Raw genomic sequence first — 115,343 nt, 5'->3', positions numbered from 1 at the left:
TTTCCCACTCGGGCGCCTGGGTACGCCAGCAGCGCCACGCGCGTGACGCATTGCCCAACAGCACATAGCTGATCGCCGTCAACCGCGCGGGCACGAAGTTGAGCACGTCATCGATGCGGGCCGCCGCCCAACCGAACTGTTCGTAGCGCGCCGTGCGATAGCCCCACATGGCATCGAGCGTATTGGCTAGCCGATAGAGCACCGCGCCCGGTGCACCCAGTACAGCGAACCAGAACAGCGCACCGAATACGGCATCATTGCCGTTCTCCAGCACCGACTCGGTAGCCGCGGCGGCTACCTGCTGTTCGTTCAGCGAGCCCGTATCGCGACTGACCATGCGCCCGACCGCGTCACGGGCGCGGTCCAGATCGCCGTCTGCCAAAGCTCGCGCTACGGGCATCGCGTGGTCGCCAAGGCTGCGCAATCCGATAGCGAGGTACAGCACTGCCACGTCGAATACAAACGAAAGCCAGCTAGCCGTCGCACGGAGCGCCACGACGACCAGCCAGGTCATGGCCACCAGCGGCAGTACGACGAGACACCAGGCGAATACTCCTGCCATCCGCCGATTGGCATGCACACGCGATTCGATCCGGACGGCCAGACGTCCGAACATGACCAGGGGGTGATACCGCCGCGGCTCACCCAACCAGGCGTCGAGCAGCACCGCGGCGACCATGACAAGCGCGCCGCTCACGGCAGGAATAGTCCCGTGGCCGCGTATGGATCGGACGGAAAGTACGCGTGCATGAAACTTGCCGTCATGCGCTGGCGACGATACACGCCTTCGCGGCTTGGGCCGCCGTCCGGGTTGACTGCCATGGCCAGCGGCGGCAGCGCAATCTCGGCGTGCGCGTAGTGGAACGTATGCCCACGCAGCTCACCTTCAGGCAAGGTGATCGATTGCAAGCCAAGACCGCCCAGGCGCGACTGCATGGCGGCGCTGCCTGGCAGCAGGCCCGTCATCGCAAAGCTGTCACCATCGCGACTGGCCAGCGTATCCAGTGCGTAGAGCATGCCGCCACACTCGGCGAGCAGCGGCCGGCCAGCGTCGACGTGTGCATGCAATGCCAGGCGCAATGCGTCGTTGTGTGACAGCGCGGGCAGATGCAGTTCCGGATAGCCACCCGGCAGCCACACGGCATCGCAGTCGGGCAGTGCATCGCCGGCCAGCGGTGAGAAGAAGCGAAGCTCCGCCCCCGCTTCGCGCAACACGTTGAGGTTGGCCGGATACAGGAAGCAGAACGCCGCATCGCGAGCGATGGCGATGCGGCAACCGCGCAGACGTGGCGCTACCGGTGCAGCAAGTGCTTCGGGAAATGCGATCGGTGGCGGCAGGTCCGCCGTGGCATGAGTGGCCCAGGCCTGAGCCAGCGCATCGAGCCGCGCGTCGATGTCTTGCAGCTCGCCGGCAGCCACCAATCCCAGGTGACGCTCAGGCAAGGCCAATGCGGCATCGCGCGGCAGCGCACCCAGCCAGCGCAACTCAAGCGGCAGGCTGCCTGCCAGCAGTTGTGCGTGATAGGCGCCACCCACGCGATTGGCCGCGACACCATAGACGCGCAAGCCATCTCGATAGCGCGCCAGTCCCAGCGCCACCGCGCCGAAGGTCTGCGCCATCGCCGAGCCGTCGATCACCGCCAGTATCGGCAGGCCGAAGCGCTGGGCGAGATCGGCGCTGGACAGGCCACCGTCGAATAACCCCATCACGCCTTCGACCAGGATCAGGTCCGCTTCGCCCGCCGCCTCGTACAAGCGCGCACGGATGTCGTCCTCGCCATTCATCCAAAGATCGAGCTGATACACCGGTGCGCCGCTGGCCCGCTCCAGCACCATCGGATCGAGAAAGTCGGGCCCGGTCTTGAACACCCGCACGCGCTTGCCGGCGCGTGTGTGCCAGCGCGCCAGTGCTGCGGTTACCGAGGTCTTGCCCTGCCCGGAGGCAGGCGCGGAAACCAGCAAGGCGGGGCAATGGCGGGTGCACTCAGTCATCGGTGATCCTGTTCTTCCTCGTTGCCGTCAATTTTTCACCGCACACGAAGTGGGTGGCGTTCGATTCGACTGCCATCCCGGCGTCCTTGCGCATCGCTAAAGCTCGATGCCCTTCTGCGCCTTGATGCCCGCCTGGAACGCATGCTTGACCAGACGCATCTCGGTCACCGTATCGGCCAGATCCACCAATGCGTCGGGCGCGCCGCGCCCGGTGACCACGACGTGCTGCTGCGGCGGGCGCGCACTCAATGCATCACACACGCGAGCCACATCGATATAACCCTTCACCAACGCGATATTGAGCTCATCGAGCAACACGAAGTCGTAACGGGCATCGGCAAGCATCGCCGCGGCCACCTGCCACGCGGCTTCGGCGGCCTCGATGTCGCGCGCCTTGTCCTGCGTTTCCCAGGTATAGCCCTCGCCCATCACGTGGTAATCCAGTTCGTCGGGAAAGCGCCGGAAAAACGCTTCCTCGCCGGTGGAAAAGCTGCCCTTGATGAACTGCACCACGCCGCAGCGGAAACCGTGCCCCAGCGAGCGCGCCAGCATGCCGAAGCCGGACGAGCTCTTGCCCTTGCCGTTGCCGGTATTGACCACCAGCACACCACGCTCGATGGTCGCGCGGGCGATCTTGCGGTCCACCAGATCCTTCTTGCGCTGCATACGTTCGCGGTGACGCTCTTCGGCGCTCGCGGCAGGTGCCGGCTGTTCGGTTTCATTGCTCATGTTCATGCCTCTTTGTGACGGGCGGCGACGGACATGGTGGCCACCCGCACGCACACCGCGTGCACCACCAGCGCCGCGGCCACGTAAGCCAAGGTGGTGCGCACGAACAACGGACCCCATTGCCACAGACGGGCCACATATTCAGCCATGTGCGGTTGTGCGTAACGGCCACCCAGCCAGTAGAACGAGCCGTTGGAAATGGCAAAAGAGAGCGATGCAGCCACCAGTGCCACTCCGAACGCCCCCAGCAAAGTACGCGCGTTGTTGTCGATGCGCGGTGCATACCAGCGACCTGCGTACCACAGCACGGCATAGGCCAGAGGCAGGAATGCGTAAGCTGCCGTTATGCAGAAATCGCTGACGCCGGCATAGCGGATCGATGCCCAATCCAACGCGACAGCCAGCAGCACCATCAGCACAAGCATGCCGTGCCTGCGCAGATAGAGACCGCCGAGAAAGAACACGGCCATCGACGCATCCGGCAAATGCATCATGTCGCCGAAATGCTTGAACCGCGTGGAAGCCATGAGCAGTACCAGCAGCAACACCAGCACGGCAAAGCGGGAACCGGCAAACACTTTCATGTCATCACTCCTGGTCAGTGGAAAGTGCGGGGCCGGACTCACCGGCCCCGCCATACGGTTACTGCGCCGGCTGGTAGCGCAAGGTCAGCATGTAATTGCGGCCCGGCTGGTTGTAGTACCAAGCGGTCTCATAGTCCTTGCCGAATGCGTTGTTGAGCGCCAGCTGCACCTTGAGGTCGCGCGTCAACGCATAGGCCACACGCAGATCGGTGATGGCGTAGCCACCCAGCGGATGGGTATTAGCGAGATCGTCATAGCGACGGCCCGATACGTACCAGCTGCCGCCCACGCTGAAGTCACCGACGTTGCGGTCCAGATCCACCCGCGCCATCTGTCGCGCTCGACGCGGCAGCAGGTTGCCGTCGTAGCCAGCCGACTTGTCGCGCGGGTCCAGCCAGGTGGCGGTGCCGGTTGCCAGCCATCCAGCCACATGGCCGCTGACCACTGCTTCGGCACCGCGGATACGCGCGTCCTCCACATTGCCCGGCGCCTGTGTCTCGGCGTCGTAGGTGATGAGATCCTCCACCTTGTTGCGGAACGCATTGAGCGACCAGTAGCCCCAGACATAGCTGCCTCGCAGGCCAAGCTCGATGTTCTGCGACTTCTCCGGCTTCAGGTCCGGGCTGCCGTAGTACGGGTAGTACAACTCGTTGAAGGTGGGCGCCTTGAATGCTGTGCCGTAGCTGGCAGTAAGGCGCAGCGTCCGGGTGAACTCCCAACCCCACAGCAGGCTGCCGGTGTTCTTGCCACCGAACTGGCTGTTGTCGTCGCGGCGCACGCTCGCCTGCAGTGACTGGCGTCCGAAGGATTGCTGCCACTGCGCGAACAGGCCGCGATTGATGCGACTGTCGACGGCATAATCCGTCGTGCTGTCCACATCATCACGCTGCCAGTCGAAGCCGGTCGTGAGCAATCCGCCAGCCAAGCCGGTATCCGCTTGCAGCGACCCGATATCGCGGTGCGTGTCGAACCGATCGACATACACACCGTGCAGATAGTCCTTGCTGAAATCACCACTGGTGCCAAGGCTCAACGTGAACGTGAGATTTTTGCTGGGACGATAGTGCACGCGACCACCGACGACCTGGGTCGCGCTTTCGTCGGAGTCGGTGTAGCTGCCGTCGTACCAGTTGTGACCCTCGCTGCGAAACAGGCGCGCGTCCGCATCCCACTGCTCGTCAAAGCGATAGCCGCCCTGCAGGGTAAGCGCGTTGTTGCGGTAACCATCCTTGTCCGGTTGATCGGCGAAACACGCAGCACCTGCTTCGGCAGCGCCAACACGACAGGAGTTGATGCCGTGCGTCTGCTCGTGCGACGCCTCCAGCGCATACCAGCCGTTGCCGCTCTGCCCTGCCAGTCCGGCAGAACCGTTGAGATGGCTGTAACTGCCCACGCCCACGCTGAAGGAAGGCACGAACGCACCTTGCGGGCGCCGGGTAAAAATCTGGATCACGCCACCAATCGCCTCCGAACCGTACAGGCTGGAAAACGGCCCACGCACGATCTCGATACGCTCGATCTGATCAACCGGAATATCCTGCAGTGCCGCCGTGCCGAGCGTGGCGGAGCCGACCTTGATGCCGTCGACAAGTACCAGTACGTGATCGGCTTCGGTGCCACGCAGGAATGCGCTGGTGGATTTGCCCGGGCCGCCATTGTTGGCCAACGCCATGCCCGGCGTGCCTCGCAGCAGGTCCGCGAGTGACGCCGGTTGCAGACGATCGATGTCGGCGCGATCGATCACCGTCACGGCTGAAAGTGTCTGGTCCTGAGTCTGTTCGGTGCGGGTGGCGGTCACCACGACACCATTGAGATCGGTCGCGCTGTCGGCGAACGCAGGAGTAAGAAGGGTCAACAGCGCCGTTGCCAGAATGGAACGGCGGATAAGGGAATAACGGATGGCCAAAGCAATGCTCCTCAGCCGCGCCTGCCCGCGCGGATTGCATGGGATAAAGGACAGGCGGAAGGAGACTTGGCGGCCATGCGGGAGGCACGACATCCATGACTCGGCCCACCGCCAGTCTGGTCGTACCTCGAGGCCGGTCTCCGGGCTCGCGGGCGAAGACGTATGTCTTCCGGATCGACGCCTTCCCATGCACTTGGCACAGTGGCTGTGTGTCGTTCCGTCGATCCGTAATGGATCGCGCTCGCCTACCGTTGCGGGGGCAGCTCCGGAATAGGTGCATGTGCGCCGCACCGGATTCCCGTTTCAACCACCAACATCATTGCCGGCGGTCACCTCAGGCAGGGGGATGGTAGCAGACGGACGGCTGAAGTCGTTGGGGCTTGGTGGCTGGTCGTGGCGAGTTGCTGTTCAATGGACGGTGGTTTGCGCAGGGACTTGCGCTTTCGTCCTGGAGGGCTTGGTGCTCACATGTCGGAGCGCACCCTGTGCGCGACCGGGTCCTGCCTCAGTGCTGAATGTTGTCGCCAGCGTGCCGCCTGCGCAGCGGGCGTTTCAATCGCCTGCCGGCGCTCGAGTCACTTTTCTTTTGCTGGCCCAAAAGAAAAGTAACCCAAAGAAAATGGCCTGACGAGCTGGCAGCATTTCGATGGATACAAGCGATGGAGATTGGCTCCAGTTCGATGAGCTGCGTGCTACCTCGCTGATAGCGGCTACACCGCAACGCGCCGTGGCGCTGAGGGCACGCAGCGTAGCGAGGCATACAAGCGTTGCAGACTGGTGCCAACTAGCGGCGTCGTGCGCTGCCTAAGGACTGCGGCTATATCGCGGGGCGGCGGGGTATTAAAGGCTTAACGCGTGGGGCGGCGGGTCGGCTGTCATGTGGCGGAAACATCGTAGGTGCTCGCGGGACGGGATTGTGCCTTTCAGCTTTATCGCAAGATTGGCCCCTCACCCCAGCCCTCTCTCCCACAGGGACTACCTTCGGGTCGCCCGCAGGGGAGAGGGAGTTAGGCGCGAAGCAGCGTTGCTTTAAGTCCTCAGTACATCGCCGTCCCGCGGGATAGCCGCTATCCGTGAGGTAGCACGTCACTTGTCCGGCTCGCGTCGATCCTTGGGCTTGTATGCCTCGCCATGCTGCGTCCCCTCAGCGCCACGGCGCGTTGCGGTGTAGCGGCAGTCCATGAGGTAGCACGTCACTTTTCTGACTTGCACCAACCGCCATGTTTGTATCCAACACACCGCTATGAGCTCTTCAGGCCATTTTCTTTGGGTTACTTTTCTTTTGGGCCAGCAAAAGAAAAGTGACTCGGCTGCCGGCAGGCAGTCGAAACGCCCGCCGCGTAGGCGGCACGCTGGCGGAAGCATTAATACAAAAACAAAAGTCACTGGATCCCTGCTTTCGCAGGGATGACGGATAGGGAAGGCTGAGGCGAGATCGGTCGCGCTCAGGGTGCGTCCCTACAACGTACTCCCCATAAAACAAAAGCGCCCGCCCTGCCACCGCAGAACGGGCGCCCCGCCCATCTTCACCGCGCGGACATCACTCCTTGCGGAAAGTCAGATGCCCCTGCACCGCATCCACCACAACAATGTCGCCGGGCGAGAAGCGGCCTTCGAGAATCTCCTTCGCCAGCGGATTCTCCAACTGCTGCTGGATCGCACGCTTGAGCGGCCGCGCACCATACACCGGGTCGAAGCCCACGTTGCCAAGCAGATCCAGCGCCTTGTCGCCAATCTCCAGCTTAAGCCGGCGCTCGGCCAGACGCTTCTCCAGATACGCCAGCTGGATCTTCGCGATGGCACGAATCTGCCCCTTCCCAAGCGGACGGAACACCACCAGCTCGTCGAGGCGGTTGATGAACTCCGGACGGAAGTGCGCCTGCACCACACCTAGCACCGAAGCCTTCATCTGCATGTAATCGGCCTCGCTGTCGCCAGCGTGCTCCTGGATCATCTGCGAGCCGAGGTTGGAGGTCATCACGATGACAGTGTTGCGGAAGTCCACCGTGCGACCTTGTCCATCGGTGAGGCGTCCGTCGTCGAGCACCTGCAGCAGAATGTTGAACACATCCGGATGCGCCTTCTCCACTTCGTCCAACAGGATCACGCTGTACGGACGGCGACGCACTGCCTCGGTGAGATAACCACCCTCTTCATAGCCGACATAGCCCGGAGGCGCGCCGATCAAGCGGCTCACGGAGTGTTTCTCCATGAACTCGCTCATGTCGATGCGCACCATCGCGTCCTGCGTGTCGAACATGAACTCCGCCAGCGCCTTGCACAGTTCGGTCTTGCCCACGCCCGTGGGGCCGAGGAACAGGAACGAGCCATAGGGACGATTCGGATCGGACAGGCCAGCACGCGCGCGGCGGATCGCATCGGACACCGCACGCACCGCTTCGTCCTGGCCCACCACGCGCTTGTGCAGCGCATCCTCCATGTGCAGCAATTTCTCGCGCTCGCCTTCCAGCATCTTGCTGACCGGAATACCGGTCCAGCGCGACACCACCTCGGCGATTTCCTCTTCGGTGACGCGATCCTGCACCAGCTTGAAATCCTGCTTTTCGGCGGCTTGCGCGGCGGCGAGCTGCTTTTCCAGTTCCGGCAGCTTGCCGTACTGGATCTCGCTCATCTTGGCGTAGTCCTGCCGGCGCTGTGCCGCCTCGAGTTCAAGGCGCGCAGCCTCGATCTGCTCCTTAACCTTGGTGGCGCCCTGCAGTGCAGCCTTTTCGGACTTCCATATCTCGTTGAGGTCGGAGAACTCGCGCTCAAGTTTTTCGATGTCCGCTTCGAGATCGGCCAGACGCTTCTTCGATGCTTCGTCAGTTTCCTTCTTCAGCATCTCGCGCTGAATCTTCAGCTGAATCAGGCGACGCTCCAGGCGATCGAGTTCTTCTGGCTTGGAATCGATTTCCATGCGGATGCGCGAGGCCGCCTCGTCCATCAGGTCGATGGCCTTGTCGGGCAGCTGGCGATCGGGGATGTATCGATTGGATAGCGTGGCCGCGGCGACGATGGCCGGATCGGTGATTTCCACGCCGTGATGCACCGCGTAGCGCTCCTTGAGGCCGCGCAGGATCGCGATGGTGTCCTCCACGCTGGGCTCACCCACAAAGATCTTCTGGAAGCGACGTTCCAGCGCGGCGTCCTGCTCGATGTACTTGCGGTACTCGTCCAGCGTGGTGGCGCCGATGCAATGCAGCTCGCCACGCGCCAGCGCGGGTTTGAGCATGTTGCCAGCGTCCATGGCGCCGTCGGCCTTGCCGGCGCCGACCATGGTGTGCAATTCGTCGATGAAGAGAATGACACGGCCTTCCTGCTTGGACAGATCGTTGAGCACCGCCTTGAGGCGCTCCTCGAACTCGCCGCGGAACTTGGCACCGGCGATCAACGCACCCATGTCCAGCGCAAGCACGCGACGGTCACGCAAGCCTTCAGGTACTTCGCCCTTGACGATGCGCTGCGCCAGCCCTTCGACGATGGCGGTCTTGCCGACACCCGGCTCGCCGATCAGCACGGGATTGTTCTTGGTGCGACGTTGCAGCACCTGGATGGTGCGGCGGATTTCTTCGTCACGACCGATCACCGGATCGAGCTTGCCGCTCTCCGCGCGCGCCGTGAGATCAATGCAGTATTTCTCCAGCGCCTGGCGCTGCTCCTCGGCGTTTTCGCTCTGCACCTTTTCGCCGCCGCGCAACTTGTCGATGGCGGCTTCGATGTTGGCCTTGGTTGCACCGGCAGTCTTGAGCGACGCACCCAGCTCGCCCTTGTCTTCCAGTGCGGCAAGCACGAACAGCTCGCTGGCAATGAACTGGTCGCCGCGCTGTTGCGCGAGCTTGTCGGTGAGATTGAGCAGGCGCGTCAGTTCGTTGCCGACGTGCACATTGCCTTCCTGGCCGCTGACGCGCGGCAGTCGTTCGATCTGTTCGTTCACGCGCTGGCGCAATGCCGGCACGTTGACCTGCGCCTGCGTGAGCAGCGGCGCGGTCGAGCCGCCTTGCTGGTCGAGCAGCGCGGCCATGACGTGCACCGGTTCAAGCATGTTGTTGTCACGTCCGACCGCCATCGATTGCGCATCGGCCAGCGCCTGCTGGAAGCGCGACGTAAGTTTGTCCATTCGCATGGGCATGTCCCCTCATCAATAGGATCTGGCGGCCACGCCGCCACTGCACCTACAGATGCGGACGCCGCCGTGCGATTCAAGCGCGGCAGCGGCCTTCCGTATAGCGGTATTTCAGCCTGTCCATAGGTCGCCTTCACATTTGTCTTGCTAGGCTCGTTCCCGTGTTATCGCCCTCGCCAATTTCGGTCATGTCCGCTCAACCGCCCCTTCCGGCGCCGCCCTTGCCAGGCGTGGACGATCATTGGGCCATGTTTCTCGATGTGGACGGCACGTTGCTGGATTTTTCCGATCAACCCGACCAGGTATGCGTCGACACGCGCCTGCGCGATTTGATCGAGGATCTCCACGCCACGCTCGACGGCGCGCTCGCGCTGGTGAGTGGGCGCAGCCTGGATGACCTGGACGACCTGTTTGGCCATCCGCCGTGGGCGATGGCCGGCCTGCATGGATTGGAGCTGCGCGGCGCCGATGGCCGTTACCGCGGCGTGCATATCGGCTCGGCCCGACGCACGCTGGTGCGAGACATGGCGGGCGCCATCGCCGCCGGCCTGCCCGGCGTGATGCTGGAAGACAAAGGCATGGCGGTGGCTTTGCACTGCCGCACGTCTCCCCAGCAATTTGACGCCTTGCGCGAGCGTGTGGAGTCGGTACTGCCCAGCCTTGCCGGCTACGAAATGCAGCAAGGCAATCTGGTGATCGAGCTGAAGCCCGAAGGCATGGACAAGGGCAAGGCCGTGTCGAGTCTGCTGGCGCGCTGGCCGTTCAACGGCCGCCTGCCCGTCTATGTCGGCGACGACCTTACCGACGAACATGGCTTTGCCACGGCCAACCTGGAAAGTGGGCTGAGCGTGCGCGTTGGCACTCGCGAGCCCAGCCTCGCGCGCTATTCGCTGCCCGAGCCTGCCGCTGCGCGGGCCTGGCTGTTCCGCGTGCTGCACGCGCTCAAGCATGGAGCCCTCTCACATGCCAACTCCCACGGAGGAAACGCCTGACAACCAGTCCAGCCTGGCACTGGGTGTCATAGGCAACGGCAGCGTTGCTGCACTGATCGACGGGCACGGTCGCATCGTGTGGTGCTGCCTGCCGCGCTTCGATGGCGACGCGAGCTTCTGCGCGCTGCTGTCGCCTCAGTGTGAAGGTGGCGATTGGACCATCCAGCTCGAAGATTTCGAGCGCGCCGAGCAGCACTACATGCCCAACACGGCAGTGCTGGTCACGCGGCTTTACGACAGGCATGGCGGGGGTGTGGAGCTGGTCGACTATGTGCCCCGATTCCGCTCCCACGGACGCTTCTATCACCCGGTATTGATCGCACGGCGCGTGCGACCGCTCGGAGGCTCGCCACGCATTCGCGTGCTGCTGCGGCCGCTATGTGGCTATGGGAGCGGCAAGCCTTCAACCACCGCCGGCAGCAATCACATTCGCTTCCTGCTGAACGGCGTGGTCCAGCGCCTGACCAGCGACGTCGCCTCGCCGATGATCGAGCGCGCACTGCCCTTCATCCTGGAGCGACCCGCGCACTTCGTGTTCGGCCCCGATGAAACGCTTGCGCATAGTCCCGCCGATTTCATTCATCACACCCTGGAAAGCACGCTCGAATACTGGCGCGAATGGGTGCGCAATCTCTCGGTGCCGTACGAGTGGCAGGACGCCGTGATCCGCGCAGCGATCACGCTGAAGCTTTGCCAGTACGAGGCCACCGGCGCCATTGTCGCCGCGCTCACCACTTCCATTCCCGAATCGCCCGGCTCTGCGCGCAACTGGGACTACCGGTATTGCTGGCTTCGCGATGCGGCCTTCACCGTGCGTGCCCTCAATCGCCTGGGCGCCACGCGAAGCATGGAGGAGTACATCCGCTATGTGTTCAACCTCATAGCGGCCGATGGCGAGCGTGAGATAGGCCCTGTGTTCGGCATCACGTTCGAGCACGAGCTGACCGAGACGCAGGTGAGCACGCTGGCCGGCTATCGCAACATGGGGCCCGTGCGCGTGGGCAACGATGCCTGGCGCCAGCGGCAGAACGATGTTTACGGTTCGGTAGTCGTTGCCTCGGCGCAGCTGTTCTTCGACCGACGGCTGGAGCACCCGGGCGACGAGCTCACGTTTCGCCGGCTCGAACGCATGGGCCAGATGGCGCTGCGCATGGCCGAGGAGCCGGATGCCGGCCTGTGGGAATACCGCGGCCGCGCCGCGGTACACACTTATTCCGCTGCAATGTGCTGGGCTGCCTGCGACCGTCTGGCGCATATCGCCACGGAGCTTGGCCTTGACGAGCGCGCCCGCTACTGGCACGACGAAGCCGTCGCGCTGCACGGACGCATAGAAGCGCGCACGTGGAACGCCAAGCTCGGCACGTTCGTCGATGCATACGATGGCGAACATCTCGACGCGAGCCTTTTGCTGCTTGCCGACATTGGCTTTGTCGACAGCATGGACCCTCGCTTCATCGCCACCGTGGACGCCATCGGCAGCGCGCTCGGACGCGGCGACTATCTGTTCCGCTACATCGCGCCGGATGACTTCGGCGCTCCCGAAACCAGCTTCAACATCTGCACGTTCTGGTACATCGAAGCGCTGGCGGCTACCGGTCGCAGGGAACGCGCCCGCGCCATGTTCGAGCACATGCTCACGCAGCGTAATCCGCTGGGCCTGCTGTCTGAGGACATCGCGCCGTCCACCGGCGAGCACTGGGGCAATTTTCCGCAAACCTATTCGATGGTGGGCCTGATCCAGGCCGCCATGCGCCTGTCACGGCGCTGGGAGGACGCATTGTGATGATTCCGGGACGTGAAAGCGGCCAGGGACGGCTAGTAGTGGTTTCCAATCGGGTGGCACTGCCGGACCAGACCGCCACAGGCGGACTGGCCTCGGCCATGAGGGCGGCGTTGCAGGAGCGCGGCGGACTGTGGTTCGGCTGGAGCGGCAAAGTGGCGCGGCAAACGGGTGGCGAAGTCCATCGCCAGCGGGATGGCAACGTCGAGTACACCACGATCGATCTATCGCGCAACGACCACGATGATTTCTACGACGGCTTTGCCAACCGCACCTTGTGGCCGCTGTTGCATTACCGGCCCGACCTGGTCGATTACGACCGCAAGCACCTGGCCGGCTATCTGCGCGTCAATAACCTGTTTGCCGAAGAGCTGATGTCGCTTATCGGCCCCCACGACCTGGTGTGGATCAACGACTATCACCTGATTCCGCTGGCGGCCATGTTGCGTCAGCGCGGCGTGCGCAATCGCATCGGATTCTTCCTGCACACGCCCCTGCCCGCTGCGGGGCTGCTGATCGCATTACCACATCATCAGGAGTTGCTGGAGACACTGGCCAGCTACGACCTGGTAGGCGTGCATACGTCGCGCGACCGTCGTTCGCTGGAGGAGTATTTCCTGCATGAAATCGGTGCGACCCGGCGACGCGACGGACGCATCCAGACGTCCAGTGGAAGGCGGTTCCGTGTCGAATCCCTTCCCATCGGCATCGACACACTCGAAGTTGCCGAAAGCGCCAGTCACGCCGACGAACACGAAGAGATCCACCAGCTGCGCCAGAGCCTCGAGGGCCGCGCCATGATCATCGGCGTGGACCGCCTGGATTATTCCAAGGGCCTGCCCGAACGATTCCATGCATACGCGCGCCTGCTCGAGCGCTCACCACAACTGCATCGCAAGGTCACTTTCCTGCAGATCGCCCCGCCCTCTCGCGGCGGCGTGCTGGAATACCGCCAGATCCGCAGAGAACTGGAGCGCAGCGCTGGCCACATCAACGGCATGTATGCGGCGCCGGACTGGGTGCCGATCCGCTACGTCAACAACTCGTTCCCGCACAGTCTGCTCAGCGGCTACTACCGCACGGCACGTGTGGGACTGGTGACGCCGTTACGTGACGGCATGAACCTTGTCGCCAAGGAATATGTCGCCAGCCAGGATCCGCAGGACCCGGGCGTGCTGGTTCTTTCGCGCTTCGCCGGCGCCGCGCAGGAGTTGGGCGACGCGCTGCTGGTCAATCCTGCCGACACGGAGGAAGTCGCCGAAGCGCTGGGCATCGCGCTCACCATGCCGCTGCACGAGCGCCGCGTGCGCTGGCGCCGCATGATGGACGTGCTGGAAAAACAGGACGTGACGGCGTGGCGCAAGGCGTTCTTGCAGAGACTTGCCCAGTAAGCGCCATGGCTTTCGCACTGCGCTGTTTGCTCTTCTGCAGGAGCGCACCCTGTGCGGGGCAAGACCTGCGGAGAGAGGTAACGGCCCGGCTCCGCGGTCGCACACGGGGTGCGCTCCTACAAGACCTCGCCGGAATGATCGGGAATCTAGCCTTGCAGCCAGATCAAACTGGCAAAGCGCCCGCTTTGCGCCCCATCACGACGATAGGAAAAAAAGCGTTCATCGATACGCGTATCGAATCCACCGCCATGCACGCTGGTCACACCCGCAGCGCGCAGACGTCGCCGCGCCAGGCCTGCGAGATCGCATAGCCAATGCCCCGGACGAGTCGGGACGAAGCAATCGCTCGCTTCCCCATCTGTCGTGAGAAAGGCTTCATGCACTTCCTCGCCTACCTCGTAGCTGGCTGTGCCAATGCACGGTCCGAGCCATGCCATCACCTGCGCGGGCGGCACAGGCAAGGAGGCCAATGTCGCTTCGAGCACGCCACCCGACAGACCGCGCCATCCGGCGTGCGCTGCGGCCACCGCGCCGCCATCGAATGTGCAGAACAGCACCGGCAGGCAGTCGGCAGTAAGGATGGCCAACGGCTCGCCGATGCGGCGGGTCATGGCGGCATCCGCGCGCGGCTCGTCGTCGCGGTCTGCACCGTCAACCTCCGCCACATCGATGCCGTGCACCTGCTGCAGCCAGTGCGGCGCCCGCTCCAGCCCCAGCGCTGATTGCAGCGCGGCTCGGTTGACGGCCACTGCCTCCACCGAATCACCCGAGCGCGCGCCGAGATTGAGGCTGGCGTACGCATCCGTCGACACGCCCGGCCCCTGTCGAGTGCTCACTGTGGCGCGCACGCGGCTAGGCGCCGGCCAGTCCGGGATGATCCAGTGATCACTCGCACTCATGCGTTTACTGCCAGTCGCCGGGATCGGCCTGTGCGGCATCGGCGCGCAACGCATCCACCAGCGCCTGCTGGTCGGCCGGCCGTTCCGCGCTGAAGGACATCGGCTCGTGGGTGACCGGGTGTTCGAACGCCAGCCGCTCGGCATGCAGTGCCTGACGGCGGAATCCACGCAACGCCGCCACCAGCTCGGCACTGGCCCCCTTGGGCAGCCTCAAGCCGCCGCCGTACAGCGGGTCGCCGATCAGCGGATGACCGATATGCGCCAAGTGCACGCGGATCTGGTGGGTTCGGCCCGTCTCCAGGCTGCACTGGATCAGGCTATGGGCGCGGAAGCGCTCGCGCAGACGGTAGTGGGTGACGGCGTGTTTGCCGTCTTCCTCGTCACGCACGGCCTGGCGCAGTCGATCGCCCATATGGCGGCCGATCGGTGCGTCCACCGTGCCACCCGCCACCAGCGTGCCGAGCACCACGGCCTCGTACTGCCGCTCCACGTCGTGGCGGGACAGCATGTCCACCAGGGCGGTGTGTGCCGCCAGCGTCTTGGCGACCACCATCAGTCCGGAGGTGTCCTTGTCCAGCCGATGCACGATGCCGCCGCGCGGCAGCTGGGCCAGGATCGGATCGTGGTGCAGCAGCGCGTTCAGCACCGTGCCAGCACTATTTCCTGCGCCCGGATGCACCACCAGTCCGGCCGGCTTGTTCAGCACCAGCACGTACTCGTCCTCGTGGACGATGTCCAGCGCGATGGCCTCCGGGGCCAGCTCCACCTCATTTTCCAGCTCGGCCTCCAACTGAACCCTTTCCCCGCCGCGCAACAGCTGGCGGGGCGGCGCCGCGGCGCCATTCAGCATCACCGCGCCGGCCTTGATCCACGCGGTGAGGCGGGAGCGCGAATAGTCGGGGAACATCTCGGCCAATGCCTGGTCGAACCTCCGACCCGCGGCGGACAGGGGCACCGTGGCCTCATGACGGATGGTCGTCATGGCCGCCTGCCCGGGCAACCGGTGGTTTCGGCTATCATCCCTTTTCGATCAAACATCTGAACCCTTTCTCATGCGCGTAACCAAGCTGCAGGCTTTCAAAGTCCTTGTCGTGCTCGCCATCGCTCTCTCGATGAGTGCGTGCTCGATGTTCGGCCACAAGAAGGAAACCAACGATACGCTGCCGATGGACAAGCTTTACGCCAAGGCCCACGACTCGATGGAACATGCCGACTATTCGGCAGCCAGCAAAGCGTACCAGCGCCTGATCGCGCGTTTTCCGTCCGGCGACTTCAACGAGCAGGCCCAGCTTGACCTGGCTTACTCGCAGTACAAGGACAACCAGCCGGACGACGCCTACTCCACGGTCAACCGCTTCATCAAGACGTATCCGACCCACAAACATGTGGATTATGCCTATTACCTGCGCGGTCTGATCAATTTTGACCGTACCGGCGGTGCCATGGAGCGCCTCCTGCAGTCTGGCGAACCGCAGACTCGCCGCGATCAGGGCTTCAATCTGAAGTCGTTCGACGACTTTTCCGAGCTGTCGCGCCGCTTCCCGGACAGCGCCTACACCGCCGATGCCCGCCAGCGCATGATCTACCTGCGCAACCTGCTGGCCCAGTTCGAAATCAACGTGGCCGAGTACTACCTGCGCAACAAGGCCTATGTCGCCTCGGCGGACCGCGCCCAGTACGTGATCGAGCATTACCAGCAGGCGCCGCAGACCGGCGACGCGCTGGCCATCCTCACCCGCAGCTACCTGGGCATGGACCGGAAGCCGCTGGCCGATCAGACGCGTCAGGTGCTGGCGATGAATTACCCGAGCCACCCGTACCTGACCGACCCGAAGTGGCCGCACTCGCCGTCGCTGATCCGCAAGATGATTCCGTTCTCGGGTCACCACTGACCGAACGCCAGGGTTTCCCAGGGACGTAAAAAAGCCGGTGAGCGCAAGCCCACCGGCTTTTTCTTTACCTGTCGTAGCCCACCACGTGCGCGCCTAGCCGAGGTCGTGACTGCTCACTTCCAGCCGGAGGTGATCGGATACCGCCGCTCGCGTCCAAACGCCCGCGTGGTTACCCGTGGGCCCGGCGCGGATTGCCTGCGCTTGAATTCGTTGAGCAGCACCAGCCGCACCACGCGACGCACGGTATCGGCATGGAAACCCTGCGCGGCGATCTCCGCCTGCGACTGCTCGGCCTCGATGAAGCGGGACAGGATGGCGTCCAGCTCGTCGTAGGGCGGCAGCGAATCCTGATCGGTCTGGTTGTCGCGCAACTCGGCCGAAGGCGGACGATCGATCACCTCGGAAGGAATCGCCTCCGGCTCGCCCAGCCGCGCCGCGTGCGCATTGCGCCAGCGCGACATGCGATAGACCACGGTCTTGTAGACGTCCTTCAGTGGCGCGTAGGCGCCGCACATGTCGCCGTACAGCGTGGCGTAGCCCACCGCCATCTCGCTCTTGTTGCCAGTGGCCAGCAGCAGGCGACCGTGTTTGTTGGAGAGCGCCATCAGCGTCACGCCACGCGTGCGCGACTGCAGGTTCTCCTCGGTGGTGTCGGCCGACTTGCCGGCGAACGCAGGCGCCAGCGCACCAAGGAAAGCATCGACCATCGGCTCGATATCGATGACGTGATAATCCACGCCCAGTTGCACCGCCTGCGCGCGCGCGCCGTCCAGTGATAGCTGCGAGGTGTAGCGCGTGGGCATCATCACTGCCGTTACGCGCGGCGCACCCAGCGCGTCCACCGCCAGCGCCAGCGTCAACGCCGAGTCGATGCCGCCAGACAAACCGAGCAGCACGCCGGAAAAACCGTTCTTGTCGATGTAGTCGCGAATGCCGCGCACCAGCGCCGCGTATAGCGTGGCCTCGGACGACGCATCCGGCACGCCAGACCAGCCTTCGGCGCGCAACGTGCGCGTCTCGCTGTCGAACTCAGCCCACAGCATGGCGTCGACGAAATGCGGCGCGCGCGCCGCAATGGAGCCGTCGCCATTCACCAGCAGCGAGCCACCGTCATAGACCACTTCATCCTGGCCGCCGATGAGGTTGAGATAGACGATCGCGCAGCCGGTTTCCTTCGCGCGGGCAACCAGCACTTCCTCGCGCGAGGACTGCTTGGCGTCATCCCACGGCGAGGCGTTGATCACCACGATCAGCTCGGCACCGGCCGCCGCCGCCTTCGCGGCCGGCTCGGGTTCCCAGATGTCCTCGCAGATCAGCATGCCTACGTGCACGCCTTCGATCATCGCGACAGCACTGTTACGCCCGGGGCGGAAATAACGCTTGTCGTCGAACACGCCGTAGTTCGGCAGCGCCTGCTTGTGCGTGGTCAGTTCGATGCGTCCGCCGCGCAGCAGGCTGGCGGCGTTGTACACCTCGCCTTCGCTGTGCGGGTGGCCCACCAGCGCGGCGACGCCGTTGGTCGCACCTGCCAACGCGTTGAGTTCACACTGGCACGCGGCGAGGAAGCTCGGTCGCAGCAGCAGATCTTCCGGCGGATAACCGCTCAACGTCAGCTCCGGGAACACCACCAGGTCAGCACCGCCTTCGCGGCCCTGCGATACCAGATCTCCCACCTTGGCCGCGTTTGCCGCGACCGCACCGACCGGGAAATCGAACTGCGCAAGCGCGAGGCGTAGGGAGGGCATACCGATGAATCCGTGTTCTAGGTAGCTCCCTATGATACCCGAGGCGCCGCTTGGACTTCGTCTATCGACCCACCGGCGGGACCAGCAGCAGTGTCGCCAGAGTGAGCATGAAAGCGGCCACCGCCACGTCGAACACGCGCCACGCCACTGGACTGCGAAACACCGGCAGCAGCATCCGGGCACCGTAGCCCAGGGAAAGAAACCACAGCACGCTGGCCGTGGAAGCGCCACCCGCAAAGGCCCAGCGCCCTTCGCCGTTGTAATGCGTGGAAAGGCTCCCCAGCAGCACGACCGTGTCCAGGTACACGTGCGGATTGAGCAGGGTGAACCCCAGGCAGGCGAGCACGATGCGGCCACGGCTGCTCGCACCATTGCCGGCCGGCTGCAGCCCGCTTTCGCCTCGCCATGCACGCCACAGCGCCAGCAGGCCGTAGGCCGCCAGAAACGCCGCGCCCGCGTAGCGCAACCACTGCAGCAACCCGGGATGCCGCTGCACCGCCAGGCCCATGCCGGCGACGCCGAGCAGGATCAGGCTGATGTCGGCCAGGATGCACACCAGCACCACGGAACCGACGTGGCTTCGCTGCAGTCCTTGCCGCAGCACGAAGGCGTTCTGCGCGCCAATGGCGATGATCAGGCCCGCACCCGCGCCGAGCCCGGCCAGGTAAGCCGAAGAGATCATGGGGGAATACCTCGAAAAAGGTGGGTACTTTGGCGCACGCCCTATGTTCAGTAAAATTAATTATTCTTATCCAAGTTCAGATTTTCTAATCATGGCGCCATGAGCCTGCTCAATCCCCAACTCGCCGCGTTCGCCGCCGTCCTCGACGAAGGCAGCTTCGACGGCGCGGCGCAGCGCCTCGCACTCACGCCATCGGCGATCTCGCAACGAATCAAGGCACTGGAAGATCGCCTGGGTCAGGTGCTGATCCTGCGCCGCACGCCATGCACGGCCACTGCCGCTGGCGAACGCCTGTTGCGCAGCGTGCAGCAGATGCGGTTGCTGGAGGCGGAAACGCTGGAGGCTTTCCACGTGGAGCCCACGAGCGCGGGGCCGACATCGGTGGCGATCGCGGTCAACGCAGACTCGCTCGCTACCTGGTTTCTGTCCGCACTGGCTGATCTGCACCAGCAGCACCAGTTGTTGTTCGACGTGCGCGTGGAAGACCAGGACCACACCACCGACCTGCTCCGGGATGGCTCGGTGCTGGGTGCGATCACCGCCGAGGCGCATCCGGTGCAGGGTTGCAGTGTGAAAAAACTGGGCGTGATGCGTTACCTGCCGGTGGCCTCGCCTGCCTTCGTCGCGCGGCACTTTCCGCGTGGTGTCGATGCCTCTTCACTCGGCAAGGCGCCGATGCTGGTGTTCAATCGCAAGGATGCGCTGCAGTGGCGTTTCATCCGCAGCGTGACGCGCGCGCGACTGGCGCCGCCGATGCACTACCTACCCTCTTCCACCGCTTTCGTCGAAGGCGCCGCATGGGGTCTAGGTTGGGCGATGGCGCCGGAGTCGATGGCGGAAAAGCCTCTTGCGGCAGGCACGCTGCAGGCGATGGGGCCCGGCCGCTGGCTGGACGTGCCGCTGTACTGGCAACACTGGTCGATCCGCTCGGCCACGCTATCGACGGTGACCGACACGCTATTGCGCACCGCACGCCAAGGTCTTCGCCAGCATCGCTGAGCAAAGAAAAAAGGGCCGCATCGCTGCGGCCCTTTTCTTATCGGTCGTAGAGACCCGATTATTTCTTCATCAGACCTGCGAGGGCCTTGCCGAGGTCAGCCGGCGACTTCACCGTGGTGACGCCAGCCTTCTCCAGCGCAGCGAACTTGGCTGCTGCCGTGCCCTTGCCGCCGGAGATGATCGCGCCGGCGTGGCCCATGCGCTTGCCAGCTGGAGCCGAAGCACCCGCGATGAACGACACCACCGGCTTGGTCACGTACTCGCCGATGAACTCGGCGGCGTCTTCTTCAGCGCTGCCGCCGATTTCGCCGACCATGATGATGCCTTCGGTCTGCGGATCGTCCTGGAACAGCTTCAGGCAGTCGATGAAGCTCAAGCCGTTGATCGGATCGCCACCGATGCCGATCACGGTGGACTGGCCCAGGCCTTCATTGGTGGTCTGGAACACGGACTCGTAAGTCAGCGTGCCCGAACGCGACACGATGCCGACTTTGCCCGGCATGTGGATGTGGCCCGGCATGATGCCGATCTTGCACTCGCCCGGGGTGATGATGCCGGGGCAGTTCGGCCCGATCAGCACGGTTTCCGGATGCTGTGCCAGCACGTTCTTCACGCGCAGCATGTCCAGCACCGGGATGCCCTCGGTGATCGCCACGATCACGCGGATGCCCGCGTCGATGGCTTCGAGGATCGAGTCGGCGGCGAACGGCGGCGGCACGAAGATGACGGACGCATCAGCGCCGGTTTCGTCGACCGCTTCGGACACGCTGTTGAAGACCGGCAGGCCGATGTGCTCGCTGCCGCCCTTGCCCGGAGTGATACCGCCGACAACCTTGGTGCCGTAATCCAGCGCCTGCTGCGCGTGGAAGGTGCCCTGCTGGCCGGTAAAGCCCTGCACGAGGACCTTGGTGTTCTTGTTAACGAGAACGCTCATGGTTCAGTTGCTCCTCAGCCCTGGGCCGCAGCCACGGCTTTCTTCGCCGCGTCGTTGAGATCGTCAGCCGGCGTGATCGCCAGGCCAGAGTTGGCGAGCAGTTCGCGGCCCAGTTCCACGTTGGTGCCCTGCAGGCGCACCACGACCGGAATCTTCAGGCCCACTTCCTTCACCGCGGCGATGATGCCCTCGGCAATCAGGTCGCAGCGCACGATGCCGCCGAAGATGTTGACTAGGATGGCCTTCACCTTGTCGGAGGAGAGGATCAGCTTGAACGCCTCGGTGACGCGTTCCTTGGTGGCACCGCCGCCCACGTCGAGGAAGTTGGCCGGCTCACCGCCTGCCAGCTTGATCACGTCCATGGTAGCCATGGCCAGACCGGCGCCGTTGACCATGCAGCCGATGGTGCCGTCCATGGTCACGTAGTTGAGGTTGTGCTGCACGGCAGCGGCCTCGGCGGCATCTTCCTGGGTCAGGTCGCGCATGGCGGCCAGATCGGCGTGACGGAACTCGGCGTTGTCGTCGGAGTTGACCTTGCCGTCGAGCGCGGCGAGGTTGCCGTCCTCGAGGATGGCGAGCGGGTTCAGCTCGACCAGGGCCAGGTCCTTCTCGTTGAACAGCTTGTACAGGCCCAGCATGATCTTGGTCAGCTGGCCGACCTGCTTCGCATTGAGGTCCATGGCGAAGCCGAGCTGGCGGCACTGGTACGGCTGCAGGCCCTCGACGAAGTCCACCACGATGGTGTGGATGTCTTCCGGCGTGTCCTTGGCGACCTGCTCGATGTCCACGCCGCCGTGCTTGGAGGCGATGAACGACACCGACTTGGTGTCACGGTCCACCAGGATCGACAGGTACAGTTCCTTGGCGATGTTGGTCGCGTCGGTCACCAGCACCAGGTTCACCGGCAGCGCGCGGCCGGCGGACTGGTAGGTTTCCATGCTGGTGCCGAGCATGCCCTTGGCAGCGGCGCGGACATCATCGAGGCTCCGGCAGAACTTGACGCCGCCGGCCTTGCCGCGGCCGCCTGCGTGAATCTGTGCCTTGACCATCCACTGCGAACCACCAAGGTGCTTGGCGGCGTCGACAGCGGCATCGGGAGAGTTGGCTACTTTGCCCGGCGGAACGGCGATGCCGTACTGCGCGAACAGTTCTTTGGCCTGGTACTCGTGGAAATTCATTCGATACCTCGAGCGAACGGGGAAACGTGAGGCCGCGCCGGGCTGTGGGGCCTGGGCGGTCGAGGAGAGCGACGGCGATACGAGCGCTGCCGGGATGCAGTGCGCCGCCGCCTGCCTGTCGACATGACGAAAACCGCGCAATACGGCCGCCTATTTTCGCGGAACCGGCCCCCAATGGAAAGGGGCGGCCCTGCCGGGGGCCTCGGATAGGTCGTTCGGCGGAGGGGTACTTCAAGCCGTGAAGACCGCGTCTATACTGGTTCGGACCGCCCGGTCAGGCCACGTCGAGAGTACCCAGCCAGGTGTCCAGCGCCGCACAGCCCGCGTACCCCAGCGCCCGTCCGTCACCCGAGGCGGCGCGTCATGAGCTCCTGTTTCTCAACTGTTTCCGCCTGGCCCAGGCACTGGTCTACATCGGCCTGGCGCTGAGCCCCAATGCCCTGGGCTGGCCAAAACTGACCGATGTGGCATTGGCCCGCGGTGTGGCGGTGCTGTTCCTGCTGTTTGCGCTGGGCATGCTCTCGCTCACCCGGCGCTCCACGCCGTGGATCCGCCTGACCGTTTCGGGCGCACTGGTGGTGGACATCATCGCGGCGGTGCTGGCCATCGCCACCATGCACGATGCGCGTATCGGCATCGCCATGATGCTGGCCGTCAATCTCGCTGCCGGTGCCTTGATCCTGCCGCTGCGGCTGTCCTGCTTCTTCGCCGCACTGGCGACGCTGGGCGTGCTTGGTCATTCGGTATTCGAGGTACAGCACGGCGATGTCGGCTTAGACCGCGAACTGCTCGAATCGAGCCTGTTCGGGTTGGCCTACTTCTCCATCACCGTGCTGTGCTACGTGCTGAGCCGGCAGATCCGTGCCACCGAGGCGCTGGCCGAGCAGCGCGGCGTTGACCTGGCCAACCTGGCACAGGTAAACGAGCTGATCATCCGTCGCATGAAGACCGGCGTACTGCTGGTTGACGACGCCAACCGCATCCACCAGATCAACGAATCTGCCTGGATGCTGCTGGGCAATCCTGCCGCCGACCAGCGCGACCTTGGCCGCGTGGCGCCGGAGCTGTCGCGCCGCCTGTATCACTGGATGACCTCCGGCAAGCTGGACGAATCGGCCACCCAATTGGCCGACGGTGTGCCCGAAGTCGTGCCGCGCTTCAGCCGCCTGGCGCCCAACGACGACTCGCACGTGCTGATCTTCCTGGACGACACCTCGCTGGTGTCCCGTCGTGCGGAGGAACTGACGCTCAGCTCGCTGGGTCGCCTGTCGGCTTCTATCGCGCATGAGATCCGCAACCCGCTGGCGGCGATCCGCTATTCCGCGCAGTTGCTGGCCGAGTCGCACGACCTGCCTCCGACCGATCAGCGCATGGTGGAGATCATCAACAACCACTGCGTGCGACTCAACGAGATCATCGAGAACATCCTGCAGCTATCGCGGCGCGAGCGCTCCCGCCCGGAGACGCTGGACCTGGGCCATTGGGCCAACCAGTTCGTGGACGAATACCGCCAGGGCAACGACCTGGGCGAGGATTCGCTGCGTGTGATCCAGGCCAGCACACCCGTCGCGGCAGTTGCCGACCCGCAACAGCTACAGCAAGTGGTGTGGAACCTGGTGCAGAACGCGCTGCGCTACGGCCGCATGCCCAGCGAACCAGCGCGCGTGATGGTGGTGGCGCGGCATGGCGAACATGGCGTGCCCATTCTGGAAGTGATCGACCGCGGCCCCGGTATCGCACCGAAGGTAGCGGCGCAGATCTTCGAGCCGTTCTACACCACGCACGAATACGGCACGGGTCTTGGCCTGTATCTGGCTCGGCAGATGAGCGAGGCGAACCAGGCGTCACTGGAATATGTGCGCGTGGCCGGCGGCGGCAGCTGCTTCCGTCTGGTGCTGACGCCGGCGCGGATGGGCAAGGCGACGGGCGACGCGGCGGCCACAGGCTGACGCGGCGCGCCTCGGTGCGCGCCTACAAGTCAGACACAAATGCAGGGCAGCGCGAACCCTCAGGTTTCGCGCACGATCAACTCCACCGGCAAGACCTCTGACTGCGCTGATTCATCGCCGATCAGCGCCAGCGCCTTGCGCGCCAGCAGCGTGCCGCCCGCCTGCCAGTCCTGCCGCACCGAACTCAAGGGCGGCAGAAAGCTGGCCGCCAGCGGCATGTCGTCGTAGCCGACCACCGAGACATCGCTCGGCACCGTGCGGCCGAGCTGGTTCAGTCCACGAATCGCGCCCATCGCCAACAGATCGCTGCACGCGAATACCGCATCGAACGGCACCTTGCGCGCGGCCAGCGAGAACACCGCATCCATGCCCGAAGCGAGCGTGAACTCGTCACGGCGAATCAGCAGCGGCTTGATGCCGTGCGCGGCCAATGCATCCACGAAACCGTTGAGTCGCTCGAAAATTTCCGGGTGGTTGGGATTGCCCACGAATACCGGATTGCGTCGGCCAAGGCTGACGAAGTGCTCGGCCACGATGCTGCCGCCGAGGCGGTTGTCGCTGCCCACGACGATGTGATCGTCGCGCTCGCCCTGCGCACCCCACACCACCATCGGCAGGCCCAACTTGTCGAAGCGGCGCACCGCATCCTGATGCACACCCTGCCCAAGCAGTATCAGACCATCGGCGGCCTGCACTGCCGCCGCGGTGGCGCCCTGTCGTGTCGTAAGCAGCACGCTGTAGCCGTTGGCAGTCAGCTCCTGCGAAATGCCGCCCAGAAGAATCAGCGGATACGGATCGAGCATGGTGCGGTCGCTGGAGGGCTTCATCTCCACGATCACCGCCACGGTGTAGCTGCGGCGCAAGCGCAGGTTGCGCGCGCTGACGTTGAGCTTGTAGCCGAGTTCGTGCGCGAGGGCCTGGATGCGTTCGCGCGTCTGCTTGTTGACCAGCGGACTGTCGCTGAGAGCGCGCGATACCGTGATCTTCGATATCCCTGCGACCTCTGCCAGATCGGCCATGGTCAGGCTGGCCGAAGGTGCGTCCCTGGATGGCTTCCTTTTCTGCTGACGACTCAAGACCTGGCCCCGGTGTCTTGTGAGTGAGTGCACAGACGAGTCGGCGTGACGGCCAACCATGGCAACAGCGCACAGTGTGGCCGTTTGGCCATCGTGCGTCCAACCATTGCCTGCGACAGGCATGCCGCTTCTGCGCCATGCCCGCAGCCGGATTCCGCTAGGCGTGGCGATGGCGTCGTGGCGCAAATGGTACCGATATCTATGTGTAGATTTCCGCAACGCACCAAATGATATCGATATCTTGATATCGATATCATTTGGTGCGAAGCTCCCGCCCACTTCAAGAAGCCAGGGGTGTTTCGCGCCTAGCGCGTGCAACCCCGAACGCCGACAACAAAGCGGGGAGAGCACGTTGGATCATCACGAAACGGCGTCGGCCATGCCGCCCGTCAGCAGCGGGGTGTGCGATCCCTGGTTGTTGACCCGCTGCAACCCTGACCCCGCCGCCTATGCGCAGGACGAGAGTCTGTTCGCCCTGGCCAACGGCACCCTGGGCGTGCGCGGCGGACTTGAGGAAGGTGATAGCGCCAGCCAGGCATGTTTCCTGGCCGGCGTATGGGAGCGCGCACCCATCGAGTACCACGAGCGCTTTCCCGGTTTTGCCGCGCACACCGATACGCGCATCCCGGTAGCAGACGGCACCCGCATCCACCTGCGGCTGGGCGACACGCCAGTACGACTGGGCGACGGCGAATGGCTGGATTTTGAGCGTGCACTGGATCTGCGCCAGGGCTGCTATCACCGAAAGTTGCGCTGGCGCTCGCCGGAAGGCGCCACGCTGGAGATTCGCGCCGAGCGCATCGTCAGCTTCGACGACCCTGCCCTGCTGGCCATTCGCTACGAGGTGCACTCGCTCGACTACGCCGGGCCGATCACGCTGGAATCTTCCATCAGCACCGCCCGCGACGCCGCCGGACAGGGCGACGATCCGCGCATCGGCACCCGCCTCGACGGTGGCCTCTCCACCAGCGACGCCAGTGCTGGGGACATTCGCGCCTACGTCTTGCAGCACACGGCGCACAGCGGCATCCGCGTGGCCTGCGCGCAGCAACACTTCGTTCCCGCGAACAACCTGGATTTCCGCCTCGCCAACCTCGCGCCGCACGGCGTGCTGCAGGTATACGAGGGCACGCTCGCGCCAGGGCAGCGAGTGACGCTGGAGAAGTACGTCGCCTATGCCTGGACCCAGCCCGGCGGCACCGACAGTGACGAAGCACTGCTCGCACGCGCCGGCCACAGCCTGGATCGCGCGCAGCAACTCGGCTATGCCGAACTCCTGGCCACCCAGACGCGCGCACTCACCGCCCTGTGGCGCAATGCCGACCTCGCCATCGACGGCGACCCGCGTACCGAACAGGCGTTACGTTTCAACCTGTTCCACGTTTTCCAGTCCAGCGGCCGCGACGGGCACAGCAGCACGGCCGCCAAGGGCCTCACCGGCGAAGGCTACGAGGGCCACTATTTCTGGGACGCCGAGGTCTTCATGTTGCCCGCGATGGCCACGCTCGCGCCCGAGCTGGCCCGCGGCATGCTGATGTATCGGCACGGCACGCTGGATCGCGCACGCGCCCATGCACGCGAGCTCAATCATGCCCGCGGCGCGCTGTATGCGTGGCGCACCATCGGCGGCGATGAATGTTCCGCTTACTTTCCAAGCGGCTCGGCGCAATACCACATCAACGCCGCGGTGGCCTGGGGCATTCGCCAATATGTCGATGCCAGTGGCGACCTCGATTTCCTGCGCGAGCACGGCGCCGAGATGCTGTTCGAAACGGCGCGCATCTGGCTCGACATCGGCCATTTCAATCCCCGCCGCGGCGGCGCGTTCTGCATCCATGGCGTGACCGGGCCGGACGAGTACACCGCGTTGGTGGACAACAACCACTACACCAATCGCATGGCGCAGCATCACCTCCGCGACGCCGCGCAGGTGGCTCACTGGCTGGCCGCGATGGCGCCCGATGCCTACGCGCAGCTATCGCGACGCATCGACCTGGAACCCTTTGAGGTCATGCAGTGGCAGCGCGCCGCCGATGCGATGTATCTGCGCGAGGACCCCGAGCTTGGCGTCTTTCCGCAGGACGACACCTTCCTCGACAAACCTCGCATGCCGCCGCGCTCACAAGCCGACGGCAAGCGGCCACTGTTGCTGGAATTACATCCGCTGACCATCTATCGCAATCAGGTCTGCAAGCAGGCCGACACGCTGTTGGCACTGATGCTGGCCGGCAACGAGGTGACGCGCGAAGCGAAGCGGCGCAACTTCGACTATTACGAAGGCGTCACTGTGCACGATTCGACGCTATCGGCCTCCACCTTCAGCGTGATCGCCGCCGAAGTGGGCGAAGCAGATAAAGCATGGCGCTATTTTCAGAACACGCTGCGCGTCGATCTGGATGACCTGCACGGCAACGCCGCGCACGGCGTGCACATGGCGGCGATGGCTGGCAGCTGGCTGGCGCTTTGTTGGGGTTATGGCGGCGTTCGCATCAGCAGTGGACAGCTGTCGCTGGCGCCTCGTCTGCCGGCGGCATGGCACAGCTACCGCTTCGGCGTTCAATGGCATGGCGCGCACCTGCGCGTGGAGGTCAGCCAGACTGGCGTGCATTACGTGTTGACCCGAGGTGATTCGGTGCGCTTCCGCCATGAAGGCGAACGGGTGCACCTGCGCCAGGGTGAATCGCTGTCGCTGCCGCATCGCTTTTCCGCGGCCACGCGCCCGTCGCTGCGCGCCGTGATCTTCGATCTCGATGGCGTCATCGCCGATACGGCCGTGGTGCATCGCGCGGCGTGGGAACGCCTGGCGCAAGAGATCGACGCACCCTTCGACGAAACCATCGCCGAGCGCATGAAGGGCGTGGATCGACGCGGTTCGCTCGACATCCTGCTGGAGCGAGTTCCACGCGTGTACTCGGAAGCTGAGAAAGACCAGCTCAGCGAGCGGAAGAATGGCTATTACCGCGAACAGATCGGCCATTTCGGCCCGGACCAGTTGCTGCCAGGCGCGCGCACCGCGGTGGAGTCAGTGCGCGCTGCGGGGTTGCGCGTGGGGCTTGCCTCGGCCAGCCGCAACGCGTCCCTGCTGCTGGATCGCCTCGGCATCGCGCATTTGTTCGATCACATCGTGGATGCCTCACGGATAGAGCGCTCCAAACCTGATCCAGAAATTTTTCTGGCCGCCGCTGCAGGACTGGGTGTAGCGCCGGCCAACTGCCTGGGCGTCGAGGATGCCGCCGCAGGTATTGCCAGCATCCACGCTGCGGGCATGGTCGCCATCGGAATTGGCCAGCAAGAGGCCTTGGGGGAGGCAGACATCGTGCTGCCTGGCCTGACCGCGTTTCGCATTGGGGAGTTCGTTGAAAACCAAGACTACGCATCGACCGAGTTCGTCGAAGCGTCGCACATCAACAGCTAGTGGCCCATGTTTTGGGCGGGGAGGCACGACATGAACACGCAAGGCATCACCCGGCAGTTACTCGCAGCAGCAATTTTCACCGCACTGGCGATGGGCTCAGCCCATGCGCAGGACGCCACACAACCACAAACCCAGACGCAGTCTTCGGGCCCCGCTCCAACTGAGCAGCCGAAGGAAGCGAGCGCCAAGACTCTCGATCAGGTCGTGGTCACTGGTGCCGCCACCGCAGGCGGCATCAAGAAGATCGACGCGAGCTACTCCATCGTCAGCGTCAACGCCGAGGAGATCAAACAGGCCAATCCCAAGAGCACGGCCGACCTGCTTAAGGTATCGCCGGGCATGTGGCCCGAATCCACCGGCGGCCAGACCGGCGCGAACATCGAAATCGCCGGCTTCCCGGGCGGTGGCGACGCGCCGTTCTTCACCACGCAGATGATGGGTTCGCCACTGTATGGCATGCCCACGCTGTCGTTCTTCGAAACCACCTCGATCTTCCGCCTGGACGACACCGTCGAGCGCGCAGAAATCCTGCAGGGCGGTCCGTCGGTGGTGTATGGCGATGGCCAGATGGGTGCCACTGCCAACTTCATCCTCAAGCAGGGTACCGACGTCCCCAGCGGCAGCGTCGGCGTCACATACGGCAATGAGGGCCTATGGCGCACGGACGCATTTCTTGGCTTCCCGCTTGGCAACAAGTGGTACGGCAGCGTCGGTGGCTTCTATCGTGATTCGGACGGCGTGCGCAGCCCCGGCTATCCGGCGGACAAGGGTGGCCAGTTCACCGCCACGATCTCCCACGACATGGATAACGGCTCGCTGGTGTTCTATGCGCGCCAGCTCAACGACCGCAACCAGTTCATCACGCCGATCCCGTTGCTGCAGCAGGGAAGCGACAACTTCAGCGCCTACCCTGGTTTCGATCCGCTGACCGATACGTACAACAGCAAGTACCTCCAACACGTGAACCTGCCCGGCTATCCGGGCGGCGGCACCAGCGCCAATCTGGCGAACGGCCGCGGCGCGAAATTCAGCTTCTTCGGGATGAATTTCGACTACGATCTGGGCGACGGCTGGAACCTTTCGGACAAGTTCCTGATCGACGGCGGCGATGTCGATACCAACGCACTGTTCTCCGGCACCAACCCGGCCAGCCTCAACGATGAGCTGTACAACCTTGGCACCGACTTCGGCGGCTTCAAGCTCCCCGCTGGCTCAGCCACGGCCACCTACGTCAACGGTGGCGGCGCGGTGGACCCGAACCAGAGCGTGATCCATCAGGGCTGGTGGTTCATCCACAAGCACCTGAAGAACATCAACAACGATTTCCGCATCAGCAAGGAATTGTTCGAAGGCAATACGCTGACCGCTGGTCTCTACCTCGCCCACTACACCGACGACGACGAGTGGAACCTGGGCAACCAGATGCTGATGACCAACACGCCGAATGCGCGGCCGATCAAGGTCAGCTACGTTGATGGCGGCCAGACCAAGCAGCTCACCGACTACCAGGGCTTCCTCGATTACGGTGGCTACAACATCACCGAGAACGGCGAATCGACCAACAAGGCGTTCTATCTGTCCGACTCGTGGCGTATCGACCGCTGGCTGTTCGATCTGTCTGCGCGCGTGGAGAACCAGGACTCCACTTTGCACGTGTGCAACCTGACCAACCAGAACCTGGACGGCAACAATCTCACGGTCTATGACAACGCCGTACCGGTGTGCAACGGTACATTCGCCACCACCAAGTACGACAAGACACACACCTCGTGGACGTTCGGCGTGAACTATGAGATCGCCGACAACATGTCCGTGTACTTCCGCGCCAACAAGGGTGCGCACTTCGGCGACTTCGACAACGCCCTGCGTGGCAATACCACTGGCAACACGCCGCCACTGCAGAAGATCCAGAACTTCGAAGGCGGCTTCAAGTACCAGTCCAAGTACCTGTACGGCGACATCAGCGTCTACCATCGCCAGTTCAACGGCTTGCCGTATCAGCCGACGGATGGCGCCGGCGTGCCGGTGGGTTCGCCGCTGCTGTATGGCTCGGACTCCAAGGGTATCAATCTGGTCGGTGCGGTCACTCCCATCGATCACCTGAAGCTGCAGCTGGTGGCCAACTACCTCGACGGCCACTACTCGCACTACTCGGCCTGCATCCCCTATGTGAACCAGGTGACCGGCAACGGCTGCGCCTTCATCGACGGTGTACAGCTGCAACGCCAGCCGAAGCACCGCTACATGTTCACGCCGAGCTACGACATGCCGTTCTCGTGGGGCGACATCCTGGCCTTCGTCACCTACACCTACGTTGGTCCGCATACCCAGGACCAATCGGGCCTGCAGCAGTTGGGCACCTACTACACACTGGACTTCGGTATCGTCGCCGACATCCAGAAGAATTGGGAGTTGCGACTGCAGGGCACCAACGTGACCAACCAGCTGGGTCTGACCGAGAGCAACTCGCGCATCTTCGGTTCGGCCGCCGGTGCAGGCGGTGTCATTCTGGCCCGCCCACTGGAAGGTCGTGAGGTGAATTTCTCGGTCAAGTACAAGTTCTAAGAGAGCACTTCCCTCGACTGTTCCGGGCCGCCAGTAGCGCGGCGGCCCGGAACCTTTTTTGGGCCTGGTGAAATGAGGTGGGAATGAACCGGTACCGCATGATCGTCGCACTGGTGACGATTTACATGGTCTTCGCGATCCTGCTCAACAGCGTGGGCACGGTGATCCTGCAGTCCATTCACACGTTCGGCATCGACAAGCCACAGGCCAGTCTGCTGGAACTGTTCAAGGATTTGCCGATCGCCATCACGTCGTTTCTGGTGGCTTCGTTCCTGCCCAAGCTCGGCTATCGCCGCGCGATGATGCTCGCGCTGGTCATCGTGGGCAGCGCATGCGTGCTGATGCCGCTCTATCCCAGTTTCCACACCACCGAACTTCTGTTCACTTGCGTTGGCGTGTCGTTCGCGCTGGCCAAAGTGGCCGTCTATTCCTCCATCGGCCTGCTCACCCGTGACAAAGCCGAGCACGGTCGTCTCACCAACACGATCGAAGGCCTGTTCATGCTTGGCGTGCTGGCCAGCGGCTGGCTGTTCAGCGCGTTCATCGATCACACCGATCCGGCGAGCCCGTCGTGGTTCAACGTGTATTGGGTGCTCGCTGCGCTGTGCTTTGGCACCGTGGCGTTGCTGGCGGGCTCAGAGCTGGACGAGTCGGCCACGCATGGCGGCACGGCATCGTCGTTCGGTGAGGCGTTGCGCCAGATGTACCGGCTGCTGATGCGCACGCTGGTGTATGTGTTCCTGCTCTCGGCCTTTCTCTATGTGCTGATCGAGCAGAGCTTCAGCACCTGGCTGCCCACGTTCAACAATGAGATTCTCAAACTGCCCAATGCGATGAGCATCCAGATGGCGAGCATCCTCGCTGGTGCCACCGCGCTGGGTCGCATTCTCGCCGGCCAGCTGCTGCGCCGCGTGCATTGGCATACGCTGCTGAACCTGTGTGTGGTCGGCATGGGCGCACTGATCCTGCTGGTGCTGCCGTTGGCCCGCCATGCCACGGTAAGCGCGGACGTGGGCTGGCTCAATGCTCCGCTCGCAGCGTATCTGATCCCCCTGATCGGTTTGCTGATGGCGCCGATCTACCCGGTAATCAATTCGGTGGCGCTCAGCTCGCTGCCCAAACCCGCACATGCATCGATGACGGGACTGATTGTGATCTTCTCCGCGCTCGGTGGCACGCTGGGATCGCGCATCACCGCGCTGGTGTTCTCCAGCTTCGGCGGCATCCATGCTTTCTATTTCTCGCTGGTGCCGATGACCCTGGTGCTGGTGACGCTGTTCTTCTTCAAGCGCGAAACCGACCGCGCTGGCGTCGCCGAGCCCATGCCGGCCGCCCTTTCCGCCGAATGACTTGCCCACCCCGGGTCGGATACCCGGGCCCGCTCCAAGGAGTTGCCATGTCTGTTCGCCGTCGTTGCCTCGCTGCACTGCTGCTTGGCGCTGTCATCTTCACGCCGCCGCTGTTTGCCAAGGGCGGCCCCAGCTTCGTGCTCACCGGCACCGGCGAGCATTTCGGCAGCTATTTCCCGAGCTATCTGGCCAATGGCTATTTCTCCACCATGACTGCACCGCGCGGCACCGAGCCCACGCGCGGCTACATGGTGGCGACCATGGATTACGCGAAGGACGATATCGCGCGCCCCGCCGCCATCCCCGGCTGGAACGAGATCGACTACAACCCTGGCGGCGGCTGGCTCAACTCCACACGCCTGGGCAAGGAGATCTTCACTGACTACAGCCAGACGCTGGACATGTACGACGCGACGCTGAGCACACGCTATCGCTTCGCTTACGCCAACAAATCCACCGACGTCGAGGTCACCACCTTCGTCAGCCAGGACGCCGGGCATCTCGCCGCCACGCGGCTCACCATCACGCCCCAGTTCGATGGCAGCGTGCAGCTCACCTTTCCCATCCGGCTGTGGGCCGAGTACCAGCCGCGCTTACCCATCGCGAAGATGACGGGCGACGAGATGATCGCGGCTGTAATCGCCAGCGGCCAGACGCTCGACAACAAGCCGATCCCGACGCCGGACCGCGCCGCTGTGTGGTATCCGGGCGTAGTACGTATCCAATCCAGCGGTGGTGACACCAAGACGCTGACGCTGTGGTGGGACGGTCGCGCCGAACAGGGTGTGGCGGTGGCGCAGGCGGCAGCCATCGAATTGCCCAAGGGCCTCGACGTCGAGGACGTGCAGCTCGAGAAAACGTCGAACAAGCTCTCGCTGAACCTCAAGGCGCGGCTGCACAAAGGCCAGCGCTACACCTTCACCAAGTACATCGCAGCTTCGCGTGAAGGCTGGGGCGGTGATGCGCAGGCCGATATGGTGCTGGCGAAGGCGGCACGCCAGACCGGGTTCGATGCGCTGCTGGCGAAGCATCAGGCGGCGTGGCACGCGCTATGGAAGTCGGACATCCGCATCGATGGCGACGCCGATGTGCAGAAGGCCGTGCACTCGGACCTCTATTACCTGCTGTCCAACACCACGGTGGGCACCAGCTGGCCGATGGGCGCCTGTGCACTTACGCCGGGCTATGCGGGTCACGCGTTCTGGGATAGTGACTCGTGGGTATTCCCCGCCCTGCTGCTGCTCCACCCGGACCGCGCCAAGCCCATCGTAATGTTTCGCCATCGCACCATGGGTCCGGCACAGGATCGCGCCAAGCAGTTCGGCGTGAAAGGCACCATGTATCCGTGGGAATCCGATCCGGAAACCGGCAAGGACTACACCCCTCACTTTGCCTACGAGGTGTACCGCGAGATTCACGTCAACGCCGACATCGCCATCGCGCAGTGGCAGTACTACCTCGCGACCGGCGACGACGCCTGGCTGAAGCAGTACGGCTGGCCGGTGATTGAGCAGGTCGCCACGTTCTGGGCGAGCCGCGTCACCTACGACCAGGCACACGACCGCTACGAGATCCATCACGTCACCTCGCCGGACGAGGCGTACAACGACGTGCCGAATGACTCCTTCACCAATGCCGCCGCACAGAAGGCGTTGCGTATCGCGGTGAAGGCCGCGACGAAGGTCGGCGCGAAGGCCGATCCGCAGTGGGCAATCATCGCGGACAAGATGACTATCCCGTTCGATGAAAAAGCACAGCGCCATCTCGACTTCGACGCCTCGGTGCCGCACGACAAGATCACCTGGATGGGTTCGTCGCTGGCGTGGCTGATGTATCCGAACCTGGACCTGCCGATGTCACCGCAGATACGTCGCAATGACTTCGACTTCCAGCTGCACGAGCTGAAGGAGCATGGCGACGATCCCAACGAGATGATGATGGTGATGCTCGCGGTGGGCGCCTCTGAACTGGGCGACGCGAAAGCCGCCGGTGAGTGGATCCAGCGCAACCTGGTCGGCTTTCTGAAGGCGCCATTCAATGTGCGCACGGAAACCGTGGCGAACAACGCTGGCTACATCCTCGCGACGTCGGCAGGTTTCGTGCAGAGCTTTGTGTACGGGTTCAGTGGCCTGCGTATCGATGACGATGGCCTCACCGCGGCCTATGCACCGTCGCTGCCGGCCGAGTGGAAATCACTGCAATTGAAGGGCATCCATTTCCGCGGCAAGCAGTACGACATCACAGTCGAGCACGGCGCCGACGGCAAGGCCAAGCTCACCCGCAAAGCGCTGTAGGGTATCTCGAATAATTCGTTGTCCAGCGCCTCGCCGGCATGATGAGCAAAGAGAGGTTCTCGATGCGTATCGAATAAAGTGGACTGACGCAGGGTTATCCGGCCATGCTGCCCGCGCAGTGGCGCGCCATGACGCTGAAGATTGTTCGCTTTCGTGGCGAGCGCATCGACATCACGGTGGGCAGGGACGCCCAAGGCAAACCACGCTTCACTCGCCGGCCTTCAACCACACTGACCCCATCCGACCACGCCTCGATCAGGGAGCAGACATGAGCAGCCGATTCCGCTTGTCCCATCGCCAAACTTCGTCGGTGCCGATGAGCAGCGTTCATTCCTTTCCATTGACCCGCCGGTGCATCATCGCGCTGGCGCTGGCGTGCGCGATGGCCACCACATCGTTCGCAGCCACTCCCGCAGCAACGCCCGATCCCGCCAAAACGCGCGCCTATATCGACAAGGCCTGGACCACGTTGACGCGTTCCCAGGATGACTGCGCCTCGCTCGCCGATACCAAGGTGGACAGCCATCCGGTGCTCTACGTGCCGGCGCAGCAGGAAGTACCACCCGACGTCGCGGAGATCGGCAAACGCTGCGGCGTCGACGTGCGCACACTTCCGCGCGGGATCAATCAACTCGGCGACATCGATGCCACCAAGCTGCCGCAACAAGGGCTGCTCTATCTACCCAAGCCCTACGTGGTGCCCGGCGGCTTTTTCAACGAGATGTACGGCTGGGACAGCTACTTCATCGTGCTGGGTTTGGTTGCGGATCATCGCACCGAGCTGGCGAAGAACATGGTCGACAACGCGCTGTTCGAAGTGGAGAACTACGGCGGCGTGCTCAATGCCAACCGCACGTATTACCTCAGCCGGTCGCAGCCGCCGTTCCTCAGCGCCATGATGGTTGCGGTACTCAATGATCCCGCCAGCTTCCCCGACGCTGATGCGCGGCGTACGTGGCTTACGCACGCGTATCCCCTGGTCGTGCGCAACTACGAGATATGGATGCGCCCCGAGCACCGCGCTGGCGACACCGGTCTTTCCCGCTACTACGACCTTGGCAGCGGGCCTGTACTGGAAGCACGCGACAGCGAGTACTACCGCGGCGTGATCCGCTGGTTGCGCGCGCATTCCTTCGAGGACCCGGGCTATCTGCTCAAGGCCTCCGAACATCCGGATGATGCCGAGGCGGCGCGACTCAAGGAGACGAGCTGCGACGTGCGCGCCTCGAAGGTTTGCGAAGGCGCCTGGGTCAATGGCTATCGCCTCACCGCCGACTACTTCCACGGCGATCGCGCCATGCGCGAGTCGGGCTTCGACACCAACTCGCATTTCGGACCGTTCGGCGGCTCCACCCACCACTACGCACCGGTGGATCTCAACAGCCTGCTCTACCGCTACGAGCTCGACCTGCGCGACCTGGCCATGCAACTGGACAAAGGCGCCGATGCCGACCGCTGGGCACAGGCCGCGGTGGCACGCAGGCATGCGATGGACAAATACCTCTGGCAACCCAAGTCGGGCATGTATCGCGACTACGACTTCGTGGCGCGCAAGCCCTCGCCCTACCCCTACGTCACCACGTTCTATCCGCTGTGGGCCGGCACGGCCACCGGCCAGCAGGCCGCTGCGGTGCGCGCCAAGCTGGCGGTGTTCGAGCGCAAGGGCGGCCTGAGCATGGATAACCGGCCTGCGGGCGTGCAGTGGGGCGACCCGTTCGGCTGGGCGCCTACCAATTGGCTGGCGGTATCCGGCCTTGATGCCTACGGCTTCCATGACGATGCGCGCCGCATTGCCGGCAAATTCACCGCCACGGTCGACCAGGGCTTTGCGGACGACGGCACCATCCGCGAGAAATACAACATGGCGCTGGGCAACGCCGACGTGAAGGTGAGTGCCGGCTACAGCGAGAACGTGGTCGGCTTCGGCTGGACCAATGGCGTGTACCTGAAGTTGCACGGGGTACTGGACAACCCGGTGAAGCAACCTGTGCCCAGCGACGAGCCGGCCACCTCGGGGAGCACTCCGTGACCCGAGACCGCGTCAGCCTGGCAGGCGCCAGGTTCATCCTCGGCCTCGTGCCGCTCCTGGCCTTGGGCATCATCCTGCCGGACAGCACCGTCCTGGCGCAGGAGACCCAACCCACCGTCGGCCCAGACAGCGGCGTTCACGCCGGTGACATCGCCATACCCTATTCCACGCTCGCCTCACCTGAAGCCCGCGCCTTCTTCCCGAAGATGCTCGCCGCGGAGAGCAAGGCGCCGCCACCGAACGCACCCATCGAGCAGAGCCGCGCCTTCTACGACCGCATGAACAGCGACCGTGCCGCGCGCATGGGAAAGCGCTACGCGGTGAAGACTCACCGCGAAACGATCGCCGGCGTCGGCGCGGACGTGGTGGAACCCGCCCAGGGCATCTCGCCCGAGAACCACGACCGCGTGCTGATCAACCTGCACGGGGGGGCGTTCCTGTGGGGTGCGCACAGTGGCGCCCTGGTGGAAGCAATCCCGATCGCCAGCCTGGGCCGTATCAGGGTGATCAGCGTGGACTACCGCCAGGGGCCGGAACACATCTTTCCCGCCGCCAGCGAGGACGTGGAGGCGGTCTATCGCGAGCTGCTCAAGCGATACAAGCCGGCCAATGTCGGCATCTATGGCTGCTCGGCGGGCGGGGTGCTTACCGGCGAGGCGGTCGCCCGGCTGATCGCCCACAAGCTGCCCGTACCGGGTGCCATCGGCACTTTCTGCGGCTCGCTGGTGAACATGGAGGGTGATTCGGTCTACATGGCCCCGCTGCTGAACGGCGACCCGGTGCCGGCCCACCCACTCAGGCTGAACGACCTGCCCTACTTCAAGGGGGCCAGCACCGCCGATCCCATGGTGTTCCCCGGCCTGTCGCCCGCCCTGCTCGCGGACTTCCCGCCGACCCTGCTGATCACCGGCACGCGGGATATGGCCATGAGTTCGGTGATCCAGAGCTACGCCCTGCTACGCCAGGCCGGGGTGGAAACCGAGCTGCACGTATGGGACGGCATGTGGCATTCGTTCTTTTCCGACCCGGAACTGCCCGAATCGCAGGCGGCCTATGCGGTGATCGTGAAATTCTTCGACCGCCACCTGGGCCGGCACTGAGCCGATGTCAACGCGACGATCAGCCTTTGCCCCCCGGGAGGGTGACGGTTATCCTAGTGGCGACTTCAGCGCATCGTGACGACATGAGCCAACAGACCGTTCTGGTCATCGACGACGAACGCGACATCCGCGAACTTCTCACCATCACCCTCGGCCGCATGGATTTGCTGGTCGATGCGGTGGGCACCGTAACGGAAGCACGGCGCGCCCTCGCCGAACGGCACTACGATCTGTGCTTCACCGACATGCGCCTGCCGGACGGCACCGGCCATGAGCTGGTCGAGCTCATTTCGGCGGAGCATCCGGATACGCCGGTGGCGATGATCACCGCGTATGGCAACGTCGATGCCGCCGTCAACGCACTCAAGGCCGGCGCCTTCGATTTCGTCTCCAAGCCCGTCGACATTCAGATGCTGCGGCGCCTGGTGCGTACGGCGCTGCGGCTCGCCGAGGAAAAGCGCAGCGGCCAGGCCACCGCCAAGCCCGACGGCAACGAACGTCTTATCGGCGACTCGTCGGCCATGCAGCAGGTGCGTGCCACGATCGGCAAGCTCGCGCGCAACCAGGCACCGGTGTACATCGCCGGCGAATCGGGCGTGGGCAAGGAACTGGTCGCCCGCCTCATCCACGAACAAGGCCCGCGTGCCACGGGCCCCTTTGTGCCGGTCAATTGCGGCGCGATTCCGTCCGAGCTGATGGAAAGCGAGTTCTTCGGCCATCGCAAGGGCAGCTTTACCGGTGCGATGGGCGACAAGGAAGGCCTGTTCCAGGCAGCCCACGGCGGCACGCTGTTCCTCGACGAAGTGGCCGAACTGCCGCTGCACATGCAAGTGAAGCTGCTGCGCGCGATCCAGGAAAAGGCCGTGCGCCCCATCGGCGCCCGCGAAGAAGTGCCGGTGGATGTGCGCATCCTCTCCGCTACGCACAAGAATCTCGCCGCGCTGGTGGAACAAGGCCAGTTCCGCCAGGACCTGTTCTATCGCATCAACGTGATCGAACTGCACGTGCCGCCGTTGCGCGAGCGTCGCGGTGACGTGCCGCTGTTGTCCAACTTCGTGCTGCGTCAGCTGGCTGCGAAGAGCGGTGGTGCGCCGGGTCAACTGCTGCCCGCCGCACAGCAGGCGCTGGAGGTTTACGACTTCCCGGGCAACGTGCGCGAGCTGGAGAACATTCTCGAGCGCGCCATGGCGATGTGCGATGGCGACCAGATCGATGTGAGCGATCTCATGCTGCCGCAGCGCACGCCGCGCGCGCAGGCCGAACCGGTGGCTGCTGCGCCCAATGGCGGCATGCCTCCTGTGGCTGCGCCGGCGCCCGTCGCAGCACCAACGGCCAATGGCGGGCTGGACGACTACATCAGCAACCTTGAGCGCACAGCGATCATCAAGGCGCTGGAGGAGTCGCGCTACAACAAGACGGCGGCTGCCAAGAAGCTTGGCATCACGTTCCGGGCGCTGCGGTACAAACTGAAGAAGCTGGGTATCGATTGATGCAAAAGGCCGAACGATGTTCGGCCTTTTTGTCTGTTCTCGCGCAACACCACCCTGATGCACTCACGTCGGCTACCTCCCTGTAGGAGCGCACCCTGTGCGCGACCGCGGAGTCCCGAGGTCACCGCTACGCTGGGTGCCCTTGGGGGATAGGTTTGTCGCGCACAGCGTGCGCCCCTACTGGGAGATGTGTCGGCTGTTGGCTTTAGAGCCCGCCTCCTACACCGGCCCCTCCGGCAATTGCGCCGAAGCACTCTCCTCCAACGCCTCTCTTACCGTCCGCAACAGTTTCTGCGTAGAGATCGGCTTGTCGACCAGGTAGAGATGCTCCATCACCGGCAACTCATCCATATCCGGTGGTGCGTCCGGGCGCGCCAGCAGCAACACGGCCCGGCGATAGCCATGGTCGAACAAGGCAGCGAGCGTGCGTACGCCGGTGAACAGGTTCATGTCCGCGTCCAGCACGACCAGATCCGGCACGCCTTGCGCCTCGATCCACTGCAGTGCGGCCGTACCGCTCTGGCTGGCATGCGCCTGGTAGCCCCACGAGTCGAGCGTGTCGACCAGCAGCGATAGCTGGCCCGCTTCTTCCACCACCACCAGCACGCGCTCAGCCTCGCCCTGCAGATCGATCTCCTCCTCCATCTCGATATCCGCCGGCAACTCCACCAGCGGAATGTAGAGATGGAACCGCGTGCCCTGTCCCGGATAACTCTCCACACGCATGACGCCACCATGCGCGGTGACAATGCGCTTGCAGGAAATCAGCCCCAGCCCCGTGCCACTTGCCTTGGTGGTATAGAAAGGCTCGAACATGTGCTGCAGCGCTTCCTCGTCCATGCCCGTGCCGGTATCGGCAACGGTCAGGCACAGGTAGTTGCCTTCCCGCGCCTCCTCATCGGCGAGAAAGAATGTTTTCGGCAATGCGGTCTGCGAGGCCCGGATATGCAGGTTGCCGCCTTCGGGCATGGCCTGGATCGCGTTGAGGCTGAGGTTGAGCAGGCATTGCTGCAACTCGGTGTGGTTGCCGTCGAAGGTAAGCTCGGGATCGTCCGCGCCCATCTCCAGCGTGACATCGCGCGGCACGCTGCCCTGCAACAGCAGACCGAGTGCATCCAGCAGTGCGCCCGCGCGCACCTGTTCGGCGCGACGCGCTCCGCGCGCGAAGGAAAGCATCGACTGCACCATATCCAGGCCGCGCTTTCCGCAATCCCTTACCAGGCGGCCCAGTCGTGCCAGACGGGGATCGGATTGATAATCCTGCAGGCTGTCGCCGGCCAGCAGCAACGGTTGCAGCAGGTTGCGCAGGTCATGACTGAGACCACCCGCCAGCATGGCCAGGCTTTCGAAGCGCTGGGAGCGAATCAGCTCGGTTTCCGCGCGACGACGTGCGCGCTGCGCCTCGGCTTCACGCAGCGCGCGCCGTACGGCAGAGGCGAGGCGCGCCGGATTCTGCTTGAGGATGTAGTCGGTGGCGCCATTGCGCAGTGCCTCGATCGCCGCTTCCTCGCCCAGCGTGGCGGAGACGAAGATGAAGGGAAGATCCTGGTCGCGCTCGCGCAGCAGGTCCAGCGCGCGCTGCCCGGAAAAGCCGGGCATGCTCAAATCAGACAGCACGATATGTGGGTGGAAATCCTCAAGCGCGGTCAGGTAGGAGTCTTCCTCGTCCACCAGGCGCACGTCGTACTCGATCGCATCTGCGTCCAGCTCGGACAACACCAGTTCGGCATCGAGCTGACTGTCCTCGATCTGCAGAACCCGGATTCTGGGAAGTCCCCAATGTTGCCAGTCCGCCATCTGCCACTCCTAGGCGTGTACTGCCTATCTCACGTTTGCTCTGGCGCCTGGTTGAGCACAGCCCAGAACTGCCCCAACGTACGTACCGCCTCGAAGAACTGATCGACGTCGACGGGCTTGATTACGTAAGCATTTGCACCGATGTCCCAGCTGCGCGCCAGATCGCTCTCCTCGCGCGACGAAGACAGTATGACCACCGGCACGCGGCGAAACCTGTCATCCGCACGCATATGCGTGAGCACTTCCAGGCCGCTCATGCGGGGCATCTTGATGTCCAGCAGCACCACCGCGGGGTCGACCGGCTCGCGTCCGGCCCAATCGCCACGGCAGTAAAGATAGTCCAGGCAATCCACGCCGTCCTCGACGTGAACCACAGGATTGGCCAGATTGGCACCGGCAAGCGCGTCCATCGCCATTTCGGCATCAGCGAGGCTGTCCTCGACGAGCAGGATGGTACGAATATCGCGATTGTTCATGGCCGCCTCTGCGCAAAGCTTTCTGCCAGGTCGGAAGATGGCAGGGTGAAGTGGAACCGGGCGCCCTGGCCCGGTTGTGCATCAGCCCAAACGCGACCGCCATGACGCGTGACGATGCGCCGCACGTTTGCCAGGCCAATGCCGTTGCCCGGAAATTCCGAGGCGCGATGCAGCCGCTGGAATACGCCGAACAGCTTGCCGGCATACTGCATGTCGAAGCCCGCGCCATTATCGCTCACCACGAATTCGTAGCTGCCGTCGCGATTGCGCTGCACGTCCACGTCGATGCGCGCCACCTCGCACTTGCCGGTGTACTTCACCGCGTTGCCCAGCAGGTTCTGCCACACCGTGCGCAGCATGTTCTCGTCGCCGATGACGATGGGCAGCGGCGCGATCGACCACACGATGTGCCGCCCGTGCGCATCGGTTTCGGCCAGCGCGCGGGCCTCGTCCGCCAGCGATTGCATGTCTACCGGCTGCAAGCGCAGTGCGCCGCGACCCAGGCGCGAGAACACCAGCAGATCCTCGATCAGCAGCGCCATGCGACGCGAGGCGTCGTTGATCACCTCGATGTAATGACGCGTGCGCTCGTCGGCGCCGTCGCCCAGGTGTTGCTGCAGCTTGCCCGCGAAACCACTGATGTGCCGCAACGGCGCACGCAGATCGTGCGACACCGAGTAGCTGAAGGCTTCCAGCTCGCGATTGACGTCGGACACCTGCTCGATCTTTCCTTCCAGCTGGCGGTTGAGCTCCTTCACCTGCTGCTCGACCAGTGCGCGTGCAGTGACGTCGCTGAGCGTGAGCAGCAACACCGGATCGCCGCCGCCATCCTGCTCCAGGCGGCGGGCATTGATCACCACGTGGCGGTCCACGCCATCCACCGTGCGCTGGATCAGCTCGTAGTCCCACAATTCGCGATCCAGCAGCAGCACGTCATTGAGACGCTGCAACAGGGCGCTGTCGGTCCAGGCGCCGTCGCCGATCTCGGTCAGCGGCATCGACTGGCGAAAATCAGGTGGCAATCCGTAAAGCTCGCCGAAGGCCGCGTTGACCAGCAGCGTGCCCAGGCTCGCATCGAGCAGAGCGATCGGTTCGCGTACCGCCTGCACGATCAGCTGCGAGCGTTGCACGGCCTGCCCTTCGCGTACCTCGGCACGCAGGCGCCGGCTGATTTGCCGTTCGGACACGATGACCACGATGGCCAGCAGCAACACCTGCGCGATGGCTGTGATGCTCAGCGCCAGGCCGCTGTTGAAGGATTCGCGCTTGGCCTCGTCGCGCCTGGTCAGCAACGTGTTGTTCTCGTTGCGCACGATGCCGTCGATGAGATCATCCATCTTGAACAGCGTGCCCGAGTCGCGCATGGCGTCGGCAGCGCCTTCCTGATCGCCGCGTTCGTGGCGGAGGATCGCCTGCCCGGTCAGCGCCAGCCGACCATTGACCACAGAGTTCAGCGAACCGATCAGCGCTTGCTGATCCGGGCTGTCACGCGTCATCTCGCGCAACTGCGAAAGCAGACCCGGCACTTCATGGCTGGCCCGTTCGGCCCGCAGTCGCACCTGCGGATCGAGATCGCCATGGATCAGGCGATAGATGGCCGCCTCACTGTCACGCGTCACATAGGCGATGCGATAGGTGAGCGACTTCACCTCGGAGGAGTGCGTGACGCGCTCGTTGGCCTGGATCGCCTCGTTGGATCCGCTGCGCGTCACCACATAAGGCAAGGCCACGATCACCAGCACCGCAGCCAGCAGCCCACCCAACCGCCAACGCAGGGCCACACGGTCCCTGAGGGCCGGCCGGAGCGTCGTCGCCAATTTCCAGGATGAGCGCAACATGTAGGGCATGTTTGCAGAATCACCCTGGCGATTACTACCTCTCTTAGCGGGCTTTTGCTAAACCTTTAGTAGGAGCTCCCCGATGCAGCGGCCTGGCCACTCATCGAAGACGGCTTGGCGGCAGGTTGCAGCCCCCAGGACCGGTTCGGTTCGGCCTGCATGGTGAAATGCAGCTCTCCGCCGGCAAGAATCTCGCCGTGCCGCAAAAATGCTCGGTCCAGCGGCTTGCCGTTGAGCGTGACCGAGCCGACATACGGGTGGGCATCGTCCAGCGGTGCGGCACTGACGGTGAAGGCCTTGCCGTTGGAAAGGTGCAGCGTGGCGCGGGCAACAAAGGGCCTGCCGATGGCGTATTCGTCGCTGGCAGGCGTCACGGGGTAGAAACCCAGCGCCGAGAACACGTACCAGGCCGACATCTGGCCCAGATCGTCATTGCCGGCCAGGCCGTCGGGACGCGGTGCGTACTGGCTGTCCATGATCTGCTTCAGCCGCTGCTGGGTCTTCCAGGGAGCGCCGGCGTAGTCGTAGAGATAGGCCAGATGATGGCTGGGCTCGTTGCCGTGGGCGTACCAGCCGATCAGGCCGGTGATGTCTTCCACATGCGCGAAGCGGGCGGGGTCCACCTTGGCTTCGAACACGCTGTCCAGCCTGGTCACGAACGCGCCGTCGCCACCCATTGCCTTGATCAGCGCCGCCACATCCTGCGGCACGTACCAGGAGTACTGCCAGGCATTGCCTTCGGTGTAGTCGGTGCCGTAGCCGGCAGCATCGGGATCGAACGGTTCACGGAACGCGCCATCGCTTTTGCGTGCGCGCATGAAACCGGTCTTGGGGTCATACGCGTTGCGCCAGTTGCCCGCACGCTTGTCGAAGGTGGCGGCGATGTCCTTGCGGCCCATGGCCTTGGCCATTTGCGCCAGCGACCAGTCGTCGTAGGCGTATTCGAGCGTCTTGGACGCGCCTTCCGGCTCCTTGTCGATCGGCACGTAGCCGAGCTTCATGTAGTCACCGAGTCCACCGTAGGGTGCGTAGGTGGCGCTTGCCACCATGGCCTTCAGTGCTGCGTCCGCATCGAAGCCGCGCACGCCCTTGATGTAGGCATCGGCAATAACCGGCACGGCGTGGTAGCCGATCATGCACCACGTCTCCAGACCCTGGTACGCCCATACCGGCAGGATGCCGAACGGGCTGGTTTCGCGGGCAGCGATCAGCGAGCGAATGAAGTCGGTGCTGCGCTGAGGCATCAGCAACACCATCAAGGGTTGCTGGGCGCGGTACACGTCCCACAGCGACCAGGTGGAGTGAAATTCGAACTTGCCGTTCTTGTCGGCAGCCTCGTGCACGGCGCCGTCGGGGCCGCGGAACTGGCCGTTCACGTCCATGCTCAGCGTGGGCGAGAGCATCGCGTGGTACAGCGAGGTGTAGAAGCTGGTGAGTTGCTCCTTGGGCGCATCCACGTCGATCACTGCCAACGCTTTGTCCCAATCGGCGCGCGCTTCGGCGCGACGTGCGTCGAAGTCCCAGCCCTGCCCTTCGGCATCGAGGTTGGCGACGGCGCCGGCTTCGCTGACGGACGAGATCGCTACCTTCACCCCCAACGGCTGTTTCAGCGCGCCGAAATCGAATACGCCGACAAGCGCGCGGCCGCTCTGCGCATCGTGATCTTCCGGCTGGTGGCCCGGCCCATTGAAGCCTTTATAAGGCACGTCCGTTTCGCGGCTGTAGAGCGTGCGCGACTGCAGCGGCTGCGAGAAGCGCATGGCGAAACATAGCTCGCGCCCCGGCGCCCAACCGCGCGTAGTACGGCAACCGGTCACCGTACCGTCGTCGTGTACGCGCAAGCTGGACCAAAGCACCTTGCCGGCGTAGTCGTAAATGCTGGGGCGCAGGTCGAGCAGCAGGTGCGCGGGCTTGCCCGCCGGGAACGTGTAGCGATGCCAGCCAATGCGCCGCCCGGCAGTGAGTTCGGCGCGCACGCCGTAATCACTCAACGTCACCGCGTAATAGCCCGCCTGCACCACCTCGCTGTCGTGGCTGAAGCGCGAGCGATACCCGCTGCCCGGTTTGGCCGGGTCGCCCGGCTCCAGCTGGACGCTGCCGGCAATCGGCATCACCAACACGTCGCCCAGATCCGAATGACCCGAGCCGGAGAAGTGCGTGTGGGAGAAACCCAGCAAGCTGCTGTCGCCGTACTGGTAGCCGGCGGCCCACTTATAAGCGTGCTTGAAATCCGGCATCGCCGTGTCGGGCGAGAGCTGGATCATGCCGAACGGCACCGTGGCCCCGGGAAAGGTATGGCCGTCTCCTCCCGTGCCGATACGCGGGTCGACCTCGGCCGAATGACCGCCAGCCGCATGGGCGGGCATGGCCAGAGACAGCGAGATCGTGGCGGCCAGCAGGCCAGGCAGCCATGCGCGGAAGGGCTGACAACTCATGGGAATCCCCCGGGGGTTGAATTTGAATCGTTCTAATTGGCTGAAACTAGCACCGCCGCCAGCGCTGATGCATGCTGCGTCGCGCCATCGATTCTGGTTCCGTCTGACACCTGCGGCGGGTTACCTTTGGATCGTTCCAATTACCCAGGCCCGCGATGGAAAGCCAGACCCCGGTCGGTCGCAAGATCACTCTTAACGACATCGCCGCCGGCTGCGGCGTATCCCGTGCCACGGTATCGCTGGTGCTGCGCGGCAGTCCGCTGGTCAACAAGCTCACGCGCGCCCGGGTGGAAGATGAGCTGCGCCGCCAGGGCTACGTGTACAACCGCGCCGCGGCCAACCTGCGCCGCCGTACCTCCTCCAGCATCGCGCTGGTGGTCAACGAATTGGCCAACCCGTTCTTTGCCGAATTCGCCGCCGGCGTGGACGAAGCGCTGGGCGAAGCCGGCTTTGTCACCTTGCTGGGCAGCACGGGCGAATCGGCAGCGCGCGAGCGGGAAGTACTCGGCTCGCTGATCGAACATGGGCCGGGCGGCATCATCCTCTCGCCCGCCGAAGGCAGCGAGGCTCGTTCGGTGCTCTCGGCCGTAGGCACGCATACGCCGGTGGTGCTGTTCAATCGCGAACTGGGTGGCACGCTGCCCGAATATGCGCACTGGGACCGGCTGATGCTGGACAACCAGCGCGGCGCGCGACTGGCTACGGAGCACCTGATCGCGCAGGGCCATCGACGCATTGCTTTCTTCGGCGGGCACGACGATTCCAGTTCGTGCCGCGAGCGCCATGCGGGTTATGTGCAAGCCATGCAGGCTGCGGGGCTGACCATTGAACCGAGCTGGCGCGTGCAGAGTGCCCTCAAGCGCGTGGACGCCGCACGCTCAGCCCACGCACTGTTCGAAGGCGCAACCGTGCCCACCGCGGCGGTTTGCTACAACGACGTGGTGGCGCTGGGCCTCATGCTCGGCATGCAGCAGCGCGGCCTGAAGCCAGGGCGCGACCTGGCCATTACCGGATTCGACGACATCGCCGAAGCAGCCATGAGCATGCCGTCGCTTACCACGCTGTCCACCGCACCGCGCGCGCGCGGACGCCAGGCGGCCGAACTCATCCTTGCCCGCCTGCGTCAACCCCAGGCGCAGGCAGGCACTGTCATCGCGCCGGTGGAGTTGATGGTGCGCGAAAGCAGTTCTCCCCTTTCCTGACCGACGGAATAACCATGGCCTTCGCAACACCTCCCACTCTGTCGGCAGCCACGCCGCCGGCCGCCGGCAAGGCGCGCTACACCAACTATCCGCTGGCGATGTCGGTAAGCACCACGATCTTTTTCATGTGGGGTTTCCTGACCGTCCTCAACGACATCCTGATCCCGCATCTCAAATCGGTGTTCGAGCTGAACTACGCCCGCGCGATGCTGGTGCAGTTCACCTTCTTCGGTGCGTACTTCCTGATGTCGCTGCCTGCCGGCCGGCTGGTGGCTGCGCTGGGATACAAAAAAGGCATCGTCGCTGGCCTGGCCATTGCCGCTCTGGGGGCATTCGGATTCTGGCCGGCGGCGCTGCTGCATTCCTACGCCGCCTTCCTTGTTGCGCTGTTCGTGCTTGCTACCGGCATCACCGTGCTGCAGGTAGCGGCCAATCCGTATGTCGCGCTGCTGGGTCCCGAGCGCACCAGTTCCAGCCGTCTGACGCTGGCGCAGGCGATGAATTCGCTGGGCACCACACTGGGGCCGTGGTTCGGTGGCCTGCTCATTCTGTCTGCCGTGGCGACTGCCACCGTGTCGCAGGACGTGCGCAAGGCGCCCGAAACCGTGCAACTGGTGCAGACGCTCAACAACGGCGCGCCGGCCCAGGCAGTCGATGCCTTGCAGCACGCGCCCGCCGAACGACTGGTGGCAGCGCTCAACGATGCCGCCGCCAACGCGCTCGATCGCCTGCCTGCCGATGCCGTCGCCGCGAGCCTTGTGCATCTCACACCCGCGCAGCTGGCCGATGTGCTGGACAAACTGCCGGGCGCACCGCTGCTTGCCACGCTCACCACCCAGTCACCCCAGCAGCTCGCTGCATTGCCCGCCGATCGCCTCGCCGGCGCGCTGGACAAGCTGCTCGCCTCACGCCTGGATACCGAACAAACCGCGCAGCTAGGCAACGTGCGCGCCGCCCTGTTGCCTGAAACCGTGCAGCAGCTGCAGAACTTTCGTCAGAAGCAGGCGGAGTTGGTGCAGGTGCCCTACCTCGGCCTGGGCGTGGTGCTGTTGCTGCTAGCCGTTGGCGTGTGGTTGTTCAATCTGCCCGCGCTCGCCGAGTCCACCGAGCAAGCGGACAAAGTGCATCACACACTGATGGATGCGCTGCGCCACCCGCACGTGTTCTTCGGCGTGCTGGCGATCTTCTTCTATGTGGGCGCTGAGGTATCCATCGGCAGCTTTCTGGTGAACTACCTTTCGCTTCCCGAGATCGGCCACATGAGCGAGCAGCAGGCCTCGCACTACGTGTCGCTGTACTGGGGTGGCGCGATGGTGGGGCGCCTGGCGGGTTCCGCGCTGCTGGTGATGATCAACCCGCGCAAGCTGCTGGCGGCATTTGCTGCCGTCGCCAGCCTGCTGGTGCTGACCACCATGCTCACCCACGGCCAAGTGGCAATGACCAGCGTGATCGCCATCGGCCTGTTCAACTCCATCATGTTTCCCACCATCTTCGCGCTTGGCATAGAGCGGATGGGACCGATGACCGGCAAGGCGTCGAGCCTGCTGATCATGGCCATCGTCGGCGGTGCGTTGTTGCCGTTGGCGCAAGGTTTCCTGGCCGATCACTTCGGCATACAGCACGCCTTCGTGCTGCCGATGCTGTGCTACGGCTACATCGTTTTCTATGGCCTGCGCGGTTCACTGATCCGCAACAGCGCCGTATCTGCAGCCACCCCTGAGAACGCTTGATGTCCTCTCGCACCATCCTCTGTTTCGGCGAAGCGCTGATCGATTTCCACAGCGAAGGGAACACCGAACACGGTTTTCCGCGCAGTTTCGTGCCCTTTGCGGGCGGCGCACCCGCCAATGTCGCGGTGGCGGTCGCACGACTGGGTGGCGCCGCCGCGTTTGCCGGCATGCTGGGCAAGGACCTGTTCGGCGACTTTCTGCTCGACAGCCTGCGCCATGCTGGCGTGGATACCACGGGTGTGGCGCGCACCGGCGAAGCGAACACTGCGCTCGCGTTCGTGGCACTCGATGCCCATGGCGAACGCAGCTTCAGCTTTTATCGCCCGCCATCGGCCGACCTGCTGTTCCGCCCCGCACATTTTCGCGAGGCAAGCTTCCGCGAAGCGGCTGTGTTCCACGTCTGCTCCAACAGCATGACCGACCCAGCCCTCGCCGAAACCACACGCGAAGGCATGCGCCGCGCGCGCGATGCTGGTGCGCTGGTGAGCTTCGACCTCAACCTGCGCCCGGCACTGTGGCCGAGTGACGTGCAACCGCGCCCGCTTTTGTGGCCGGCGCTACAACTGGCGGATGTGGTGAAGCTCAGCGCAGAGGAATTCGCCTGGCTCGCCGTGGATGGCGAGGAGGCCGTGCTCGAAAAGCTGTGGGAAGGCCGCGCCCGCCTGCTCGTAGTCACCGATGGCGCCAACGGGTTGCGCTGGTTCCACCCGGATGCCGATGGCGAGCTGCCGGTGTACGCCGTGCCGGCTGTGGATACGACCGCGGCCGGCGACGCCTTCGTGGGTGGCCTGCTCCATCGGCTCGCCGCACTCGATGCCACGCCAGACCGCATCGACCATCTGGTGACCGAACTCCCACGCCTGCACGCCACGCTGCGCTTCGCCTCGGCCTGCGGCGCACTTACTGTGACCCGCCAGGGTTCGTTTACCGCGATGCCGGACGAAACCGAGGTGCTGAGTTTCATGGAGACCTACGCATGACCACGCCCGATTTCCGCAGCGAGGCGTTTCTGCGCGCGCATATCGCACAGACGATGGCGTTCTATCACCCGCGTGCGATCGATCCGGACGGCGGTTTCTTTCACTACTTCAAAGACGACGGCACGATCTACGACCGCAGCCATCGCCACCTGGTAAGCAGCACGCGCTTCGCCTTCAACTACGCCATGGCCGCGCGTGAATTTGGCAACACCGAATATCTCGAAGCCGCACGGCACGGCCTTCGCTACCTGCGCGATGTGCATCGCAATGCCGTCACTGGCGGCTACGCCTGGACCATTCGCGACGGCAAGCCCGAGGACGGCACCAATCATGCCTACGGCGTGGCTTTCGTACTGCTGGCCTATGCGACCGCACGCAAGGCCGGCATCACCGAAGCCGATGCGTGGATGGACGAAACGTGGCAATTGCTCGAACAGCATTACTGGGATGCCGACGCTGGCCTTTACCGCGACGAGGCCGACGAACACTGGAACTTCAGCGGCTATCGCGGCCAGAACGCCAACATGCACATGTGCGAGGCAATGCTGGCCGCCTACCAGGCCAGCGACGAACCACGCTACCTGGAGCGCGCGCTAGCGCTCGCCGATCGCATGACACGCCAGCAGGCAGCCAAGGCTGGCGGGCTGGTGTGGGAGCACTACGACACGCATTGGAACGTGGACTGGGACTATCACCGCGACGATCCCAAACACCTGTTCCGCCCATGGGGTTTCCAGCCGGGTCACCAGACCGAATGGGCCAAGCTGCTGCTGATCATGGAACCGCTGCTGCTCGAACGCGGCCGCGAGGAAAACTGGCTGGCACCGACGGCCATGCTCCTGTTCGACACCGCACTCGCACGCGCCTGGGACAACGAGCATGGCGGTATCTGCTACGGCTTCGCACCTGACGGCAGGGTATGCGACGACGACAAGTATTTCTGGGTGCAGGCCGAGTCACTGGCTGCCGCCGCGTTGCTCCACGCACGCACGGGTCTTGCTGCTTACGACACCTGGTACGAAAAGCTGTGGTCCTATGCGTGGCAGCATTTCATCGACCACCAACACGGCGCCTGGTACCGCATCCTCACTCGCGACAACCGCAAATACGACGACGAGAAAAGCCCAGCCGGCAAGACCGACTATCACACCATGGGCGCCTGCTACGAAGTGATGGAGTTGGTGCGCGAGGGTGGCGTGCCCTGAAGAATCAGCAGCACTCTGAGACTCAATTCAGTACGCCCCCTTATTCCCAGGTTCCGCGCACGTAGGGCCGCCTTGCTGAGATGCCCGCTATTGACTCATGGCGGACATTCAGAATGCTCGCAAACGCATGCCTCGTTCTCTGGCCATGCGTTCTGTCTGGGGATCAGGACGAGCTCCACGGCGAAGTAGCAAATCGACCATTTGCTGATTCTTGCAAATGACCGCGCCGTGCAATGCGCTGTTGCGTTGTTCATTTCGAACGTGGCATCCGCACCGGCGGACAGCAACACAGAGACGTTATCAACCCTGTTCTCATAGACCGCACTCATGAGAGGAGACAAGCCGTCCGGCTCTCGCAGGTTCGGACTCAGGCCGTGTCGTATCAGTGCGTTGATCATGACAGGGGTCGCGTATTGAGCGGCCTCCTGCATTGCCATGATGTCCGTGAGGCCATTTCTCCAACGCGCTCCTCTGGAAAAAGCCCATCCAACAGCCGCACGTCATCGGCAAGAACAGCCAATCCCAGCGGCGTGATGTCCGCGTCGCCGAACGGGTACGTCGCGTTGGGGTTTGGCAACGCCGCGACCAACCTGGCGAGCTCAATACGATCCGCGCGATTGGGATCAGGCAATACTCCCCGACAGATCGGCCCCATGTTCGCGCTTACAACCTCGGTCGCAACACGTAGCACCGCAGGGTCGTCGCTGGCCGAGACTGGCATGCAAGCGCCCACAACAAGCCAAAGCACAAGCCATCTGCAAAATTCGCTCATGGATCCCCCAGATTCACGCAACCCTGCCGCGCGCTGTCGCTCTTGGATGTGCTCTTTGGGTCAACAGCAGACATTCCCGTGTTCCGCATCCATTGCGTCAAGACACCGCTACGACGCTGCTTTGTCAATCTCCACACCGATGGCTTTCGCCAACTTCTCCAGGGTCTGTACGGTGGCCTGGTCAAGGTGCCTTGGCTGCGGATCCACGGCGCATAGCGTCCCGAAAAACTGCCCATCCGCTCTGTAAATCGGTATGGAGATATAGCTCTCAAAGCCATACAGCGCCGGCGTCGGGTGCTTTGAATACAAGGGATGAGTGCTCGCATGATTGAACGTCACCGTCTGACCGTGCGTGCGAATTTCATTGCAAATCGTGGTTTCCAGGACCAGGTCCTGTCCAGCTCGCAGTCCAAAACTAATCGTGTCGTAGACGGCGCAGGCGGTCCAACGCGTGTCGGAAACTCTGGCGACTGTTGCGAACCGCATGCCGGTCGCTTGCGAAACTTCCTGCAGGATCGCCGCAACGCTCGGCATCCGAGTCACGAGATCGACATCACGTATCGCTGCGGCATTTTCCGCGGTATTCGGTGCGGAACTATCGCCCTGGGTCAATCGCTCAATGACACGCCTCTGCAAGCTGATACGGGATACCCGATGCACAAAGTTGCGCACATAGACGGCCAAACCGCGCAATTGGCCAACAGGGCCTGTTACCACCAGGCAACGAGCATCAATTCGCACGTCCAACAGGTTGTTCTGCGATTTGAATTCACCCACTTCCAAGACAAAGGCTTCGATCCAGAAGTGATCGGGGCGTGCGCTCAGGAATGCGACCATCACCGGCCCCGCGCTGTCACACCCTGCTACAGACGGTGACGGCATATCGAAGCCCACAACGGAAGGAGGCCACGCGTACTCGGACGAAGGGTTATGCGAGGACATAAACTCAGTGCTCCCCTGCCGCTTTGCCTGTCCCAAGTATGCTTCAAGTAGCTGAAGACATGGTTGCGATTGTCTGCCTTGGGTCGGAGGCAGACACCTCGAGTTTGCCGTATGGCCGGCGTCCCCGAGATTGAGCAGTACGAAGCTTTCGCGAAGCTCTAGAGTCCGCTCGCGACGCGAGGAGACGGGCGCAGTGCGCAGAATCCGAGCGGGTTGAAGAGCATTCCGGCCAAGGCTGAACCGGCTGCTGATGGTGACCAGGGTCAGGCGTCACATGGCTGTGTACCTGACCCGGCCATTGAATCAGAACTGATGCCGATCCGTGACGCTCAATCCGATTCGTTGTCGATCTCCCGCCCATTGGTCTTTTGCAGAGGCCGATGGTTGTCAGGAAAGATCTTGGTGAAGGACGCAATCTGATCGCTCGACATTTGAATGGGCTGCGAGAGCACGATCCAATGCACACCCTCCGTGCAGGGCGGCGTGGTCAGCGAACCGCTATAGACAAAGGCCTTGTGATCGTGGGGAAGCACGGAGGTAAGGTCCACGGTAATCGGCGGCCTTCCGTTCGTCGGAATCCCCTTCTCTGAAGCGGGAAGACTTCTGAGCACGGGCGCGAGACTTTCGTTCTCCTTGCCCAGCTTCACCATCACGCCAACGACCACAATGCGCTTGCCTCCATTCTCATTGACGAAATGGATTTCCAACGGAAAGCGCTTTCCGTCCGTGGTGTGCTCACTCGGCGAGTGAAAATGAAACTGCGCCAGTCGATACGTGTCGCCATCGAACACCACGGTGTCCTTGGCATCATTGACATTGGCCTGGACTGTGTGACCGTTGTTTACCAGGGCAACCGCGCCCTTCTCATAGTCGATATGGAACTCGCCGGCCTTTCCGGTCTTGGCATCACGCGACTCAAGGTCAATGGGGGACTGCGCCTTGCCATTGCCACACGCCACGAACTTCGCATCCATCGCTGACCAATGCGATGGACCATTGTTCCCCGCGTACGACCAGTGTGGGGCCGACGCCCAGTTGTCCGATGACAGAGGCAAGGCCAGGACGCCTACTGAGGCCACCATGACCGCCACCGCGGTCAAACCGGCCAGGTGCCGTTTGGATCTGCGCATGATCATCCCCCAGCCGTTATGGAACGCCACCATGGGAACCGGCCACTTCGACACGCGACGACGAAGCGCCCTCGCCTTACCTATGCTGCGGACGACGCAACCCACTCATGGCTTCCTGCCCGTTACTACCGATGCTTCGATGCTGCGCCGGATGTAACTAGCCACCACGGATCTCGATTCAAAGCGCACCGTGCGCCATCTTCCCCACGACAGTCGCCACCCGATTCAAGTCAATGGGAAACGCCGACTTTGAGCTGCGACCGCCCTGCTACACAGGCCACCAGGCAAGTGGAAACCCGCTTGGCGCCGGCATTTTCGCGCGTAGACCCTCGCGCTTCCGTGAAGAAAGGATCTGGGTGGATCGCCCTGGCGCTGGTAGCACCTTGCAACGCAAGAGGGCATTTCGGGCCTATCCAAAACGGATGGCGCGCAGGGCATAAGGAAATGGGGCGGCTAGCGCCCCCCCCCCGGCCCGCCTTTTAAGAAGGGGCCAGATCCGCTGCTTGCGGAGCCGGAAGGTGGCTGATCCCGGCTTCGAACGTGTAAGCGCCTCCGATGTTCGTTCCTGCGGTGCATCGGCTCGTTTGACCTGGAAACACGGCTAGGAGATGGCGGACTACCGGCGCTTCACGCTGACGACGGACATCCAGGTTTACTTCTGCGAACCGCAACATCTTGCGGCGAGGCTCAAACGAGAACACGAACGGACCAATGCTCGGCGGTAACGGGCGGAAAAGTTTCAACGATCGTGTACATCACCGGTGCGGGATCAGGGCTGTTTATGCAGAAGTGAAGCAGATGCTCATCCAGTTCGCCGGAGGAAATTTGCTGTCCCCTTGGGTGTAGCAGGTTGCCCATCACGGCGATCAACTCCCACCGGCTCAGTTTGCGAACGATCCGAACAACTTTCCCCAAGCGCAGGAACGTCACCGTAGCGAACGGTATAACGACTGCCAGCGCTTTGAGCATGATGTTGCTAACGCTGCGACCGAAATGCCCAGATGGAGAGGCTGCCAGCGACAACTACGGCGACCCAGGAAAACCAAACCGGGATCTCCATAGGGCCAATTTGCACCGGCCACACAGCCACTGCGCGTACCGCCTGAAATACCGACACAACACCGAATACAAACCCGGAAACCAGCGCGTAGTTGCTCTTCATCATTGCTGCCCACCTGATATGAATAGTGGCCGAGTGCCGCCTAGCGACCTGGTAAAAAGAGGTGCACGTCCGTTTATACATCTTTACCGCCTCGCCTAACGACCAGGCTAACCGTCCGACGCCAGCGCGCTCCATCCGCGGCTCGTTCGACCAACAAGCGAAAGCAGAGCCGGACATCGAACGCGTGACCTTGAACGGCGACGCTGGGTCGAGTGCGGACACTTCCCAAGTCAGAACAAGCCCGATTTCGCCCGCATACATCGCCTCGATCCGGATGGCCGATTCATCCGAACCCACACCTTCTCCGCGCACCGACAAACCCGCAAGGCGCTAAAGCCCGGAGGAAACCATTTCCCACACAACAGCCATCGCGACCGGTGGCCTCAGGGTCAGGCTCGCGAGTGTTTTGTTTTCCGGAGCGGTTATGCGGCAGAGCAGATCGGGCCACTCATCTCGAACAGCCCATTTATGAGCTGGCTGGGTGTCTTTGGGGTGTATGGACAAGCAAAGATCGTCGACACGATCGAGCTGGTGACGGCAGCCGCGTTGATAGTCGGCTCGCGGATTCCTCTTGCATCAGCATTGGGAGCAGCGATGGCAAGTGCGACTTTTCTACTCACTGCGACTTTCGTGTTCAGCACTCCTGGCATCACCATGCACAGTCCATCTGGATTTCCGATCATCTCGACGTTAGTGGAGATGTTTCTGCTCAAGGACATTGCGTTGCTAGGTGCATGCGTAACGTTGTTGCTTGGCTCTTTGACTCGAACGCGTGTTGCCCGCTGAAAGCGCGTAATGGCAACGCCATATGGCATTTGATTTTGCCGAAGATCCGCTGGCGGGTCAGCCCCATAATGGCAAGATCCGCCATAGGTCCAAAGCGGGCGCGAATGGTCGAGCGTTTCGATGAACCGAAACGCAAGATCCGGATAGTCGGTAACCAGCCGCCGATGGATATTTGCTCCATCTTCGGAGCGCCATTATGTACCGCCTGATCGGGACCCTTTTCCTCCTCACCTTCCTTGGAACAGCCCACGCAGATTGCGAGCTGCCGTTTGCGCCAAGAGAAGTCCGCGTTGCAGCACTTACCTTTCATCATCGTCTTGAAGCACGAGATGCAAAGCAGGGTCGCATCGCAACGCGCGATGGAAAAGGCAACGCATCGCGAAGCGTCAAGGCTGCGGCCAATGACAGACGCTCCCAGATTGCCGACGGCTCACCGTAGCCGGACTGTCAGCTTCGGGGTGCGGATTCAGCCGGTTGGCCCGCACCCATTACAAGACAGTCATGGGGTGATGGGTGGCAACCGTCGTTTGATGAGCTGGCCCTTGACGATGGATGTGTTGGTTGTGGCTTCCTCGCCAATGCGGTTGACCACCTCGTCGAGATGTTCCATCGAACGCACGAACAGGCGCGCTACAAAACAATCGTCCCCGGTGACTTTGTCGCACTCGACAACTTCCGGAGTGGCCTCAATCAGCTTTTGCACCGTCGAAAGGCGTCCCGGCAATGGCCGGATTCTGACGATAGCCTGCAGGAGGTGTCCGAGAAGGCGTGGCTCCACGTCGATGGTGTAGCCGCGTATGACACCTCGCTCTTCCAGCCGCTTGAGTCGCTCCGAGGTGCTCGGCGACGAGAGCTGGATCTCCGCGGCAAGTTCCTTCAACGATATGCGCGAATTGCGTGCGAGCAGTTCGAGTATGGAAGTATCAATTTCGTCGATCATCACGGACCGTTCCTCGCAGCGCCGCCACCTAATAAAAGAAGGAAATTTGTCCAACAGACCTAACTGTAGCCATGTAACGCCACGTCACGGTAACGATAATAGAGCCCAAATGGCGTGAGGGCATGAGGTGAGCAAACAAGCACAGGGCATCGCTGAATTGGCAATCGCGATGACGATCGCCGGCACCATCGGCTGGTTTGTCGTGGTTTCCGGGCTTCCCGTCCTCAATATCGTGTTCTGGCGCTGCCTGTTCGGCGCAGCCGCACTCTTCATCGTATGTGCAAGCAAGGGCTTGCTTCGCCCGATCACCCTGCGGGTATTCATACTTTCGGTGCTCGGCGGCATCGCCATCGTGCTCAATTGGGTCCTGCTGTTTGCGGCGTATTCACGAGCATCCATCTCCGTCGCCACCGCCGTCTATAACATCCAGCCGTTCATGCTCGTCTGCTTTGGAGCGGTGTTCCTGGCGGAGCGATTAACGGCGGCGAAGCTGGCCTGGCTGGCCGTTGCCTTCAGTGGCTTGTTGATGATCGTTCAACTCGATGGTGGAAACGGCAACACCGATGGCCATTTCCTCATCGGCGTTCTCATGGCGCTGGGCGCTGCCTTTATGTGGGCCATCGCCGCGCTCATCACCAAGCAACTCAAGGGCACGCCACCGCACCTTATCGCCTTGATACACATGTGCGTGGGAGCGCTACTGCTATCGCCATTCGCCGATATCTCCCACGCACCTGCAAAGCTAAGCCTATGGATCTTGCTGGTGGTGATCGGGGTTGTGCATACGGGTTTGGTGTACGTGCTGATGTACGACGCGATCCACAAGCTGCCAACGCACATGCAGGGTGCGCTCTCTTTTATCTATCCGGTGGTGGCAATAGCCGTGGATGTCATTGCGTTTGGTCACCGTCTCAACTTGGAGCAAATGATCGGTGCGGCGGCCATCCTTGTCGCTGTCGTCGGCATGAATGGCCATGGTGGCTCACGAAAAGACAAAGAGCCCTCATTGCTTACACAAGATTCGTCCTAGCGAGCAGCGGCAGCGACCTTGCGCAAGCCTGTGCGACCGACGATGTCGAAGCGCGCATGCGTCGTGCAGAAAGCCACTAACACCACCATCCATCGATACGTGATCCATCATGCAAAAATCCTATCGCGTCTACCAGGTAGACGCCTTCACGCGGGAACGTTTCAAGGGAAATCCGGCTGGCGTCGTGCCGCATGCGGACGGACTCAGCGAAGCACAGATGCAAGCCATCGCACGGGAGCTCAACAATTCCGAAACGGCTTTCATCTTCCGGCCCACGGCAGATGATCACGACGTGCACGTTCGCTTCTTCACGCCGACGACCGAGGTCCCCATTTGTGGTCACGCCACGATTGCCGCCCACTACGTGCGTGCCGTCGAAGGACACGTGTCTGCAGGGACCGTGCGGCAACTCACGGGTGCCGGCATTCTTGCTGTGGACGTTGAGCCGGTGGAAGGCGACGATTTTCGGATCTGGATGCATCAGCGTGCACCAACCTTCGCCAGGTTGTCCGATACGGACCGAAGCAGACTGATCACGGCCCTGGGCATTGCTGAAGGCGATGTCGGCACAGGACCAATCGAGATTGTTTCCACGGGACACTCCAAGGTCATGGTCCCGCTGCGATGTCGCGATGTCCTTAACCATCTCCAACCGGATCTTCACGCCCTGTCCCTAGTCAGTCGGGACATAGGCTGCAACGGCTTCTATCCTTTCACGCTGGCCGACCCCGACGACGGAATCCTCGCGCATGGACGCATGTTTGCCCCTGCCATCGGTATCGACGAAGACCCCGTGACGGGCAATGCGAGCGGCCCCCTTGGCGCCTATATCGTGCAGCACAGGCTGATTCCCTCGGAGGCCTTTCGGTCCGGGTTGTCCTGCTGGATAAGGCAGGGTGAATCCATGGGTCGGCCCGGTCGAGTCAAGGTGGAAGTGCGCGTCGATCCACAACACTTGACGCCCATCTCGGTCCGCATTGGTGGTGAAGCCATCTTGGTCTTCGGCACGGAGATGCACGTGTGATGTTCGCGTCGCAGGCAACCCGTGGCGCCATGAATGCCAACGCGCTCGAACTGGTCGCCACCGCCAAGGCGCCGGCGGCCCGTGGACACTATAGCCAGGCCGTTGTCGCCCACGGCTTTGTGTTCGTGGCGGCGCAGTTGCCGATCACTCCCGGAAGCGATGGCGACGTGCCAGCGGGCATCGAAGCGCAAGCCGACCGAGTCATCTCCAACATTGAGGCCATTCTCGATGCAGCCGACAGCGGCCTTGATCGGCTGGTCAATGTAACGGTATTCGTTACCGACATCGGCCATTGGCCTATGGTCGATCGGATCTACAGCGAACGATTGGGAATGCATCGCCCGGCAAGAGCCATCGTTGTCTCACCGCAGCTTCATCTTGGCGCCCAGATCGCCATGCAGGCGATCGCGGTGACCATGGCCGATGCCAGTCAAGACGCTGCGGCGCCTCGCGCGGCGGCACTGTCGATATGGCGCAAGATCGCCGACAAAATCCAGCGCCGCGACTCGGCACCACCGAGGCTTTCGACACCGTCCGGTTAGTCACGCATATGCAATGCCGGTGGCATCACACGAATCACGGCCTGTCATAGCACGTTGGCTCGCTTGAGTTCCTCGCATGCCTGTTTTGCCGTGATCTGAAGCGCAGGCATCGACCGGCCGAAATCGCGGTCGAAAGCAGAGCTTTCCAGCATGCAGGCAAAGCTGCTATGGGACAACTGGGGCAGTCTCCGGACCGCTGGTCAACATCAGCGGCGTGGTGAGCCCTTTCCCGAACCGTTTCTCTGTCAGACCGGAATCCGTCTCACAATGCGATGCGATGACGCTTAAATACCGGACTAGCCCTTCAGATATCCGGTCACGAGGAGCGCAGCTTCGTCGATGAGCGCTTCCATCGTTTCGTCCGAAAGCATCTTGGAATAGTGCAACACCGCGTTGTGCGTCAACGCCTCAATCGTGGTCACGCATACAAATGATGCTAGCTCCAGGTCATCGACACGGAGTTCGTCCCGGTGGCTCTCAAGGTACGTCCGGAACAGGGCGTAATTTTCACGATTGAAGGTTTCCAGCTCCTCGAGCTTGCCCACGCGCGGAATCTGCTCCGCGAGCACGCGATGAAGCTTGGGATCGACACGGTGCGCTTTAACCGCAACGGCGACAAGTTTGCGCACCGCCTTCTCCACCGGCTGAGCCAACACTTCTGCCAACTCGCCACGAACCGTTTGCATGATCTCCTGCTGATGGCGTTCGATGACGGCGGCAACAAGCGCCTCCTTGCTGGGGAAGTACTGGTAGAGCGAGCCGACGCTCACCCCCGCCACCTCCGCGATGCGATTGGTGCTGGCCTTGTCGAAGCCTTCCTTGACGAGAATGCGAGCGGTCGCTTCAACCAGCGTATCGACCGTCGCTCGCGATCGCACCTGAGAGGCGGCTTTTCTGGGTTTTGTGAGCGGTTTGCGTGCCATTTTTCACCACCGACAACGCGAGTATATAAAGCGAATCATTGCTCGTATTCTGCCCAACGTGGAAATGACAAGGCAATACCATCCGGAACACGCGAAAAGCGCGAATCTCTCAGGAGACAACGGCATGCACGATACATTGCAGCACTTGTTCCGATACAAGGCCTGGGCGAACGACGAGCTGTTGACCGCGCTGGCCACGCTTGGCGGCGAATCCCCCATAACCGCGTTGGCCATCAAGGCCCTGAGCCACAGCTATATCGTCGACCGGATCTTCGCCGCGCACATGAGGCGAATGGTTCACGCGTACACGTCGGCCAATGTGAGCGAAATGCCGACGCTGAAAGACTTGTCCGCGGACATCAGAAAGAGCGATCGGGAGTACATCGACTATGTGGCAGCTCTCGATCGCGACCAATGGGTGGAACGGATCGACTTTCTGTTCACCGACGGCGCACCGGGCCGTATGTCCCGCGAGGAGATGCTCATGCATGTGATCACCCACGGCGTAGGTCATCGCGGACAGGTCAGCGCAGTCATGCTGCTCAATGCCGTTCCACCGGCGAAGGATGGCCTCACGACCTATCTGCATGAGGCGGAGGCCTCGACGAGAGGGCGGACTGCTGCGTGACCGCGCACTCACCCGACTATTTTCATCGTGCCTGCGAATACAAGAAATGGCCGGTCGCATCGCCATTTTCGATCTCTTGGACACATCCCGCGATACAGACGTGTTGCAGGGGGAAGGCATGAAAGTTAGGGGCTTAGGTTGCGATTTCCTGTGGTTTCTACCCGGCCACTCGCTGCTCGCGCAAAGGCCAGGACATGACAATCCTTGAACGCCTTGGCTTCCGAACTGCAGCGCGCAATGCCATCAAATCGCGGAAAGAAGTCTCTCAAGACCGTCACCCTTACTCACGGCTTGTTGGCTATTTCCAATGTCACCGGGAATCTGCCAAGCAACAAACGACCTGCGCCTCTGCACAATTCACTGTTAAGGAAGGAGCTTCCACTTAACACAGGCCGCAGCCAAGGCCGGAATGACGAAAAGTATCAGAAAGACAGGAAGTTCTTCGACGAAGGAATACCCTGCCCGCACCACACCAATCGACAGGTTCGCGGCACAAACGACAAACCAGATCGCCAAGAAAGCTCCCATGATCCAGTTCGTAGTCCATGAAAGTTGTTCCATGAATAGCTTGGCGATGATCGAGAAGCCGGCCAGGAGAAGTAAGCCAGCGATTGAAAGTAGTGCTGTTCGCATTGGATTCTCTCGACGCCCCAGGGCGAATAACGTTTGGTAGCGATCGGTAGCTAAGAAATTTTGCTACCGGTGGTGCAACATCCAAGAGACAAGTGACTAGCGAACACACAATCAGCTAGCCATCACTACTAACCCGGCTCGCGTGGTTTTCCCTGCGAACAACGCTTCGTATAGGGGTTTGCATGTCGAAAGTATTTCAGTCGATCGGCTGGCTAGGCATACCGCTGCACCAGACGAACTACCGTATTCCAACTGCGTGTTGTGACCGGCATGCCCAGATACTTCTCCAGAAATGCGTTGGGGCTCCCCGGTGTCCTGCCGACACGGAGGCTTACGCTGAACACCTCCGATTCGGCGACATGAAGCACCTTGACGTCACCGCGCCTTGATTCCCTCGGCAGCTGGGTGAGCGAGCCGGTTTCTGCGTGGACGAAGGATGCGCAGCACTCATGGACACTTGCACGCTCCACCTCGCCGAACGGGTTGAACGAGATGAGCTTGGCTAGATGCTCCATGGTGCGGATATAGCCCGGTTCGTTGAGGCCGCAAGTTCCGCGAAGTATCTCGCTGGCGCGAGCAAGTACTTCTTGAGCTTCGTTGTTCGTTGCAGCCGTAAAAACGATGGTTCCGTTAGTCAGGAACGAAGACGCAGTCGCAGCCCCAGCAACGATAAAGGCCGCCTCGAACTGTGTCTTATTCGGGCAATTCGTCCGTCCGAGATTCAAATTCCGGAAGAAAGCTGCGTACTTCACTCTGGATACTCCTTTGTCCAGCGGCGATGTCCGCCTTGGGTCGGAAGCGGAGATTCACTGACAATCGCACCATGTGCTCGATGGGCTGCGTTGAGATTCCGCATGAAATTGGCAGTCCGTTCCCTAGCTATCTAAAGATAACCCTTGGTCGAATCTTCGACGCTTAGCCTGTCTTTGACGCTGGTAACGCCCGGGAGGTTCTCAATCAGTACACGAAGCGCATCGCGCGTGGCTTCATTAGTAACGACACCATCAATATCAACAGAGCCAAGCAACACCGTAACCTGGATCGCTGAGCGGGTAATCCATGGGCATCTCGACATTTCCTGATCAATGCGCTGACGAATGTCGGCATCTGAGAGGTTGAGGGTCGTCTCATCAGGAAGAGCGTCAAGAAACGCCCGCATGAGATCGGCTCTGCTGAGTATGCCGACAAGGCGGCCATGACGCGTGACGGGCAAACGTTTAATGCGCTGTTTTTCCAGCAGTGCCACGGCATCTGCCAGAGGTGCGGACTCCTCGATCGACAACACTTTCGTTGTCATCAGGTCACCCACTCGCCGGCTATGTGTCTCGACATATTCCTTTGCCAGACGACGAGGTCCGAGAACGATCTCCAACCACCTTGGCCGATGGCGCTCGGTCCCAATTTCCGCACGCCGAAGCAAGTCGCCCTCGGTCACTATGCCAACCAAGTTGCCCGTTTCATCGACCACTGGAAGGCCGCTTACCCTCGCGCCAAGCATGATACGCATAGCCAGAGATACCCTGTCGCTAACGAAGGCGATTCGCACCTGAGCGTTCATCGCATCGCTTACTTTCATGGCGATCTCCTTTGCTGGTTCAACGCCGGATGGCCCAGAGCTGGAGGACTTCACGCAGCAACCAGAGATTGGGGAGCTAACCAATCCCCTGCCGCTGGCAAAAATTACGACCTCGGATATGCCATTGAGCTTCTTCGGCCGTTAGACCTTTGCGCTTGGAAAGAGCTGACTGAATCGCGATGACTATATGCCAAACCCATCGGGATCGGCTAATTCGGCTTGACTGTCGCCCTTCACACTTTGCTGATGTAGCAGGTTCGCGGTTAAGTCCGCTTTGGGTCAGAAACGGATATTCCAGATGTGCGCTGACTACAGTCTGGACTGCCGTATTGAAGTCACTCTTCACGACGCAGTCGTTCCCTATGAGGGCATACCCTTTCAACACAGGCACGAGCCGCACTCGTATCAAGCCATTTGTTTCTCCCTCATTTGACGCCAATGACCATGGAGTCCGGGCCGAGGAGAGGCTCGACGCGGGTCTCCCTGAAGCCAACTTCCTTCATCCATTCGCAGCATTGGCCACCGGTATAGTCGAAGCCGCCGGGTGTCTCGATCAGCATGTTCAAGCTCATCAGCAGGCCAAATGCATTCTCTTCGCGCGCATCGTCAATGATCGCGTCATAGACGATCAGACTGCCGCCTGCTGGCAACGCCGCATAACACTTGGCCAATAGTTCCTTCTTCTGCGGGAGATCCCAGTCGTGAAGGATATGCCCCATGATGAGCACGTCTGCTTCGGGGCAAGGGTCCTTGAAGAAGTCGCCGGGATAGAAACGCAGCCTGTCATTGAACCCGAACGAAGCCACGTATTCATCAAACACAGGGCCGACCACTGGCAGGTCGAATCCGCCGCCGCGCAGATGTGGGTGAGCGAGCACTATCTGCACCGGGCACGCACCCTGCGCCGCACCGATATCGATGAACGTGCCATAGTCTTTCCAGGGAAATTTCTGCGCGATGGCCCGTGCCGCGCCCAAGCTCACGCCGCTCATCGCCTGCAGGAACCCGCGCAGCGATGATTCATCGTGATAGATCGCCTCAAAAGGCGAACCGCCCTCCTTCGCCTCGTTCTGTGGCTTGCCGGTGCGGAGCGCTTCGGTAAGCGAGCCCCAGAACGGATACAGCCTTGCGTTGGCCATCTCCAGCAAACCGCCGACGTAGCTCGGCTTCGCTTTGTCAAGAAAGAGATCCGCATCCGGCGTATTGCGGTAGCGGCCTCCCTCGCGCTCCAGGACGTTCAACGCCACCAACGCATCCAGAAAATCGACCGCCGACCTCGGGTGCAGGTCGATCGTATCGATAAGCTCCTTTGCGCTGCGGGCACCGCCCGCGAGGTGGGTAAACACGCCGATCTCCACGGCGGAAAGCAATGTCTTGGATGCCCAGAAACCCATGCCAAGCTGGACCAGCCTTTCTGGCGTAAGCTCGGCCTGAGGTCCTCGTTCATTCATCGATGCTTCGGTAGCGGTGTCTTGCAATGGGCGCATAAATCCTCCGGGGTTGGCGCGTCGTAAGGCGCCCCCCTGGACTTTCGGCGCGATGCGGATCACGTGAGCTGTGCTGGAATGAGAAATCTAGCTCCGTGCCCTCACGCAAAACAGATAACTTTCGATATTCGAACCTAAGTCATAGCCCGTTCGTCATCGGCCAACCACTGCGAAACCATACCCAGCACGATCTCGCTCTTTTCGCGGTGGGGCACGTGGCCGCATTCATGCAGGATCCTGAGAGTCGGTTGACCAGTGGCCCGCTCCGCGATGCGTTCGGGATGCCGGGTCGAGCCGTATTCGTCCTGATCGCCATGAATCACCAGCAGAGGGCAATGCACGCGGCGCAGATCCTCATCGAGGTTCCATCCGCCGAAGTCCGGGGCCAGCCAAGTATCGATCCAGGCGCTCAGTACCCAGGCCGCCTTGTCACCGTGGTACTTCTTCAGACGATCGACCTGGCCCGCTTGTTCAAAGCCCCTCTTGGCTTCGCGTATGCCAGAGATCGTGCGATCCTCGACGAACGCCTGAGCCGACTCGGTAATCAGCGCACGGCAATCTTCCATATAGACGCCCGCGCAAGCTATGGCCATGCCTCCGCCTACGCTGTGTCCAAAAGCGACGAAGCGCTCGATACCCAGCGCTTCTCGCAGACGACGAAAAGCGATACGTGCCTCATCATGAACGAAGCGGTTGTCCAACCTTCCCGGGTGCGGGTCCGATTTTCCGAAACCAAGACGGTCGTACGCAATGACATCCCTTCCTGTCGTGCACGCCAGACGCTCCGGAAAATCGCGCCACAGCTCGACACAGCCGAGCGAGTCGTGAAACAGCACGATGGGGGCACCTTTACTCAATGGATCGAGTGCAGTGCTCCACCGTTTGGCAAAAATACGACCGTGATCGGTGTCCACCCATATTTCCTGGGTCAGGACGACAGGCGACATGTTCTTCAATTCTTCCATTCTGTCTACACCCGCCCGTGGTTTACGTGGGCGGCTGGCCACCATTCCGGTCCGGTCCGAACACCGCGCTATTGTTGTTCGCTATGGGTCGAAAGCGGACATCCCCAGCTTGCCGACGACCAGGCCCGGGCGCAATGTCGATCTTCACCTGGCAACGAGCGCGACATTCATACCCACTGAGGTTGCAACATGGGCTCCCCTGCATACCGACAGTGAATCTGGTTATCCTTGCCCGCCTCTGCAGGGAAGCGATGTATGCACCGGATACCCGGACTCGATCTATTGCGCGCGGTCGCAATTATTTCCGTCGTCTGTACCCACGCCTGGATGGTGGGTGGGATGGGCAACGGCTTTGGCTGGATCGAAGAATATGGCTGGATGGGCGTCGATCTGTTCTTCGTCCTGAGCGGATACCTGATTGGTCGACAGGTCCTCCAGCGATTCAAGCGTCAGGGCAGTCTCGACTTCAAAGCCTTCTACAGGCAGCGCGCCTATCGAATTCTTCCGGCGTATCTCACCGTCGTTGCGCTCTATTTCTGCTTTCCGTCCCTGCGCGAGCAAGAGGCCATCCAGCCGATCTGGCAATTCCTGACGTTCACGATGAACTTGTTCGTCGATCAAAGCGTCATGCACGCCTTCTCCTCTGCCTGGTCGCTGTGCGTAGAGGAGCACTTCTATCTCATCTTCCCTGTGGCAGTGCTCGCCATCGCACCCCGTGCGGACAAGCGGCGTGTGGTCGCCGTATTCCTCGGCGTAGTCCTGTTTGGCCTGGCTTGGCGCGGATTTGCCTGGTGGCAATCGGCGGCATTCGCAACCGACGGTAGTGGTGTGTGGGAAATGGATGGCCATCGCTATATGGAGCTTGTCTACTACCCAACCTATGCGCGCCTCGATGGCTTACTCGCCGGCGTGGCGCTCGCCGTCCTCAGCGTCTACCGGACGACGTTGTGGGAGCGCATGCAGCGATGCCCCAACATGCTCGCCCTTCTTGGAATCGCCACGGTGGGCTTCGCGGCATGGATATTCCGAGACATCTTTACTTTTGCCGCTTGCGTCGCTGGATTCCCGATCCTCTCGCTCGGGCTTGCGTTGATCGTCGCTTCTGCGGCAAGCCCCAGCGGCGTGCTGGCTAGAGTGCGACTGCCCGGAACGTCCTGGATCGCAGCAGCGTCCTACAGCATCTATTTGATCCACAAGGCGGTACTCAAGCTGGCATCAAAGCACTTGCCCGTACCCCTCAATCACCATGGGATCCTGACGTTCGCGTGCTGTCTGCTGGTAGCGCTGGCTGCTGCCGCCATCTTGCATTATCTGATCGAACGACCCTTTCTTTTCCTGCGCGATCGAACCATAACCAGATCGGCCGCCACGGCTGCCGCATAGATCCATGCCATTTTGCTGCGATGGCATCAGAGGCTCATGTGCGGCGCCGAATAAGACGTAGGAGCATGCCCGCTGTAGGTTGGAAGCGAACATTCCTCGTTCGCCAACGAGCGAGCCGACCTCGGGACCCGCTTTCAGCTGAGCGTGCCATCTGATGGCAACGCGCCGTCTATGCAGCAGACGGGACGTCTAATTAGCAAATGAGGATCACCCCTTGGTGGCCTCATCTTTTCAATCTTCCGCGTCGCCAATATCTCAAGTCACCAGCGGCTAACCGACGCGTTGCCGATCACCCCATCAGGCAACGGCTGGGCCTCTCTCCTCGGCGATCTCATGCGCCATGGCGACGAAATCGGCTTGGGCCGGCGTGGGTCGCCAGTCGCTTCGTCGGGTCAGTGCGATGCGTCGGCGCAGCACTTCGCCAGGTGCACCGAGTTCGGCCAACACCCCGACGGCCTGTTCAAACAGAAATTGATCGCGCGACATCAGCGTGAGCCAATCACCACTGAGCATCAGCCCGCGCATGATCAGCACGGAGCCGCACTCGATGCGAAGCCTGGGCGGCTCTGCGCCCTGATTGCGAAACATGCGCTCCCAATTGGACCGCATGGGCACGCCATGCGAGGGAACGACCCAGGGAAACTTCAGCAGGTCGGCGAGCGATAGCTGCTTGGCATGGCGCAATGGATGCTTCGCACTTCCCACGATGACAGGTTCGTCGTCGAATAGACCTTCCTGCACGACATCGCCCGCGGGCGACGGATCACGCTGGGCGCCGATGAGTAAATCGATGTCGCCCTGGCGAAGGCCATCGAGCAATTCTCCGTATGGCGCCTCCACGACTTCCACCGAAGCAGCGGGATGGGCCGAGGTAAATCGCCCAAGCAGTTCCGGCAGGAACATGGCGCGCGCCATCGGCAACGTGCCCAGCCTGATGCGCCCTCCCTGGCCTGCGCCCAGCGCGCCGACCTCGTCCATGCCCGCCCTGAGCTCGGCGAGCATCAGCCGCGCGAAACGGACAAACCGACTGGCGACGTCGGTGGGGCGTACGGCGCGCCCCACGCGTACCAGCAGTGCCGTGCCGAGGAGTTCTTGCAGATCACGAGCCGCGCGATGAACGGCTGGCTGTGACAGGTCAATTTGCAGTGCCGCCAACGCATAACTGCTCGTGCTCTCTACGGCGATCAGCGCGCGCAGCTGTGCCATCGACACTCGGCGCTCTATATGCGTGATGGGCGGCAATCGCGCCGAGCGTCGCACCAGGCGCACGCCTTGCACCAAATACCGCAAGGCGCGTTCGACGCGGATGATCATGATGCGCCCCGCCGCGGTCGGCACCATGCCGCTGGGCTGCCGCTCGAAAAGCCGCTGGCCCAGAAGCCGCTCGACCTTCCCGATAGCCTGTGCCAACGCGGGCTGCGAAAGATTCACGACCTGCGCCGCCGCACTCATGCTTCCGGATCGGCCGATCGCGCTTAGCGCGTCGAGGTGGCGCAAGTTGAAGGCAAATACGTCGCTCATGCGTAATCAATAGTCTTTACTTATGTATTGATCATAAATCGAATTTGGCAAACGGCCATTAAATGGTCACATTCCACCCGCCATCCTCCAAAGGTTTGCGGCATGTCAGCAGTTAATACCAAAGTCGAAAGGGTCAACCTCGCCATCGTGAATGCGCTGGGGCAACTCGGCGTGGCGACTGTCCATGAAGCCCAGGGACGAACGGGGTTGCTCGCCCCGTACCTGCGGCCGATCTATGCCGGGGCACGTGTCGCAGGCACAGCCGCGACGGTCTCGGTGCCGCCAGGTGATAACTGGATGCTGCACGTCGCCGTGGAACAGCTGCGCGAGGGTGACATCCTTGTCGTGGCACCCACCAGCGCTTGCAACGACGGCTATTTCGGCGACCTGCTCGCCACTTCGGCCGCAGCGCATGGCTGCCGCGGGCTGATTATCGACGCCGGAGTACGCGACATCCGCGACCTTGCGGCAATGCAGTTCCCGGTGTGGTCAAAGGCCATCAGTGCACAGGGCACGGTTAAAAAAACGCTTGGCACAGTCAACCTGCCGATCACCTGCGGCAATGCCTATGTTCGCGCAGGCGATGTCATCGTTGCGGACGACGATGGCGTTTGCGTGGTTCGACGCGAAGAAGCAGCGCAAGTTCTCGAAAGAGCCATGGCCCGTGAAGCCCGTGAGGAGGCTGTGCGCGCACGCCTCGCCAACGGCGAGTTGGGGCTGGATATCTACACCATGCGCGAAGAGCTTGCGCTTGTAGGGCTCGTATATATCTGACGATGTTGATGGCGCGGCCCCTCCCCCATGGAACTTACGCCACCGCCGCCGGAAAAAAGCGGAACATAGAGAGCACGATGAAGATCATCGATACACACACTCACGTCATATCCCCGGACACCCAGAGCTATCCGACCGACCCCATCGGCGGCCATCAATCGGATTGGTCGCGCGAGCGGCCCGTGGACGTTGCTGGTCTGTTGCGCGCGATGGACGAGGCGGGTATCGCCAAAGCCGTGGTTGTGCAGGCTTCCACGGTGTACGGCCACGACAACCGTTACGTAGTAGATGCCGTGCGTGCACATCCGGATCGTTTCGTCGGCGTCTACTCCATCGATGCGCTTGCGCCGGATGCGGTAGCCCAGATCGACCGTTGGCAGGCCGAAGGCCTGTCCGGCTTCCGCTTGTTCACCACTGGCAGCACCATGCCCGGCCAGTCGGACTGGCTCGGGCACAAGGATTCGTATCCCGCCTGGGCACATGCCGAGGCGCTGCGCATTCCTGTGTGTCTGCAGATGACGATGGAAGGATTACCAGCGCTACGCTCACTGCTTGAGCGCTTCCCGGCAGTGAACGTGTTGCTCGATCATTGCGCCCGGCCAGACCTTTCCGACGGTGCGCCCTACGCAGCCGCCAACGCGTTGTTTGACATGGCCACGTTCCCCGGCGTGTACCTGAAGCTCACCAACCGCACCCTCGCAGCGGCCACGGCGGGACGTTCCACCCCGGCTGCTTTCCTGGAAAAGATCGTCGACGTGTTCGGTGCCGAGCGCATCGCCTGGGGCTCGAACTTTCCGGCGGCAGAGGGCCAACTATCCAACCTGATCGCGACCGCACGCAGCGTGCTTGGCAGCCTGCCAGACGACCAACAAGCATCGATGTTCAGCGGCACCGCCAAAGCCATCTATCCCGCGCTATCGACGGTGCAGCCATGAGCCGATCCACTACCTTGCGTACGGTGCTGGCAAACTCGCCGCTGTCTGCGCCACTCAAGCAGGGTGAAATCACCAGCCCGCGGATACATCTCGATTTCGTCGAGGTATCGCCGGTACACAAGGCCTTTGCGCCGATGGTCAGGCAGCAGGCTTACGACTTGAGCGAACTGGCCATCGTCACCTGCCTGCAAGCGATCGCATACGAACGCCCCATAGTGATGCTGCCTGTCGTGGTCGCCTCGCGTTTCCAGCGCAGCTGTCTCATCTCCTATCGTCCACGTGGCGTGCTGGCACCGGCAGACCTTCCAGGCAAGCGCATCGGCGTTCGCTCCTACACCCAGACCACGGGCATGTGGGTGCGTGCGCATCTGGTCGAGGATTACGGTCTCTCGACTCAGCGCATGCGTTGGCTCACGCGCGATCCCGCGCACGTCGAGCAGTATCAGGACCCCATCTTCGTTGAGCACACGCTGGGCGAAAAAAGCCTGCCAGACATGCTGCGCGACGGTAAGATCGATGCCGCCATTCTCGGTAACGATCTGCCCGATGACGAGAAGTTCGTTCCCGTCATCGCCGATGCCGCAGCCAGGGACCAATCCTGGTGGCAACAGCATCGCTTTGTGCCGATCAATCACATGGTGGTAGCCACTCGAGAGGCCTGCCGCCACGATCCGGATGCCGTGAAAGAGGCTTACCGTTTACTGCTGCAGGCGGACCGTCTGCATCCCGCTGCGCCGGCCAGCCCAAGCCCGACCCTGTTTGGTTTCGAGAAGCTTTGTAAACCCGTGCAATGGGTCATCGACGCTTGCGTGGAACAAAACCTGTTGCCGCGCAGGCTCAGTATCGACGAGGTGTTCGGCCCCGCCGAAAACATGCTTGGCGCACTGGTCGATTGAACCGGAACGTCTTTGCCCATTCCCTCTAAAGGAAATCATCCGCGGATGTCGCCACCCTCTTCGAGAATGTCGTAGTCATGAGCCAGCCCATCATCACCGACCTGCCGCCGCCACCGCGACGGCACCGCCCCATCTATCAGGACCTAACATTCCAGGTCGTTGTGGGCATGATGCTTGGCGTGGCCGTCGGGGCACTGGCGCCAAATATTGGCAAGGAGTTAAAGCCGCTCGGCGATATCTTCATCCGACTGATCGAAATGGTGGTCGGGCTGATTATCTTCTGCACGGTGACGCATGGCATCGCCAGCGTCCGCGACCTGGGCAAAGTCGGACGTATCGCCATCAAGGCGATGATCTATTTTGAAGTGGTCACCAGCATCGCCCTGGTGATCGGCCTGGTCACCATCAACGTGCTCAAACCCGGCGTTGGCATGCATGTCGATTCTGCGATGCTGCATGGGTCATCCATATCGGATAAGACCGCGGCGTTCGTGCCGGTGAACTTCGGCGATTTTCTGGTGAACCTGATCCCGACCTCGGCGGTGAATGCCTTTGCGCAGGGTGAGATTCTGCAGGTACTGGTGTTCTCGGTGCTCTTTGCCTGCGGCCTGGCATCGCTGGGGGAGAAGGCGCAACCGTTTCTCCATGTGGTTGATACGGTGTCGCAGACCTTGTTCTGGATTATTCGCACCGTAATGAAAATTGCGCCGATCGCTGCCTTTGGCGCGATCGCATTCACCGTCGCGCAGTTCGGCCTGGCCACCTTGATACCGCTAGGCGCATTGGTCGGTGAATTTGTCCTTACCTGCGTGATCTTCTTCGCGCTGGTTCTGGCCCCCATTTGCCATTTCGCCGGTTTCAGCCTACTCAAGCTGATGCGCTATTTCCGCGAAGAGCTCGTGCTGGTACTCGGCACAAGCTCTTCCGAAAGCGTGTTTCCGCAGCTGACCCAGAAGCTGAAGCGGCTCGGCGTCAACGAATCCGTCGTCGGCATGGTTTTACCAACGGCCTACAGCTTCAACCACGACGGTACCTGTCTCTACTTCGCTGCCGTCGCCGTTTTCCTGGCGCAGGCCACGGGCACCGCGCTGGGCTGGGAGCAACAACTGGGATTGCTGGCCGTGTTGCTTCTGACGTCCAAGGGCGGAGCCGGCGTCTCCGGCTCCGCCATCGCCGTACTGACCATGACGCTTGCGGCGACGAATGCCATTCCGGTCGGAAGTATCGCGTTGATCCTCGGGATTCATCGCATTCTTTCGGCCGCATTCGTGTTCACCAACATTGCGGGCAATTGTGTTGCCACGGTGGTGGTCGGCAATTGGGAAAAAGCCGTGGATCACGAGCAGTTGAACAAAGAACTCGACGCAGGATATCAGGCCGCCTAAACCGACCGGCTGCCACCACTCATAACAAGCGAATCGCGGGGTCGGGCGGCCTCGTGAGGGGGAGACTCATGCTCACGAATCGCTTTATTGTTTCCATTGCCGCTTTTCTATCGCTTATGGCGGCCGCGACATGCGCATCTGCGCAAAGTACCGATTCAGCCAATACGTCCGGGGACGATGCGACTTCGTCTGCGCCGCCACTGGCGTCGCTCGCCAAACAGCTGGGTGACGACGGCATACGTCTTCGCGCCGCCTTGATCGACCAGTACGCCGGCAATACGACAGGCGGCGTCTCACAGGGTCACACCAATGTTGGCCAGTTCAACATCGGTGCGGATCTCGATCTTGACAAGATGCTGGGTTTCACGGGCGGATCGTTCCATTTCACGGTGTACCGTGATTACGGAGAAAGCCTCAACCACGATGTCACTGGCACGTTCACCAAACAGCAGTACATCTACAAGAACGAATTTCCCCAGTGGCATCTTGGCCTGTTCGCTTACGAGCAGAAGTTACTCGACGACAAGCTCGACATCCTCGCCGGCCGTCTTGGCACCACTACTTATTACGGCCATTTGGTCACCAACTGCCACTTCGAGTCAGGCACGCTGTGCGGCGAACCGCGCATCATCGTTTCCGAGGCAGGCTTCAGCCTGCTGCCGTCGGCCACGTGGGGCGTCAACCTCAAGTACCACACCAGTGCATACACGTACCTGGAAACGGGCGTCTTTGAGGTCAACCCCACGACATCGGCCAGCAACGGGCTGGATTTTTCGACCGCCGCATCCACCGGTGTCACCGTGCCCGTGGAATGGGGCTGGACTCATACCGATCCCGACACCACGCGTTATCCGTTCGAGCTGAAAGTCGGTGGTTACGTCAGCACGGCGCCGCTTACGGACCCGTACTACAACACTGCAGGCCAATCGCGCGCGCTGCACGGCGGTACTGCGCTGCAGATCAACAGCAGTCGCGACGGTGTCTACGTGATGGGCGACCGTGTGCTGTGGCGGCCTGATCCGAACGGCCCGGAAAATATCAACGCCTTCGCGGGCATTGTCCAGCAGTTGGATCAAGCCGAGATCATGCGCCAGCAGATTTACACCGGCTTCGTCTGGACGGCTCCCTTCAGCGGCCGACCTGATGACACGTTCGCCTTTTCGGTTTCCGAGTTCGCGCTAACTCCGCACGAGCGCGCGTTCCTGCGCGATGCCAGGATCAAGGCAGGCGGCAGCGGCACCAATAGCGCACATCAGATGGCTTATGAGATGGCTTATGGCTTTCACATAGCGCGCGGCATCGAGCTGATGCCAAGCGTCCAGTACATCGTGCATCCGGACAACTCCGCCATACCGAATACACCTGTTCTGCCAAAAAACATGTTGGCTTTCGGACTGAACCTGCGCATGGATCTCGGCTACATGCTGGGCTTCGCCAAAGCGCCGGGCGGCGACTGATTTCCACCATTGAGAGGAATTGATCATGACGGGCAAGACCGCATTGATAGTCAGTGCACACTCGGCCGATTTCGTCTGGCGCGCCGGCGGCGCCATCGCGCTTCACGCCGCCGCTGGCTGGGAAATAACAGTCGTGTGCCTTTCTTTTGGTGAACGCGGGGAGTCGGCCAAGCTGTGGCGCCAAAACGGCATGACGCTGGATAAGGTCAAAACCGAACGGCGCAAGGAGGCCGAAAACGCCGCCAAACTGCTTGGTGTCGCTGACATCCAGTTCTGGGACGTTGGCGACTATCCCATTTCCTTGCACCGCGACTCGCTATACAGGCTTGCCGATCTGCATCGCGCCATCCGGCCCATATGGACGATGAGTCATTCACGCGTCGATCCATACAACGCCGATCATCCTGCGGTGAGCGCTTTCGCTCAGGAAGCGCGCATCATCGCTCAGGCTCACGGCCACAACCCCGGCACGCCTGTCCTCGGCGCGCCGCAGGTCTACTTGTTCGAACCACACCAACCCGAGCAATGCGGCTGGAAACCCAACGTGATTCTCAACATCACCGATGCATGGGAAGCAAAACGTGCCGGCATCGAGTGCATGCAAGGACAGGAGCACTTGTGGGAGTACTACACGCGCGTGGCACTGCAACGCGGCGTTCAGGGCGGGCGCAACTCAGGCATGCCGATGACGTACGGCGAAGCCTATGAGGCCATCTTCCCCCAGGTGGTCAGTACGCTGGGGTAACCAGCGAACGGTGCGTCGTTTCGCTCAAGACCAAAGGCAGACGCGCGAGCATGGCACGCCGGTCTGGCTGAGCCTGATGTCCACTTTCAGGCCAGAAGCGGACTTTCGCACGCAGCCCATGTGGCATCCACTTCCAGCGGTCATCGTTTGCTTGAGGCGGTGATCGATTCCCGCCTGACGGTGGGTCGTGCTTCAAGAGGCCTTGAAGGATCGAGCAGCACGATTCGTCATAACCATCGCGGGTGTCCGCAGCGGCCGCGACCTCCCCGCATCGCCAAGAACTGCAGGGGTGGCAAGGTGTGGTGCTGAGCCTGACAGTGCTGGTTCCACTAGACACACAAGTAGCCGGCATAATTTCTGCGGACCGTAGAAATACGGTAGTTCCTCAGCGGGTGACTTGCTAAAGTTTTCCTGACGTAGGGGGAAGCCCTTGGCGCCTGAGGCGATAAGTAGCCCGCTTTGCGCCGCGACACTCATCAAACACAGAGCCACCTGGGAGGCAGTACCCATTCCGGCTCTTCTACAGCCTTCGGCTACTCCAGCTTCGTTACCTGGCAAGAGGCTTTGGAGACATGACTGCAGTCTTGATGGTGTTGATCAAGCTGTCGATTGCCGTGATCATTCTTTCCGTCGGCGCAAACGCGAGTCCGGCGGATATCGCGTATCTCTGGCGGCGCCCCGGTCTTTTGTTCCGCTCACTTCTTGGCATGTACGTATTGGTGCCCCTGGCGGCGTTTGTGCTTGTCAACATCATTCCCGCGGCATCAGGTGCAAGGGCTGCACTGCTGGTGCTTGGCGTATCTGCCGGTGCCCCGCTGCTGCCCAAGAAGCTCAAGGCACTCAAAAGTCATCAGTACGTTTTCAGCCTGCTGGTGACGTCATCGCTGGTCGCGATCCTCGCCGTGCCCACCTGGATTGCGCTTCTTAGCAACTACTTCGACGTCACACTGAAGATGCCGATCGGTCGGGTCGCACTGATGATGGCCAAGACCATCCTGTTACCGCTTGCCGTTGGCATGGGTCTGCACATGGCGTGGCCGAAGTGGACCGAGATGCTCGCGGACCGCCTGATGGGTTTGGCGAGCATCGTGCTCACTGTCTGCGGCATCGTGCTACTGGTGACGCATTGGCAAATTCTCCTGAACATTGGCTGGCACGGCATGGTCGCGCTTGCTGCTCTGATGATTGCTGCGCTCGCCATTGGCCATCTGTTGGGCGGACCCGCTGCCGATGACAGGACAGCCCTGGCCGTTATCTGCGCCACACGGCATATCGGTGTTGCGCTGGCCGTCGCCATCACCGTCCCCGGAACACACATATCGGTACTTATCGTGGGATATGTCATTACCGCCGCCGTGCTTTCGCTGCTCTATCTGTCGTGGCGACGACGAGCGTCAGTGGCAGTGCATTCGCCGGATGATGCAGCCACCTAAAACACCACCGATATCCGACCGGGTTTCGCTGCACGCGACCCAAGACGATCGCCACCTACAACTGCTCTTCCTTTGCATCGCATCTCAGGTAGGGGAACAGGAGGATGGATGAAAGGCTCATCGCAATCTGAAACGCCACGCCGCGTTAGCGCCAATGGAAGGGCAGCCGCATGGGGCATCTCGGCTGACTCACCGCGCAGCATTATGTTTGTTGCCCTCGTGGCGGGACCGGTGTGTCTGTGCATGCTTGCGCCAGGTATCGTCCATGCGCAGCAATGCAATGGAAGCGGTGGCCTGATCTACGCGGGGACGGCCGCAGAGCAAACGCGAACGGTTTGGATATCCGCCACGGGTGCGGGTTCGTTTGAACTTCAAGCGGCGCAAGGGAATCAAATCGTCGATACGTGGAACCGCAGCAGACGCGGATTGCATGTTTCACTTTCGCCCGTGGTTTCGAACGGCAATGGTGGTACGCACAAACTCTACGCAGTGAACGGCAACAAGACCTGCTTGATCGACACCCAGAATCAAAAGGGAGGTATCAACTTCCCATCTCACATCAAGCTGCCAGATGTCCTGCCACCGATTGGCTCGCTCCTGCCACCCGGGCTGGGGCCCCACTTTCCCGGCCTGCCTGGCAATTTGCTCCCGCCCATTGGGACGCTGCCACCACCTACCGGCATCATGCCGACCTTGCCGGGCGGAGTAACGCCACCTATCGCGACACTGCCGCCCCATGGCATCACGCCAACCTTGCCCGGTGCAGTGACTCCACCCATCGGCACGCTGCCACCACCCACCGGCATCATGCCGACCTTGCCGGGCGGAGTAACGCCACCTATCGCGACACTGCCGCCACATGGGATCACGCCAACCTTGCCCGGTGCAGTGACTCCACCCATCGGCACACTGCCGCCACCCACAGGCATCATGCCGACCTTGCCGGGCGGAGTAACGCCACCGATCGCGACACTGCCGCCCCATGGCATCACGCCAACCTTGCCCGGTGCAGTGACTCCACCCATCGGCACGCTGCCACCACCCACCGGCATCATGCCGACCTTGCCGGGCGGAGTAACGCCACCTATCGCGACACTGCCGCCACATGGGATCACGCCAACCTTGCCCGGTGCAGTGACTCCACCCATCGGCACACTGCCGCCACCCACAGGCATCATGCCGACCTTGCCGGGCGGAGTAACGCCACCGATCGCGACACTGCCGCCCCATGGCATCACGCCAACCTTGCCCGGTGCAGTGACTCCACCCATCGGCACGCTGCCACCACCCACCGGCATCATGCCGACCTTGCCGGGCGGAGTAACGCCACCTATCGCGACACTGCCGCCACATGGGATCACGCCAACCTTGCCCGGTGCAGTGACTCCACCCATCGGCACGCTGCCACCGCCCACCGGCATAACCCCAACCGTACCGGGCGGCGTGACGCCACCTATTGCCACGCTGCCACCGTCAGGACTAATGCCCACCGTCCCGACCAATCCGGGTGGACCGGGTGGTGGGGTGACACCACCCGGCGGCACGACGCTTCCCGCAGTGCGCCCTCCCGTCATCCCCAACGCAATCGCGGGAGCTGCCGCACAGAGCGCGACTCAAGCAAACATTCCGGTTCGCTGCCAGTCTGTGCCTGTCGAACCGAACCAGACGGTGGTGAATGATTCGGGCGTGCAGGTGTGCAACGAACAGCAAGCTTATGAGAGCAGCAGCACGCAACAGGGGTTCGGAACTCAGGTGCCAGTCACGCGGGGCCGAGAGTTTGCCGTCCAACCGCGATGGAACCTATGGATGGAAGCGCGAAGCGTACCCACCACCGATCACAGGTATGGCATGGACATCGATGCGCCTGCCTACTACCTGACCCTCGGCGCCGACCGACAGCTGGACAACTCGTTTGTCGTGGGTGGACTGGTGTCGTACGAACACAACGACAGCGACAATTTCGACGGTAGCTGGACGATCCTCTCGCATGGCTACAACCTCGGGGCGTATGTTGCACGACCCTTGTCCTCCCAGTGGGCCGTCGATGCGTCGCTGACGTACGCCTCGATATCCAATAGCACGCACATGGATATTCTGGATGGAAGTTATGACTCCAGTCGCACGTCACTATCGCTCGAGACAACTGGCCAATACGCCTACGGCAAGACCATCATCAGGCCCAGGTTCGACATCAGCTACAGCCACTTCGCCAACGATGCTTACCACCTGTCGGGCGCTGTCTTCGACATTCCGATCAATCTTCCGGTGGCCGGAAGTACCTACAACTACGGTGCTGTCGAGGGGAAGGTAGAGATCAGCCACATCATCCAGACAAGCCGGAGCACCATCATTCCCTATGTCGAGGCCGGAGTGGAGTATGCATTCACCCGCCCTAACGGCGGCGACGTCGTCACATCGGATCTGACGCTGGCTTCGCCTACCGCCTGGTCCGGTTCGCTGCGTCTTGGTGGGCGCGCGTTGCTATCGACATCGACCTTTATCGAGGGCAGCGCGGGTTATCTGAGCGTGGGAGAGAGTGGCCTGAAGACGTGGGAATTCCGGCTGTATCTTTCACACGCCTTCTAGATTCAGCCCATTGGTCGCAGGCAGTTCCTGCTTTCATTCAACAGAAGATATCCAAGGCGAGCACAAAGCCGCGGACGTTCCGATCCGGCACGCGGTAAATATTCGCACGGCCTATAGCTCCGGCGTCGGCGCTTGGACATGGCGCCTGATGACCGCGATGGCATGACGAATGGCGAGCGGGTATCGGGTGTTCTTTATCGATGGATTGGGATTGCTTGACGACCCATTGGTATATGTCAGCGGTACGTCGTAGCCGCGGTTGCCGAAGCGTGCGAAAAGTTGGTGGCGCCATACCCCTTCGCTTGCCTTCTCATGGTGGTGATTGTGAGTCGTCAACTTGGTTATCCCTTGCGGCTTTGGCTTATGGAAGACCGTTTCGCTAGGGGCTCTCACGAGTCAAAGGAAACCAGGATTGTCGCCGTCATCAAGCGCACAAAATTCGCCGCCACTGGCGTTGCCGGTAAGTGTCCACGTGATCGCATGCGCATGATGGGTGTTTTGTAGCTTCTCGAAAGAAAGATGATGATGTCCCTTGTTGATGACGAGCATGAAGTCGACCAGATCTCCGGCCTGCTTTTGCTGGCGCGTCTCAATCGAACGTCACTGCCAACCCCAGCGATACGCCCTGCACGTTCTGGCCGAACACGTAACGCACTACCGCACGGGCGCGCGAGATCCATATCGGGTGGTACTTGCTGGTGTCCAGCTCCAGACCCACGCCTAGCGAGGTGAGATGGTTGATGCCAAGCACGTCCGCGTCCTGGCCGAAGTACGTGGTATGCGCAAACTCAAGCACGTAGCGCACGGGACGATCGAGCGCACGCCAGCCGGTGGGTGCACGCCAGCGTGCCCACAGGCCAACATTCTCGTTGCGTGCACTGCCCTGCACGGGAGGCGACGAGTGATTGGTGCTGTGCAGGCGAATGTTGGTGTAGCGCAGCTCGATATCGACCTCGTGGGTTTCCACGTAGTGCTGGTAGTCGAGCATGAGCGAACCGCCCACGCCGGCCGCATTGAGATAGCCATGGGTGAGAAACTCGAGATTGACGTCGGTGTTGTTGGTGATGACGCGACTGCCGAGCGAAACGTCGCTCTCCACGCGGCCGTAACTGCCGTTGACGATGGGCCTCAGCACCAGATTCTGTGTGAGATGGAAATCCCAACCTACGCCAACCGTGCCAATCGCGCTGTTCCACCGCGTGGGCAAGACGCTTGTCTCTGCGCCTTGAGTCGCTACGAAATGGGGGTCGTAGCGTGCATAACCCGCAGTGCCCTCGAGGTAGATGGGCACGCTGTCGCTGATGGTGAAGCCGCCGCCGATAGACGTGTTGTTGAAAGAGGGGTTGCCGGTGTCGGCATTGTGGATGGACAACGATCCGGAGGTGACGTCCGGCGTCAGCGAATAGCCCATCAGCGCCAGCACACTGTTCGCCCGCTTCTGCAATCGCGCGTGCTGGATATCGGACAGCACGTTCTCCTGTGCCGATGCCAGGCATGGCAGTGTCAACCAGCTGAGCAAGGCGAAAAGCAGCGATTCGCGTCCCTGGAACCAACTCTTCTTGCTCATGACCATCGCCCCACTCGCGCGCAGACAAAATACATTTCCGCGTTGGCCAGGCGCGAAGGTCGCTACGCGACCCTCGCGCCTCAACGATCACTCCTTGGGCTTGACGTGTGCCTTGGGCGTGACATCCACCGCCAGTGCTTCCACGTAAGTGACGCGCACCTTTTGACCCACCTTCAGCTTGTTCATGCGCGCCTGGCGCTCGGGATCCTTCACTTCCATCACGCGCTCCTTGCCGTCCGGCCCCTTCAGCGTGAGGGTGTGATTCTTCAGGTCTATCGCCGTGAGCTCGCTGGTTACTTCGACCGATTGGTCTGCCACCCCACCGAGCTTGGTGCCAGTAGGCGAATGCCTTTCAATGCCACTCGTGGTTTCCTCACCGACCTTCGCACTATCGGCCGGAAGTACTTCGAGTGCCAATGCAGCCTGATAATGCGCAGTCACCTGGTCACCCGGCTTGAGCTTATCCAGGTTTTGCACTTCGGGGCCCGCCGTCACCGTCACTTCCTTGCCCTTGGGTCCACGAAGCGTGACGAAGCGAGTGTCCTTGTCCACGCTGACCACGGTGGCGGTCAACGTTTTTTCCTGGCGACCAAGTTCATAGGCCGTGCTGTGCACCGTCGCGGAATGGGCCATGTCCTGCGGCTGTGCCATGGCCACCATGGGCAAAGCCAAGCCAATGGCCACTGCAAGCATGCGGGATGCGGAACGATCTAGTTTGCTCATGTGAGGTCTCCTCTGGTGTCGTTGGTCATTCCACTTGCGAGATCGTGACAACTCACGCAGGCGGCGTACTGTCGGCAGGCGGTCCGGCTTTGTCCGTACTCTTCTCGGGCGCAGCGGCGGGCAGCTCGTACCATTGCCCGGGTGGCACCCACACTTTTTCTTCCGGCTGACGGCGGAAGTGGGGCGACATGATCTGCACGCCGAACTCGTTGAAGGCATCGACGATGTTGCGGTTGAGGTCCGACAGCGTTTGCACGTGAACGGCTGGGCGCAACGTCGCCACGTTGAGCTGGTATTCGATGTAGTAGTCCGACAGCGCCGTTTGCAGCACGAATGGTCGATGCCCGGCAAGCAGACCAGGCGTACGCGAGGCAGCCAGCTCCAGCAGGCCAACGACTTGGCGCCATGGCGAGTCGTAGCCGATCGTGACGGACGTGGTCAGAAGCACCCCCGCCGATTGCGACTGTCGAGTCAGATTGCGCATCGACGAGGAGGACAGCACCGAGTTGGGCACGCTGATTTCCTCGCGTTTGCGCGTCACCAGCTTCATCGAGAGTGCCCCCATCTCGATTACCGTGCCTTCGTGGTCACCCACCTGGACGAAATCGCCCGCACGCACCGCGCGCGAATAGAGCACCACCAGGCCGCTCATCACCTGGTTGACGATGCCGGCCGAACCCAGCGTGAGCATCAGGCCAAGAAACACGCTAACGCCCTTGAAAGCGTCGCTGTTCGCACCGGGGATATAGGGATAGGCCACAACCAGCGCAAACAGCCAGATCACGGCGGACACCAGCCGCCGCGTGACCGCGGCTGTCGGCGCCTCAAGCCAGCCCACCTGCACCGCACCGCTTCCCACCGCGTTGAACCATGCGCCGATCAGTCGCACGATGGCGCGCGTTATCAGGAAGATCACCAGGATCGTCAGCAGGTTCGGTAGCTGGTTGACCAACCCCGACGCCATCCGCAAGGCGATATCGACCAGATACTCTCCCAGCTGCGCGCCCCATGGACGGCTATACGGAAACTGCCGCAATACATAGCTCAACCACAGGTAGCCAACGAATAGCACAAGCAGCAGCCGAATCAACGAGACCGTGCGACGCAACACGGTCCAGATCACCGGGCGCAGATCGAAGCCGGCGACGTTGATCCGCAAGCGGGCCTCGGTGATGTTGGCCAACCGTCGCTGCGCGACGCGGTTGAGCCAAACCAGCAGCCAGCACAAGCCCGCCAGCACCACGGTGGCGAAGACACTGAACAGCACGCCAGTAAGCAGAAGTCTTGGCTCACGCGATTGTGCGCGTTCACGGAGAACGTCACGCAGAATGCCGACAGCGCGCTCGCCCGCTTGCTCGGCGGCTGCACGGTCACCGCTCTCCACGTCGCCCGGCAGAACGCCGAACAACACAAGGGTCCCGTCGCGCACCAATACACCCTTGTCTTCGCCGGACTCCGTCCACGCAATGCCAAGGTCTTCCGGCTTCATCTTGTCGAGCGCGGCGTTGATGCGTTCGCTCGCCGCGCGCGCGCGTTCTTCGGGCTCTTTGCCGTGGAATGGCGCATAGAGGGTAATGATCGTGCGGTTCCACGCTACGACGGGCGCACCTTCCGTGGCACTGCTGAGTGCCGAAGATGCGCTGGGTGCCGGCGCCTGTTGCGCCGCCCACGATGACGTGGCCAGGCACATAAGCGCCGTCCCGACCAACAAGAGTCCTCGACGTATCCAGACCATCGTCAGGTGCTCGCGACGAATGAGTGCCGCCCGCTGCTGAACCCCGCGTGCTGTTGCGCATCAGGGGAGAGATGAGCGGCGATGTAGAAGGGGTTCCACATGGCGCCCATGTTGGGTCAGGACGTTCCCGGCCACGAGCGTAAAACCACTCAAGTCCGCTACGTAGTTTTACCGAAGCCGTGCATGTGCGCCTGCCCAACGCGGCTGGCATGTCGGTCCATTGCGCAGCTGCAGCAACGGTTCGTTCGTGCTCAGCATGGCGTGTACGAAGGCAGGACCGTTCGCGTTCTTGGCTTCGGGTGCAAACACGGCAGTGGCGTCGCGCACCGTGGAAGCGTTACAAGGGCGAATCCATAGTGATTCCACGCACGCGGCCGGCCGGTGCCGGATCATGTCGCCCGTAGACAACCATTCGCCAACTCCCCGGAGGGGTCTGTCATGTCATTTGCGGAATCGCTTGATAAGGCACTCGTTACAGGTGCATCCACCGGCATCGGCGCGGCCTACGCCGACCGCCTGGCCCAGCGCGGCCACTCCCTGGTGCTGGTGGCGCGCGACAAGGAGAAGCTGCGGTCACTTGCCGAGCGCCTGGCGCGTGAGTATGGCGTGAAGGCGGAAGTACTGGCTGCCGACCTCACGGTGCCCAAAGAACGCGCCCACGTGGAGCAACGCCTGCGCGAGGACGAAGCGATCGGCCTGTTGGTGAACAATGCAGGCTTCGCCGCGGCTGGCTCGCTTGCCGACGCGTCACTGGACGACGTCGAATCGATGATCCAGCTCAACGTTGTTGCTCCCACGCGGCTCACCGGCGCGATGCTGCCGCGCCTGGTGGCACGTGGCCATGGCAGCATCATCAACATCGCTTCGGTACTCGCCCTGGCTCCCGAGCTGACCGGCGGCGCCTATCCCGCCACCAAGAGCTATGCGCTCACCTACACACTGGCGTTGCACAAGGAAGTCGGCGGCCGAGGCATTCGTGTGCAGGCCGTGCTGCCGGGTGTCACGCGCACCGCGATCTGGGAACGTTCGGGCAAGGACGTCAACACCATCCCCGCACACATGATCATGGAAGTGGACGAAATGGTGGACGCGGCGCTGGCGGGTTACGACCTTGGCGAAGTCGTCACCATTCCATCACTACCGGATATCGATGACTGGAACCGCTACGAAGGCGCGCGCTTGCAGCTGGCACCCAATCTGTCGCGTGACCACGCCGCGGACCGCTACAAGAGCGACATCGCCGAAGACGCCTGATCCCTGTGCCCCGACGTTCTACACCCGACAGCGAGCAAGACCCTGATCCATCCGCTACCTGCCTTTGGCATCTTCCATGCCACGCTCCGCATCATCCCGTCGTTACGAGCCTGTGAGCGTTTGCATGCGATGGCCCGCATCGTTCCGTGCCGATGACCGCGCCAAAGCGACGTCCAAATGCTTGGCGTCCTCGCCAGACCGCAGGCATCACCAGCACGCGCCGAGAGGAATATAGTGTCATCGACCGCCGCTAACGGCCGCGGTCGACGCGGGCGGCATGTCCGCATCCGTCACGTAAAGTCATGGGAGAACGACCATGCGATATACGTTACTGGAGGGCCGCAAGGACGGGATGATTCTCCTCGCGCGCCTGTTGTTGATGATGCTGTTCGTGATCTTCGGCTGGGGCAAGCTGGTGGCTTTCAGTGGCTCGGTTGCCTACATGACTTCCGTGGGTATCCCGTTGCCCACGGTCACCGCTGCCGTCGCGGTGATCATGGAGCTCGTCGTGGGCCTGGCGATCGTCGTCGGCTTCTACACGCGCCCGCTCGCCTTGCTGCTGGGGTTGTACACGCTGGCTGCCGCAGTGATCGGTCACCAGTTCTGGCACATGATCGACCCGGAGCGCGTGGGAGCCATGATCAATTTCTACAAGAACGTGAGCATCTCGGGCGGCCTGCTGTTGTTGTGCATCACCGGGCCGGGGCGTTACTCGCTGGACGGGAGGTAGGCGGCACGTTGCAACGATGGCTTCGCCGCTGCCGCTTTTCAGGGTAGCCCGAGGCCATGAAGGAAGTCGTCGACGCTCGCTGTGTAGCTTCCCTGCGCACCCAGCGTGCCGTTGATGTCGCCATGACTGAGCGGCACGGACAAGACGCTCGCCCGCACACCCAGCGCCTGCGCGCGCTGCTCGAACGCGCGGTTGTGCGGGCACGAGGCGATGCGCAGGCTGGAGCACACCAGGAGGATCGGCGTGGCATCGCCGCTGAGCTGATCGAGCGGTGAGACGCGGCGCCAGAACTGCGGGTCGCTGCCGAATACGCGATCGTAGAAGCGCGCATGCGGGGCGGTCATGATGCCCGGCACGTCGATCGCTCCGCTATCCAGGGACACGGTGCCAAGCCAACGCCTCGCGCCCTGCGCGGCCACCATGGCCGGCGAGGCAGCGAGCAGCGCCACCAGATGGGCACCCGCCGAATGCCCCATCAACACGATGCGCGAGGAGTCGCCTCCCCATTCCGCCGCATGTTGCTGCACATAGGCGAGCGCCGTGGCGACATCCTTTGCCTGTTCCAGTGGGCCGGCATCCGGCCATAACCGGTAATCCACCGAGACAAACAGATACCCTGCCCTCTCAAAATGGCTTGCCTTGGGCTGGACCAGGCCAGCATTGGCCTTGTCGCCAAACATCCAGGCGCCACCATGCACCATGATGATGACGGGCGCCCCGTGCGCCGCGTCGGGACGATAGACATCCAAACGCTGCGCTGGCGATTTGCCGTAAGGAACATTGCGCAGCACGTCCGAGGCGCTGGCCGACGCCATGCCGGCCAGCGTTAGTGCCAGCGACAACAGCCAACGCATTTTTCTCATGGGTGCCTCACGCATGATGTGCCTGCTCACGGACAGGTGATCGCCTGCCCACTGGCATCGGTGCAGCGGCGAGTATGCGTGACACCGTTCTTGCTCACCGTGGTTTCGCCTTCGTACGAATTGCCGGTGGCGCCCACGGTCTGCGTGGTAAGCGTCACGCCCTGTCCGGTAGCGCCGGTGGCGCGGCCGTCATAGGTGCCCCGACGTCGGTGGCTGGCGTCTGGGGAGCGAAATTCACTCAACTAGCCCGGTTGACCCCGCCGCCACGCCGCTTGACAGGACTTCATATTTCGATAATTCTGGAAATATGGAATCAATTGATGCACTTGCCGCACTCAGCGCGCTGGCCCACGAAAGCCGCCTCACCCTGTTCCGCCTGCTGGTGCAGGCCGGTGACGCAGGCATGGCCGTGGGTGAGCTGGCCGACGCCACCGGTCTGGCGGGCGCCACGCTCACCAATCACCTGCACATTCTTCGCCGCGCCGGACTGGTGACCGACGAACGTCGGGGTCGCGTCATCCAATGCCGCGCGAACTATCCCCAGATGGACGCCCTGCTCGGCTTTCTCACCGAAAACTGCTGCGCCGGCTCGCCTGGCGCGACCTGCGCACCTGCTCCCTGCTGCAAACCCACCCGGAGAAAATCATGAAGCGCTTCCATGTGCACGTGAATGTCGACCAGCTCGACAACAGCATCCGTTTCTACACGACGCTGTTCGGCGCAGCGCCGTCGGTGGTGAAGGACGATTACGCCAAGTGGATGCTCGACGATCCTCGCGTCAACTTCGCCATCTCCCAGCGCGGCCGTGCGCCCGGCGTCGATCACCTGGGGTTGCAGGCAGAGAGCGCCGAGGAACTCGACGGGATCGGCCATCGCCTGCTCGCCGCCGATGCGGTGAGCCTCACCGAGGAGAGCACCACCTGCTGTTACGCACGCTCCGACAAGTTCTGGGCCGAAGACCCGCAAGGCGTGCGCTGGGAAACCTTCCGCACGCTGGGCGAGGCCACCACCTATACCGCGCCCGCCAGCGCGAGCACGGCATCTTCCTGCTGCGGTCCTGCCGTTGCCACCGTTTCTGCGCCTTCATGCGGCGCCAACACCACTACCTGCTGCTGAGGCCTGCTGTGTCCGAAACCTATCGCGTGCTCTTCCTGTGCACCGGCAACTCCGCCCGCAGCATCATGGCCGAGGCCCTGCTCAACATGCTCGGCAACGGGCGCTTCAAAGCCTTCAGTGCTGGAAGCTTTCCCAGCGGCACCGTGCAACCGATGGCGGCAGAACTGGCCAAGTCCTTCGGTTACGAAGAGGCGCTTCGCAGCAAGAGCTGGGATGAGTTCGCGCAAGCCGACGCCGAGCCCATCGACATGGTCATTACCGTTTGCGACAACGCGGCGGGCGAAATCTGCCCGATCTGGCCAGGGCATCCGGTGACGGCGCACTGGGGTGTGCCTGATCCGGTGGCGGTGAAAGGTTCGGAGGCGGAACGCCGCAAGGCTTTCAAATCGGCATGGATGATGCTGCGCCAGCGCATCGAACTGCTGTTGGCATTGCCCATGGAGCGGCTCGATAGCCTGACCATGCAGCACGAACTTCGCGCCATCGGCAAGACGAGTGCCAACCATGACCACTGACGTTACACGACAGGCAGCGACGGCCGCGCCCATCGGCATCTTCGCTCGCTATCTCACCGGCTGGGTCGCGCTGTGCATTGTGGTGGGGATCGCGCTCGGCCGCGTGCTTCCTTCATTGTTCGCCGCGTTGGCCGCCGTCGAAATCCAGCACATCAACCTGCCGGTGGCCGTGCTGGTGTGGATCATGATCGTGCCCATGTTGCTGCGCGTCGATTTCCGCCAGCTCGGGAGCGTACCCGGTCACTGGCGCGGCGTGGGCATCACGCTGCTGGTGAACTGGGCCATCAAGCCGTTTTCGATGGCGCTACTTGGCTGGCTGTTCGTTCGTCACCTGTTCGCCGCCTGGCTGCCTGCCGTTGAACACGATGCCTACGTTGCCGGCCTGATCCTGTTGGCAGCGGCACCGTGCACGGCCATGGTGTTCGTGTGGTCGCGGCTTTGCGGCGGCGACCCGAACTTCACTCTCGCGCAGGTGGCACTCAACGATACGATCATGGTGATCGCCTTCGCACCCATAGTCGGGCTATTGCTCGGCGTGGCATCGATCCACGTGCCGTGGGGAACGCTGTTGTTGTCCGTGCTGGTGTATATCGTCGTGCCGGTGCTGGCCGCACAAGGGTGGCGCGTCCTTCTTCTGCGACAGGGCGAACAGGCGCTGCTGGCAACGCTGCAACGCATCGAGCCCTGGTCGATGACTGCGCTGTTGGCGACGCTGGTGCTGCTGTTCGGATTCCAGGGCGAGACCATCGTGCGGCAACCATTGGTAATTGCGTTGCTGGCCGTTCCGATCATCATCCAGGTGTACTTCAATGCAGCCATTGCTTACGGACTGGGGCGCTGGCTGAAGGTGCCTTATTGCGTGGCGGGCCCGTCAGCGCTTATCGGCGCCAGCAATTTCTTCGAGCTCGCAGTAGCGGCGGCGATCAGTCTGTTCGGACTGCGTTCCGGCGCCGCGCTGGCCACGGTGGTTGGCGTGCTGGTGGAAGTGCCGGTCATGCTGTCCGTGGTGCGCATCGTGAAGAAGACGCAGCCATGGTTTGACGAAACGCCAGCCGCTACCTCGCAGCCAGCGTTGGTGCCATCGCGCGCGGAGTGATGCGCTTCGCCAACCATGCGGGCGTTCGCGCATCCTGACGCTACTTCGCCTCGCCACTCCCAAGGCTTTGCAAAAGCTGCTGCGCTTCATTCGACTGCGGCGCGATGGCAATCAGTCGCTGCGCATAGCCGCGCGCCTGTGACGCATGCCCCGCATCGCGCTCCAGGCCCGCTAGTGTGAACAGCAGTGATGAGTCATACGGTGCGGCGCGCAAGGCGTCCTCCAGCACCTTTCTTGCCTGCTCGCCCTGCCCCGCCGAATTCAGGGCCACAGCATACACATAGGCAAAGCGCGCATTGGCTGGTTCGGCCTGATGCGCACGGGCCAGCAAGGAAAGTGCTTCCGTTTGCCGGTTCTGTCGCACCAACGCCAATCCCTTCGCGTGCAACAAGTTGGCGTTGTTGGGTGCAACGCGCAGGCCTTCGTCAATCACTGTGCCCGCATCGCCTTCGCGGCCCTGCGAGCGATACATGTCCGACAGATTCACATAGGCAGGAACAAAGTCGGGCTGCAACTTGAGCGCTTGGCGGAACGCCTGCTCTGCCTTCGCTGTTTCGCCCCGCTCGGCATAAACCAGGCCCAGGTCGAAATGCGACTCCGGGCGTTCGGCGATGTCGTTCTGCGCCTGTACGTAAGCGGCGAACGCACGATCGCGAGCGGCACGCTGGCCGGCATCGAGTCGTGCGTCGGGCACGCCGGCCAGCACGCGGCCGGCCTTTACCCGCACATCGAGCACAGGGTCATCCGCCAAAGGTGCGGCCAGCGGTCCGCGCACCTCGGCGGGAAAGACACGCAACGCATCGAGCGCCGCCGCGCGCATCATCGGATCGGTATCGCCCAGCGCAGCCTCCAGCGTGGGTACCGCCGCCGGGCTCGCGTAGTGCTGAAGCTCACTCACTGCAGTCGCGCGGGCGATTATCGGCGACGTGGCGTCATTGGCCAGTGTGGTGAGCAGGTTCGCTGCCCCGGGTTTGCCGAGTCGCGCGGCATCCAGCGCTTCCACGAAATGCTGGTAGCCCTTGCGCTCGGGACCGTGCGCCTTCTCGATGGCATTGACGGCCCACTGCGCGCCCTTGTCCGCATGGCAGTTGGCGCAGGCATTGGGCACGCCAAACTTCACCGTGAGATCCGGACGCGGCACGCGGATGGAATGATCCGGTCGCGCATTGATCACCATGTAGTTCTTCGCAGGCATGTGGCAGGCCACGCATTGCGAACCGGCGCTTCCGTCCTTGTGCATGTGATGCGCGGCGGTGTCGTACACCTTGGGCGTATGGCAGCTCTCGCACAATGCATTGCCCTGCGCGCGTGTTTTGGCGGTGTGCGGGTCGTGGCAATCGCTGCAGGTCACGCCACGCGCATACATCTTGCTTTGCAGGAACGAGGCATAGACGTAGACCTCGTCCAGCTGTTGGCCGTCCGCGTGATAGCGGCCTTCGGTCAGCAGCACCGGATCGTGCGTGTCCATCAGCCGCCCGGTTGGCGCAGTGTCCTTGGCAAGGATGCTTCGGCGCGAGTGACACACGGCACAGGTTTCCACCTCTCGATGCGACGACAACGGCGCACTGCGCGCGGGGTTGCCGGTGACGGGGTTGGGAATCCAGTGCATGCCCTTGCGCTCGTCAAGCGCGATGGCAAGGCCCTTGCTGGCATCGCCCTGCGTTCTGGCGTTGCCGCCTTTTGCCCAGTCGATATGGCGCGAGCCGGGGCCGTGGCAGGCCTCGCAAGCGACATTGATCTCGCTCCACGTCGTCTTGAAGGTGTCGGCAGCCACGTCGTAGTTGCGCTGCACATTCGTGGAATGGCAGTCCGCGCACATGTAGTTCCAGTTCTGGTTCAGGCGCGTCCAGTGCAGCATGTCGTGCGCGTCGATGCGCTCGCCGGGGTACATGTTGAACCAGCGTTGTCCGCCCGCCGAAGCCGATCGCGAATCCCAGGCGGCACGCAGCGTCTGCATGCGTCCATCGGGAAACGCCACGAGGTATTGCTGCAGCGGATAGACACCAAACGTGTACTTCACTTCGAACTCGCCAGGTTTGCCGTCCGGGCCATCGGTCTTCACGAAGTAGGCGTGGTCACGCTTGAAGAAGCTTGCCAGCGAGCCGTCCTGTTTCAGGCTGGCGCCGTCGAAGCGGCCAAGCACGGTGTCCGCATTCGCCAACTGCATGGCTTGCGCGTGATGCGACTGACGCCATGCCTCGGCTTCCTTCTGATGACAGGCTGCGCAGGCCTGCACGCCCACGTACTTTGGCGCCGGCGCGGCGGGCGCAGCAGCCACCGGCTTGGGCGACGAGGATGCTTCTGCCACGGTTGTGTGAGTCGTCGACGATGGCGTGTGCAGCCACCAGGCACCAAGCAGCACAAGCACCAGCAGGCCGATACCGAAGGGAAGCCACCACCACTTGCCTGAGGCAGCGGACAACGGCGGAGATCTGGAAGGTGGAGGCGTTGCCGGGGAGGAGCGTCTGCCGTGGCGCTTCTTCGCACGTCCCATCCCTTCCTCCCGAAGCACATGTGCTCAAGAACGAGGCGCTTCCATACCACCGCGCCACCAGACCTGCCGTACCGGGCATGGTATCCCGCTTTGGCGATGACACTGTGAAAACGTGCGTGCATCAGGCCGGGTTCAACAGTGGCAACACCGTCCCATGACGCTTGTGGCGACGATCCTGCTTCCAGCGCAGTCGCGCAGATGCCAGATCACCGACCAAACGCGATGCCGACCACGAGCCTCGGGCCTTGCCATAAAGCGATGCATCCAGCGCCGACCACTGCGCCCGCAGCGAGGCATCGCCATAGCGTGCGCACCACGCGTCCGGCGTGGCAGGCCCGCCTTCCTCTTCGCAACGACGCACCCAGGCATCGATCACCGCATACAACGTGGCTGCCGATGCGGTGTGACGCTGATGGCGGAGCGCCGCGAAAGCCGCCGACTCCGAATGACGACGGCGATAGCGCCATGCCTTGAACCGCGTCCGCCACCGCAACAAGCGCTCGCGGAACAGCCATGCAAGCCAGGCAAACGCGACGATCACCACCAGGCCAATGCCCGCATCGCTGGAAAGGAACCCCAGCAGGCGCGGCATCACACCCTGCCCGGGCAGCGAGAAGCGCGGCTTGGCGGGCGCACCCCACCATGCGTGAAAGCTCACGGCAGGCACACTGCTCTCGCGCCAGGTGTGCGTCTGGCTGTCCATCCAGCGCACGGTAACGGGCGGCAATGTGTAGCGCCCGCGCTTCTGGATCACATAGCTCGCCGATTCCACGCGGCTACCGCCCATGAAGCCGCCCTGGTTGCCAACGATGTCGCGCGTGACCGGTGGCGCGGGATAAAGCCCAAGCCCACGGATCGGCTCGAAAGCGAGTGGCGGCAACATCATCGCGGGTGCGCCTTGCGCTGTGATCTCGATACGTCGCGTCACACTGTCGCCCACATGCAGGCCACCGTTCTCCGGTATCACGGACTGAGTGATCCTTACCGAGCTGGCGATCAGGGCCTCGGTGACGCCGGCGGGCAGCACCAGTGCCTGCACCTTCAGCGTGAGTGGCGTCGTGTGCACGGACACCGGCGTCGATGCCGCACCGACATGCGCGGTGATGTCGAATGCAGGAATCTCCACGCTGCCCGACATCAGCGGCGTGACGAGATACGTGCGCGACACGCCCGACCAGGTGGCACCGTTGATGGTGTCCACCGGGTGACCGGGAGTCTCGTCCGACAGGGCCAGATACACCCCTTCGACATGCAGCGCAGGCAGCACCGGCGCATCGGTGAAGAAATCCGGCGTCAACATGTCCACCACGATGCGCCCGGTTTCGCCCTGCATGAGTGTGCCGGCTGGCTCCTGATGCACGCGAACCTGCATCGGCGGCGGTGATGCAGGTTCGTCGGCCCACGCCACACCGGCGATCAGCATCAGCATGCACGCCAGCCACATCTTCACGATGACGGCTCCTTCACCGCAGGTTCCGGCGACGCCGGTGGCGACTTGCCCTGGCTTTCGATGTTGAACTTGGTGCGCAGGAAATCGGCAGGAGAGACGTTGAGGTTGCGCATCCACACATCCGACGGCACCTGTTGCGGCAGCTTGCCGAGCATCTTCTCCTTGCCCTGTCCCTTCTTGCCTTCCTTGTCGAACTTCACCTCGTCAGGCTTGGTTTCTTCGTCCTCGTCTTCGGGCGGCACTTCCTGGCGCTGCTTGATCAGCGTGTTCATCAGCTGGAGATTGGCCTGCGCCTCCGGGAACGGGTGCCGCAAACGCAACGCCTGGTCAAAGGCCTCCTTGGCCTCCTCGTACTCGAACTGGTGGGCGTAGCTGTTGCCCGCCATGAACTTCGCGTCGGCACCAGGCAGCGAAGCGAATATCTTTTGCGCATCCTCCCAACGACCATGCTGATAAAGCGCCAGACCCTTCCAGTAAGGGTCCTGGAAAAGCTCGGCTGCCTTGGCGAAATCACGATGCTCGTAATACCAGCGGCCCTGCTGGTCAGGCGTGAAGAACCAGTCGACCACATGCCAGTCCGCCGCCGCGGCTGGCGATGGCATCGCGCCGAGCCCGATGGCGCCGAGCACGAACACCCAGCGAACCATCCAGCCACGGCGGAACCACAGCAGCGCCAGCAGCACGAGCGGATAGCACAGGTAGTAACCGTATTCTTTCCAGCGCACGGTGGAGGTGCTGTCGTGCACGATCGCCAGGTGATGCAGTGCTTCGCGTTGCACCCAACGCACGTCGTCATCGTTGGTGGTAATGCTGGCCAGCGGCACGTGCGCCTGCGAGGACAACCGCTGCAGGGCAGCGTCATCCAGTCGCGCTTCCACCGGCGCGCCATCCGCACTCGTGACCAGCGAGCCAGAGGGCGCGCGAAGCGGTCCACCCTTTGTCGTGCCTACGGCCAGCATCAACACCTGCTGTCGCGAATGCTGGCGATGCGCAACGAAAGCGGGAATCTGCGCGTCGTCGAAGCCGCTGGTGAAAAACACCACCGTGCCGGGATCGCTCTCGGCATTCAACAGGCGATCGGCCATGGCCAGCGCGTCAGCCGCATTCTGTCCCTTGCCGGGCAAAAGGTCGGTGGACAGCGCGCCGAGAAACAGCTCCATCAGGGCAGGATCGTCGGTAGGCGGCAGCACCATGTGCGCCGTGCTGGTGTAGACAATCAAGCCCGTGCGGCCGCCCGCGCGCAGCGCCATCAAGTCACGCACTTTTTGCTTGGCGCGTTCCAGCCGCGTGGGCGTGACGTCGATGGCGTTCATGGTCGGCGACAAATCGATCGCCACCACCATGGGTGCGCGATCCTCGGCGAACGGCGGCGGGTCGAGCTCCCAGGTGGGGCCGGCACAGGCGATGCCGCCAATCACCAGCACCGCGCACACCAGATGGATCGGTCGTACACGCCAGCGGCCATGATCACCGACAATCAGATGAGCCAGCAGATGCGGCGCGATCATGCCTTTCCAGCGCTGCAGCGGATCGTTGCGCCGCTGCCACCACCACAGCAACAGCGGCCCCAGCGGCACTACCAGAAGCCACAGCGGACGAATGAAGTGGAAGCCCTGGTCCATCGCCTATCCCTCCGATGGACCCGATGCCAATGTCGACTCCGTGCGCCGCCGCGTCATCGGCGACACCAGTCCCAACATCAGCAGGTGATAAGCCAGCATCAGCAACAACGCGACGCCCAGCGGTACGTAATAAAGCTTCACCTTGGGCCGGTAGACCGAATGCTTCACTTTGCTTGGCGTGAGGCGGTCAAGCAGCCCATAGATCTCAGCCAGCTGCGCACGATTCTCCCCGCGGTAACTGCGACCGCCGGTCGTTTGGGCGATGCGCTTGAGTGCGTCGAGATCCACACGGTTCTCACCGGTCGCGTTGGGGTCGCCGATGCCGATGGTGTGGATCACGATGTGATGCTCTTTCGCGATAGCCGCCGCCTTCTCCGCCGGCAGGCGGCTGGCGGTGTCGTTGCCATCGGTGAGCAGGATAAGCACGCGCTCGCGTTGCTGCGAATGCGCGGTCATCTTCACCGCCATGCCAATGGCATCGCCGATGGCCGTCTGCGGCCCGGCCATGCCCACGCGCAGTTCGGCAAGCAACTCGCGTACCGCCGTGTGGTCCAGCGTCAACGACGTCTGCGGAAAGGCATTGGTGCCGAACACGATCAGTCCGATGCGATCGGTGGTGCGCCGCTGGATGAAATCATCGACCACTCCTTTCACCGCGCTGAGCCTGTCGATGCGCTGGGCCTGCTCGTCCACAAAATCCGGAGTGGCCATGGAGCCGGACAGGTCGATCGCCAGCAACAGGTCGCGCGCCGATTCCGTGCGTTCCACTGGTGGCTCCAGCCATTGCGGGCCGGCCAGCGCCAGCACCGCCAATGCCCAGCACAGCGGCGCCAGGATGCGGCGAAGCCAGTTGCTGCGAAGTATCACCGCGCCGCGCGATGGCGTTTGCCCGGTGATGCGCGCCAGCTCGTCGAAGAACGGCACGCGTACTGCCCGTGTGCGCTCGCCGTACGGCGGCAGCAACCACCACACCAGCAAGGGCAGCGGCAACAGCAACAGCAGCCACGGGTACTCAAGCTGGAACATGGTCATCGATCCAGCGATGCAGCAGTGTCGTCAGTGCGGCCAAGTCGTCCTTCCCTATTTCGCCGCCGCCATAGGCCAGGGTTTCCAGATGTCGGCCCGGTCCTTGCGAAAATCCACCATTGGCGAACGTGCGGTCCAGATAATTGAGCCACGCATCGCCACTCATTGGCGCGATCTGTTGGCGAGGTGCCCAGGTGAGTACCGTGCGCTTGACCAGCGCGGGTAGCTCCACCAACGCTTTCGCACGTTGCGCCGGATCGGCCGCGGCGCGCTCGATGGCAGCGAGCTCCTTTTGCGCTGCGCGGCGGTATCGATTGCGCCACCACGTGCGCCAACGAAGGAACGCAAACAGCAGCAACGCTACCAGAACAATCGCAGCCACCACCCACCAGCCAGCGGTCTGTGGCGCGTACGAGATCGGCGGCGGGGGCGGGATATCTTTCAAATCCGCGATCGAGGCGGCCGGAGGTTTGGCGGGCAGCGCAAGCATCGCCGCTACCCTCGCCGCTGCGCGAAATGGCCGAGCAACCGTGCCACCTGCGTCGCCGTCGGCTGCTCGGTATCGATCACCAGCATGGGCACGCCGCAACGCTGCAGCAGCGCCACGGTTTCCTGCAGGCGCGAGTCGAACATCGCGCTGAGCGGCTCGCGAATGGTCTTGCGACCGAAGTCCAGCTCCACCTGCAATTCGCCTTCGGTCACCACGATCTTTCCACTGGCGGGAATGGCGCGTGCAGAGGGGTCATAAACGAGCACCGCAATCACGTCATTGTGCGACGCCAGTTCGCGCATCAGTTGCAGCGTTTGCTCGTCCGTACCAAGAAAATCGCTCACGACGCACACCAGGTAGTCGTGCGTCGCCAGGTGCAGCGCAGAACGCAGCGCGGCATCGAGCTGGCCAGCGTTGGCGCGAACGGGTGTATCGGCACGCAAGGCCTGATTGCTGCGCGCCAACGCGCCAAGCACCGCCTGCACACGCGCCCGGCTGCGATGCGGGCGAATGCTTTCGATGCGGGTATCGTCGAACACTACAGCGCCTGCACGATCGCCCGCCTGGAGCGCCATCCATGCACCGAGGGCAGCCATCTCGGCGGCGATCACCGACTTCATGGCGCGCTTCGTGCCGTAGAACATCGAGATGCGCTGGTCCACCACGAACAGCGCCGGACGGTCGCGCTCCTCCGTATACGAACGAACCAGCGCATGCCCCACGCGCGACGAGGCCTTCCAGTCGAGATGGCGAAGGTCGTCACCCGGCACGTATGCACGGATTTCCTCGAAGTTGAGCCCGCGTCCGCGCAGGCGCGACGCATGGCGTCCGGCCAGGATGCTGTGATGCGGCCGGTGCTGTGCCGCGCCAAGCCGGCGCGCGTCGTACTCCATGCGCGCCAGATGGGCTGGCGTGACGTAGACGGTGCCGATGTCGCTGGGTTCGATTTTGGCCATGACCATTACCGTCGAAACGTGACTCCCTCTTCGGGTTGGGGTGGCGCGTCGGGCTTGCGGGAGCGTCTGCCAAGAGGGGGCTTCGTAGCCTCTCCTTCGCGAGCACCCACCCCTCACCCCGGCCCTCTCCCCAGAGGGGAGAGGGAGAAAATCGGCTCACGCTGGTACCGCGACCAGCTCCAGAATCTTGTCGATCACCTGATCGGCATGAATGCCTTCGGCGCTGGCGTCGTAAGTGAGGATGAGGCGATGGCGCAGCACGCCGTGCGCCATGGACCGCACATCGTCCGGTGTCACGTGCGGCCGTCCTTCCAGCCATGCGTTGACGCGCGAAGTGCGTTCCAGCGCGATGCCGCCGCGCGGACTCGAACCAATCTGTATCCAGGTGGCCAGCGTCTTGTCGTAGCGATCCGGATGTCGTGTCGCATCTACCAGCGCCATGACGTACTGCTCGATGGCGGGTGCCGCATGAACGCCATGGATCTCACGCCGCGCATCGAAGACCCGCGCAGGCTCGATGCGCACCGGTGGTGCCGCGGAACCACTGCTGTCGGCCGCTACTTCCTCTCCACGCACCAGCTCCAGCACGCCGATCTCGCTGGCCGTATCCGGGTAGTCGATCAGCACTTTCATCAGGAAGCGGTCGAGTTGCGCCTCGGGCAGCGGATACGTGCCTTCCTGCTCGATCGGGTTCTGCGTGGCCATCACGATGAACAGGTCCGGCATCTTGTGCGTGGTACCAGCGACAGTGATCTGTCGTTCCTCCATCGCCTCCAGCAACGCCGCCTGCACTTTGGCCGGCGCACGATTGATTTCGTCGGCGAGAATGATGTTGCCGAAGATCGGGCCGGGCTGGAACTGGAACACGTTCTGGCCGCCCTGCTGGTGCAGTACTTCCGCACCGGTGATATCCGAAGGAAGCAGGTCGGGCGTGAACTGGATGCGGCGCATCTGGGCATCGAGATGCTTCGCCATGCTCTTGACGGCGCGCGTCTTGGCCAGACCCGGCAGGCTTTCCAGCAGCAGATGTCCGTTCGCCAGCAGCCCCACGATCATCTGCCGGATCAGATCGTGCTGGCCGATGATCGAGCTCTCCATCTGCGTCTGCAGCACCTTGATGGCTTCTCGCGCGTCCATGATCCCTCGCTGTTTTGCTTAGGCGGCTATGCTCAACCGAACAGATCGTCATTCCAGCGCACGCTGGAATCCAGCGTCTCTAACACCCTGCAAAGACACTGGATCCCAGCGTGCGCTGGGATGACGAACCCCACCGTGGCTTTATGGACTCCCATTGGCAATCCACCGGTAATAAGGGTTGTTGCCATCGGCGTGCATCACCTGCGTGAGCGCATCTGCCCACTGGTCGCGGTCGCCCTGGTACGCGGCCAAGCCTGCGGCGTAGAAGGTGAACAACACGTCGTGCTGGCGCTCCATGTCCGCCAACAGTTCGGGGCTGGCACCGTGAAGCGTGGGTCGCGACTGCATCGACAGCAACTCGGGCAACACGCGCGCGATCTCATTGCGGCGCACCCATGTGGCGTATTCGATGCTCGGCCAATCGTCGGTGACGGCCGGCGTATCGCCCGCATAACGCTCCAGCGCGGGGCGGTCGCTCACCCAGGTGGCCAGCAGCGCACCTGGCGATTCCACGCCTACTTCCTTCAAGGCGCTGGCAACCGTGGGCTGGTTGAAGCGTTGCTCGATCTGCGCGGCATCGAGCTCGATCGGCTCACGCGATCCGACCAGCAACATCTCGTGCATTTCGGTGGTCCACAGCGTCACGTACGGGAACGCGTCGAGAAAGCTGCGCACCATCGCGCGGGAATCCTCGTCGTTCTGCGTAGCAATCGGCCACCACTGTGCCAGCAATCCGTTCGGTGCGAGACGCGATGCTGACAGCTGGTAGAAGTCACGCGAATACAGGTTCACCACACCAGCGGCCGAAGGCGGCGGCGGTTCCAACGTGATCATGTCGTAGGTCTGCGTGCTGCGCAGCAGCTCGCGGCGGCCGTCACGCAGGCGGATATCCAGCCCCGAGTCGGCAGTGCCGGCACCAAAGTTTCCCCGGAACTGCGAGGCCGCCCGCACCACTGCCGGCAGCAGCTCGGCGCAGACGCGCGTGGTCAGTCCCGGATACTGCGTGAGCGCACCGGCCGTGATGCCGGTGCCGAAACCAATGACCATCGCCGACCGCGGCTCACCGCGATGGATGATCAACGGCAACAGCGCCTGCAAGCGCATATAGCGCTGCGATGGCAGCGTATCGCCTGAATTGGATACACCCTGGATATACAGCCGGTGAAAGCTGCTTTCGCCCTGGCCTTGCGCAAGTACGGCCACAGTGCCGCCACGGCTCTCCTCGTAGTAGGTCACGTCGCCGCCACGTGCTTGCGCCAGCAGGCCGGCAAACTTGTCCGATGGCGTCAGCAGGGCCAAAGCCACCGAGCAGAGGCCGACCGCCGCAACCATCCAACGTCCATGCCGACGCAGCGCAGCGCCAACGAACACCGCCACGAGTCCAACCATGGCCGCCGCCACCGCAAGCAACGCCAACGTGCGGACCAACCCGAACATCGGCACCAGCACGAAGCCGGTCACCGTGGTACCGACGATGCCACCAAGCGTATTGAGTGCCACCGCATAACCCACGCCACGGCCGCCTTGATCGGGCTGCGCGCAGAGACGCAGCACAGCCGGGAACGCCGCACCCAGCAGCAGCGTCGGCCCGAGCACCAGCGCGGCAGCAGCAACCACGAAGCGTGCGCACATCGACGCCAGGCGACTGTCTGTCACGTTCAGCACAAGATGCGCCGCAGCGCCCTGCCACTCACTCAGCCAACCGCCGAGCCAGCTCACCTGCAACAACGCCACCAATCCCGCCAGCGCTATCAGCACGCCAAACGCTGTCCAGCCGTCACGCACACGCTCCGCGAAGCGCGCGTACACCGCGCTGCCGATCATGAGTCCGACGAGATAGACCGCGAGCATCATGGCAAACGCAAACGCCCGGGTACTCATGAACTGCACCACCGTCTGCGACCACACCACTTCGTAGCCGAGTGCAATGCCGCCTGCTATCGCATACAGCCACAGTGCCAGTCGTGCCGATGGCATGGTTTCATCGCTGCGTTCGTTGCTTACCGTCACTGGCAGCGACCAGCCGCGATCCAGCGCAAACGCCGCAGTCGCCGCCACGACATTGATAGTCGCCGCCGCCAGCGCCGAACCGGTAACGCCAAGCGCGGGCAACAAAACAAACGGGGCCAACAACACGCCGGCAATCGCGCCCGCCGTGTTTGCCGCATACAGGCGGCCGCCGGTGCGCGCAACGCTGTCGCTGGCACAGGCTCTTACCAGTACAGGCAAGGTGCCACCCATGCAGACAGCGGGCGCGCCCACCAGCACGAATGGAAGCAGCCAGGCCAACGGACCAACATGCGTTTCCAGGATCGCAAACAGTGCGGCGCTATGCGCGAGCAGCAACGTGGCCGCAACGGCCAGCACGGCGACACCAAACTCGAGCCACGCATAGAGCTGGAGTGGTCGTGGCAAGTAGTCCGCCACGCGGCCCAGCAAGGCACCACCGATGGCCAATCCCGCGAAGAAAGCACTCACCGCCACCGTGACGGCATAGACCTCGACGCCGACGACCAGCGAGAGCTGCTTGATCCACAGCAACTGATACACCAGCGACGCGGCGCCAGATCCAAATAGAAGAAGGGACGGCCAGATAGCCGTGGAAGTCGAAGCTTGGACCGGAGCTCGGGATAGCTTTCCGACGCGACGGTGCTGCACGGCACTGGGCATGGAACTCACGCGAGGCTGGACTCCCTATGAGTATTAGCGCATCACCGGCCATCTGCGCAAACGAGGACAGCCGGTGATATCGAAGAGGGAGATGAGGCGACGTCCGTGTCGCCCACATCGCTGATGCGCTACTTCCCTTCTTTCTGCAGCTGCGCCTTCAGTCCCTCGACCGCCTTGTCGATAGTGAAGGAACCCGGCGACTGGCTCGGCGGATAATCCTTGAAGGTCTGCAGGAATGCGGCGGCACGGCGGGTGCCATCGAAGAGCAGGTAAGCGTTATCGGCCACCCACTTCTCATACCCTGTGGTCGGCCCGATGTTCGCCCTTTCGTACGGATCCATACGCAGGTTGAACAACCTGGGCGTACGCAGGCAGGTAAAGGGTTCCTGCCAAATGGCAAAGCCACCTGGCGCACGCTGTTCGCAGAACACCACCTTCCAGGAATCCGGCCTCACGCCACTTGGCTCGATAGGATCCCAGCGTATGGCGACCAGCTCGGCATCATCGTTGAAGTAGAAGAACTCCTGGCGTGGCGAGACGTTGGTTTTTCCTGTCATGTAGGGCAGGAAGTTGTAACCGTCCAGATGCACTTTGAAACTCTTGCCACCGATAGAGTCGCCCTTCAGCAGCTTGCTGGTGATGTCCGAATCGCCCGCCGCGGCCACGAGCGTCGGGAACCAGTCGAGGCCGGAGATCAACGCGTTGCTCACCGTATTGGGTCGGATATGACCGGGCCAACGAATCATCGCCGGTACACGGAACGCGCCTTCCCAGTTCGAGTCCTTCTCGCTGCGGAACGGAGAATTGGCCGCATCTGGCCACGTGAAGAAGTTCGGGCCGTTATCGGTGGAGAAGACGACAATGGTGTTCTTGGTGACGCCCGCATCGTCCAGCGTCTTGAGCAGCTTGCCCACGTTCTGGTCCATCTCCCACATACCGTCGGCGTAGTCGTGCCCGTCGCCAAGACCCGCCTTGCCCTTAAATTCCGGACGGACGTGCGTGAAGATGTGCATGCGAGTGAAGTTCATCCAGACGAAGAACGGCTGCTTGGCCTGTGCCTGCTTCTGGATATAGGAGATCGCCGAGCCGGTGGTCTCGTCGTCGATGGTCTCCATGCGCTTTCTGGTCAGCGGGCCGGAGTCTTCAATCTTGCCATCCGAGAATGTGTGCAGCACACCACGCGGGTTGTACGTCTTGAGGAAGTCCGGGTTGTTCTTCGGCCAGTACGGCCGCTCGGGCTCCTCCTCCGCGTTCAGGTGATACAGGTTGCCGAAATATTCGTCGAAGCCATGCTTGGTAGGCAGGAAGCGATCCTGGTCGCCGAGATGGTTCTTGCCGAACTGTGCCGTGGCATACCCCAGCCCCTTCAGTGCCTGTGCGATGGTGATGTCGCGATCCTGTATGCCTTGCGGAGCGCCCGGTGCGCCCACCTTGGACATGCCGGTACGCAGCACGGTCTGGCCGGTGATGAAGGTTGAACGACCTGCCGTGCAGCTGTTCTCGCCGTAGTAGTCAGTGAAGATCATGCCCTCACGGGCAATGCGGTCGATGTTGGGGGTGCGATAGCCCACCAGACCCATCGAATAGGCACTGAGGTTGGACTGGCCGACATCGTCGCCAAAGATGACGAGAATATTCGGCTTGCCGTTGTCGGCCTGCTCATTGGACTCGGACGACTGGGCCGCCTGCACGACCGGTGGTTGAATGGTGACAGCGGCCACGACAAGCAGCGCGGTCGCAACCACCGTAGTGATGGAACTCAATATTGCCTTGGTCTTCCACGGGCGAAACATAGCGGAACCTCCTGGTATGCAAGGCTGCGTGTGGGGCAGCCAACGGTGATCGATCAGGCCATCCCCCTGTGCGCCAGGGTCCGGCGGCGTCCCGTCACTGCTTCTCCGGCGGGAATATCTGCTTCCAGTCCTGCTTCATGTCCACCACGGTCCATCCCTTGGCCGTGGCTTCATCGAGTGCCTTGTCCAGTTTTCCTACCGACGACTGCCGGTCATAGGCGAATTCGCGCACGGCGTCGGTGTGATGCACGAGTCCGGCGAAACGCGCGCCGTCGCCGCTGGCTACCCACTCCAGCATCTGCTGGTCGCCATCGGAGTTGCCAAACGCAAAAATCGGCTTGCGCCCGATGAAGCGCTCGATGCCCACCGGCTTGCCGCCGTGGTCATTGATCAGCGCCACCTTGGCCTCCTTGATCAACACCGCCTTGCCATCGCGCAGTTCGAACTTCAATTCGCCCTCGCTGCCGATGACCTGTTCCGGCGGAATGCCGTAGGTCGCCTCGGCCCATGCACGCATGAAATCCTGCCCGCCGCCGGAGACGATATAGGTCTTGAAACCGTTGTCGCGCAGGTAGTGCAGCAGCTCAAGCATCGGCTGGTAGACCATTTCGGTGAACACGCGATGGGTCTTGGGATGGCGCGCGGTGGACACCCATTGGTTCACGCGCTGTGCGAATTCATCGGTGGTCATGCCCGCATGCGTGGCGGCCATCAGTTCTGCGATGCCCTTCTCGCCCGAGGCGGCCACACCTTTCATGTCGCCCGCCAGCGCGGACTTGAACGGCTCGGTGGTCTTCCATTCCGGGTGCTGTGGCGACCGCGCCTTCAGCTGGTCGATCACAAAGAAGAACTGGAAATAGATCGGCTGCTCGGCCCACAGCGTGCCGTCGTTGTCGAACACGGCAATGCGTTTCTCCGGCACGACGAAGTCCGGCGAGCCGTTGGTCGTGACCTTCTTGACGAAAGCCTCGATCTGTTGCCTGGCCGGGCCATCGTTCCACGAGGGCAATGGATCTTGCGCTGCAAGGCAGGCATTCGTCCAAAGCAAAAGGACACTGAGCAACATCGCGACCAGCATGCATCTTGTCATCGCAGCGTGCCGGCTGCCGACGTTGTGCATTGCGATCATCTGACTCTCCTTTCTCTTCCTGCCCTTTGGGGGCGTGGCGTCTCGCCAGTGGCGTCTTGCCACATACCACGTGTCGCAATTCCCCTGCCCCGTTTCGCGCTGCACGAAGCGATGCGCGAAGTTATGGACAAGCATTTGCTGACACGTAGGTCTGCACCATTGCGGATTGCCCCTGACCTGGCAATTCGAAAGTCTACGTATCGTTTCTACGCAAAATTACTGAGTCTTCGTGCTGGCCAGCGCTGCTGCTCGCTTCCACGCGTGATGAAGAAGTGAAAACAACAACCCCTTGCGATGCAGCGCGCAATACGCGCCATAATCAGCGCTGCCATAGGGCCGGCGCGATCTGCACCGGCGAGGGCTTGACTACCGCCCGACGTACAAGGACTTCCCGTCCAGGGATGGCATTGCCTTGTGCAGGAATAGACGCGTCATGATGCATGGCCACCTCGGTGGGCCATCGCTGCGGGCTATCTCTTTGGCTCCGCCGCATGCATTCATCCGCGAGCAACGGCGGAAATTTCGCGTGCTGCGAACGCCGTCGCTCCTGCGCTGACCGGAGCCCGACATGGCCACAAGAAGTATTTCCGTGACTCTCGTGAAGCCGAAGAACAAACCGCCCTATCTTAGTGTCGATGTGCCGAAGGGGATCACCGATGTCCATCGGAAACCTGCGGCGCAGGTGCTGTCGTGGAGTCTCAAGCTTGAAGGATCCAAGGGCACGTTCAACTCTCAAGGCAACCCCATCTCTCCAGGCTTTGCCTGGGTGGGAAGTCACCCTCTGTCCGGCATTTTCAGTCCACCCGTGGTCTCAAAGGACGGCCAATCGCTGGCCATTGCGGATCTGCACAATGTCGAAGAAAAGATCGGCACCTGGTACTACCGACTAAGCGCCACGATCGACGGCATCGTCTACCGAACGACCTTTGAGTTGCCCTATCCACCGCGCGTTTCCCCTCCGCGTACCGCCCGGATGATGACCGCCACCACTGCAGTCAAAGGTTTCGACATAAAGGGCAGGACAACCACCAATCCAACCATCAAGAACCGCTGACCTGGAAGCACTCGCCGTCTCCGCATGAGATGTGCACGAAGGAGTTCTTCAGCAACATCTGGCTCAGCGACGTCACTTCATGGGAGCACGACATGTACCGAAAAAGTACCAATGGCGATTCGCTATTCGATTCAAATCTCCCTCGTGCGATGGCATCACCCCCAGCGCCTACGCCAAAGCCCGAACCCGCTCCATCACCGCCACCGCCACCGCCCCCTCCTCAACCTCCGAAGCCGGCGACGACGAGTAATCCGACCATCAAGAATCGCTGACGCAACTCTTGGAGCATGAGCAGCGCACCCTTTCACCGAATCGGCGTGTGAAGAGGGCATGAAGACGAAGGCATGTCCGAACGTCTATCTGGCCGCACCATTTGCGCCACAGAGGCGTTTGGCCGTCCAGGAGACCCACGGCCGCAAAACACCGTGCTAGTCTGCGCAACCAAGGGGAGCCAGCTATTTGCATGCCAATGCGCTGGCCATGTTCGACCGCCGCCCATGAGTAAGGATTTCCCAGCAAGGGATTGCACTGCCTGGTACAGGAGTGCGGCTCGTCATGGCGCAGGACCCCGTTGTACCGGAGTACCGGTATCGCGCATTTATCAGCTACAGCCACCAGGACAAGACCTGGGCTGACTGGCTGCATAAGGCGCTGGAGAATTACCGGATTCCGAAACGGCTGGTTGGGCAGATGACGGCATCCGGTGTCGTACCGAGGCGCCTGGGACCTGTCTTTCGCGATCGCGATGAACTCGCCAGCGCCACCGATCTTGGTCGCAAGGTCAACGAGGCGCTGGCGGAATCGGCCAACCTGATCGTGATCTGCTCACCTCATTCGACCACGTCACGATGGGTCAACGAGGAAGTGCTGGCGTTCAAGCAGCTTGGACGCGCTGACCGCATTTTCTGCCTGATTGTCGATGGCGAACCCAACGCCACGGAACTCTCTGGACGCGAGGCTGACGAATGCTTTGCGCACGCTTTGCGCTATCGATGGAGCAACAGCGGCACACTGACCGACGAACCGATCGAGCCCATCGCCGCCGATGCCCGGCAAGGCAAGGATGGTCGAACGAACGCCAAGCTCAAGCTGATCGCGGGCTTGCTGGATATCGGATTCGACCAGCTCAAGCAGCGCGAACAGCAACGTCACCAGCGGCGGCTGGCAGCGGTAGCAGCCGTGGCGGTGGTCATCACCGTCATGACCTCGACGCTTGCCGTGCTGGCGGTTCAAGCGCGACGTGTGGCGGAGCGCGAGCGCAACCAGGCAGAAGGCCTGGTCGGCTTCATGCTTGGCGACCTCAACGAGAAGCTTGGGCAAGTGCAACGTCTGGACATCATGGAGGCCGTGGACGACCGCGCAATGGCGTACTTCCAGTCGCTTCCTGACACCGACGTCACCGACACTTCACTGGAGCAACGCGCCAAGGCGCTGGAGAAAATCGGGAGCGTTCGCCTGGACCAGGGTCATCTGGATGCGGCCATGCAGTCCTATCAGGCGGCGGTGAAGATCGCCGGTCCACTGGCCGCCCGGGCACCCGACAACGTCGCGCGACAGATCGCTTATTCGCGCATCATCGCTTTCATCGGCATGACCGAATGGTACCGCGGCAACCTCGACGAGGCGGAGAAAAGCTTCGCTTCCGGGCAGGAGGTGCTGCGACGAGTACCGAAGCAGTCACCGCCAGATCCAGCGCTTATCCAGCAATGGGCCACCCTGGACACCGATCGCGGTCACGTGCTGGAAGCACGAGGCAAGCTCGATGAAGCGGCGACGCAGTATCAAAGCATGCTCGCGCACTGCAGGGAGCTGGTCCGCGATGCGAACGCCAAGACCGAATGGCACGAACTGCTCGGCGAAGCCCACAACAATCTCGGCAAGGTCGCACTGATGCGAGGCGACCTCGCTACCGCCATCACCGAATATCGCGCCGATGATGCGATTGAAACCGCAATGAGCGAACGCGACCCCAAGGATCACGACCAGCGCGAGAACATGGTGAGAGTGCGCGCCATCCTGGGCCGCACGCAGGCGCTGGGTGGCGACGTGCAAGTAGGCGCCGACAACCTGCAGCAGGCTATCGACGGCGCAGAACAACTGCACCAGTTCGAACCCAAGGCCACGAGCTTTCGGGCGAAGGTAGCGTTGTATTCGACGCAACTGGCCAGGCTACGTCGCTTGTCAGGCGACCTGGATGCTGCGCAGCGATTGAACGCCAAGGCTCTGGACATCTTCGGCGACATGACCCGCCAGGACCCCAGCAACACAGATTGGAAACAGGACTATGCCGAGGCACAACTGGAGCAGGCTGCGCAGTCGTTGGCGGCAGGCCAAACTGCCTCCGCGCACGCGCAGGCGACGCAAGCGCTAGCCGTACTGGCGCCATTGCAAGCCAAGCAGCCTGACGAACGCACACTCTTGCTCGATACGGCACGCACGCGCCTGTTGCTGGCAGACACCACGCCGGACCCCAATCTCGCCCGCCAATGGCGCGAAACCGTTTTGAAGGACACCTCATCGGTCACGAGCGGTGGTAGTGATCCACGCCTGCTCGCGCTGCGCGTAGCGGCATTGCTGAGCCTGGGCCGGCAGGTCGACGCTGCCCCGCTCATCCAGCAACTGTGGGCGTCCGGCTATCGCGACATGGAGCTGCTCGCCGCCCTCACGCGCGACAACATCGACTACCCCGCCAATGCCCAGTTCCAGCAGCGCCTGCAGGCAGCCAATAGCGCTGCAGATCCGCGATAACACGCCCATCACGTGTGAGGTAAGCAAGCTTCATCCGACGATGACCTGAGCCAACCCAGCCAAAGAGGACCGAACCATGCCAAACACCCTGAAAGTGAGCCTCGACGAGAGCGTCACCCCCTGGGTCGTGGAGATAGACCAGAAGGACAACGCCAACCACGTCGGCCGCGGCAGCGCCGCACAAACCATTACGTGGCAACTCACCGGCAATGCCGCGTCCGGCAATATTGTTTCCCTTGTCTGGCTCACCCCTGCACCGCCCAACGGCATTTTTGGCACACCTACGATCAGCGGCAATGGCAACGTCATGACGATGACCGACCTCAACAATACGGCGGCAACATCCGGCGACTGGGCCTATCGGCTGACCATCGAAGTCAACGGCCAGAATTACTCGACCACCGCCAGCATCGATGGCACCACCACCAACCCGACGATCAAGAACAACTAGCGGCAACGAGGGCAGGCAATGCATCGCAGGGAACGCCACGCCCAGCACGCGCAGGAGGTCCAGCCGGACCTCCTCGCCGCGAATGGTCAGCCCACCGCCCATGCCGGCCAAGGTGCGCCGCCGGTTCCATCGGGAGTAGCCATGACACCTCTGGTTGTCGGTGTTACCAGCCATCGCGATATTCCCGCCGGCGAGATCGAGCCGATACGTCGTCGCCTGGCGACGTTCTTCGACATGCTGCAAGGCGAATTTCCCGAGCTGCAGCTTTGCGTCCTGTCGGCCTTGGCCGAAGGCGGAGACCAGCTCGTTGCGCGCGCCGCCCTGGCGACAGGCGCGCAGCTGATTGCACCACTGCCACTGCCTGTGGAGCTCTATCTCGACGACTTCAAGACGCCGGCGGCGCGCGCCGATTTTGAATCACTGTACGCACAGGCACAGGTGATTCCGTTGCACTTGCCCAAGGGGCAATCTCACGACGTCATCGCAACGGCCGGCATTGCCCGCGACCGCCAGTACGCCAAAGCCGGTGTGTTCGTCGCGAGCCACTGCCATATCCTGCTCGCCATCTGGGACGGCAAGGATTCGGGGCGCCTCGGCGGCACCGCGCAGATCGTCAACTATCACTTGAACGGAACGATGCCCGGCCTGATCGAACGCCATCGCGAGGCGCGCCACGTGCTTGGCAGCGGCGATGAGCGCCTGCTCTATCACATCGTGTGCTCCCGCTCAGGCGACAACGGTGAGATCGCTCCGGGCCTGAAACCATTGCAGACGTATTGGCGCAGCGGCGACATCACCACCACCGATAGCACTCCGCCGCCGGAGTTCCGTCAGATGTTCACGCACATGGCGGAGTTCAATACCGATTGCAGCAAATATGGTGAAGAGATCGAAGCTGCAAGCCACCAACAGGCGTGCCGCGAACTCAGCGACGGCACCGCGATCAGTCGCCTGTTTAGGTCTGCTGACTGGCTGGCCATCCATTTCCAGCGGCGCGTTCTTCTGGCCCTTCGTCTCACCTATGTGCTGGCAGCGCTGATGGGCATCGCCTTCGCGTTCTATGCCCATCTGTCCGAACAGAACTTCCTGATCTACACCTTCCTGGTGCTGTTCGCGCTGGGCGCGGTGGTCGCCGTGCTCGCGCAACACCGTGGCTGGCATCGCAAGTACCTTGACTACCGAGCCCTCGCCGAAGGCTTGCGGGTGCAGGCGTATTGGCGTCGCGCGGGCATCTCGGGCAGCGGCGGCCACGAATTCGCTCACGACAACTTTCTGCAGAAGCAGAACATCGAACTGGGCTGGATTCGCCACGTCATGCGCGCGGCAGGCATCGAACCGTTGCCCGGCGCCGAAACGCACACGGCCGCAGCGTTGTCCGACGTTATCGAAGAGTGGGTCGGACAATCGGGAAAATGCGGACAGTTGAACTACTTCGAACGCAAGACCATCGAACGCACCGGCCTGCATCACGCTACCGAAACCATCGGCATGATCAGCCTGTGGGGAGGTATTTCGATCAGCGTGTTCCTCGCCGCATTCGCTTTCAGGCTGTCGGTGGAAATCAAGACGACGCTGGTGATGATCATGGCCGTTCTGTCCATCGTTGCCGCGGTGCGTGAGGCCTATGCGTATCGCAAGGCCGACAAGGAGCTGATCCGCCAGTACCGCTTCATGCAACGCATCTTTGGCGGCGCCAGAGCGGCACTCGATCGCACGGACGATCCCGTCAAACAGCGAGAAATACTCATGGCGCTGGGCGATGCCGCCCTCACGGAGCACGCGGAGTGGACACTGATGCACCGCGAGCGCGATGTGGAACACAGCAAATTCTGATATCGCCGCGCAACGATTCTGCGCCCCACGTTCTCATGCCTTCTTCGCGTTAGCCTTTGCGACCGAAGCAGACACCTGCCTCTGCATCAGGCAAAAGCAAGCATAGAGCGAGCCCATGGCCACGAAGCGCCAGATGCCTACGTTGCTGCCGGGGACAAGGACAAGATGAGTGATCGAGGACAGGGAGAGCACACCTGTTGCGAGCATCGCCACGCTGTCTTGCCTGAGACAACTCTCGAAGCTGCATGAGACGCCGATGTCGCTTCTGTTAAGCATTGTGTTAACGAGAGCCGCACAAAAACACATAAAAATCACGCGAATTTGGCGTTCGTAACCAAATTTTGATCATCTGAGAGTTCGTTTCGCTAGACTCCCGAGGCCAGCGATGTCTCGGTGCGTCATTTCCCAGACTCAGTACGGTCCGGTTTTTTGTCCGGGAAGGACAGGATCGGTCAAGTCGATAGATGGTTTAGAGACTTGCTTCGATCGCCTTCGGCGCGTTCGCCGTCTTCGCTGGTTATCCCAACGGTTGCTCCATCCTCCACCTCTTGCCAAGCGCTTAGGGGTTGGGGGGCCGTTGTATGGACGATCTTCAACAGTGCTCGGATGAGCACGACTAAGCCCGGCCCCGCAATTTTTTTTGCGGCGCTGTCGTCATGTCGTGGCAAGGCCATTTGTGTCATGGCCACTACTCCTAACCGGGTAAAGGATCGCCCAAACAAAGCGAACACCTAAACAATGAAGAAACTCGCAACTGCTGCAAAAACTTTCCTCTTTCCCCTCGCTGTATCCGCGTCGCTTTATGCCGCATCGGCACCGTTGTCGCAGAACGCCAACGCCCAGGCCGCGCAAACGATCAAGGCTCCGATGTACGGCGTCACGCTTGATGACCTGTCCAACATCAATGCGATCGTCACGTCGCTGACCAAACTGCCTTACAAGCCCACCGTGCGCGTGGTGTTCGATCCGGGCACAACCGCCGCCGAGTACTACCCCGCCCTGGTCAAGCTGCACACGGTTGCCTACGTGATGGGCGAGATCATGGACTCGTACTACTTCCCCACCGACATCAACACCTATACGGCGCGCACCAAGGAACTGGTCAACGGCCTGAAGGGTACGGTCGACGTCTGGGAGATCGCCAATGAGATCAACGGCGAATGGCTGCGTGCCAGCCCGAGCGGCAACGCTGCCACGGTCAACGCCCAAGAGACGGCCATCGGCCAGATGGTTGCCGCTGCCCATTCGATCGTGAAGGGCGCCGGTGGCAAGACCGCGATCACGCTGTATTACAACAACGATCCCAAGGGCAACAACTGCTGGGAGAAAACGACGGACAACTGGCGCACCTGGCCCACCACCTTCCTGCCCAGTTCGGTGCTGCAGAACACGGACTACGCGTTGTTCAGCTACTACCCGTACCAGGATTGCTCAGGCCTGACCCCCAACTGGACGACGGACTTCGCCGCCCTTGAGGTCATGTTCCCGAATGCGAAGGTCGGCTTCGGCGAGATCGGTACGTCAAGTCTCAAGGCCCCGCTGTCGGTGCAGACGGACTTGATCAAGACGTACTATCCGATGGTCAACACCATCAAGGACCCGAAGTTCATCGGCGGCGTCTTCTGGTGGAACTACGCTGAGCAGATGGTGCCGTACACCAAGTCGTACTGGACCACGCTCAACCAGACGATCGCTCCGCTGAAGGTTCCGCAGTAAGTCATCGATCGATTCTCGCCATGGATCGATAGCCTTGCAGCATTGCCAGGCGATGTTGTCATACGAGCCTTGGCGGGAATCGATGTGAGAGTGAAACAAAACGCCCCTTCGGGGGCGTTTTGTTTTTCGTGCGCGCTCAACCGCCTTGCATGCGAGCCGCGACATGCGCGGCTAGGGGCCTCGCAATGCTGCCATGTCAGGCAGGTAGCGCAATTCGAAGAAAACACTGTCGCCCGCACAGGGTGCTCGTTGCGCCAACGCCGCGCTCACCTCTGCGGGCGTGAGTGTCGATGCCGTGAACGCCTTGTCCTCGCCGGTCTGACGGAAGATCTCGTAGACAATGCCGTGAACGTGCTCGCCCGTGCACTGGCTGGCCGCCCCGATATATAGCTCACGTTCCCCCTGGCCCAGACGGCCGGTGCCAGCGCCGTCTTGCACCCAGGTGCGCACGCCGCTGCGTTGAACGTCAGCAAGCAACTCCGCATAGCGCGATGGCGTCATGTTGCCCGCGAAGAAAGAGGTCACATAGACCGGCCGTGGTGCGATCCGGTCCAACTGTCGCCGTTCGGCGGTCAAATAATCCTGCAATTGCTTGCGCGCATCCGGATCGCGCCAGCGCCTGTCGTCGATCTCGAGGGGCAGATACCAGCCGGCAATCGCATCATCACCCAGTTCGCCGGCCCACCGACGCGCCGCCACGGCGTTGTGTCGCGACAGCGTGAGCAGATAGTCATCCAATGCCACATGCGTCGCTTCCTGCCGCTGGAAGAATGAGGGATCGCTATCCAACCCCAGCACGATGCGCAGGCCCGCAGCACGGGCCTCACGTATGCGTTGCAGCAACCATGCGTGTCCTGCCGGGTCGCCAAACGCGTCGCCATATTGCGTCCATTGCACCACCAACGTGTCGAAGCCCTGCCCACGTACCTGTGCAAACAGCTGTGGCCACTGCGCTTGCGAAATATCCCGATCGCGCAGCTGCGGCTGATAGAAGATCGCCGTGGTCGCCATAGCAAGTAACGGCGCCAGCATTAGCGACAGCGACACAAACCAGCGTAGCGCGTGCCTCACCATTGCGTCCTCACGATCAGGAACATCGCGTTCTTCTCGTTTAGGTAGGTGGTAAAGGCGTGCTGCGCCTCGATCCCCACACTCAGGCGGTGCGGGTAGGCGTCATAGCGAGACTCGCCGTACCAGAGATTCCATTGCACGCCGATGCCGGCACGACCGTCACGCTCATAGCCACCGCCATCCGTGCGATCGATGCCCGTGTATTGCAGATGGACATAGGGCTCGATGGTTTGCCCGTCAATCAGTTTGTGGTGCCAGCCCAGCTGATAGTCGGCGGTGAATACGGTTTCCTCGGCGCGCAGGTAGTAGGCGAGGTCAACATAGAAATTCTGGGTAGGCCAGCCTCGCCCCGTCGCATGCCAGTCATCGCTGAGGCGCGGGCTGAATGACCATGACCCACTGGCACGCAGCATGGTGTCGTTGTGCGTGTTGCGGCTATTGCTCAACGGGGTTTGCTGCTCGACGGTGAACAAGATGTTCTGCGAGAGCAGCGGCTTCCAATGCAGGCCCACGCCCAGCATGGGCGAATGCACCGGCCACACCGAACCGTCGGCGCCGCTGCCGGCAAACACGCGCGCATAAGCGGCCAATGTATTGGAGTCGCCGCCGGTGAGATGCGGATCGAAGCGGTACTGCCCTTCAAGTTGCAGATAGCTACGATAGTTCACGCCGGGCGCCGCCGTGTTTGCCGCCGAGGATACGGTGTCGCCCAGCGTCATATCCGCATTGAAACGCCACTTGCGGCCAAGGTCTTCATGCAGGCGACGCAGGGTATAGCGTTGCTCGTCGTCGTCTTCCTGCGCGCCGCCATCGGTAGCCACCGCATCACCAGCAGGACCGAGTTGATCGATCGCCTGCGCGGCATAGGTTTGCGCCTCAGCGTTGTCGCCAAGTTTCTGGTGCACGTACAGCAGTTGCCGGGTCAACGCCGGGTCATCGGGATTGACCTGGTGTGCGCGTTCGAACTGCGCAAGCGCCTTGTCGGGCTCGCCGGCCTGCAGATAGGCGTAACCCAGCGAGGCGGCCAGCTTGCTGTCATTTGGCGCGAGCAAGCTCGCGCGCTGCAGCGAAACCAGCGCCTGCTTCGGCTCGCCGGCATGGCTTTGCAGAGCCGCCAAGCGAGCGTAGTAGCGTGGATCGGGGTGCATCGCCACGGCGTTTTCAAGGTCAGCACGGGCCAATGCGGGATCTCGCGGCTCGTCGGCCTGCGCTCGCAGCCACCAGTAATTGTGATCCTGCTGTCCACCCTGTGCTGCATAGGTGTCCAGCCAGGAGCGCGCAACGGCGGGTTCGCCGGCCGTGATTGCCGTCGTTGCCGCGGCGATCAGATCCGCTTGCTGCATATGCGCCGCGGGCACCGTGCGCCAGGCCTCCAATGCCGTTGCATAGTCCTGCGCGCTGAAGGCCTGGTAGGCCAATGCGCGGGTGATGTCGCTGTCAGGCTTGCGCTTGTTGGCCTCGGCGTACGCGTACTCGGCAAGGCCGGGCCGATCGTTGCCATAGCAATCGCCGAGCTGCCGCCAGAGGTCGGCGGGATAGTCTGGCGAAAGATCGGCCATCACCTGGCGAATGCCATCGCAATCGTGCAGAGCCCCGAGAATGGGAATCTGCGCCATTCGCAGCGGCACGCTTTCAAGTGGACGGCCAAGACGCGCACGGTCTTCGGCCGAAAATAACGTCGGTTGCTCGCCGGCCAGCACGGCAAGGCGGGCAAACAATGTCGCCGATGACGGGTTGCCAGCAAACGGATACGCCGTCAGCAACAGTTCCTTCGCATCCGCCTTTGCGCCAGCTTCCATCAAGCGATAGCTGAGCGGATCGAGCAGACGATAGCCATCGGACTGCGCGATGAGCGCCTCCGCTTGCTGCCTCGCATCGGCATACCGGCCTTGATTCAGGGCCAGGGTGAAACGATCCTCCCGAAAGCTCTCGGCAGGCAGGCGCGACAGCATGTTCTGCGCCATCGCGTCGTCTCCGCGCGCTATCGCCAACGGCACCGTCAGCCTTGCCCCCAACTTTGCGTTGGCCGGGTAATGCGCGGCATAGCCAGCGAGCAGCTCTGGGCGATTCCGCGCCACCAGCGCAAGCAGGTTCACCCATTGTCGTTCGTCTTTTTCGTTGTCGAATGCCGGCCGGCGCGGCGCCATGTACGTCGCCAGCCCTTTTCGGTCGCCGCCATCGGCCATCGCCTGGGCCATGGCCAGATCTTGCGTGGGCGCATCCAACCCACCACGCGATTGCAACTGGCGCGCCTCGTCCAGCCTGCCAAGCTTGAGCAGCAAACCAAACCATTGGTTGCGTTCGTCGGTACTGAGATCGTTGCTCTCGCCCAGCACGGCCAGCTGCGCTTCGGCTCGCTGGTTGTCGCCGACGTAGATAGCGCGCTGAACCAATGCGTGACGTAACGCTCGCCCTTCCGGGCTGTGCGCAAAATCAGGTGCATCAAGCTCCGCTTGCGCCTTGGCCAAATCGCCTACTTGCAGGTCATCGAAGCCGCGCTGGGCTCGACACACCGGCCTGTTGTCGCTGCGGCAGTCCACCGCCGGAGCAGCGGGCTTGGGAGCGCGCAGCCGCGGATCGCCAGGCGTGTAGCGCCGCTGTTCGACCAGCACCTGCTGCGCACGGTCCGTATCACCGAAATGCCGATACGCCTCGGCCAGGTCCAGCGCCGTGTCGACACTTTGCGGTGCGAGCGCCCGTGCGCGCTCGAATTCGGTGAAGGCGGTTTTCTTGTCGCCGCGCTGCATCGCCGCGTAACCGGCCTGCCGATGGGGATAAACCATGAACTGCTGGTAGCGGGTGTCGCTCGCGGTTGACTCCTGGCCTATGGCGCAAAGCGGCCACGCTGGCGACATCACGAACAGCGCCATCGCACATCGGCTTGGCCATGGTCTATTCATGCCGCCCTCCCCGTTGGTGTCACCCGCTGCGCCAGCAAGGCGATCTCCTTTTCCAGGAGGCTCGCGATGCTCGGCTGCAGCGCCGCCTGCAGGGCCAGCATGCGATCCAACGTTTCACTAGTGATCACACCCTGGCCAACCAGGAACTCACCCAATGGCTGTCCGCTGCGCGCATGGCTCAAGAGCAATGCCCTGAATGCCACTTCATCCAGATGACCTTGCGCAACCAGAATTTCGCCAAGCATCACCTGACGCGACACGTAGCTCTCCCAGAGCGCCGCCAGGCGATCACCCGCAATTCGCCCGCCGCGTGCAGCGATATCGAGCAGCTTGCGTTGGTCGCGATCGCGGCCGGACACATGCGCATACCAACGGCGCAGGCCGACCGTGACCTGCCCTTTGTGCGCGATGACATAGCGCACCGGCCGCGCGAGCTGCCGTGCAACGGCAGCCAGGGACACCGGATCGATGTACGACTCGCTGGCGAGAATCAGCATCCCACCTTCGACACGAAGCGGCAGCACTGCGTAGTGCAACGCGATGTTCGCGGGGACGGCATCCAGCAATTCGCGCGGAACGCTCGCAAGATCCACTGATTCACAAGGCACGCCTATCTGTTCGGCGATCGGGCGTGCCAGCTGTTCGGCGGTGATCAGGCCTCTGTGGATCATCGAGCTGCCGAGCTGAAGACCATCGATGCGATGGAGCATGGCGTCTCGCAATTCCGCCGCCGTCACCGAGCCGTTGGCAACCAGAATCTCATCCAGCGAACGCTTGGCGCGATTCTCCCCGC

The 115,343-nt window shown here is 62.4% G+C and carries 92 protein-coding genes, 2 pseudogenes and 1 riboswitch (2 of these 95 running past the window's edge); of the genes and pseudogenes, 44 read left to right on the top strand and 50 right to left on the bottom strand.

The window, feature by feature from the left end; genetic code table 11:
- From cbiB to clpB, 6 genes are all read right to left on the bottom strand, one after another.
- Positions 1-679, bottom strand: the 5' portion of a protein-coding gene (cbiB, locus tag AC3CBN_RS09100) for an adenosylcobinamide-phosphate synthase CbiB (protein WP_488636695.1). 233 nt of this gene lie to the left of the window's left edge; only the first 679 of its 912 coding nucleotides appear in the window; its start codon is at positions 677-679; its stop codon lies beyond the left edge, outside the window.
- Positions 680-693: 14 nt separating this feature from the next.
- Complete coding sequence (locus tag AC3CBN_RS09095; protein WP_488636480.1) at positions 694-1,992, bottom strand: cobyrinic acid a,c-diamide synthase CobB; 1,299 nt, start codon at positions 1,990-1,992, stop codon at positions 694-696.
- A 96-nt stretch (positions 1,993-2,088) separates the two neighbouring features.
- Complete coding sequence (cobO, locus tag AC3CBN_RS09090; RefSeq protein WP_488636479.1) at positions 2,089-2,721, bottom strand: cob(I)yrinic acid a,c-diamide adenosyltransferase; 633 nt, start codon at positions 2,719-2,721, stop codon at positions 2,089-2,091.
- 2 nt (positions 2,722-2,723) lie between these two features.
- The gene (locus AC3CBN_RS09085; RefSeq protein ID WP_488636478.1) at positions 2,724-3,305 is read right to left on the bottom strand and encodes a hypothetical protein; all 582 of its coding nucleotides are present in this window, start codon (positions 3,303-3,305) and stop codon (positions 2,724-2,726) included.
- 58 nt (positions 3,306-3,363) lie between these two features.
- Positions 3,364-5,211, bottom strand: a complete 1,848-nt coding sequence (gene btuB / locus AC3CBN_RS09080) for a TonB-dependent vitamin B12 receptor (protein ID WP_488636477.1) — start codon at positions 5,209-5,211, stop codon at positions 3,364-3,366.
- Between the two features lie 114 nt (positions 5,212-5,325).
- Positions 5,326-5,563: riboswitch (cobalamin riboswitch) on the bottom strand.
- Positions 5,564-6,751: 1,188 nt separating this feature from the next.
- Complete coding sequence (clpB, locus tag AC3CBN_RS09075) at positions 6,752-9,334, bottom strand: ATP-dependent chaperone ClpB (protein WP_488636476.1); 2,583 nt, start codon at positions 9,332-9,334, stop codon at positions 6,752-6,754.
- A gap of 188 nt (positions 9,335-9,522) precedes the next feature.
- Between clpB and otsB the strand changes: the two genes are divergently transcribed.
- Genes otsB through otsA form a run of 3 tightly spaced genes read left to right on the top strand, consistent with a single transcriptional unit; the run spans position 9,523 to position 13,497 of the window.
- Positions 9,523-10,326 (top strand): trehalose-phosphatase, encoded by an 804-nt coding sequence (gene otsB, locus AC3CBN_RS09070; protein ID WP_488636475.1) that lies wholly within the window; start codon positions 9,523-9,525, stop codon positions 10,324-10,326.
- Positions 10,298-12,109: a glycoside hydrolase family 15 protein gene (locus AC3CBN_RS09065; protein ID WP_488636474.1), complete on the top strand. Its 1,812-nt coding sequence runs from the start codon at positions 10,298-10,300 to the stop codon at positions 12,107-12,109. Before otsB ends, AC3CBN_RS09065 begins: the two co-directional genes overlap by 29 nt.
- A complete protein-coding gene (otsA, locus tag AC3CBN_RS09060) occupies positions 12,109-13,497 on the top strand; it encodes an alpha,alpha-trehalose-phosphate synthase (UDP-forming) (protein ID WP_488636473.1) in 1,389 nt (462 codons plus the stop codon). Before AC3CBN_RS09065 ends, otsA begins: the two co-directional genes overlap by 1 nt.
- A 146-nt stretch (positions 13,498-13,643) precedes the next feature.
- On the opposite strand, the gene pgeF is transcribed toward otsA, so the two are convergent.
- Together pgeF and rluD are read right to left on the bottom strand one after the other, a co-directional pair.
- Positions 13,644-14,396, bottom strand: coding sequence for a peptidoglycan editing factor PgeF (gene pgeF / locus AC3CBN_RS09055; protein ID WP_488636472.1), 753 nt, complete (start codon positions 14,394-14,396; stop codon positions 13,644-13,646).
- A gap of 4 nt (positions 14,397-14,400) precedes the next feature.
- Positions 14,401-15,378 carry a 23S rRNA pseudouridine(1911/1915/1917) synthase RluD gene (rluD, locus tag AC3CBN_RS09050; protein ID WP_488636471.1) on the bottom strand — a complete coding sequence of 326 codons (978 nt, stop codon included), beginning with the start codon at positions 15,376-15,378 and terminating at the stop codon, positions 14,401-14,403.
- Positions 15,379-15,448: 70 nt separating this feature from the next.
- Here rluD and AC3CBN_RS09045 point away from each other — a divergent pair, with 70 nt between their 5' ends.
- Entirely contained in the window at positions 15,449-16,288 is an 840-nt protein-coding gene (locus AC3CBN_RS09045; protein ID WP_488636470.1) for an outer membrane protein assembly factor BamD, read from the top strand.
- A 113-nt stretch (positions 16,289-16,401) separates the two neighbouring features.
- Here AC3CBN_RS09045 and AC3CBN_RS09040 read toward each other — a convergent pair whose 3' ends face one another.
- Both AC3CBN_RS09040 and AC3CBN_RS09035 read right to left on the bottom strand, forming a co-directional pair.
- Complete coding sequence (locus AC3CBN_RS09040) at positions 16,402-18,033, bottom strand: NAD+ synthase (RefSeq protein ID WP_488636469.1); 1,632 nt, start codon at positions 18,031-18,033, stop codon at positions 16,402-16,404.
- 61 nt (positions 18,034-18,094) lie between these two features.
- Positions 18,095-18,715 (bottom strand): LysE/ArgO family amino acid transporter, encoded by a 621-nt coding sequence (locus AC3CBN_RS09035; protein ID WP_488636468.1) that lies wholly within the window; start codon positions 18,713-18,715, stop codon positions 18,095-18,097.
- A 99-nt stretch (positions 18,716-18,814) separates the two neighbouring features.
- Here AC3CBN_RS09035 and AC3CBN_RS09030 point away from each other — a divergent pair, with 99 nt between their 5' ends.
- Positions 18,815-19,714, top strand: coding sequence for a LysR family transcriptional regulator ArgP (locus AC3CBN_RS09030; protein WP_488636467.1), 900 nt, complete (start codon positions 18,815-18,817; stop codon positions 19,712-19,714).
- 58 nt (positions 19,715-19,772) lie between these two features.
- On the opposite strand, the gene sucD is transcribed toward AC3CBN_RS09030, so the two are convergent.
- A complete protein-coding gene (gene sucD, locus AC3CBN_RS09025; RefSeq protein WP_488636466.1) occupies positions 19,773-20,648 on the bottom strand; it encodes a succinate--CoA ligase subunit alpha in 876 nt (291 codons plus the stop codon).
- A gap of 14 nt (positions 20,649-20,662) precedes the next feature.
- Positions 20,663-21,826, bottom strand: a complete 1,164-nt coding sequence (gene sucC, locus AC3CBN_RS09020) for an ADP-forming succinate--CoA ligase subunit beta (RefSeq protein WP_488636465.1) — start codon at positions 21,824-21,826, stop codon at positions 20,663-20,665.
- A 302-nt stretch (positions 21,827-22,128) separates the two neighbouring features.
- Here sucC and AC3CBN_RS09015 point away from each other — a divergent pair, with 302 nt between their 5' ends.
- Entirely contained in the window at positions 22,129-23,775 is a 1,647-nt protein-coding gene (locus AC3CBN_RS09015) for a sensor histidine kinase (protein ID WP_488636464.1), read from the top strand.
- Positions 23,776-23,834: 59 nt separating this feature from the next.
- Here the strand turns inward: AC3CBN_RS09015 and AC3CBN_RS09010 are convergent, their stop codons facing one another.
- Positions 23,835-24,794 carry a LacI family DNA-binding transcriptional regulator gene (locus AC3CBN_RS09010; RefSeq protein ID WP_488636463.1) on the bottom strand — a complete coding sequence of 320 codons (960 nt, stop codon included), beginning with the start codon at positions 24,792-24,794 and terminating at the stop codon, positions 23,835-23,837.
- Between the two features lie 409 nt (positions 24,795-25,203).
- Between AC3CBN_RS09010 and pgmB the strand changes: the two genes are divergently transcribed.
- From pgmB to AC3CBN_RS08970, 8 genes are all read left to right on the top strand, one after another.
- Positions 25,204-28,266 carry a beta-phosphoglucomutase gene (pgmB, locus tag AC3CBN_RS09005; protein ID WP_488636462.1) on the top strand — a complete coding sequence of 1,021 codons (3,063 nt, stop codon included), beginning with the start codon at positions 25,204-25,206 and terminating at the stop codon, positions 28,264-28,266.
- 30 nt (positions 28,267-28,296) lie between these two features.
- A complete protein-coding gene (locus AC3CBN_RS09000; RefSeq protein ID WP_488636461.1) occupies positions 28,297-30,831 on the top strand; it encodes a TonB-dependent receptor in 2,535 nt (844 codons plus the stop codon).
- 83 nt (positions 30,832-30,914) lie between these two features.
- Positions 30,915-32,180, top strand: coding sequence for an MFS transporter (locus tag AC3CBN_RS08995; protein WP_488636460.1), 1,266 nt, complete (start codon positions 30,915-30,917; stop codon positions 32,178-32,180).
- 47 nt (positions 32,181-32,227) lie between these two features.
- On the top strand, positions 32,228-34,474 hold the full coding sequence (locus tag AC3CBN_RS08990; RefSeq protein ID WP_488636459.1) for a glycosyl hydrolase family 95 catalytic domain-containing protein: 2,247 nt from the start codon (positions 32,228-32,230) through the stop codon (positions 34,472-34,474).
- Positions 34,475-34,578: 104 nt separating this feature from the next.
- Positions 34,579-34,746 carry a hypothetical protein gene (locus AC3CBN_RS08985; RefSeq protein WP_488636458.1) on the top strand — a complete coding sequence of 56 codons (168 nt, stop codon included), beginning with the start codon at positions 34,579-34,581 and terminating at the stop codon, positions 34,744-34,746.
- Complete coding sequence (locus tag AC3CBN_RS08980; protein WP_488636457.1) at positions 34,743-36,503, top strand: trehalase family glycosidase; 1,761 nt, start codon at positions 34,743-34,745, stop codon at positions 36,501-36,503. Before AC3CBN_RS08985 ends, AC3CBN_RS08980 begins: the two co-directional genes overlap by 4 nt.
- Positions 36,500-37,603, top strand: coding sequence for an alpha/beta hydrolase (locus AC3CBN_RS08975; protein WP_488636456.1), 1,104 nt, complete (start codon positions 36,500-36,502; stop codon positions 37,601-37,603). The genes AC3CBN_RS08980 and AC3CBN_RS08975 overlap by 4 nt, the downstream gene beginning before the upstream one ends.
- Positions 37,604-37,686: 83 nt before the next feature.
- Positions 37,687-39,093, top strand: a complete 1,407-nt coding sequence (locus tag AC3CBN_RS08970; protein WP_488636455.1) for a sigma-54-dependent transcriptional regulator — start codon at positions 37,687-37,689, stop codon at positions 39,091-39,093.
- A gap of 219 nt (positions 39,094-39,312) precedes the next feature.
- On the opposite strand, the gene AC3CBN_RS08965 is transcribed toward AC3CBN_RS08970, so the two are convergent.
- The 4 genes from AC3CBN_RS08965 to AC3CBN_RS08950 form a co-directional block, all read right to left on the bottom strand.
- Positions 39,313-40,890, bottom strand: coding sequence for a sensor histidine kinase (locus AC3CBN_RS08965; protein ID WP_488636454.1), 1,578 nt, complete (start codon positions 40,888-40,890; stop codon positions 39,313-39,315).
- A gap of 29 nt (positions 40,891-40,919) precedes the next feature.
- The gene (locus tag AC3CBN_RS08960; protein ID WP_488636453.1) at positions 40,920-41,366 is read right to left on the bottom strand and encodes a response regulator; all 447 of its coding nucleotides are present in this window, start codon (positions 41,364-41,366) and stop codon (positions 40,920-40,922) included.
- Positions 41,363-43,204: a sensor histidine kinase gene (locus AC3CBN_RS08955; RefSeq protein ID WP_488636452.1), complete on the bottom strand. Its 1,842-nt coding sequence runs from the start codon at positions 43,202-43,204 to the stop codon at positions 41,363-41,365. The genes AC3CBN_RS08960 and AC3CBN_RS08955 overlap by 4 nt, the downstream gene beginning before the upstream one ends.
- Positions 43,205-43,269: 65 nt before the next feature.
- The gene (locus AC3CBN_RS08950; protein ID WP_488636451.1) at positions 43,270-45,639 is read right to left on the bottom strand and encodes a GH92 family glycosyl hydrolase; all 2,370 of its coding nucleotides are present in this window, start codon (positions 45,637-45,639) and stop codon (positions 43,270-43,272) included.
- Positions 45,640-45,794: 155 nt separating this feature from the next.
- Here AC3CBN_RS08950 and AC3CBN_RS08945 point away from each other — a divergent pair, with 155 nt between their 5' ends.
- Genes AC3CBN_RS08945 through AC3CBN_RS08930 form a run of 4 tightly spaced genes read left to right on the top strand, consistent with a single transcriptional unit; the run spans position 45,795 to position 50,756 of the window.
- Entirely contained in the window at positions 45,795-46,841 is a 1,047-nt protein-coding gene (locus tag AC3CBN_RS08945) for a LacI family DNA-binding transcriptional regulator (protein WP_488636450.1), read from the top strand.
- Positions 46,842-46,855: 14 nt separating this feature from the next.
- A complete protein-coding gene (locus AC3CBN_RS08940) occupies positions 46,856-48,571 on the top strand; it encodes a sugar MFS transporter (RefSeq protein WP_488636449.1) in 1,716 nt (571 codons plus the stop codon).
- Entirely contained in the window at positions 48,571-49,551 is a 981-nt protein-coding gene (locus tag AC3CBN_RS08935) for a carbohydrate kinase family protein (RefSeq protein ID WP_488636448.1), read from the top strand. The genes AC3CBN_RS08940 and AC3CBN_RS08935 overlap by 1 nt, the downstream gene beginning before the upstream one ends.
- Positions 49,548-50,756, top strand: a complete 1,209-nt coding sequence (locus tag AC3CBN_RS08930; protein ID WP_488636447.1) for an AGE family epimerase/isomerase — start codon at positions 49,548-49,550, stop codon at positions 50,754-50,756. The genes AC3CBN_RS08935 and AC3CBN_RS08930 overlap by 4 nt, the downstream gene beginning before the upstream one ends.
- Before the next feature lie 108 nt (positions 50,757-50,864).
- Here the strand turns inward: AC3CBN_RS08930 and AC3CBN_RS08925 are convergent, their stop codons facing one another.
- The 4 genes and pseudogenes from AC3CBN_RS08925 to AC3CBN_RS08910 all read right to left on the bottom strand — a co-directional run bounded on the left by AC3CBN_RS08925 (position 50,865) and on the right by AC3CBN_RS08910 (position 53,600).
- Entirely contained in the window at positions 50,865-50,990 is a 126-nt protein-coding gene (locus AC3CBN_RS08925; RefSeq protein WP_488636694.1) for a hypothetical protein, read from the bottom strand.
- Between the two features lie 68 nt (positions 50,991-51,058).
- Positions 51,059-51,154 (bottom strand): annotated as a pseudogene (locus AC3CBN_RS08920) (hypothetical protein); the annotation flags it as partial.
- Positions 51,155-51,636: 482 nt separating this feature from the next.
- The gene (locus AC3CBN_RS08915; protein WP_488636446.1) at positions 51,637-52,365 is read right to left on the bottom strand and encodes a GAF domain-containing protein; all 729 of its coding nucleotides are present in this window, start codon (positions 52,363-52,365) and stop codon (positions 51,637-51,639) included.
- 434 nt (positions 52,366-52,799) lie between these two features.
- Entirely contained in the window at positions 52,800-53,600 is an 801-nt protein-coding gene (locus AC3CBN_RS08910) for a carbonic anhydrase (RefSeq protein WP_488636445.1), read from the bottom strand.
- A gap of 584 nt (positions 53,601-54,184) precedes the next feature.
- Here AC3CBN_RS08910 and AC3CBN_RS08905 point away from each other — a divergent pair.
- A pseudogene (locus AC3CBN_RS08905) lies at positions 54,185-54,308 on the top strand (IS30 family transposase); the annotation flags it as partial.
- Here AC3CBN_RS08905 and AC3CBN_RS08900 read toward each other — a convergent pair.
- Positions 54,288-54,569, bottom strand: a complete 282-nt coding sequence (locus AC3CBN_RS08900) for a hypothetical protein (RefSeq protein WP_488636789.1) — start codon at positions 54,567-54,569, stop codon at positions 54,288-54,290. The pseudogene AC3CBN_RS08905 and the gene AC3CBN_RS08900 overlap by 21 nt on opposite strands.
- A 661-nt stretch (positions 54,570-55,230) precedes the next feature.
- Between AC3CBN_RS08900 and AC3CBN_RS08895 the strand changes: the two genes are divergently transcribed.
- On the top strand, positions 55,231-55,548 hold the full coding sequence (locus AC3CBN_RS08895; protein ID WP_488636444.1) for a DUF417 family protein: 318 nt from the start codon (positions 55,231-55,233) through the stop codon (positions 55,546-55,548).
- A gap of 499 nt (positions 55,549-56,047) precedes the next feature.
- Here the strand turns inward: AC3CBN_RS08895 and AC3CBN_RS08890 are convergent, their stop codons facing one another.
- Positions 56,048-56,488 (bottom strand): Lrp/AsnC family transcriptional regulator, encoded by a 441-nt coding sequence (locus tag AC3CBN_RS08890; RefSeq protein ID WP_488636693.1) that lies wholly within the window; start codon positions 56,486-56,488, stop codon positions 56,048-56,050.
- A gap of 127 nt (positions 56,489-56,615) precedes the next feature.
- On the opposite strand from AC3CBN_RS08890, the gene AC3CBN_RS08885 reads away from it, so the two are divergent.
- The 3 genes from AC3CBN_RS08885 to AC3CBN_RS08875 all read left to right on the top strand — a co-directional run bounded on the left by AC3CBN_RS08885 (position 56,616) and on the right by AC3CBN_RS08875 (position 59,084).
- On the top strand, positions 56,616-57,518 hold the full coding sequence (locus AC3CBN_RS08885; RefSeq protein ID WP_488636443.1) for a DMT family transporter: 903 nt from the start codon (positions 56,616-56,618) through the stop codon (positions 57,516-57,518).
- Positions 57,519-57,627: 109 nt separating this feature from the next.
- Positions 57,628-58,542: a PhzF family isomerase gene (locus tag AC3CBN_RS08880; RefSeq protein WP_488636442.1), complete on the top strand. Its 915-nt coding sequence runs from the start codon at positions 57,628-57,630 to the stop codon at positions 58,540-58,542.
- On the top strand, positions 58,542-59,084 hold the full coding sequence (locus tag AC3CBN_RS08875; protein WP_488636441.1) for a Rid family hydrolase: 543 nt from the start codon (positions 58,542-58,544) through the stop codon (positions 59,082-59,084). The genes AC3CBN_RS08880 and AC3CBN_RS08875 overlap by 1 nt, the downstream gene beginning before the upstream one ends.
- 296 nt (positions 59,085-59,380) lie before the next feature.
- On the opposite strand, the gene AC3CBN_RS08870 is transcribed toward AC3CBN_RS08875, so the two are convergent.
- Positions 59,381-60,007 (bottom strand): TetR/AcrR family transcriptional regulator, encoded by a 627-nt coding sequence (locus tag AC3CBN_RS08870; protein ID WP_488636440.1) that lies wholly within the window; start codon positions 60,005-60,007, stop codon positions 59,381-59,383.
- On the opposite strand from AC3CBN_RS08870, the gene AC3CBN_RS08865 reads away from it, so the two are divergent.
- The gene (locus tag AC3CBN_RS08865) at positions 59,997-60,635 is read left to right on the top strand and encodes a DinB family protein (RefSeq protein WP_488636439.1); all 639 of its coding nucleotides are present in this window, start codon (positions 59,997-59,999) and stop codon (positions 60,633-60,635) included. The two genes, AC3CBN_RS08870 and AC3CBN_RS08865, sit on opposite strands and share 11 nt — an antisense overlap.
- 363 nt (positions 60,636-60,998) lie before the next feature.
- On the opposite strand, the gene AC3CBN_RS08860 is transcribed toward AC3CBN_RS08865, so the two are convergent.
- The 5 genes from AC3CBN_RS08860 to AC3CBN_RS08840 form a co-directional block, all read right to left on the bottom strand.
- Positions 60,999-61,268: a hypothetical protein gene (locus tag AC3CBN_RS08860; RefSeq protein ID WP_488636438.1), complete on the bottom strand. Its 270-nt coding sequence runs from the start codon at positions 61,266-61,268 to the stop codon at positions 60,999-61,001.
- A 212-nt stretch (positions 61,269-61,480) separates the two neighbouring features.
- Positions 61,481-62,020, bottom strand: coding sequence for a DUF1697 domain-containing protein (locus AC3CBN_RS08855; protein ID WP_488636437.1), 540 nt, complete (start codon positions 62,018-62,020; stop codon positions 61,481-61,483).
- A 131-nt stretch (positions 62,021-62,151) separates the two neighbouring features.
- Complete coding sequence (locus AC3CBN_RS08850) at positions 62,152-62,844, bottom strand: CBS domain-containing protein (RefSeq protein WP_488636436.1); 693 nt, start codon at positions 62,842-62,844, stop codon at positions 62,152-62,154.
- A gap of 425 nt (positions 62,845-63,269) precedes the next feature.
- Positions 63,270-64,394: a methyltransferase gene (locus tag AC3CBN_RS08845; protein ID WP_488636435.1), complete on the bottom strand. Its 1,125-nt coding sequence runs from the start codon at positions 64,392-64,394 to the stop codon at positions 63,270-63,272.
- 71 nt (positions 64,395-64,465) lie between these two features.
- Positions 64,466-65,296 (bottom strand): alpha/beta fold hydrolase, encoded by an 831-nt coding sequence (locus AC3CBN_RS08840; RefSeq protein ID WP_488636434.1) that lies wholly within the window; start codon positions 65,294-65,296, stop codon positions 64,466-64,468.
- 255 nt (positions 65,297-65,551) lie between these two features.
- Here AC3CBN_RS08840 and AC3CBN_RS08835 point away from each other — a divergent pair, with 255 nt between their 5' ends.
- Positions 65,552-66,679, top strand: a complete 1,128-nt coding sequence (locus tag AC3CBN_RS08835) for an acyltransferase family protein (protein WP_488636433.1) — start codon at positions 65,552-65,554, stop codon at positions 66,677-66,679.
- A 297-nt stretch (positions 66,680-66,976) separates the two neighbouring features.
- Here the strand turns inward: AC3CBN_RS08835 and AC3CBN_RS08830 are convergent, their stop codons facing one another.
- On the bottom strand, positions 66,977-68,200 hold the full coding sequence (locus tag AC3CBN_RS08830) for a LysR family transcriptional regulator (RefSeq protein ID WP_488636432.1): 1,224 nt from the start codon (positions 68,198-68,200) through the stop codon (positions 66,977-66,979).
- A 102-nt stretch (positions 68,201-68,302) separates the two neighbouring features.
- Between AC3CBN_RS08830 and AC3CBN_RS08825 the strand changes: the two genes are divergently transcribed.
- The 7 genes from AC3CBN_RS08825 (at position 68,303) to AC3CBN_RS08795 (ending at position 75,825) form a co-directional block, all read left to right on the top strand.
- On the top strand, positions 68,303-68,974 hold the full coding sequence (locus tag AC3CBN_RS08825; RefSeq protein WP_488636431.1) for a 4-carboxy-4-hydroxy-2-oxoadipate aldolase/oxaloacetate decarboxylase: 672 nt from the start codon (positions 68,303-68,305) through the stop codon (positions 68,972-68,974).
- A gap of 77 nt (positions 68,975-69,051) precedes the next feature.
- Positions 69,052-69,909, top strand: a complete 858-nt coding sequence (locus AC3CBN_RS08820; protein WP_488636430.1) for an amidohydrolase family protein — start codon at positions 69,052-69,054, stop codon at positions 69,907-69,909.
- A complete protein-coding gene (locus AC3CBN_RS08815; RefSeq protein WP_488636429.1) occupies positions 69,906-70,805 on the top strand; it encodes a substrate-binding domain-containing protein in 900 nt (299 codons plus the stop codon). The genes AC3CBN_RS08820 and AC3CBN_RS08815 overlap by 4 nt, the downstream gene beginning before the upstream one ends.
- Before the next feature lie 77 nt (positions 70,806-70,882).
- Positions 70,883-72,190 (top strand): C4-dicarboxylate transporter DctA, encoded by a 1,308-nt coding sequence (dctA, locus tag AC3CBN_RS08810; RefSeq protein WP_488636428.1) that lies wholly within the window; start codon positions 70,883-70,885, stop codon positions 72,188-72,190.
- A 68-nt stretch (positions 72,191-72,258) separates the two neighbouring features.
- Positions 72,259-73,647 carry a carbohydrate porin gene (locus AC3CBN_RS08805; RefSeq protein WP_488636427.1) on the top strand — a complete coding sequence of 463 codons (1,389 nt, stop codon included), beginning with the start codon at positions 72,259-72,261 and terminating at the stop codon, positions 73,645-73,647.
- Between the two features lie 25 nt (positions 73,648-73,672).
- On the top strand, positions 73,673-74,392 hold the full coding sequence (locus tag AC3CBN_RS08800) for a PIG-L deacetylase family protein (protein ID WP_488636426.1): 720 nt from the start codon (positions 73,673-73,675) through the stop codon (positions 74,390-74,392).
- A 572-nt stretch (positions 74,393-74,964) separates the two neighbouring features.
- Positions 74,965-75,825: a hypothetical protein gene (locus tag AC3CBN_RS08795; protein WP_488636425.1), complete on the top strand. Its 861-nt coding sequence runs from the start codon at positions 74,965-74,967 to the stop codon at positions 75,823-75,825.
- Positions 75,826-76,379: 554 nt separating this feature from the next.
- On the opposite strand, the gene AC3CBN_RS08790 is transcribed toward AC3CBN_RS08795, so the two are convergent.
- Positions 76,380-77,315, bottom strand: a complete 936-nt coding sequence (locus AC3CBN_RS08790; protein WP_488636424.1) for a ribosomal eL19 family protein — start codon at positions 77,313-77,315, stop codon at positions 76,380-76,382.
- A gap of 316 nt (positions 77,316-77,631) precedes the next feature.
- Here AC3CBN_RS08790 and AC3CBN_RS08785 point away from each other — a divergent pair, with 316 nt between their 5' ends.
- Positions 77,632-78,411, top strand: coding sequence for an autotransporter outer membrane beta-barrel domain-containing protein (locus AC3CBN_RS08785; RefSeq protein ID WP_488636423.1), 780 nt, complete (start codon positions 77,632-77,634; stop codon positions 78,409-78,411).
- A gap of 396 nt (positions 78,412-78,807) precedes the next feature.
- Here AC3CBN_RS08785 and AC3CBN_RS08780 read toward each other — a convergent pair whose 3' ends face one another.
- The 4 genes from AC3CBN_RS08780 to AC3CBN_RS08765 all read right to left on the bottom strand — a co-directional run bounded on the left by AC3CBN_RS08780 (position 78,808) and on the right by AC3CBN_RS08765 (position 82,391).
- Positions 78,808-78,960 (bottom strand): hypothetical protein, encoded by a 153-nt coding sequence (locus AC3CBN_RS08780; protein ID WP_488636422.1) that lies wholly within the window; start codon positions 78,958-78,960, stop codon positions 78,808-78,810.
- A 40-nt stretch (positions 78,961-79,000) separates the two neighbouring features.
- Positions 79,001-79,978: a hypothetical protein gene (locus tag AC3CBN_RS08775; protein WP_488636421.1), complete on the bottom strand. Its 978-nt coding sequence runs from the start codon at positions 79,976-79,978 to the stop codon at positions 79,001-79,003.
- Positions 79,979-80,065: 87 nt separating this feature from the next.
- Complete coding sequence (locus AC3CBN_RS08770) at positions 80,066-80,701, bottom strand: hypothetical protein (protein WP_488636420.1); 636 nt, start codon at positions 80,699-80,701, stop codon at positions 80,066-80,068.
- Positions 80,702-80,753: 52 nt separating this feature from the next.
- The gene (locus AC3CBN_RS08765; protein ID WP_488636419.1) at positions 80,754-82,391 is read right to left on the bottom strand and encodes a mechanosensitive ion channel family protein; all 1,638 of its coding nucleotides are present in this window, start codon (positions 82,389-82,391) and stop codon (positions 80,754-80,756) included.
- A gap of 483 nt (positions 82,392-82,874) precedes the next feature.
- Here AC3CBN_RS08765 and AC3CBN_RS08760 point away from each other — a divergent pair, with 483 nt between their 5' ends.
- Both AC3CBN_RS08760 and AC3CBN_RS08755 read left to right on the top strand, forming a co-directional pair.
- Positions 82,875-83,690: an SDR family NAD(P)-dependent oxidoreductase gene (locus AC3CBN_RS08760; protein WP_488636418.1), complete on the top strand. Its 816-nt coding sequence runs from the start codon at positions 82,875-82,877 to the stop codon at positions 83,688-83,690.
- Positions 83,691-84,006: 316 nt separating this feature from the next.
- On the top strand, positions 84,007-84,420 hold the full coding sequence (locus AC3CBN_RS08755; protein ID WP_488636417.1) for a DoxX family protein: 414 nt from the start codon (positions 84,007-84,009) through the stop codon (positions 84,418-84,420).
- 38 nt (positions 84,421-84,458) lie between these two features.
- On the opposite strand, the gene AC3CBN_RS08750 is transcribed toward AC3CBN_RS08755, so the two are convergent.
- Both AC3CBN_RS08750 and AC3CBN_RS08745 read right to left on the bottom strand, forming a co-directional pair.
- The gene (locus tag AC3CBN_RS08750) at positions 84,459-85,283 is read right to left on the bottom strand and encodes an alpha/beta hydrolase (RefSeq protein ID WP_488636416.1); all 825 of its coding nucleotides are present in this window, start codon (positions 85,281-85,283) and stop codon (positions 84,459-84,461) included.
- A 26-nt stretch (positions 85,284-85,309) separates the two neighbouring features.
- Positions 85,310-85,525, bottom strand: a complete 216-nt coding sequence (locus AC3CBN_RS08745) for a hypothetical protein (RefSeq protein WP_488636415.1) — start codon at positions 85,523-85,525, stop codon at positions 85,310-85,312.
- Positions 85,526-85,590: 65 nt separating this feature from the next.
- Here AC3CBN_RS08745 and AC3CBN_RS08740 point away from each other — a divergent pair, with 65 nt between their 5' ends.
- Genes AC3CBN_RS08740 through arsB form a run of 4 tightly spaced genes read left to right on the top strand, consistent with a single transcriptional unit; the run spans position 85,591 to position 88,010 of the window.
- Positions 85,591-85,932, top strand: a complete 342-nt coding sequence (locus tag AC3CBN_RS08740) for an ArsR/SmtB family transcription factor (RefSeq protein ID WP_488636414.1) — start codon at positions 85,591-85,593, stop codon at positions 85,930-85,932.
- A complete protein-coding gene (locus tag AC3CBN_RS08735; RefSeq protein ID WP_488636413.1) occupies positions 85,929-86,399 on the top strand; it encodes an ArsI/CadI family heavy metal resistance metalloenzyme in 471 nt (156 codons plus the stop codon). The genes AC3CBN_RS08740 and AC3CBN_RS08735 overlap by 4 nt, the downstream gene beginning before the upstream one ends.
- Positions 86,369-86,914 (top strand): arsenate reductase ArsC, encoded by a 546-nt coding sequence (locus AC3CBN_RS08730; RefSeq protein ID WP_488636412.1) that lies wholly within the window; start codon positions 86,369-86,371, stop codon positions 86,912-86,914. Before AC3CBN_RS08735 ends, AC3CBN_RS08730 begins: the two co-directional genes overlap by 31 nt.
- Complete coding sequence (gene arsB, locus AC3CBN_RS08725; protein ID WP_488636411.1) at positions 86,904-88,010, top strand: ACR3 family arsenite efflux transporter; 1,107 nt, start codon at positions 86,904-86,906, stop codon at positions 88,008-88,010. Before AC3CBN_RS08730 ends, arsB begins: the two co-directional genes overlap by 11 nt.
- Positions 88,011-88,050: 40 nt before the next feature.
- Here arsB and AC3CBN_RS08720 read toward each other — a convergent pair whose 3' ends face one another.
- The 10 genes from AC3CBN_RS08720 to AC3CBN_RS08675 all read right to left on the bottom strand — a co-directional run bounded on the left by AC3CBN_RS08720 (position 88,051) and on the right by AC3CBN_RS08675 (position 102,777).
- Positions 88,051-90,432 (bottom strand): tetratricopeptide repeat protein, encoded by a 2,382-nt coding sequence (locus AC3CBN_RS08720; RefSeq protein WP_488636410.1) that lies wholly within the window; start codon positions 90,430-90,432, stop codon positions 88,051-88,053.
- Between the two features lie 193 nt (positions 90,433-90,625).
- Entirely contained in the window at positions 90,626-91,954 is a 1,329-nt protein-coding gene (locus tag AC3CBN_RS08715; protein WP_488636409.1) for a hypothetical protein, read from the bottom strand.
- Positions 91,951-93,576, bottom strand: coding sequence for a VWA domain-containing protein (locus AC3CBN_RS08710; RefSeq protein WP_488636408.1), 1,626 nt, complete (start codon positions 93,574-93,576; stop codon positions 91,951-91,953). Before AC3CBN_RS08710 ends, AC3CBN_RS08715 begins: the two co-directional genes overlap by 4 nt.
- A 3-nt stretch (positions 93,577-93,579) precedes the next feature.
- A complete protein-coding gene (locus AC3CBN_RS08705) occupies positions 93,580-94,602 on the bottom strand; it encodes a VWA domain-containing protein (RefSeq protein ID WP_488636407.1) in 1,023 nt (340 codons plus the stop codon).
- Positions 94,589-95,092: a DUF4381 domain-containing protein gene (locus AC3CBN_RS08700; protein WP_488636406.1), complete on the bottom strand. Its 504-nt coding sequence runs from the start codon at positions 95,090-95,092 to the stop codon at positions 94,589-94,591. Before AC3CBN_RS08700 ends, AC3CBN_RS08705 begins: the two co-directional genes overlap by 14 nt.
- A 5-nt stretch (positions 95,093-95,097) precedes the next feature.
- Positions 95,098-96,048, bottom strand: coding sequence for a DUF58 domain-containing protein (locus tag AC3CBN_RS08695; RefSeq protein WP_488636405.1), 951 nt, complete (start codon positions 96,046-96,048; stop codon positions 95,098-95,100).
- Positions 96,049-96,204: 156 nt separating this feature from the next.
- Positions 96,205-97,185 carry an AAA family ATPase gene (locus tag AC3CBN_RS08690; RefSeq protein WP_488636404.1) on the bottom strand — a complete coding sequence of 327 codons (981 nt, stop codon included), beginning with the start codon at positions 97,183-97,185 and terminating at the stop codon, positions 96,205-96,207.
- A 141-nt stretch (positions 97,186-97,326) separates the two neighbouring features.
- Positions 97,327-99,735: a fused MFS/spermidine synthase gene (locus tag AC3CBN_RS08685; RefSeq protein WP_488636403.1), complete on the bottom strand. Its 2,409-nt coding sequence runs from the start codon at positions 99,733-99,735 to the stop codon at positions 97,327-97,329.
- A 248-nt stretch (positions 99,736-99,983) separates the two neighbouring features.
- Positions 99,984-101,648, bottom strand: a complete 1,665-nt coding sequence (locus tag AC3CBN_RS08680; protein WP_488636402.1) for an arylsulfatase — start codon at positions 101,646-101,648, stop codon at positions 99,984-99,986.
- Positions 101,649-101,742: 94 nt separating this feature from the next.
- Complete coding sequence (locus tag AC3CBN_RS08675; RefSeq protein ID WP_488636401.1) at positions 101,743-102,777, bottom strand: HAD family hydrolase; 1,035 nt, start codon at positions 102,775-102,777, stop codon at positions 101,743-101,745.
- A gap of 568 nt (positions 102,778-103,345) precedes the next feature.
- Here AC3CBN_RS08675 and AC3CBN_RS08670 point away from each other — a divergent pair.
- The 5 genes from AC3CBN_RS08670 (at position 103,346) to AC3CBN_RS08650 (ending at position 110,579) form a co-directional block, all read left to right on the top strand.
- Positions 103,346-103,831, top strand: a complete 486-nt coding sequence (locus AC3CBN_RS08670) for a hypothetical protein (protein ID WP_488636400.1) — start codon at positions 103,346-103,348, stop codon at positions 103,829-103,831.
- 555 nt (positions 103,832-104,386) lie between these two features.
- A complete protein-coding gene (locus AC3CBN_RS08665; RefSeq protein ID WP_488636399.1) occupies positions 104,387-106,579 on the top strand; it encodes a TIR domain-containing protein in 2,193 nt (730 codons plus the stop codon).
- A gap of 76 nt (positions 106,580-106,655) precedes the next feature.
- The gene (locus AC3CBN_RS08660) at positions 106,656-107,030 is read left to right on the top strand and encodes a hypothetical protein (RefSeq protein WP_488636398.1); all 375 of its coding nucleotides are present in this window, start codon (positions 106,656-106,658) and stop codon (positions 107,028-107,030) included.
- Positions 107,031-107,171: 141 nt separating this feature from the next.
- Positions 107,172-108,863 (top strand): DUF4231 domain-containing protein, encoded by a 1,692-nt coding sequence (locus tag AC3CBN_RS08655; protein WP_488636397.1) that lies wholly within the window; start codon positions 107,172-107,174, stop codon positions 108,861-108,863.
- Positions 108,864-109,601: 738 nt separating this feature from the next.
- On the top strand, positions 109,602-110,579 hold the full coding sequence (locus AC3CBN_RS08650; protein WP_488636396.1) for a hypothetical protein: 978 nt from the start codon (positions 109,602-109,604) through the stop codon (positions 110,577-110,579).
- A gap of 171 nt (positions 110,580-110,750) precedes the next feature.
- Here the strand turns inward: AC3CBN_RS08650 and AC3CBN_RS08645 are convergent, their stop codons facing one another.
- The 3 genes in view from AC3CBN_RS08645 to AC3CBN_RS08635 are tightly spaced (each overlapping or abutting the next) and all read right to left on the bottom strand, a layout consistent with a single transcriptional unit that may run on beyond the window.
- On the bottom strand, positions 110,751-111,650 hold the full coding sequence (locus AC3CBN_RS08645; RefSeq protein ID WP_488636395.1) for a DUF4434 domain-containing protein: 900 nt from the start codon (positions 111,648-111,650) through the stop codon (positions 110,751-110,753).
- Complete coding sequence (locus AC3CBN_RS08640; protein ID WP_488636394.1) at positions 111,647-114,550, bottom strand: NfrA family protein; 2,904 nt, start codon at positions 114,548-114,550, stop codon at positions 111,647-111,649. The genes AC3CBN_RS08645 and AC3CBN_RS08640 overlap by 4 nt, the downstream gene beginning before the upstream one ends.
- Positions 114,547-115,343: the 3' end of a glycosyl transferase family protein gene (locus tag AC3CBN_RS08635; RefSeq protein ID WP_488636393.1), read on the bottom strand. The gene runs 1,441 nt beyond the window's last position; only the last 797 of its 2,238 coding nucleotides appear in the window; the start codon falls outside the window, past its right edge; its stop codon occupies positions 114,547-114,549. The genes AC3CBN_RS08640 and AC3CBN_RS08635 overlap by 4 nt, the downstream gene beginning before the upstream one ends.

Source organism: Dyella sp. OK584 (genome assembly GCF_057787755.1).
This window is presented reverse-complemented; position numbering and strand designations above follow the sequence as displayed.

What these genes read in the sequence shown, in the direction of transcription:
- AC3CBN_RS09095 (WP_488636480.1), bottom strand. Translation starts at nt 1,992, where the DNA reads ATGACTGAGTGCACCCGCCATTGCCCCGCCTTGCTGGTTTCCGCGCCT.
- cobO (WP_488636479.1), bottom strand. Translation starts at nt 2,721, where the DNA reads ATGAGCAATGAAACCGAACAGCCGGCACCTGCCGCGAGCGCCGAAGAG.
- AC3CBN_RS09085 (WP_488636478.1), bottom strand. Translation starts at nt 3,305, where the DNA reads ATGAAAGTGTTTGCCGGTTCCCGCTTTGCCGTGCTGGTGTTGCTGCTG.
- clpB (WP_488636476.1), bottom strand. Translation starts at nt 9,334, where the DNA reads ATGCGAATGGACAAACTTACGTCGCGCTTCCAGCAGGCGCTGGCCGAT.
- otsB (WP_488636475.1), top strand. Translation starts at nt 9,523, where the DNA reads ATGTCCGCTCAACCGCCCCTTCCGGCGCCGCCCTTGCCAGGCGTGGAC.
- AC3CBN_RS09065 (WP_488636474.1), top strand. Translation starts at nt 10,298, where the DNA reads ATGCCAACTCCCACGGAGGAAACGCCTGACAACCAGTCCAGCCTGGCA.
- otsA (WP_488636473.1), top strand. Translation starts at nt 12,109, where the DNA reads ATGATTCCGGGACGTGAAAGCGGCCAGGGACGGCTAGTAGTGGTTTCC.
- pgeF (WP_488636472.1), bottom strand. Translation starts at nt 14,396, where the DNA reads ATGAGTGCGAGTGATCACTGGATCATCCCGGACTGGCCGGCGCCTAGC.
- rluD (WP_488636471.1), bottom strand. Translation starts at nt 15,378, where the DNA reads ATGACGACCATCCGTCATGAGGCCACGGTGCCCCTGTCCGCCGCGGGT.
- AC3CBN_RS09045 (WP_488636470.1), top strand. Translation starts at nt 15,449, where the DNA reads ATGCGCGTAACCAAGCTGCAGGCTTTCAAAGTCCTTGTCGTGCTCGCC.
- AC3CBN_RS09040 (WP_488636469.1), bottom strand. Translation starts at nt 18,033, where the DNA reads ATGCCCTCCCTACGCCTCGCGCTTGCGCAGTTCGATTTCCCGGTCGGT.
- AC3CBN_RS09035 (WP_488636468.1), bottom strand. Translation starts at nt 18,715, where the DNA reads ATGATCTCTTCGGCTTACCTGGCCGGGCTCGGCGCGGGTGCGGGCCTG.
- AC3CBN_RS09030 (WP_488636467.1), top strand. Translation starts at nt 18,815, where the DNA reads ATGAGCCTGCTCAATCCCCAACTCGCCGCGTTCGCCGCCGTCCTCGAC.
- sucD (WP_488636466.1), bottom strand. Translation starts at nt 20,648, where the DNA reads ATGAGCGTTCTCGTTAACAAGAACACCAAGGTCCTCGTGCAGGGCTTT.
- sucC (WP_488636465.1), bottom strand. Translation starts at nt 21,826, where the DNA reads ATGAATTTCCACGAGTACCAGGCCAAAGAACTGTTCGCGCAGTACGGC.
- AC3CBN_RS09010 (WP_488636463.1), bottom strand. Translation starts at nt 24,794, where the DNA reads ATGGCCGATCTGGCAGAGGTCGCAGGGATATCGAAGATCACGGTATCG.
- AC3CBN_RS09000 (WP_488636461.1), top strand. Translation starts at nt 28,297, where the DNA reads ATGAACACGCAAGGCATCACCCGGCAGTTACTCGCAGCAGCAATTTTC.
- AC3CBN_RS08995 (WP_488636460.1), top strand. Translation starts at nt 30,915, where the DNA reads ATGAACCGGTACCGCATGATCGTCGCACTGGTGACGATTTACATGGTC.
- AC3CBN_RS08990 (WP_488636459.1), top strand. Translation starts at nt 32,228, where the DNA reads ATGTCTGTTCGCCGTCGTTGCCTCGCTGCACTGCTGCTTGGCGCTGTC.
- AC3CBN_RS08985 (WP_488636458.1), top strand. Translation starts at nt 34,579, where the DNA reads ATGCTGCCCGCGCAGTGGCGCGCCATGACGCTGAAGATTGTTCGCTTT.
- AC3CBN_RS08980 (WP_488636457.1), top strand. Translation starts at nt 34,743, where the DNA reads ATGAGCAGCCGATTCCGCTTGTCCCATCGCCAAACTTCGTCGGTGCCG.
- AC3CBN_RS08970 (WP_488636455.1), top strand. Translation starts at nt 37,687, where the DNA reads ATGAGCCAACAGACCGTTCTGGTCATCGACGACGAACGCGACATCCGC.
- AC3CBN_RS08965 (WP_488636454.1), bottom strand. Translation starts at nt 40,890, where the DNA reads ATGGCGGACTGGCAACATTGGGGACTTCCCAGAATCCGGGTTCTGCAG.
- AC3CBN_RS08960 (WP_488636453.1), bottom strand. Translation starts at nt 41,366, where the DNA reads ATGAACAATCGCGATATTCGTACCATCCTGCTCGTCGAGGACAGCCTC.
- AC3CBN_RS08955 (WP_488636452.1), bottom strand. Translation starts at nt 43,204, where the DNA reads ATGTTGCGCTCATCCTGGAAATTGGCGACGACGCTCCGGCCGGCCCTC.
- AC3CBN_RS08950 (WP_488636451.1), bottom strand. Translation starts at nt 45,639, where the DNA reads ATGAGTTGTCAGCCCTTCCGCGCATGGCTGCCTGGCCTGCTGGCCGCC.
- AC3CBN_RS08945 (WP_488636450.1), top strand. Translation starts at nt 45,795, where the DNA reads ATGGAAAGCCAGACCCCGGTCGGTCGCAAGATCACTCTTAACGACATC.
- AC3CBN_RS08940 (WP_488636449.1), top strand. Translation starts at nt 46,856, where the DNA reads ATGGCCTTCGCAACACCTCCCACTCTGTCGGCAGCCACGCCGCCGGCC.
- AC3CBN_RS08935 (WP_488636448.1), top strand. Translation starts at nt 48,571, where the DNA reads ATGTCCTCTCGCACCATCCTCTGTTTCGGCGAAGCGCTGATCGATTTC.
- AC3CBN_RS08930 (WP_488636447.1), top strand. Translation starts at nt 49,548, where the DNA reads ATGACCACGCCCGATTTCCGCAGCGAGGCGTTTCTGCGCGCGCATATC.
- AC3CBN_RS08915 (WP_488636446.1), bottom strand. Translation starts at nt 52,365, where the DNA reads ATGGTCGCATTCCTGAGCGCACGCCCCGATCACTTCTGGATCGAAGCC.
- AC3CBN_RS08910 (WP_488636445.1), bottom strand. Translation starts at nt 53,600, where the DNA reads ATGCGCAGATCCAAACGGCACCTGGCCGGTTTGACCGCGGTGGCGGTC.
- AC3CBN_RS08900 (WP_488636789.1), bottom strand. Translation starts at nt 54,569, where the DNA reads ATGCTCAAAGCGCTGGCAGTCGTTATACCGTTCGCTACGGTGACGTTC.
- AC3CBN_RS08895 (WP_488636444.1), top strand. Translation starts at nt 55,231, where the DNA reads ATGAGCTGGCTGGGTGTCTTTGGGGTGTATGGACAAGCAAAGATCGTC.
- AC3CBN_RS08890 (WP_488636693.1), bottom strand. Translation starts at nt 56,488, where the DNA reads ATGATCGACGAAATTGATACTTCCATACTCGAACTGCTCGCACGCAAT.
- AC3CBN_RS08880 (WP_488636442.1), top strand. Translation starts at nt 57,628, where the DNA reads ATGCAAAAATCCTATCGCGTCTACCAGGTAGACGCCTTCACGCGGGAA.
- AC3CBN_RS08875 (WP_488636441.1), top strand. Translation starts at nt 58,542, where the DNA reads ATGTTCGCGTCGCAGGCAACCCGTGGCGCCATGAATGCCAACGCGCTC.
- AC3CBN_RS08870 (WP_488636440.1), bottom strand. Translation starts at nt 60,007, where the DNA reads ATGGCACGCAAACCGCTCACAAAACCCAGAAAAGCCGCCTCTCAGGTG.
- AC3CBN_RS08860 (WP_488636438.1), bottom strand. Translation starts at nt 61,268, where the DNA reads ATGCGAACAGCACTACTTTCAATCGCTGGCTTACTTCTCCTGGCCGGC.
- AC3CBN_RS08850 (WP_488636436.1), bottom strand. Translation starts at nt 62,844, where the DNA reads ATGAAAGTAAGCGATGCGATGAACGCTCAGGTGCGAATCGCCTTCGTT.
- AC3CBN_RS08840 (WP_488636434.1), bottom strand. Translation starts at nt 65,296, where the DNA reads ATGGAAGAATTGAAGAACATGTCGCCTGTCGTCCTGACCCAGGAAATA.
- AC3CBN_RS08835 (WP_488636433.1), top strand. Translation starts at nt 65,552, where the DNA reads ATGCACCGGATACCCGGACTCGATCTATTGCGCGCGGTCGCAATTATT.
- AC3CBN_RS08830 (WP_488636432.1), bottom strand. Translation starts at nt 68,200, where the DNA reads ATGAGCGACGTATTTGCCTTCAACTTGCGCCACCTCGACGCGCTAAGC.
- AC3CBN_RS08825 (WP_488636431.1), top strand. Translation starts at nt 68,303, where the DNA reads ATGTCAGCAGTTAATACCAAAGTCGAAAGGGTCAACCTCGCCATCGTG.
- AC3CBN_RS08820 (WP_488636430.1), top strand. Translation starts at nt 69,052, where the DNA reads ATGAAGATCATCGATACACACACTCACGTCATATCCCCGGACACCCAG.
- AC3CBN_RS08815 (WP_488636429.1), top strand. Translation starts at nt 69,906, where the DNA reads ATGAGCCGATCCACTACCTTGCGTACGGTGCTGGCAAACTCGCCGCTG.
- dctA (WP_488636428.1), top strand. Translation starts at nt 70,883, where the DNA reads ATGAGCCAGCCCATCATCACCGACCTGCCGCCGCCACCGCGACGGCAC.
- AC3CBN_RS08805 (WP_488636427.1), top strand. Translation starts at nt 72,259, where the DNA reads ATGCTCACGAATCGCTTTATTGTTTCCATTGCCGCTTTTCTATCGCTT.
- AC3CBN_RS08800 (WP_488636426.1), top strand. Translation starts at nt 73,673, where the DNA reads ATGACGGGCAAGACCGCATTGATAGTCAGTGCACACTCGGCCGATTTC.
- AC3CBN_RS08795 (WP_488636425.1), top strand. Translation starts at nt 74,965, where the DNA reads ATGACTGCAGTCTTGATGGTGTTGATCAAGCTGTCGATTGCCGTGATC.
- AC3CBN_RS08785 (WP_488636423.1), top strand. Translation starts at nt 77,632, where the DNA reads ATGGAAGCGCGAAGCGTACCCACCACCGATCACAGGTATGGCATGGAC.
- AC3CBN_RS08780 (WP_488636422.1), bottom strand. Translation starts at nt 78,960, where the DNA reads ATGCTCGTCATCAACAAGGGACATCATCATCTTTCTTTCGAGAAGCTA.
- AC3CBN_RS08775 (WP_488636421.1), bottom strand. Translation starts at nt 79,978, where the DNA reads ATGAGCAAGAAGAGTTGGTTCCAGGGACGCGAATCGCTGCTTTTCGCC.
- AC3CBN_RS08770 (WP_488636420.1), bottom strand. Translation starts at nt 80,701, where the DNA reads ATGAGCAAACTAGATCGTTCCGCATCCCGCATGCTTGCAGTGGCCATT.
- AC3CBN_RS08765 (WP_488636419.1), bottom strand. Translation starts at nt 82,391, where the DNA reads ATGTGCCTGGCCACGTCATCGTGGGCGGCGCAACAGGCGCCGGCACCC.
- AC3CBN_RS08760 (WP_488636418.1), top strand. Translation starts at nt 82,875, where the DNA reads ATGTCATTTGCGGAATCGCTTGATAAGGCACTCGTTACAGGTGCATCC.
- AC3CBN_RS08755 (WP_488636417.1), top strand. Translation starts at nt 84,007, where the DNA reads ATGCGATATACGTTACTGGAGGGCCGCAAGGACGGGATGATTCTCCTC.
- AC3CBN_RS08750 (WP_488636416.1), bottom strand. Translation starts at nt 85,283, where the DNA reads ATGAGAAAAATGCGTTGGCTGTTGTCGCTGGCACTAACGCTGGCCGGC.
- AC3CBN_RS08740 (WP_488636414.1), top strand. Translation starts at nt 85,591, where the DNA reads ATGGAATCAATTGATGCACTTGCCGCACTCAGCGCGCTGGCCCACGAA.
- AC3CBN_RS08735 (WP_488636413.1), top strand. Translation starts at nt 85,929, where the DNA reads ATGAAGCGCTTCCATGTGCACGTGAATGTCGACCAGCTCGACAACAGC.
- AC3CBN_RS08730 (WP_488636412.1), top strand. Translation starts at nt 86,369, where the DNA reads ATGCGGCGCCAACACCACTACCTGCTGCTGAGGCCTGCTGTGTCCGAA.
- arsB (WP_488636411.1), top strand. Translation starts at nt 86,904, where the DNA reads ATGACCACTGACGTTACACGACAGGCAGCGACGGCCGCGCCCATCGGC.
- AC3CBN_RS08710 (WP_488636408.1), bottom strand. Translation starts at nt 93,576, where the DNA reads ATGGACCAGGGCTTCCACTTCATTCGTCCGCTGTGGCTTCTGGTAGTG.
- AC3CBN_RS08705 (WP_488636407.1), bottom strand. Translation starts at nt 94,602, where the DNA reads ATGTTCCAGCTTGAGTACCCGTGGCTGCTGTTGCTGTTGCCGCTGCCC.
- AC3CBN_RS08700 (WP_488636406.1), bottom strand. Translation starts at nt 95,092, where the DNA reads ATGCTTGCGCTGCCCGCCAAACCTCCGGCCGCCTCGATCGCGGATTTG.
- AC3CBN_RS08695 (WP_488636405.1), bottom strand. Translation starts at nt 96,048, where the DNA reads ATGGCCAAAATCGAACCCAGCGACATCGGCACCGTCTACGTCACGCCA.
- AC3CBN_RS08690 (WP_488636404.1), bottom strand. Translation starts at nt 97,185, where the DNA reads ATGGACGCGCGAGAAGCCATCAAGGTGCTGCAGACGCAGATGGAGAGC.
- AC3CBN_RS08680 (WP_488636402.1), bottom strand. Translation starts at nt 101,648, where the DNA reads ATGTTTCGCCCGTGGAAGACCAAGGCAATATTGAGTTCCATCACTACG.
- AC3CBN_RS08675 (WP_488636401.1), bottom strand. Translation starts at nt 102,777, where the DNA reads ATGATCGCAATGCACAACGTCGGCAGCCGGCACGCTGCGATGACAAGA.
- AC3CBN_RS08670 (WP_488636400.1), top strand. Translation starts at nt 103,346, where the DNA reads ATGGCCACAAGAAGTATTTCCGTGACTCTCGTGAAGCCGAAGAACAAA.
- AC3CBN_RS08665 (WP_488636399.1), top strand. Translation starts at nt 104,387, where the DNA reads ATGGCGCAGGACCCCGTTGTACCGGAGTACCGGTATCGCGCATTTATC.
- AC3CBN_RS08660 (WP_488636398.1), top strand. Translation starts at nt 106,656, where the DNA reads ATGCCAAACACCCTGAAAGTGAGCCTCGACGAGAGCGTCACCCCCTGG.
- AC3CBN_RS08655 (WP_488636397.1), top strand. Translation starts at nt 107,172, where the DNA reads ATGACACCTCTGGTTGTCGGTGTTACCAGCCATCGCGATATTCCCGCC.
- AC3CBN_RS08650 (WP_488636396.1), top strand. Translation starts at nt 109,602, where the DNA reads ATGAAGAAACTCGCAACTGCTGCAAAAACTTTCCTCTTTCCCCTCGCT.
- AC3CBN_RS08640 (WP_488636394.1), bottom strand. Translation starts at nt 114,550, where the DNA reads ATGAATAGACCATGGCCAAGCCGATGTGCGATGGCGCTGTTCGTGATG.